The sequence below is a fragment of the Pseudoalteromonas sp. MMG024 genome (genome assembly GCF_021654175.1).
In the GTDB taxonomy this organism is placed as follows: domain Bacteria; phylum Pseudomonadota; class Gammaproteobacteria; order Enterobacterales; family Alteromonadaceae; genus Pseudoalteromonas.
Map to the genome: position 1 here is coordinate 114,898 of NZ_JAKFZO010000006.1, position 115,343 is coordinate 230,240.

General features: G+C 40.1%; 100 protein-coding genes (2 of these 100 only partly in view). 52 read left to right on the forward strand and 48 right to left on the reverse strand.

Translation table 11 applies throughout. The annotated features are described in order from the left end of the window. On the reverse strand, nt 1-366 hold the 5' end (the start) of the coding sequence (locus L1068_RS07455; RefSeq protein ID WP_237129719.1) for a LysR family transcriptional regulator. Its footprint begins 519 nt before the window's first position; the window shows 366 of its 885 coding nt (coding positions 1-366); it begins with the start codon at nt 364-366; its stop codon lies off the left edge, out of view. A 103-nt stretch (nt 367-469) separates the two neighbouring features. On the opposite strand from L1068_RS07455, the gene L1068_RS07460 reads away from it, so the two are divergent. The 4 genes from L1068_RS07460 (at nt 470) to L1068_RS07475 (ending at nt 8,647) form a co-directional block, all read left to right on the forward strand. Then, nucleotides 470-1,528 (forward strand): efflux RND transporter periplasmic adaptor subunit, encoded by a 1,059-nt coding sequence (locus tag L1068_RS07460; protein ID WP_237129720.1) that lies wholly within the window; start codon nt 470-472, stop codon nt 1,526-1,528. A 1-nt stretch (nt 1,529) separates the two neighbouring features. After that, nucleotides 1,530-4,607 carry an efflux RND transporter permease subunit gene (locus L1068_RS07465; RefSeq protein WP_237129721.1) on the forward strand — a complete coding sequence of 1,026 codons (3,078 nt, stop codon included), beginning with the start codon at nt 1,530-1,532 and terminating at the stop codon, nt 4,605-4,607. Nucleotides 4,608-4,755: 148 nt separating this feature from the next. After that, on the forward strand, nt 4,756-5,211 hold the full coding sequence (nudB, locus tag L1068_RS07470) for a dihydroneopterin triphosphate diphosphatase (protein WP_237129722.1): 456 nt from the start codon (nt 4,756-4,758) through the stop codon (nt 5,209-5,211). Nucleotides 5,212-5,344: 133 nt separating this feature from the next. After that, on the forward strand, nt 5,345-8,647 hold the full coding sequence (locus tag L1068_RS07475) for a methyl-accepting chemotaxis protein (protein WP_237129723.1): 3,303 nt from the start codon (nt 5,345-5,347) through the stop codon (nt 8,645-8,647). A 37-nt stretch (nt 8,648-8,684) separates the two neighbouring features. On the opposite strand, the gene L1068_RS07480 is transcribed toward L1068_RS07475, so the two are convergent. Then, a complete protein-coding gene (locus tag L1068_RS07480; RefSeq protein WP_010559222.1) occupies nt 8,685-9,113 on the reverse strand; it encodes an Lrp/AsnC family transcriptional regulator in 429 nt (142 codons plus the stop codon). A gap of 138 nt (nt 9,114-9,251) precedes the next feature. Here L1068_RS07480 and L1068_RS07485 point away from each other — a divergent pair, with 138 nt between their 5' ends. The 5 genes from L1068_RS07485 (at nt 9,252) to L1068_RS07505 (ending at nt 13,658) form a co-directional block, all read left to right on the forward strand. Further along, nucleotides 9,252-10,457 (forward strand): aspartate aminotransferase family protein, encoded by a 1,206-nt coding sequence (locus tag L1068_RS07485; RefSeq protein WP_237129724.1) that lies wholly within the window; start codon nt 9,252-9,254, stop codon nt 10,455-10,457. 14 nt (nt 10,458-10,471) lie between these two features. Beyond that, nucleotides 10,472-11,494, forward strand: a complete 1,023-nt coding sequence (gene astA, locus L1068_RS07490) for an arginine N-succinyltransferase (protein WP_237129725.1) — start codon at nt 10,472-10,474, stop codon at nt 11,492-11,494. A 74-nt stretch (nt 11,495-11,568) separates the two neighbouring features. Next, entirely contained in the window at nt 11,569-12,372 is an 804-nt protein-coding gene (locus L1068_RS07495; RefSeq protein ID WP_237129726.1) for a DUF1338 domain-containing protein, read from the forward strand. A 126-nt stretch (nt 12,373-12,498) separates the two neighbouring features. After that, nucleotides 12,499-13,242, forward strand: a complete 744-nt coding sequence (locus L1068_RS07500) for a transporter substrate-binding domain-containing protein (RefSeq protein WP_237129727.1) — start codon at nt 12,499-12,501, stop codon at nt 13,240-13,242. A 50-nt stretch (nt 13,243-13,292) separates the two neighbouring features. Then, the gene (locus tag L1068_RS07505; RefSeq protein WP_237129728.1) at nt 13,293-13,658 is read left to right on the forward strand and encodes a hypothetical protein; all 366 of its coding nucleotides are present in this window, start codon (nt 13,293-13,295) and stop codon (nt 13,656-13,658) included. Here the strand turns inward: L1068_RS07505 and L1068_RS07510 are convergent. Together L1068_RS07510 and rluF are read right to left on the reverse strand one after the other, a co-directional pair. After that, nucleotides 13,655-14,635 carry a hypothetical protein gene (locus L1068_RS07510; protein WP_237129729.1) on the reverse strand — a complete coding sequence of 327 codons (981 nt, stop codon included), beginning with the start codon at nt 14,633-14,635 and terminating at the stop codon, nt 13,655-13,657. The genes L1068_RS07505 and L1068_RS07510 overlap by 4 nt on opposite strands. Before the next feature lie 195 nt (nt 14,636-14,830). Further along, the gene (gene rluF, locus L1068_RS07515; protein ID WP_237129730.1) at nt 14,831-15,712 is read right to left on the reverse strand and encodes a 23S rRNA pseudouridine(2604) synthase RluF; all 882 of its coding nucleotides are present in this window, start codon (nt 15,710-15,712) and stop codon (nt 14,831-14,833) included. Between the two features lie 118 nt (nt 15,713-15,830). Between rluF and L1068_RS07520 the strand changes: the two genes are divergently transcribed. After that, nucleotides 15,831-16,616 (forward strand): Rossmann-like fold-containing protein, encoded by a 786-nt coding sequence (locus tag L1068_RS07520; RefSeq protein WP_237129731.1) that lies wholly within the window; start codon nt 15,831-15,833, stop codon nt 16,614-16,616. A 103-nt stretch (nt 16,617-16,719) separates the two neighbouring features. After that, nucleotides 16,720-18,309 (forward strand): AbgT family transporter, encoded by a 1,590-nt coding sequence (locus L1068_RS07525; RefSeq protein WP_010559231.1) that lies wholly within the window; start codon nt 16,720-16,722, stop codon nt 18,307-18,309. A 137-nt stretch (nt 18,310-18,446) separates the two neighbouring features. On the opposite strand, the gene L1068_RS07530 is transcribed toward L1068_RS07525, so the two are convergent. Both L1068_RS07530 and dapA read right to left on the reverse strand, forming a co-directional pair. After that, nucleotides 18,447-19,712 (reverse strand): DEAD/DEAH box helicase, encoded by a 1,266-nt coding sequence (locus tag L1068_RS07530; RefSeq protein WP_237129732.1) that lies wholly within the window; start codon nt 19,710-19,712, stop codon nt 18,447-18,449. A 106-nt stretch (nt 19,713-19,818) separates the two neighbouring features. After that, entirely contained in the window at nt 19,819-20,733 is a 915-nt protein-coding gene (dapA, locus tag L1068_RS07535; protein ID WP_237129733.1) for a 4-hydroxy-tetrahydrodipicolinate synthase, read from the reverse strand. A 146-nt stretch (nt 20,734-20,879) separates the two neighbouring features. Here dapA and L1068_RS07540 point away from each other — a divergent pair, with 146 nt between their 5' ends. Further along, complete coding sequence (locus L1068_RS07540) at nt 20,880-21,482, forward strand: DUF6058 family natural product biosynthesis protein (protein WP_054979791.1); 603 nt, start codon at nt 20,880-20,882, stop codon at nt 21,480-21,482. A gap of 42 nt (nt 21,483-21,524) precedes the next feature. Here L1068_RS07540 and L1068_RS07545 read toward each other — a convergent pair whose 3' ends face one another. From L1068_RS07545 to bfr (L1068_RS07565), 5 genes are all read right to left on the reverse strand, one after another. Continuing rightward, nucleotides 21,525-22,166, reverse strand: coding sequence for a porin family protein (locus L1068_RS07545; protein WP_237129734.1), 642 nt, complete (start codon nt 22,164-22,166; stop codon nt 21,525-21,527). Nucleotides 22,167-22,342: 176 nt separating this feature from the next. Further along, complete coding sequence (locus L1068_RS07550) at nt 22,343-22,720, reverse strand: cytochrome b562 (protein WP_237129735.1); 378 nt, start codon at nt 22,718-22,720, stop codon at nt 22,343-22,345. A gap of 299 nt (nt 22,721-23,019) precedes the next feature. Then, nucleotides 23,020-25,260: an acyl-CoA dehydrogenase gene (locus tag L1068_RS07555; protein ID WP_237129736.1), complete on the reverse strand. Its 2,241-nt coding sequence runs from the start codon at nt 25,258-25,260 to the stop codon at nt 23,020-23,022. A 270-nt stretch (nt 25,261-25,530) separates the two neighbouring features. Next, complete coding sequence (bfr, locus tag L1068_RS07560) at nt 25,531-26,013, reverse strand: bacterioferritin (protein ID WP_237129737.1); 483 nt, start codon at nt 26,011-26,013, stop codon at nt 25,531-25,533. Nucleotides 26,014-26,016: 3 nt separating this feature from the next. Further along, nucleotides 26,017-26,487, reverse strand: a complete 471-nt coding sequence (gene bfr / locus L1068_RS07565; RefSeq protein ID WP_054979786.1) for a bacterioferritin — start codon at nt 26,485-26,487, stop codon at nt 26,017-26,019. A gap of 232 nt (nt 26,488-26,719) precedes the next feature. On the opposite strand from bfr (L1068_RS07565), the gene L1068_RS07570 reads away from it, so the two are divergent. After that, nucleotides 26,720-26,959: a hypothetical protein gene (locus L1068_RS07570; protein WP_237129738.1), complete on the forward strand. Its 240-nt coding sequence runs from the start codon at nt 26,720-26,722 to the stop codon at nt 26,957-26,959. 57 nt (nt 26,960-27,016) lie between these two features. Here the strand turns inward: L1068_RS07570 and L1068_RS07575 are convergent, their stop codons facing one another. Together L1068_RS07575 and L1068_RS07580 are read right to left on the reverse strand one after the other, a co-directional pair. Beyond that, entirely contained in the window at nt 27,017-27,706 is a 690-nt protein-coding gene (locus tag L1068_RS07575) for a diguanylate cyclase (RefSeq protein WP_237129739.1), read from the reverse strand. 74 nt (nt 27,707-27,780) lie between these two features. Further along, entirely contained in the window at nt 27,781-29,187 is a 1,407-nt protein-coding gene (locus L1068_RS07580; protein WP_237129740.1) for a YdiU family protein, read from the reverse strand. Nucleotides 29,188-29,235: 48 nt separating this feature from the next. Here L1068_RS07580 and L1068_RS07585 point away from each other — a divergent pair, with 48 nt between their 5' ends. The 3 genes from L1068_RS07585 (at nt 29,236) to L1068_RS07595 (ending at nt 33,748) form a co-directional block, all read left to right on the forward strand. Further along, nucleotides 29,236-30,171 carry a hypothetical protein gene (locus tag L1068_RS07585; RefSeq protein WP_237129741.1) on the forward strand — a complete coding sequence of 312 codons (936 nt, stop codon included), beginning with the start codon at nt 29,236-29,238 and terminating at the stop codon, nt 30,169-30,171. 2 nt (nt 30,172-30,173) lie between these two features. Beyond that, complete coding sequence (locus L1068_RS07590) at nt 30,174-31,346, forward strand: cation:proton antiporter (RefSeq protein ID WP_237129742.1); 1,173 nt, start codon at nt 30,174-30,176, stop codon at nt 31,344-31,346. Between the two features lie 125 nt (nt 31,347-31,471). After that, nucleotides 31,472-33,748, forward strand: coding sequence for a S8 family serine peptidase (locus tag L1068_RS07595; RefSeq protein WP_237129743.1), 2,277 nt, complete (start codon nt 31,472-31,474; stop codon nt 33,746-33,748). Between the two features lie 62 nt (nt 33,749-33,810). Here the strand turns inward: L1068_RS07595 and L1068_RS07600 are convergent, their stop codons facing one another. The 3 genes from L1068_RS07600 to L1068_RS07610 all read right to left on the reverse strand — a co-directional run bounded on the left by L1068_RS07600 (nt 33,811) and on the right by L1068_RS07610 (nt 35,500). After that, on the reverse strand, nt 33,811-34,320 hold the full coding sequence (locus L1068_RS07600) for a hypothetical protein (protein WP_237129744.1): 510 nt from the start codon (nt 34,318-34,320) through the stop codon (nt 33,811-33,813). 173 nt (nt 34,321-34,493) lie between these two features. Further along, nucleotides 34,494-34,877 (reverse strand): YacL family protein, encoded by a 384-nt coding sequence (locus L1068_RS07605; RefSeq protein WP_237129745.1) that lies wholly within the window; start codon nt 34,875-34,877, stop codon nt 34,494-34,496. 182 nt (nt 34,878-35,059) lie between these two features. After that, the gene (locus L1068_RS07610) at nt 35,060-35,500 is read right to left on the reverse strand and encodes a hypothetical protein (RefSeq protein ID WP_237129746.1); all 441 of its coding nucleotides are present in this window, start codon (nt 35,498-35,500) and stop codon (nt 35,060-35,062) included. A 167-nt stretch (nt 35,501-35,667) separates the two neighbouring features. Here L1068_RS07610 and L1068_RS07615 point away from each other — a divergent pair, with 167 nt between their 5' ends. The 3 genes from L1068_RS07615 (at nt 35,668) to L1068_RS07625 (ending at nt 42,022) form a co-directional block, all read left to right on the forward strand. Then, nucleotides 35,668-37,668, forward strand: coding sequence for a S9 family peptidase (locus L1068_RS07615; RefSeq protein ID WP_237129809.1), 2,001 nt, complete (start codon nt 35,668-35,670; stop codon nt 37,666-37,668). Between the two features lie 238 nt (nt 37,669-37,906). Continuing rightward, entirely contained in the window at nt 37,907-39,010 is a 1,104-nt protein-coding gene (locus L1068_RS07620) for a branched-chain amino acid aminotransferase (protein WP_237129747.1), read from the forward strand. A 246-nt stretch (nt 39,011-39,256) separates the two neighbouring features. Continuing rightward, nucleotides 39,257-42,022 (forward strand): methyl-accepting chemotaxis protein, encoded by a 2,766-nt coding sequence (locus L1068_RS07625; protein ID WP_237129748.1) that lies wholly within the window; start codon nt 39,257-39,259, stop codon nt 42,020-42,022. An 81-nt stretch (nt 42,023-42,103) separates the two neighbouring features. On the opposite strand, the gene L1068_RS07630 is transcribed toward L1068_RS07625, so the two are convergent. Next, nucleotides 42,104-43,483 (reverse strand): class II fumarate hydratase, encoded by a 1,380-nt coding sequence (locus L1068_RS07630; protein ID WP_237129749.1) that lies wholly within the window; start codon nt 43,481-43,483, stop codon nt 42,104-42,106. A 17-nt stretch (nt 43,484-43,500) separates the two neighbouring features. Then, nucleotides 43,501-43,860 carry a hypothetical protein gene (locus tag L1068_RS07635; RefSeq protein ID WP_237129750.1) on the reverse strand — a complete coding sequence of 120 codons (360 nt, stop codon included), beginning with the start codon at nt 43,858-43,860 and terminating at the stop codon, nt 43,501-43,503. Nucleotides 43,861-44,104: 244 nt separating this feature from the next. Between L1068_RS07635 and L1068_RS07640 the strand changes: the two genes are divergently transcribed. The 7 genes from L1068_RS07640 to L1068_RS07670 all read left to right on the forward strand — a co-directional run bounded on the left by L1068_RS07640 (nt 44,105) and on the right by L1068_RS07670 (nt 49,257). Then, entirely contained in the window at nt 44,105-44,809 is a 705-nt protein-coding gene (locus tag L1068_RS07640) for a hypothetical protein (RefSeq protein WP_237129751.1), read from the forward strand. A gap of 59 nt (nt 44,810-44,868) precedes the next feature. Further along, nucleotides 44,869-45,453 carry a hypothetical protein gene (locus tag L1068_RS07645; RefSeq protein WP_237129752.1) on the forward strand — a complete coding sequence of 195 codons (585 nt, stop codon included), beginning with the start codon at nt 44,869-44,871 and terminating at the stop codon, nt 45,451-45,453. Next, complete coding sequence (locus L1068_RS07650; protein WP_237129753.1) at nt 45,446-46,525, forward strand: histidine kinase; 1,080 nt, start codon at nt 45,446-45,448, stop codon at nt 46,523-46,525. The genes L1068_RS07645 and L1068_RS07650 overlap by 8 nt, the downstream gene beginning before the upstream one ends. Beyond that, the gene (locus L1068_RS07655; protein ID WP_237129754.1) at nt 46,522-47,124 is read left to right on the forward strand and encodes a response regulator transcription factor; all 603 of its coding nucleotides are present in this window, start codon (nt 46,522-46,524) and stop codon (nt 47,122-47,124) included. The genes L1068_RS07650 and L1068_RS07655 overlap by 4 nt, the downstream gene beginning before the upstream one ends. 356 nt (nt 47,125-47,480) lie before the next feature. Continuing rightward, nucleotides 47,481-47,894 (forward strand): Ig-like domain-containing protein, encoded by a 414-nt coding sequence (locus L1068_RS07660; RefSeq protein ID WP_054979768.1) that lies wholly within the window; start codon nt 47,481-47,483, stop codon nt 47,892-47,894. A gap of 126 nt (nt 47,895-48,020) precedes the next feature. Beyond that, on the forward strand, nt 48,021-48,845 hold the full coding sequence (locus tag L1068_RS07665) for an alpha/beta hydrolase (RefSeq protein WP_152960755.1): 825 nt from the start codon (nt 48,021-48,023) through the stop codon (nt 48,843-48,845). Between the two features lie 118 nt (nt 48,846-48,963). Beyond that, nucleotides 48,964-49,257, forward strand: a complete 294-nt coding sequence (locus tag L1068_RS07670) for a hypothetical protein (RefSeq protein WP_237129755.1) — start codon at nt 48,964-48,966, stop codon at nt 49,255-49,257. A 172-nt stretch (nt 49,258-49,429) separates the two neighbouring features. Here L1068_RS07670 and L1068_RS07675 read toward each other — a convergent pair whose 3' ends face one another. The 4 genes from L1068_RS07675 to L1068_RS07690 form a co-directional block, all read right to left on the reverse strand. Beyond that, complete coding sequence (locus L1068_RS07675; RefSeq protein WP_237129756.1) at nt 49,430-51,679, reverse strand: NAD(P)-binding protein; 2,250 nt, start codon at nt 51,677-51,679, stop codon at nt 49,430-49,432. A 1-nt stretch (nt 51,680) separates the two neighbouring features. Beyond that, complete coding sequence (locus tag L1068_RS07680; RefSeq protein ID WP_237129757.1) at nt 51,681-52,655, reverse strand: acetoacetate decarboxylase family protein; 975 nt, start codon at nt 52,653-52,655, stop codon at nt 51,681-51,683. A gap of 101 nt (nt 52,656-52,756) precedes the next feature. Next, nucleotides 52,757-53,350: a GDSL-type esterase/lipase family protein gene (locus tag L1068_RS07685; RefSeq protein ID WP_237129758.1), complete on the reverse strand. Its 594-nt coding sequence runs from the start codon at nt 53,348-53,350 to the stop codon at nt 52,757-52,759. A gap of 31 nt (nt 53,351-53,381) precedes the next feature. Then, a complete protein-coding gene (locus L1068_RS07690; RefSeq protein WP_237129810.1) occupies nt 53,382-56,423 on the reverse strand; it encodes an FAD-binding and (Fe-S)-binding domain-containing protein in 3,042 nt (1,013 codons plus the stop codon). A gap of 174 nt (nt 56,424-56,597) precedes the next feature. Here L1068_RS07690 and L1068_RS07695 point away from each other — a divergent pair, with 174 nt between their 5' ends. Beyond that, nucleotides 56,598-56,810 carry a PGPGW domain-containing protein gene (locus tag L1068_RS07695; RefSeq protein ID WP_010559264.1) on the forward strand — a complete coding sequence of 71 codons (213 nt, stop codon included), beginning with the start codon at nt 56,598-56,600 and terminating at the stop codon, nt 56,808-56,810. 109 nt (nt 56,811-56,919) lie between these two features. On the opposite strand, the gene L1068_RS07700 is transcribed toward L1068_RS07695, so the two are convergent. Continuing rightward, nucleotides 56,920-57,495 carry an HAD-IA family hydrolase gene (locus L1068_RS07700; protein ID WP_237129759.1) on the reverse strand — a complete coding sequence of 192 codons (576 nt, stop codon included), beginning with the start codon at nt 57,493-57,495 and terminating at the stop codon, nt 56,920-56,922. Between the two features lie 192 nt (nt 57,496-57,687). Between L1068_RS07700 and L1068_RS07705 the strand changes: the two genes are divergently transcribed. After that, nucleotides 57,688-57,939: a type B 50S ribosomal protein L31 gene (locus tag L1068_RS07705; protein WP_010559267.1), complete on the forward strand. Its 252-nt coding sequence runs from the start codon at nt 57,688-57,690 to the stop codon at nt 57,937-57,939. Then, nucleotides 57,939-58,082, forward strand: coding sequence for a type B 50S ribosomal protein L36 (ykgO, locus tag L1068_RS07710; RefSeq protein WP_010559268.1), 144 nt, complete (start codon nt 57,939-57,941; stop codon nt 58,080-58,082). Before L1068_RS07705 ends, ykgO begins: the two co-directional genes overlap by 1 nt. Nucleotides 58,083-58,175: 93 nt before the next feature. On the opposite strand, the gene ppsA is transcribed toward ykgO, so the two are convergent. After that, on the reverse strand, nt 58,176-60,548 hold the full coding sequence (gene ppsA / locus L1068_RS07715; RefSeq protein ID WP_343221889.1) for a phosphoenolpyruvate synthase: 2,373 nt from the start codon (nt 60,546-60,548) through the stop codon (nt 58,176-58,178). Nucleotides 60,549-61,217: 669 nt separating this feature from the next. On the opposite strand from ppsA, the gene L1068_RS07720 reads away from it, so the two are divergent. From L1068_RS07720 to L1068_RS07730, 3 genes are all read left to right on the forward strand, one after another. After that, nucleotides 61,218-62,279, forward strand: a complete 1,062-nt coding sequence (locus tag L1068_RS07720; protein WP_237129760.1) for a hypothetical protein — start codon at nt 61,218-61,220, stop codon at nt 62,277-62,279. 108 nt (nt 62,280-62,387) lie between these two features. After that, nucleotides 62,388-63,197 carry a pyruvate, water dikinase regulatory protein gene (locus tag L1068_RS07725; protein ID WP_054979829.1) on the forward strand — a complete coding sequence of 270 codons (810 nt, stop codon included), beginning with the start codon at nt 62,388-62,390 and terminating at the stop codon, nt 63,195-63,197. A gap of 199 nt (nt 63,198-63,396) precedes the next feature. Next, entirely contained in the window at nt 63,397-64,251 is an 855-nt protein-coding gene (locus L1068_RS07730) for a hypothetical protein (RefSeq protein WP_237129761.1), read from the forward strand. Nucleotides 64,252-64,528: 277 nt separating this feature from the next. Here L1068_RS07730 and L1068_RS07735 read toward each other — a convergent pair whose 3' ends face one another. The 3 genes from L1068_RS07735 to L1068_RS07745 form a co-directional block, all read right to left on the reverse strand. Beyond that, complete coding sequence (locus tag L1068_RS07735) at nt 64,529-65,530, reverse strand: hypothetical protein (RefSeq protein WP_237129762.1); 1,002 nt, start codon at nt 65,528-65,530, stop codon at nt 64,529-64,531. A gap of 641 nt (nt 65,531-66,171) precedes the next feature. After that, nucleotides 66,172-67,437: a metallophosphoesterase gene (locus tag L1068_RS07740; RefSeq protein WP_237129763.1), complete on the reverse strand. Its 1,266-nt coding sequence runs from the start codon at nt 67,435-67,437 to the stop codon at nt 66,172-66,174. 37 nt (nt 67,438-67,474) lie between these two features. After that, complete coding sequence (locus L1068_RS07745) at nt 67,475-70,264, reverse strand: TonB-dependent receptor (protein WP_237129764.1); 2,790 nt, start codon at nt 70,262-70,264, stop codon at nt 67,475-67,477. Nucleotides 70,265-70,667: 403 nt separating this feature from the next. On the opposite strand from L1068_RS07745, the gene L1068_RS07750 reads away from it, so the two are divergent. Together L1068_RS07750 and L1068_RS07755 are read left to right on the forward strand one after the other, a co-directional pair. Then, nucleotides 70,668-71,483, forward strand: a complete 816-nt coding sequence (locus tag L1068_RS07750) for a diguanylate cyclase (RefSeq protein WP_237129765.1) — start codon at nt 70,668-70,670, stop codon at nt 71,481-71,483. A 1-nt stretch (nt 71,484) separates the two neighbouring features. Beyond that, the gene (locus L1068_RS07755) at nt 71,485-72,495 is read left to right on the forward strand and encodes an AraC family transcriptional regulator ligand-binding domain-containing protein (RefSeq protein ID WP_237129766.1); all 1,011 of its coding nucleotides are present in this window, start codon (nt 71,485-71,487) and stop codon (nt 72,493-72,495) included. Between the two features lie 9 nt (nt 72,496-72,504). On the opposite strand, the gene L1068_RS07760 is transcribed toward L1068_RS07755, so the two are convergent. From L1068_RS07760 to kynA, 3 genes are all read right to left on the reverse strand, one after another. Beyond that, nucleotides 72,505-73,989: a DUF3360 family protein gene (locus L1068_RS07760; RefSeq protein ID WP_237129767.1), complete on the reverse strand. Its 1,485-nt coding sequence runs from the start codon at nt 73,987-73,989 to the stop codon at nt 72,505-72,507. Nucleotides 73,990-74,398: 409 nt separating this feature from the next. Beyond that, nucleotides 74,399-75,580, reverse strand: a complete 1,182-nt coding sequence (locus tag L1068_RS07765; protein WP_237129768.1) for a kynureninase — start codon at nt 75,578-75,580, stop codon at nt 74,399-74,401. Between the two features lie 14 nt (nt 75,581-75,594). Next, nucleotides 75,595-76,440 carry a tryptophan 2,3-dioxygenase gene (gene kynA, locus L1068_RS07770; protein WP_237129769.1) on the reverse strand — a complete coding sequence of 282 codons (846 nt, stop codon included), beginning with the start codon at nt 76,438-76,440 and terminating at the stop codon, nt 75,595-75,597. A 448-nt stretch (nt 76,441-76,888) separates the two neighbouring features. On the opposite strand from kynA, the gene L1068_RS07775 reads away from it, so the two are divergent. Beyond that, entirely contained in the window at nt 76,889-77,101 is a 213-nt protein-coding gene (locus L1068_RS07775; RefSeq protein WP_054979221.1) for a cold-shock protein, read from the forward strand. 297 nt (nt 77,102-77,398) lie between these two features. Here the strand turns inward: L1068_RS07775 and L1068_RS07780 are convergent, their stop codons facing one another. Further along, a complete protein-coding gene (locus L1068_RS07780; protein ID WP_237129770.1) occupies nt 77,399-77,980 on the reverse strand; it encodes a TetR/AcrR family transcriptional regulator in 582 nt (193 codons plus the stop codon). Between the two features lie 126 nt (nt 77,981-78,106). Here L1068_RS07780 and L1068_RS07785 point away from each other — a divergent pair, with 126 nt between their 5' ends. From L1068_RS07785 to L1068_RS07810, 6 genes are all read left to right on the forward strand, one after another. Further along, nucleotides 78,107-79,150: an alkene reductase gene (locus L1068_RS07785; RefSeq protein ID WP_237129771.1), complete on the forward strand. Its 1,044-nt coding sequence runs from the start codon at nt 78,107-78,109 to the stop codon at nt 79,148-79,150. 116 nt (nt 79,151-79,266) lie between these two features. Beyond that, complete coding sequence (locus L1068_RS07790) at nt 79,267-79,890, forward strand: peroxiredoxin-like family protein (protein WP_237129772.1); 624 nt, start codon at nt 79,267-79,269, stop codon at nt 79,888-79,890. Nucleotides 79,891-80,141: 251 nt separating this feature from the next. After that, nucleotides 80,142-81,020, forward strand: coding sequence for an HDOD domain-containing protein (locus L1068_RS07795; protein WP_237129773.1), 879 nt, complete (start codon nt 80,142-80,144; stop codon nt 81,018-81,020). 100 nt (nt 81,021-81,120) lie between these two features. Continuing rightward, nucleotides 81,121-82,932, forward strand: coding sequence for a HAMP domain-containing sensor histidine kinase (locus tag L1068_RS07800; RefSeq protein WP_237129774.1), 1,812 nt, complete (start codon nt 81,121-81,123; stop codon nt 82,930-82,932). Nucleotides 82,933-83,101: 169 nt separating this feature from the next. After that, on the forward strand, nt 83,102-83,800 hold the full coding sequence (locus L1068_RS07805) for a hypothetical protein (protein ID WP_237129775.1): 699 nt from the start codon (nt 83,102-83,104) through the stop codon (nt 83,798-83,800). 67 nt (nt 83,801-83,867) lie between these two features. After that, nucleotides 83,868-85,145, forward strand: coding sequence for a S41 family peptidase (locus L1068_RS07810; RefSeq protein ID WP_237129776.1), 1,278 nt, complete (start codon nt 83,868-83,870; stop codon nt 85,143-85,145). Between the two features lie 82 nt (nt 85,146-85,227). On the opposite strand, the gene L1068_RS07815 is transcribed toward L1068_RS07810, so the two are convergent. The 12 genes from L1068_RS07815 to L1068_RS07870 form a co-directional block, all read right to left on the reverse strand. Beyond that, a complete protein-coding gene (locus L1068_RS07815; RefSeq protein WP_237129777.1) occupies nt 85,228-87,594 on the reverse strand; it encodes a TonB-dependent hemoglobin/transferrin/lactoferrin family receptor in 2,367 nt (788 codons plus the stop codon). Nucleotides 87,595-87,972: 378 nt separating this feature from the next. Continuing rightward, on the reverse strand, nt 87,973-89,355 hold the full coding sequence (locus tag L1068_RS07820; protein ID WP_237129778.1) for a DUF2271 domain-containing protein: 1,383 nt from the start codon (nt 89,353-89,355) through the stop codon (nt 87,973-87,975). 69 nt (nt 89,356-89,424) lie between these two features. Then, on the reverse strand, nt 89,425-90,360 hold the full coding sequence (locus L1068_RS07825) for a calcium-binding protein (protein WP_237129779.1): 936 nt from the start codon (nt 90,358-90,360) through the stop codon (nt 89,425-89,427). Nucleotides 90,361-90,372: 12 nt separating this feature from the next. Next, a complete protein-coding gene (locus L1068_RS07830) occupies nt 90,373-91,173 on the reverse strand; it encodes a hypothetical protein (RefSeq protein ID WP_237129780.1) in 801 nt (266 codons plus the stop codon). Continuing rightward, entirely contained in the window at nt 91,166-92,056 is an 891-nt protein-coding gene (locus tag L1068_RS07835; RefSeq protein ID WP_237129781.1) for a metal ABC transporter permease, read from the reverse strand. Before L1068_RS07835 ends, L1068_RS07830 begins: the two co-directional genes overlap by 8 nt. Before the next feature lie 7 nt (nt 92,057-92,063). Next, a complete protein-coding gene (locus L1068_RS07840) occupies nt 92,064-92,777 on the reverse strand; it encodes an ATP-binding cassette domain-containing protein (protein WP_237129782.1) in 714 nt (237 codons plus the stop codon). Then, complete coding sequence (locus L1068_RS07845; protein WP_237129783.1) at nt 92,774-93,670, reverse strand: zinc ABC transporter substrate-binding protein; 897 nt, start codon at nt 93,668-93,670, stop codon at nt 92,774-92,776. Before L1068_RS07845 ends, L1068_RS07840 begins: the two co-directional genes overlap by 4 nt. 8 nt (nt 93,671-93,678) lie before the next feature. Continuing rightward, complete coding sequence (locus tag L1068_RS07850) at nt 93,679-94,197, reverse strand: hypothetical protein (protein ID WP_237129784.1); 519 nt, start codon at nt 94,195-94,197, stop codon at nt 93,679-93,681. Beyond that, entirely contained in the window at nt 94,181-94,501 is a 321-nt protein-coding gene (locus tag L1068_RS07855) for a hypothetical protein (protein ID WP_237129785.1), read from the reverse strand. The genes L1068_RS07850 and L1068_RS07855 overlap by 17 nt, the downstream gene beginning before the upstream one ends. 6 nt (nt 94,502-94,507) lie before the next feature. Continuing rightward, nucleotides 94,508-95,329: a DUF4198 domain-containing protein gene (locus tag L1068_RS07860; RefSeq protein ID WP_237129786.1), complete on the reverse strand. Its 822-nt coding sequence runs from the start codon at nt 95,327-95,329 to the stop codon at nt 94,508-94,510. A gap of 2 nt (nt 95,330-95,331) precedes the next feature. Then, a complete protein-coding gene (locus L1068_RS07865; protein WP_237129787.1) occupies nt 95,332-95,805 on the reverse strand; it encodes a DUF2271 domain-containing protein in 474 nt (157 codons plus the stop codon). Nucleotides 95,806-95,816: 11 nt separating this feature from the next. Next, on the reverse strand, nt 95,817-96,446 hold the full coding sequence (locus L1068_RS07870) for a PepSY-associated TM helix domain-containing protein (RefSeq protein WP_237129788.1): 630 nt from the start codon (nt 96,444-96,446) through the stop codon (nt 95,817-95,819). Between the two features lie 231 nt (nt 96,447-96,677). On the opposite strand from L1068_RS07870, the gene L1068_RS07875 reads away from it, so the two are divergent. Next, a complete protein-coding gene (locus tag L1068_RS07875) occupies nt 96,678-98,489 on the forward strand; it encodes a flavodoxin domain-containing protein (protein WP_237129789.1) in 1,812 nt (603 codons plus the stop codon). A gap of 78 nt (nt 98,490-98,567) precedes the next feature. Here L1068_RS07875 and L1068_RS07880 read toward each other — a convergent pair whose 3' ends face one another. Continuing rightward, nucleotides 98,568-99,197, reverse strand: coding sequence for a class I SAM-dependent methyltransferase (locus L1068_RS07880; protein WP_237129790.1), 630 nt, complete (start codon nt 99,195-99,197; stop codon nt 98,568-98,570). 231 nt (nt 99,198-99,428) lie between these two features. Here L1068_RS07880 and L1068_RS07885 point away from each other — a divergent pair, with 231 nt between their 5' ends. The 7 genes from L1068_RS07885 to L1068_RS07915 all read left to right on the forward strand — a co-directional run bounded on the left by L1068_RS07885 (nt 99,429) and on the right by L1068_RS07915 (nt 104,788). Next, nucleotides 99,429-100,187, forward strand: coding sequence for a DUF3450 family protein (locus L1068_RS07885; protein ID WP_237129791.1), 759 nt, complete (start codon nt 99,429-99,431; stop codon nt 100,185-100,187). Continuing rightward, nucleotides 100,184-101,464, forward strand: a complete 1,281-nt coding sequence (locus tag L1068_RS07890) for a MotA/TolQ/ExbB proton channel family protein (RefSeq protein WP_237129792.1) — start codon at nt 100,184-100,186, stop codon at nt 101,462-101,464. The genes L1068_RS07885 and L1068_RS07890 overlap by 4 nt, the downstream gene beginning before the upstream one ends. Then, complete coding sequence (locus tag L1068_RS07895) at nt 101,461-101,841, forward strand: MotA/TolQ/ExbB proton channel family protein (protein ID WP_237129793.1); 381 nt, start codon at nt 101,461-101,463, stop codon at nt 101,839-101,841. Before L1068_RS07890 ends, L1068_RS07895 begins: the two co-directional genes overlap by 4 nt. Then, a complete protein-coding gene (locus tag L1068_RS07900; protein ID WP_237129812.1) occupies nt 101,831-102,232 on the forward strand; it encodes a biopolymer transporter ExbD in 402 nt (133 codons plus the stop codon). The genes L1068_RS07895 and L1068_RS07900 overlap by 11 nt, the downstream gene beginning before the upstream one ends. Then, nucleotides 102,229-102,867, forward strand: coding sequence for an energy transducer TonB (locus L1068_RS07905; protein WP_237129794.1), 639 nt, complete (start codon nt 102,229-102,231; stop codon nt 102,865-102,867). Before L1068_RS07900 ends, L1068_RS07905 begins: the two co-directional genes overlap by 4 nt. Further along, the gene (locus tag L1068_RS07910; protein ID WP_237129795.1) at nt 102,864-104,207 is read left to right on the forward strand and encodes a tetratricopeptide repeat protein; all 1,344 of its coding nucleotides are present in this window, start codon (nt 102,864-102,866) and stop codon (nt 104,205-104,207) included. The genes L1068_RS07905 and L1068_RS07910 overlap by 4 nt, the downstream gene beginning before the upstream one ends. Before the next feature lie 146 nt (nt 104,208-104,353). Continuing rightward, on the forward strand, nt 104,354-104,788 hold the full coding sequence (locus L1068_RS07915) for a hypothetical protein (protein ID WP_237129796.1): 435 nt from the start codon (nt 104,354-104,356) through the stop codon (nt 104,786-104,788). A gap of 72 nt (nt 104,789-104,860) precedes the next feature. Here L1068_RS07915 and L1068_RS07920 read toward each other — a convergent pair whose 3' ends face one another. Beyond that, on the reverse strand, nt 104,861-105,394 hold the full coding sequence (locus L1068_RS07920) for a GNAT family N-acetyltransferase (RefSeq protein ID WP_237129797.1): 534 nt from the start codon (nt 105,392-105,394) through the stop codon (nt 104,861-104,863). A 108-nt stretch (nt 105,395-105,502) separates the two neighbouring features. Next, entirely contained in the window at nt 105,503-106,390 is an 888-nt protein-coding gene (locus L1068_RS07925; protein WP_054979191.1) for a cation diffusion facilitator family transporter, read from the reverse strand. A 141-nt stretch (nt 106,391-106,531) separates the two neighbouring features. On the opposite strand from L1068_RS07925, the gene L1068_RS07930 reads away from it, so the two are divergent. Then, nucleotides 106,532-107,743: a Xaa-Pro peptidase family protein gene (locus tag L1068_RS07930; RefSeq protein ID WP_237129798.1), complete on the forward strand. Its 1,212-nt coding sequence runs from the start codon at nt 106,532-106,534 to the stop codon at nt 107,741-107,743. Between the two features lie 36 nt (nt 107,744-107,779). On the opposite strand, the gene L1068_RS07935 is transcribed toward L1068_RS07930, so the two are convergent. Next, on the reverse strand, nt 107,780-108,379 hold the full coding sequence (locus L1068_RS07935) for a hypothetical protein (RefSeq protein ID WP_237129800.1): 600 nt from the start codon (nt 108,377-108,379) through the stop codon (nt 107,780-107,782). 335 nt (nt 108,380-108,714) lie between these two features. Between L1068_RS07935 and L1068_RS07940 the strand changes: the two genes are divergently transcribed. Next, the gene (locus tag L1068_RS07940) at nt 108,715-110,208 is read left to right on the forward strand and encodes a leucyl aminopeptidase (protein WP_237129801.1); all 1,494 of its coding nucleotides are present in this window, start codon (nt 108,715-108,717) and stop codon (nt 110,206-110,208) included. Between the two features lie 97 nt (nt 110,209-110,305). Here L1068_RS07940 and L1068_RS07945 read toward each other — a convergent pair whose 3' ends face one another. Next, the gene (locus L1068_RS07945; protein WP_237129802.1) at nt 110,306-112,516 is read right to left on the reverse strand and encodes a DUF5916 domain-containing protein; all 2,211 of its coding nucleotides are present in this window, start codon (nt 112,514-112,516) and stop codon (nt 110,306-110,308) included. A gap of 130 nt (nt 112,517-112,646) precedes the next feature. Between L1068_RS07945 and L1068_RS07950 the strand changes: the two genes are divergently transcribed. Then, nucleotides 112,647-115,343: the 5' portion of an ATP-binding protein gene (locus tag L1068_RS07950; protein WP_237129803.1), read on the forward strand. Its footprint extends 213 nt past the window's final position; 2,697 of the gene's 2,910 nt are visible here — the first part of the coding sequence; its start codon is at nt 112,647-112,649; the stop codon falls past the right edge of the window.

A 115,343-nucleotide genomic window follows, 5' to 3' on the forward strand; every position in this document is an offset into this window, starting at 1 on the left:
GAACTGCGTACGCGGAAATTGTTGAATAATTTTACCAAAGAGTTGACTTATACGCTGGTCTCCCGCCAATTGCTCATACGCAATACAGATACTCGGTTCATAACCAAGTGCTAATGTTGAACTAATTTTATCAAGCTCATCGCAGCCAGATAACACCCGCTTAGCTTGCTTATAAAAGCGCTCACCAGCTGGCGTTAATTTTAAACGATAACCACTGCGGTCAATTAAGGTAAAACCGATGTCCTGTTCTAATTTTTGCATCGCCATGGTCAGTGCAGGCTGGGTTTTATGACACTTTTCAGCTGCCTGTTTTAAGCTTTGAGAACTAACAATTGCGTCTAAAATCTTCAATTGACTCAACTTCATTATTAAAACTTATATAGTTAGTAATTTTTTATAAATATAATTTTATATTGTGTTTCGTTATTCTGGCTATAGTTAATTAACTTTTTCTTTTTAGGATAATAAGATGCGCGCCTTTTTACTGTGTTTACCAGTAATGCTATTAACTGCCTGCCAAGATGCAGCGCCAGAAAAAATTGAATCTGTCACTTCTCGTCCTGTTAAACTTTTTACCGTACCTGATTCAGGAAGCCCGAACATCAGGCGTTTTCCAGCTAAAGTAGAGGCAAATCAAGGATCTTATTTATCGTTTAGAGTGAATGGCGAGCTAATTGAATTTCCTACACTCGCAGGCCAAGCAGTCAAAAAAGGCGATGTGCTTGCCAAGCTTGATCCTGAAGATTTTAAACTACAGCTCGCTGACAGAGAAGCGCGCTACAAGCTTGCGAAAAATCAACTCGAACGTACCGAAACGCTAAAACAAAAAGGCATCGCATCACAAGCGGAATTAGATCAAGCAAAGGCCAATATGCAAGTTGCGCTCTCTGCATTAGAAAAAGCGCAAACTGATTTAGAATATACGGTTTTACGAGCACCGTTTTCCGGCACCATTAGTAAAGTATTTATTAAGAACTTTGAGAGTGTTGTTGCAAAGCAAAATATTATGCGCATTGAAACCCGTGATTTGATGGACGTAACCATTCAAATTCCGGAAAAATTGGTAGCGCGTGTCGATAAACAAACAAATTATAAGCCACAAGTTGTATTTGATAGCTTTTCAAGTAAGGCGTATTCACTGTCACTTAAAGAATGGGATACCCAAGCAGATCCGTTAACGTTAAGTTATCGTGTTGTATTTACCTTACCGCTACCGAGCGATTTTAATTTGCTCGCAGGTATGACGGGTAATGTGTTGATTGATTTAAATAAAGTGTTCCGTTCAGATCAACAAAAATTCACTATTCCAACGACCGCAGTATTTAGTGATGCGAGTGAAAATTCGTTTGTTTGGCGTTATAACGAAGGTTCAATTGAAAAAGTTAAAATCACCTTAGGTGAAATTCATAAAAGTGGTATTGAAGTTGAAAGCGGCCTACAACCTGGCGACAAAATCGTAAGTGCAGGCGTACATCAATTATCTGAACAAAGCGTTGTACGTCCATGGACTAAAGAGCGAGGCTTATAATATGAGCATTGCTGAAACGTCAATTAAAAAACGCACGATAAGCTGGCTGTTTACACTAATTTTATTACTCGGCGGTGTGTTTTCTTATCAGCAACTTGGTCGTTTGGAAGACCCTGAATTCACGCTAAAGAAGGCCATGGTGATAACGCGCTACCCAGGTGCATCGCCAGAGCAAGTTGAACAGGAAGTTACTTACCCGATTGAAAACGTTATTCAACAACTGCCGTATGTTGATTATGTTACGTCTATTTCTTCTCCCGGTTTATCGCAAATTGCGGTGGAGATGAAAAGTAGCTATCGCAAAGAAGAACTAAGGCAAATTTGGGATGAATTGCGCCGTAAAATTAATGATTTATCACCACGATTACCTTCGGGTGTTTATCCGCCAAGTGTAATGGATGATTTTGGCGATGTTTATGGCGTGCTTTACGCAATTAACGGCGATGATTATTCTTATGAAGAACTTGAAAATTACGTCGATTACCTACGCCGTGAATTAGTATTAGTAGACGGTGTAGGTAAAGTCACCGTAGCCGGCGAACAAAAACCGCAAGTAACCGTGGAAATTTCGAGCCATAAACTGGCGCAACTTGGTATTTCAGCCAACGTGATATACCAGTTATTGCAAAATCAAAATACCGTATCAAACGCGGGTAAAGTAACCGTAGAAGGAGAATCAATTCGTCTCCACCCTACTGGCGAATTTAAAGATGTGTCGGAACTTGAGGATCTGCTGATCTCAAAACCAGGCGCAAAAGAAATTATCTATTTAGGTGATGTAGCCACGGTAAAACGTGAATACCCTGAAATACCAAATAATCCAACCCATTATGCAGGTAAACAAACTCTGCTATTAGGCGTCTCGTTCGCATCAGGCGTTAACGTGGTTAATGTGGGCGAGCGTTTGTCTAACCACCTTGCATCACTTGAATATCAAAGGCCGTATGGTATTGAAATTAATACACTTTATAACCAGCCAAAAGAAGTTGAGAAATCAGTTGATGATTTCATTATGTCGCTGGCACAAGCGGTTGCAATTGTAATTGCGGTACTATTGCTATTTATGGGGTTTCGCAGTGGCTTACTGATTGGTGCTGTACTACTTATTACCGTTTTTGGTACCTTTATCTTTATGTTGCTTCAAGAAATTGACCTGCAACGTATTTCTTTAGGTGCTTTGATCATTGCATTAGGCATGCTCGTTGATAACGCCATTGTTATTACAGAAGGTATTCTGGTTGGCCTGAGAAAGGGTTACAGCAAAGTAAAAGCGGCTAACAGCATTGTTAATCAAACGAAATGGCCTTTATTGGGCGCAACAATTATCGCCATCACTGCTTTTGCACCGATAGGCCTTAGCTCTGACGCAACCGGTGAATTTGCTGGAAGCCTATTTTATGTCTTGCTAATTTCACTTTTATTGAGCTGGGTAACGGCTATTACAATTACTCCGTTTTTAGCCAGTGTGCTGTTCAAACAAAGTGAAATTGAACATGATCCTGACAATGAACTTGATGCTGATGAACTTTATAAAGGGGCATTATTCGTTTTTTACGGCAAAGTACTTAAAACCGTTTTAGCGTGGCCAAAAAGTACACTTGCAATTATGTTCTTATCGTTACTTGGTGCATTAGTCCTGTTCGGTAATGTTAAGCAGTCATTTTTCCCACCATCAAACACGCCGATGTTCTACTTAGACTATTGGCGTTATCAAGGGTCTGATATTAGAGCAACGGAGAAAGATATTTCTGCGTTAGAAGAGTACTTACTTGCCAAACCACAGGTTGTTGAAGTAACGAGTACAATTGGGCAAGGTGCTCCTCGCTTTATGCTGACCTACGCGCCAGAAAAAATTCACCCTGCGTTTGGTCAGTTAATTATCAGAACGACGGACCTTGAGTCACTTAATGAATTGTTAGCTGATGTACGCAATTATGCCGATACAAATTTACATAATGCGCTTATTAAACTAAAACGCATGGAGATTGGCCCATCAACCGATGCAAAGATTGAAGCACGTTTTCAAGGGCACGACCCTAAAGTGCTGCGCGATTTAGCTAACCAAGCCATCGACATATTAAATGCTGACGGTGCGGCGTATAACATTAAACATGATTGGCGCGAATTAACGAAAGTTATCCGTCCGCAGTTTAATGAACAAAAAGCCCGTCGATTAGGCATTAGTAAAGCCGATTTAGACAATGTGTTATTAACGACCCTGTCGGGACGCCAGGTTGGTTTATACCGTGATGGTACACGCATGTTGCCGATAATTGCGCGCTCACCTGCATCAGAGCGTCTTAACGTAGATTCGCTTTATGACTTACAAATTTTCAGCCCAACGCTCGGTGTTTATGTATCAATAGAACAAATCGTCGATGGCTTTAATACCGAATGGGAAAATAACTTAATATTGCGTCGCGACCGTAAACGCACCATAACGGTTATGGCCGATCCGGATATTCTAGGTGATAAAACCGCGGCAAATTTATTAAAGCGTGTAAAACCACAAATTGAAGCGATAAAACTGCCGCAAGGTTATCAATTAGATTGGGGCGGCGAGTTTGAATCTGCATCTAAGGCACAAAAAGCCATTTTTGGCTCATTACCGCTTGGCTACCTAGTGATGTTTATTATCACGGTGCTACTATTTAACTCGATTAAAAAACCGTTAATTATTTGGGCTACTGTACCGCTTGCGGTAATTGGCGTTACCATTGGTTTGTTTACCATGAGCAGCCCATTTAGCTTTATGGCCTTACTTGGTTTGTTGAGCTTATCGGGTATGCTGATTAAAAATGGCATTGTGCTTATGGATCAAATTGAACTCGAGCTGAGTGAAAATAAGCACCCATACACCGCCGTTTATCATTCTGCACTGAGTCGTTTGAGACCGGTGTCTATGGCCGCCATAACGACGATTCTAGGTATGATCCCACTACTATTCGATGTGTTTTTTAAATCAATGGCAGTGACCATTATGTTCGGTTTAGGATTCGCAACCATTCTTACTTTGCTAGTAATTCCTGCGCTGTATACTTTAGTATTTGGCGTTAAACCAGAAAACAACGAAGCCTAGCGACAACTGTCCCGCGTTAAGGCCTCTTAGCGTGGGACATCCACTTTCCAGCACGTTACTTTGAAGGTAAATACTAAGTTTAGTAACACATTAGTTTAACTAGCTATTGTTATCGGTATACTGTGTATAAAAAACGGTGTGCTCAATTATGCTTCGTGATCCCTATTCGGTGCTTGTGGTTATTCAAAATACTCAAAATCAATTTTTGGTGATGCAACGTGCAGATGACCCATCCTTTTGGCAATCGGTTACTGGTGGCATTGAACAAAACGAAACCGCCCTTGCCTGTGCATATCGCGAAGTGCTTGAGGAAACTGACATTAATTGCCATAAGCAAGACCTTACAATCAAAGACCTAAATATTACGAATCGCTATGAAATTAGACCACATTGGCGCAGTCGTTATAAACCTAACTGTACTATTAATACTGAGTTCGTATTTCACTTGTTGGTACCAGTGACACAATCTATCGTTTTACATCCCAATGAACACTTAGCTTATAAATGGCTTAATTACCAAGACACCTTAGAAATTTTATGGTCCGATTCAAACAAACAAGCAATAAAGTATTGTTATGAACAAACAATGTGTAAACTTATTTAGCCATTTTTACAAAAAATAAAACTTAAAAAACCGTTTTCGATAGCAGCAAAATTGCGATAGACAATTTATGTTTTAGACTTAGTTAAGACTTAATACTGATTGTTTAATTCATGGATTAGCACTAAGGAAGGTTATGACTAGGTTACCGCTAACTTTACGCCAATACTTTGCAAATATTAACTTATCAAAAAAGTTAACTCTGTCGTTTTTAGTTGTTGCAGTTATTCCGCTGCTGATCGTATTCATTATTGCCTATTACAACTCTTCGAACGCAATTAAATCTCAAGTTTATAATCAGTTATCAGCGATAAGCAGTATCAAAAAAAGCGGCCTTGAGCGCTATTTTAAACAAGTAGAGCTCAAGCTAGTGACTACCGCACTGAGCCCCACGACAAAGTCAGCCGCCATCGAATTTAGACATGCGTTTGCTGAAGTTAATACCGATAACACCTCAAAACCTGCACTGAAAAACTATTACAACAATGTCTTTTTTGAGGAATTTAAAAAAACAAACCCCAATATTCAGCAGCTTAACGTCAATTTTGATGTCTTAAGTACAACAGCTGTTGCGCTACAAACCCGTTACATTTTAGACAATGCTAATCCAATCGGTAGTAAACAACAGTTAAGTACAAGCGGTATAGGTGATTCGTACGATAATGTGCACAACCGGTATCATAACTATTTTACCAATCTAACCGAATATTATGAGTTTTATGACTTGTTTATTGTTGATAATCGCACTGGAAATATTATTTACTCCGTTTACAAAGAATTAGATTTCGCGACATCGCTACTTGATGGCCCCTATGCAAAGAGCAACATCGCCAGTGTTTTCAAAAAGTCACAGAGCATAAAAACAGGAAATGAGGTGGCGTTTATTGATTATCAACCTTATTTACCCTCATATAATAATCCAGCAAGTTTTATCGCAATGCCAATCGATGACGAAACTACCTTAATTTTTCAGCTTTCGATTAATGCACTTAATAACATTATGAGCAATCGTGATGGCTTAGGTGAAACCGGTGAAACCTACCTTGTTGGCCCTGATAAATTAATGCGTTCAGACTCATATCTTGACCCCGAAAATCACTCGGTAATTAATTCATTTAAAAACCCTGAAAAAGGCAGCGTAAATACGTTCGCGATAGAACAATCGTTGCAAGGCCTAGCGGGACAAAAAATTATTGATGACTACAACGGCAACCCCGTACTTTCGAATTATCAACCACTTGAGGTGTTCGATATTACTTGGAGCTTATTAGCCGAAATTGACGAAAGTGAAGCATTTGCCGCGGTTGATAGACTTGCACTTATTCTTACATTAGTACTGTTATTAGTGATTGCGGCTGTTGCATTCACAGCGCCTAAATTTGCTGCATTTCTAGCGGCACCGATTAAACATTTATCTGAATTAATGAAAAGCGTTGAACTTACCGGCGATTTTTCGAAACGTACGACTGAAATGAATAACGATGAGATTGGTGATACGGCGGGTGCTTTCAACAACTTGCTTGCGAGTTTACAAGCATCAATTATGGACACCAATCGTGTTATGCAACAACTTGCTAAAGGTGATTTTGACGCTCGTATCACCACCGAGTGTAAAGGCGAACTGGCATTATTAAAACAAGCAACCAACGATAGCGCAGAATCTATAAGCTTAGCGATGTCAGAGTTAAACTCAGTTGTAAACGCAATGTCTCAAGGTAAATTTGATAAAACCATCAATTCACCTATGGCAGGCGATTTAAATACATTAAAAGACAATATTAATTCAACATTATCAACGTTAGATTTAGCAATAAGTGACATTGTTAACGTTATGCAATCTATGGCTCAAGGCGACTTTGAGCAACAAGTAACGGTTGACTGTAATGGTAAGTTAGACGAACTAAAACAAGGCATTAACCAAACTATTTCAAGCATTAACAACGCCATTAATACCATAGACTACACGATGGCAGAACTTAGTGATGGTAACCTTGACGCGCAAATTAGTGTGCCTCTCAATGGCCAATTAGATCTGTTAAAACAAAAAATTAACCAAACCATTCTCAATATTTCTACTGTTATTAACGACATTTCATTTGTTATGGCAAACGTCAGTGAAGGTAATTTTAGCTCCCAGGTTGAAAGTGAAATGACAGGCCAGTTCGCGCGCCTTAAAGACGATGTCAATACCAGTATCACGTCGGTAAATCACGCCATCAATGATATTAGCGCAGTAATGAATGGTATTAGCCAAGGCGATTATCGCCAACAAATAGACGCTAATATGAAAGGACAGTTAGATGCGTTAAAAACCAATATCAATAGTTCAGTCAACAGTGTGAAAGAAGTTATAGCATCACTTAGCGAAGTCGCCGAAGCAATGAAAAAAGGTGACTTTACGCAGTTTATTGATCTTGAGTTTAAAGGTGATTTAGCGCAGCTGAAAACAGATATAAACAGCTCTGTGACAGCAACAGCCACTGCCATTAATGAAGTTTCTACCAGTTTAGAGGCGTTAGCGAATGGTGATCTGAGCAAACAGATGCAAGGCGACTTCCACGGTATTTTTTCGCAGTTGCAGCAGAATATAAATCGTACTACCAAACAACTAATTGATGTTATTGGTAATATTCAAGCATCTGCCGAAGAAGTAAAACAGTGTGCGAAAGAAATCTCGGTCAGTAATACGGAAATAAGCGAACGCACGGAAGAACAAGCTGCAAGCCTAGAACAAGCAAGCGCCAGCACTAAAACATTACTTGAAGAAGTATACGGCGTTGTAGAGCAATCAAAACGTGCGGTATCACAAAGTAACATTGCCACTGAAAGTGCTAAACAAGGCAAATCACTGTCGCTTGAAACGCAACAATCCATTGAAGACGTAGAAAAATCCAGTAAGAGTATTAATGAAATTGTTGAAGTAATTGACGGACTTGCCTTTCAAACTAACCTGCTAGCACTAAATGCCGCGGTAGAAGCTGCCCGCGCTGGCGAAAATGGACGTGGTTTTGCCGTGGTTGCAAATGAAGTACGTGAACTTGCAAGTCGCAGTGCAAAATCAGCAAAGCAAATTCGCGATATTATTTCTGACAGTAACGATAAAGTACATTTAGGTAGTCAGTTATCGGTTGCATCTGGTGAGAAGCTATTACAAATTGTGGCGCGTGTTGAAGAAGTAAATCAAAGTATTCATAAAATCAGTGAAAGCTCTAATAATCAAAGCCATAGCTTAAAAGAAGTTGATGTGGTTGTGCAGCGATTAGCGACTATCGTGCAACAAAATTCAGCGGTGACAGAAGAAACCATGGCAGCCGCCAACTTAATGGCTGAGCGTGCGAACAATATGAATCATTTACTGGAGTACTTTAAAACCAACAGCCCCACTGAACCTACACCAATGATTTCGGGTGAGCTGATCCCAGCCAGTAGACGTGCATAAGCATTTTGTGGCGTTATATTAAACCAAGTTTTTGCAATTAGCGTTTAAACTTGGTTTCTAGAATAACAGACGATGTAGTGCGCTCTACGCCATCTAAATTACCGATTTCGTCGAGCGTATGACTCAGTTGCTCTAACGAGCTTTCCTCTACGACTGCTATTAAGTCGTATTCACCGCTTATTGCATAGAGCTGGGAAATAGCGGTAAATCGCTTTAATTCGACATTGGTTTGTGTTGTTAATTTTTGTTTAACCTTAATGGATACGTGGGCGCTCACCCTATTTTTTAAATAATCTTCACCAAGTTTTACGCTGTAACCAGTTATCACACCGGTAGACTCAAGTCGAGCAAGTCTGTTTTGTATGGTTGAGCGGCTCAAAGACAGCTTTCTCGCTAAGTCTGAAACGCTCAAACGCGCGTTTTCTTTTAGCGCATTAATTAAACTTTTATCTGTATCACTAATCATATTGACCAAAAACATAAACAATTTGATAAATAATATCGTTAATATGGTTATTTTAACACTACAAAATGGCTTTAATAGATTCAATAATTGAAATAATTAAATTTTAAGTAATTAGACAACAAGATTGAGGAAAGAATAATGGCTGTAAATCGTGCTTTATTTGATGATGTAATGGTACCTAACTATGCCCCTTCAGCGGTAATTCCAGTTAAAGGTGAAGGTTCTCGTGTATGGGATCAAAACGATAAAGAGTTTATCGATTTTGCAGGCGGCATCGCGGTAAACTGTTTAGGCCATTGTCACCCAGCTTTAGTAAATGCGCTAAAAGAACAATCAGAGAAAATTTGGCATTTATCGAACGTATGGACAAATGAACCAGCACTTCGTCTTGCTAAGAAGTTAGGAGATGCAACGTTTGCTGACAAGGTTTACTTTGCAAACTCAGGTGCTGAATCAAACGAAGCTGCGCTTAAACTTGCACGTCGTTTTGCCCTTGACAATTTCGGTGCAGAAAAATCAAAAATTATCGCATTCAACAAAGGCTTCCACGGAAGAACGTTCTTTACCGTAACAGTAGGCGGCCAAGCGGCCTATTCTGACGGTTTTGGTCCTAAGCCTGGTGATGTTGTTCACTGTGATTACAACGACCTAGATTCATTTGCAAAACTTATTGATGACAACACATGTGCTGTAATGCTTGAACCACTGCAAGGTGAAGGCGGTATTATTTCACCAACGCCTGAATTTATCCAAGGTGTTCGCGAGTTATGCGACAAACACAATGCACTACTTATTTTTGATGAAGTGCAAACAGGTGTTGGCCGCACAGGTACACTTTACGCGTATGAAGGTTTAGGTGTAACGCCAGATATCCTTACAACAGCGAAAGCATTAGGTGGCGGTTTCCCAATTGGCGCGATGATCACCACAACAGAGATCGCTAAACACCTTAAAATTGGTACTCATGGCTCAACATATGGCGGTAATCCACTAGCGTGTGCAGTTGCAGAAGCTGCTTTCGATACTGTTAACCAAGCGGAAGTGCTTGACGGTGTTAGCCAAAAAGAAGCGATATTCCGTGAAGGTTTAGAAGCTATTAACGCTAAATATAATGTGTTTAGTGAAGTACGCGGCAAAGGTTTATTAATTGGTGCAGTTCTTAATGATAGTTACAAAGGTCGTGCTCGCGATTTCCTAGTAGCGTCTGCAGATAACTGTCTTATGGCGCTTGTAGCAGGTGCTGATGTAGTACGTTTCACACCTTCATTAGTTATTCCAAATGAAGATATTGCTGAAGGTCTAGCACGTTTTGAGAAAGCCGTAGCGGCGGTTGTTAACGGTTAATAACCAAGCTGGCTATGTTAGTACTTAGACCAATTACAAAAGACGACTTTGCTGCTTTGAAAGAAGTAGCAAAAGCGTCTGGCCACGGCTTTACATCACTCCCTGTTTGCGATGATTTGCTCGAAAGTAAAATTAATCGCGCAGTTGAGAGTTTTGAAAAAGACGTAAGCGCACCACGCGATGAAGGCTACTTATTCGTATTAGAAGACACCAATACAGGTGAAATTGTGGGCACTACTGCAATTGAAGCTGCAGTTGGACTTGATGTACCTCTTTACCATTATCATATGGGCAAGACAGTTCACCATTCAAGTACACTTGGTGTTTACAACACAGTTGACATTCTTACCATGTGTAACGATTACACAGGTGCCACTGAAATCTGTACCTTATTCTTGAAAGAGTCACACCGTAGTGGTCTAGCAGGTCGTTTTCTATCACGTATTCGCTTTTTATTTATGGCCCAACATCAAGCGCGTTTTTCAAACCGTGTAATCGCAGAAATGCGTGGTGTTTCTGATAAAAACGGCCATTCACCATTTTGGCAATGGTTACAAGAACACTTCTTTTCAATTGACTTTCCAACTGCTGATCATTTAATTGGTACGGGCAATAAGGTATTTATTTCCGAACTGATGCCTAAGTACCCTATTTATGCCAATTTGCTCAGCAAAGACGCACAAGCTGTCATCGGTAATGTTCATGATAAAACAAAACCTGCGTTAAGATTGCTAGAAAAAGAAGGCTTTGAATTTCGAGGTTATGTTGATTTATTTGATGCCGGACCAACCGTTGAAGCGCAAATGGATAACATTAAAAGTGTACGAGACAGCCGTTTGCTTACCGTGAAAATTGGTAAAGGCCAAAGTGTTGATACCTATGCGATTGCAAACCTTGAAGTCAATGCATTTAAAGCTGTATTTAGCTGTGATATTTCAATTGATGATAATGATGATACGGCAATCATCGACAGCGAATTAGCATCAGCGCTTAACGTTAAGTGTGGCGATTCAATACGAATTTTAAAATTAAGTTAGGTCGTGCTTAAACCTACTTTAATACACAATTAAAGTGTTCAGGTCGCCCTGTTCACTAATACAAAGGTAACATTATGCACAACAATGTAGATACATTATTTGAAAACTTATGGCAAAGCTATTTGGACGTAACGCCATCGGCAGTTAAAGTTCACAAATTATTAGGTGATACGCAGCAAACAGACGTGATTAATGATCACATTGCACTACGTACATTTAATATCGAAAAAGTGGGGCTTGAAAAACTTGCACAACACTTTTTAGCTGTAGGCTACACAGAGTGTGGCGAGTATCATTTTGAAGCTAAAAAATTGTATGCAAAGCATTTTGAGCACAGCGATCCGACTAAACCAAAAGTGTTTATTTCTGAATTGCTTGTTGAAAAGTTTTCGCCTGAGCTACAAAAAACAATTCACGCATTAGTTGAGCAAATCGACGAAGACGCAATTACTGCTGACAATTTCTTATACTCAGGTGCGCATTGGCAAATCGACTCAGCGACTTATTCAAAACTATTAGAAGAGTCTGAATACGCTGCTTGGACTGCTGCTTGGGGTTATCGTGCAAATCACTTTACAGTTAGCATTAATCACCTCGCTAACTTTGAAACAATTGAAGCAGTAAACACAGCACTTAAAGATGCTGGTTTTGAACTAAACAGTTCAGGTGGCGAGATCAAAGGTTCACCAGAAGTACTGCTAGAGCAGTCATCAACACTTGCTGACAAAGCAGACGTAACATTTAACGATGGTGTTAAAGCTATTCCTAGCTGTTTTTACGAATTTGCACTGCGTTACGCAAAACCAGATGGCGATATTTACACCGGTTTTGTTGCAGCATCGGCAGACAAAATTTTTGAAAGTACCAACGCTCGCTAGTTGGTAGATAATAAAAAACGAGCCAATGGCTCGTTTTTTATTATTCGCTCACTATACTTAAAAACCGTGTTGTAACTGCTGCTATTATTTAGAAAGCGTGTTTATTGAGAGCCTTAATACCGATTGATGAAATATATTTTACTGCTTTTATTTATTTTACCGTTGCAACTAACCGCAAGACAAAACCAAGTTGAGGTATATACCTATCATAATATGCCGCCTTACGTTATCGACTTGGAGCAAAAATCAGGATTATATTTTGAGTTCGTCGAATTACTCAACCAAATGAATTCTGGCTATCAGTTTAAATTGGTGTACATGCCGCGAAAACGCATCGATCATCGTTTGAAACAAAACAAACTAAACGGTGTAGTCATTGGTGTAAATCCCAAGTGGTTTAGAGATCCTACCCAATCACGCTATCATTGGACGCCGAAATTGATGTCCGATCAAGATATATTTGTGAGCTTAAGTAAGCAACCTGTGATTGTGAACGAATTATCAGATCTAGAAAGCAAGCGGGTTGGTGGCATTCATGGCTTTAAATACGTAGGTGTAGATTCGTTAGCAAATCAGCAAAAATTAACCCGCGTAAATACACAAAGCGAAACACAATTATTTGATATGTTGAAAAAAGAGCGTATCGATACTGCGATATTGAGCTATTACACCTTTCTTTATTTAAGTAAACAAGACCACGACGACTTCTACATTGCGGAAAAACATCACGATACTTTTACTCGCCATATCATGTTGCCTAAAAGCCAAAATAACAGCTTATATTTAACGTTAAATTCAATTTTAATCTGTGAAGACTTTACGAAACACTGGAAACAACGCCTACTAAATTATACTATGCCTGTTCATTAGTATTTTATTTCTCTCACATGTCACATAAAAATTGTCTGCTAGCTTCATTTATGACAGCGCTTGTCAGCGGGTGTTTTATTCTTTTAGACGTTGATTTTCTTCAACATTCTAATGAGATGTTTTGGCATGTTCCCTATCGTTCCTTTGTTATTATGCTATGCCTAGTTGCCGTTGCCTGCTCTGCAAAATTAATCGCACGTCCAACATTTTTTCAACAGAGCATTGCCAATATTGGACTATACGCAGCATTAAGTTGGTTTCCGGTATCGTTAATTTTCTCTGGTAATGTGCGCAACATATTCAGCGCAAGTAGTTTAGTCAGTTATGATGTATGGCTTATGTTTAGTTTACTGCCGCTCGCAAGCGCTATCTTAATTAGCGTGATGTTTGTATATCACAAAATTTTTAGTCACTAAGTTGTTGGTATTGTTACCGAGTAGGTAACAATATTATTATCTGAATGTGCCACTTGGTGGGTCTCTAAGTTATTTGTTTTTAATCGATAACTAAAAAAGCAATGACTTGTATTAATTGCACCTAGCCTACCCAAAGACTTTAACCAAGGCTTTGCATACCAAGTGCCATAAAGTCCCATTGTATAAGCACATGAACGTAAGTTCGTTAAATTTGGAAAGTACTTAGACCACACCGTTGTATACAGCTCGGTAACAACCAAAGAATATGGCGACGTATTATCACCATTGTTTAATCGCGCCTCTAATGTATTCAACATTAAATTTCGACGTCGCCAACTAACCTCTGTTGTCGGTCTGGGTGGGTGCATTGCAAATACGTCGAGAGTTTGCTTGTTAAATACTATGCCAAGTGACACTAAATCTCCTCTTTCATCTAAAAAGGATGTTTTTTGCTTTTTACTGATTGGATACTTACTGATAATAGCAATATTACTCGGCAGACTTTCTTTTTTGCGAATCCCGTAATTAAAGCGCCCTTCACTTAATGTTTTTAATTGATTGATATGCAATTCATTGACATTGAAAAGAATTATTAACCCGGCATTGTGTTGTGTTATTTCTTCATAAATCGGTTCAAGCGCCAAGTCGAGCGAATCATCAAACGTGTATTGCAATACTTTTAACGCATCGCCCTCACGCTGGTTAACTAACTCTTCTGTTTTGCTAATAAACAATGTGCTGTTGAGATAGGCATTAAAATTTGCAGCAATCAATAATCCACTAACGAGCAGAAAAATTACCATTACGGTACGATTCCAAAAGCCCAACAGTAGACTTAGTGCGATTGACAGCACGGCAAACTGAGTTTGTAGACTGGCTATCAAATCAATTTGATAAATCGACTTGATGATTTCAAAGCGTGGCGTTAATTGCCCTAAAAAAACAACAAACAAAGCTAATAAAATCAGTGTGCGCACAGTTATTCTCAGTTTTTAACTTAATGTTAAAAGCGTAGTCTAATGTAGTCACTTATGCTTAATTTTTGTTGATATGTTAAGAAGATAGCTGCTTGGTTAAAGTGCAATAAATCGCTGGCAAAATAGCTAAATTTTACATACAAATGCGTTGTACAAGGTATTTCAGTGCAAAAATGGGTGGCACGCACCCATTGTTTATTTACGTTTTAAACTTAATGTACCTGAAAGGCGCTTTACTGGTTTTCTCGGTCGCTCTTGACTTTTACGTTTATCGCGCGGTTTTTCGCTGGCTTTTGAGGCTTCATTTAACACAGGTTTAAACGTTTTTTTCGCTTTTTTATTGTGGTCCGTTGAACGTTCTTGCGTTTTACTTGAATCGGCGATTGATGCGTTAATTTGCGCCATTTCACTGTCACTTAAAAAGCGCCATTGCCCCACCGCTAAATCATTTAACGATACATTCATAATACGAACACGTTTGAGCTTAGTTACTTCAAATCCTAAGTATTCGCACATACGACGGATCTGACGGTTAAGCCCTTGAGTTAAAATAATATTAAAGCGTTTCTTGCCAAGTTGTTTAACTTTACACGGTTTTGTTATGGTATCGAGAATTGGAATACCTGACGCCATCTTTTCAACAAAACGCTGGTCAATTTCTTTATCGACAGTGACAATATACTCTTTCTCGTGATTATTGCCTGCGCGCAATATTTTGTTGACGATATCACCTTCGTTGGTCAAAAAGATTAGCCCTTCTGACGGTCTATCTAGGCGTCCAATTGGGAAAATTCGATCTTTGTAATTGATCGCAGAGACAATATTACTTTTAATTTTCTTTTCGGTTGTGCAGGTAACACCCACAGGCTTGTTGTATGCAATATAAACGCGTTTTGGTTTTGCCTTTAATGACTTACCGTTAACCGTAATGTTATCAGCATCAGATACTTTTAAGCCCATTTCGGCAACTGTTCCGTTAACCGTAACTTTACCCTCTGCGATTAACGTATCGGCTTCTCGACGTGAACAAATACCGGTTTCACTGATATATTTGTTTAAGCGCTTTAATTCACTCATATCTAAACAACTAAATAATCTATGGCGCTATTGTAATTCAGCCACATTTAAAACGCTTGCATTTTCTCAGGTAAATGCACATGTTAGAATAGCGTTTTTGTTTTAGCACTTTGATTTTATGTTCTTAAAACCCAACTGGCGTATTCTTACCATTGGCGATGGCGACCTCACCTTTTCGTATTCGTTACTTGCTCATCATCAAATAACACATTTATCAGCGTCAGTATTGGATGCGAAAGCAACCATCATGGATAAATACAGTAAAAATGGCATTAACGGATTAAATCGATTAAATGCGAGTGTACATTATGAACTTGATATAACAAACGCTAAAACCTGGCCAAATACACTTTGCGGTGCGTTTGACTTAGTGATTTTTCAATTTCCGCTTGTTCCTGCAGTTAAGTCAAAAGATGCGTTTGAACAGGCCCCAAATCAAAATATTGTAAATCGTAACTTGCTACGTAATTATTTACTTGCATGTTTTGACTACTTTTTAGATAAAAACGGTGCACGACTCAGTTACATTACTTCAAAAGAAGTAAAACCTTATAGTCATTGGCAGATTGAGACTGATCTTGTTACCGACACATCAATCACTTATTTGGGTAAACAAGCGTTTAACTATTCACTTTTTCCTGACTATCAAATTCGTAATGTTGACCGTGATAAACAGGTTAAAGACACTAAAGGCTTTATTTATTGCTACTCCGATGTAACACAACCCGAATCGGTCAAAAATCAATTTACACCTTTTGCTTTTAATAACACCGGTTATTGCCCACTGTGTCGTGTCGGCCCGTTTACATCTGTAGAAAACAAGCAACGTCATTTAATGTCGAAAAAACACATAAAACTAGCCGCCTATCAACAACAGTGGTTTGACTTCTTAGCTCAGCAATAATCCCGCTGCTTGGCGGCGTATAGCGCGGTTAACCGCATCAGCCTTGGTAATATCTACGTATTATGGTATGTTGCGGGCATTTTTATATTAACCGTTATTATTCATGTCAACGATAGAAGTAAACTCTCAAGATAACCAAAACAAAGGGTTGTTTAATCGCTTTTTAGCAACCGTCGAATTCCTCGGCAATTTACTGCCTCATCCAATCACCCTATTTGCAATGTTCTGTGTTGCTATTGTCATTTTCAGTGGTATTGCTGATTGGATGGGGGTTAGCGCTATTGATCCACGCCCAGAAGGTGCTAAAGGCCGTGCACCTGATGGTGTGATTGAAGTGGTATCGCTTATGAGCGCTGAAGGTTTACAACGTATCGTGACTGGACTTGTTACTAACTTCACCGGTTTTGCGCCACTTGGTACGGTACTCGTAGCATTACTAGGTGTAAGTGTTGCAGAGCATTCAGGTATGTTATCAGCGGCAATGCGCGGCATGGTAATGGGTGCGCCAAAGCGCCTAGTAACGTTTATGGTGGTGTTTGCCGCGATTTTGTCTAACACAGCGTCAGAACTTGGTTATGTCGTACTGATTCCATTAGCTGCAATGATCTTCCACAGCCTTGGTCGTCACCCGTTAGCAGGCCTTGCTGCTGCGTTTGCCGGTGTTTCTGGTGGTTACAGTGCTAACCTGTTGTTGGGTACAATTGACCCATTACTTGCGGGTATTACAACGCCAGCAGCACAAATGATTGACCCAACATATGAAGTAGGCCCAGAAGCAAATTATTACTTTATGGCAATTTCAGTGGTGTTAATCGCCTTTGTTGGTACCTGGGTTACAGAAAAAATTGTTGAGCCTCGCTTAGGTAAATACAACAATGACGAAGCAAGCATTGATTTAGCGGATAATAAAATCGACCATTTGACTGACGTTGAGCGTAAAGGTTTACGTTACGCTGGTCTTGCTTTTTTAGCGACGTGTGCTGTACTTGCAACAACAATCGTGCCTGAAAACGGTATTCTACGTCACCCAGAAACCGGATTAGTAGCAGGTTCACCTTTCTTAAAAGGGATTGTTGTATTTATCTTTGTAACCTTTGCTATTCCTGGTTTTGTTTATGGTCGCGTTGTTGGTTCAATGAAAAATGACCGCGATATCATTGATGCCATGTCTAAAAGTATGAGCTCAATGGGTATGTACATTGTGTTAGTATTCTTCGCTGCGCAATTTGTTGCATTCTTTAAATGGACCAACTTAGGTACTATCTTAGCGGTTAAAGGCGCGGCTATGTTAACTGCGTTAAACTTAACTGGCCCTGAAGTATTTGTACTGTTTATTTTTATGTGTGCAGTGGTTAACTTGAGTTTAGGTTCATCGTCGGCACAGTGGGCAATCACCGCGCCAATATTTGTACCTATGTTAATGCTTATCGGTTATGCGCCTGAAACAATTCAAGCAGCCTACCGTATTGGTGATTCGGTAACTAACCTTATCACGCCAATGATGAGTTATTTTGGCTTAATCCTCGCGGTGGCAACCAAATACAAAAAAGATATGGGCATAGGAACACTTGTAGCAACCATGCTGCCATATTCAATGTTCTTCTTTGTAGGCTGGGTATGTTTATTCTACTTATGGGTATTCGTGCTAGGTATGCCAGTTGGCCCTAATTCACCAATCTACTATACGCCATAGTAGGTTAAGGCTGCAAAGCGCTATTAGCGTAAGCTATTATCAATTTAAAATAAAAAAGGAGCAGTAAATGCTCCTTTTTTGTATTTAAATTTCGCTTTATCAGCTATTCGAGAACAGCGAAATACTAAACTTGGTTGTTACTTTTTAAATGTTTTTCTGATTTTCTGACGATTTTGCATCTTAGCTTCTGCACCGTACTGTGTTGCTCTGTTAGAGCGAATACGCTTTTGCAGTGAGGTTTTTTTACCAATTTTTTTAATTAAGCCATCGCGGTTACTTACTTCAAAGCCAGGGTAATAAATACGCTTAACTTTGTCTTGAATTAAATCTTCAATTTGCGCAAGTACATGCTCTTCTTCACGACTAACTAATGAAATAGCAAAGCCCTTTTGACCCGCGCGACCTGTACGCCCGATACGGTGAACATAATCTTCAGCAAGGTATGGCAAATCAAAGTTAATTACGCGAGGTAGTCCGGCAATATCCAAACCGCGAGCCGCCACTTCCGTACCCACTAAAATAGTGGTTTTCCCATTTTTAAATTCACGTAATGCGCGGCGACGATTACCTTGGCTTTTATCGCCATGCATCACACCAACAGTAACGCCGTATTGAGTAAGCTCGTCAACAATTAACTGCACATCTTCTTTCATGTTGACGAAAACCAGTACTTGCTTCCATCCCTTACGACAAATAAGCTCTGACAATAGCTCTAATTTTCTGTCGTTTGATACGGGATACGCAACGTGGGTGATGGTACTAGCCGTTTCGTTATCTCTACTTACCTGAACAATTTTGGGATTTTTAAGTGCTTTTGTAGCAAACTGTTTAACTGCCGACGGATACGTTGCTGAAAACAACAATGTTTGTTTATCTTTGTCACATTGCTCTAAGATGGTTTCAATATCAGAGCGAAAGCCCATGTCTAACATACGGTCTGCTTCGTCAAGTACTACATGACACGCGTTATTAAGCGCAAAATTGCCTTTACGTAAGTGTTCAATTAAACGCCCTGGCGTTGCGACAAGAATATCGCAGCCTTTATTAACACGGTTAATTTGTTTGTCGTGCTCTACACCACCGAAAATTGCAACCGACTTTAAATTGTTAAACGCCGTAAATTGCTTAATGTTGTGATCAATTTGATCAACTAGTTCACGCGTCGGCGCTAAAATCACAGCGCGAATTGACTCACCATTGGCGTTACTATCAAGTAGTTTTTGAATAATCGGCAGCGCAAACGCTGCTGTTTTACCTGTGCCTGTTTGCGCACTTGCAAGCACGTCGTGACCACGACGTACATGTGGTATCGCCATTTTCTGTACTGGCGTTAGTGATTCATAACCCATTTTCTCTAGTGCTGATAAAATCGAGTCAGCAAAGCTAAAGGATTTGAAATTCATAATATTGGAAACCTATTGAGGGAATTATGTTAATTATAACAAGGAAAGTACTGTGCAGAATAGCTAAAAGCGATCGTTTAACCGATCGCTCTAATAAAAACGGGCGTTATGGGGTAACGATAAAATCGCTTTGTGCGAGTTGATTAAGCGAACCGCCAACCAGTTTATCTTCAAACTGGCGCATTAATCCCATGCCTATTTCGATTTGCTGATCGTTTAGCGGCACATATGGTAAGCGGAATACAGGTTTTACCGCGCCCGATAACACCAATGCGGTATTAATCGCAATTGGATTTGGCTCACAAAATAACCACGCCATTAATTGCTGGCATTGGTCGTTAAGTTCATTATTTTCACGGTCCATTAATTCGCGAAATACACCCGGAATTAAATTTGACGTAACTGAAATCACACCATGTGATTTGGCTTTATGGCGACTCTCATGGGCTTCGTCGTCGTTACCAGACCAACATGCGATGCCTTTGCTTTCATAATATTCAATTCGCTCATTACCGGCGCATTCTTTTACACCAATAAAGTTTTCTGACTGAGCAAGCTGTTCAATAATATCAGGTGTTAAATCTTGACCCGTACGCCCCGGTACATTGTAAATAAATGCAGGGCCAATCGCTAATACACGTTCAAAGTGAGCAATAACCCCTTGATTTGACGTGCGTCCGTAGTAAGGATTAATCTGCAGTGCTGCATCCATACCTGTAGCAAAACCATATTCTGTGGCTTTAATTGCTTCTTTAGTATTGTTACTGCCGGTGTTACCAATAATAAGTAATTGGCCTTTAAATTTGTTAACGCTGTGGGCGATAAGCATTAAATGCTCTTCCCAGTTCATTAACTGGCCTTCGCCCGTTGTACCACCCACAATAATGCCATCTACACCAGCTTCGATTTGCTTTTCAACTAGCATGTCGTAAGTGGGTAAATCAATTTCACCATTGCAGTGGTAAGGCGTTTTAATTGCGGTGATTAGACTCGCTTGTTTAATTGTGGCAACGTTTGTCATAGCTACTTATCATTATAAAAATTTGCACTATTTTAACCATAAACAAGGTGTCACGTAAGTAGGTAACAAGTCTTAGTTAAAATTTGTTGTTATTTTTATTAGTTACGATAAGATTACTGTATAAATATACAGTTTATTATTTTGCAATGGCTATATCAGAATACTTCGAAGATTATTTCTATTCGTTAAAACAGCTTTCTTTGCACACAGGGGTAAAAGAGCACACCTTAAATGAGTGGCAAGACGCCTGTATTTTGCCAAGCGCCGCCTATCATTTAAAAAACCAAGTGCAGTCGAGCTCGTTTTTTGGCATTTGTGATTTCAATGAAGAACAAGAGTATTACGCCCGAGGCTATACTAAATGGATAGATTTGTTAAAAAATCATTCAGAGTTGAGCTCAGCGCAAGCATATACTTTGTTCTATCAGCAATATGCAAAATCAGTAAACGATTTGGCGGCAAAAGGCTTTGAACTTAACGCCGAATACTTTGAAAATCTTGAAGAGCAAATTCAAAACCATTGGCAATTATTTTTGGCAGGTAAATATGGCGTTATCACAGCAAATGGCTTTATACATGAAATTGTTGCGCTAGAAGCGGTAGATTACTTGGTTAATAACTGTGAAATAGGCGACGAACAGTTAAGTAAATGTTTGCGCCTACTTGAGCGCACTTTGAGCTACCCGCCACAACAGCTAAATTGTGTGTCAAATGCGCATAAATTACTCAAACGCCTGAAAGATTTATAATCGAATACTTAGCGATATTAAAAATATCGCTAAGTACTGAATTTAAAATCGGAACAGTAACGACACACTTAAGGTATCGGTTTTAATTTCAGCGATTTCAGTTTTCTCATAATCTAGGGTAAGCGCCATTGATTTGCTGATGCCGTAACCGATTCCCAACCCACTGACTAATGACGTGCCGCGGTCGTCAATTTTTTGTGTGGCTAATGCACTGTCTTGATATATTAGTTGCTCCATTTTATTGTCCCAACCGGTCAAGCCCACCTGCGCTTTTAAAAATAGCTTATCATTTATAGGAAATGTACCGACCAGACGTAAATCTGCCGCTAACGTTTCAAATTCGCCTTTATGCTTTGTGATACTTGTTTTTTTACCTTTGCTATCGGAGCTTTGCTCTGACACTTTGAAATCGGCTACCGCAAAACGCGACACACCGCCTTCTATGGCAACAAATCGGTTAAATTGAAAGCCAACTAAAACCCGTGCACCAAAACCACTATCACTGGATTTATACTTATATTCACCGAGGTTTTCGTCCACAACTGATGCTTTAAAATCAAGCGATTTAAATTTTTGCTGTTGTAAACTCAAACCGTAATATGCAAATTGATTATGGTTTTTTGCATGTAAATTAAGTGAAAACACGCTGACAATGATAAGAAGTAAATAAGTTAAGGGTTTCATTATTGTCCTTAAAATGAAAATAAAACGGTGATCGCGCACCGGAACCGATTAAAACGCTCTTATCTGTTAGATAAGTGCTAAGACGCTATCAAGGTTATAAAAGAAACACCGAATAACGACGCAATATAATGCAAATTGAAAAGTGATTTATCAAGTCAAATTACAATTATTAACAGTTAGTTACCAAATAATAGCTGCCAGAAACTGGGCTCATGAATTTTGTGATATTGCTTGCGTAATTTATCAATTTTGGTCAATTGTTTTTTAGCAGTTGGCAAATCGTTTACGTTTTGCTTAATTAACGCAACGTGTTTAAGTACACGCTCGATTCCTTGGTTCGATGTCTCCGACTCACGGTTAAAGCCAATTTGTTGCGACTTACGTAAGGCCTTTTCAATATCAGTTAAATGAGTAAGCAACTCATCTGATGTTTGCGCTGTTTTGGCTTGTTTGTAACTTAGTGCCATTTCTTTCATCACTAACGCTAGCTCTGATTGTTCAGCTGAGAGTGAAAAACACATTATAAAAATCGATAAAAGGAAGGTTTTTTTCATACTGCTCTCTTGTTACCCAAATCGCTAAGTATTCTAGTTAATAGTGTCGTAATACTAATACCAATTCACTGAAGTAGCTGATCATCCTCGCGGAATAAATATCATGATAACGACGTAAGAATGTATCAATGTGGAACAACTACATAAGAAATATTCCGCCTTGGTATCATTTCATTTATCCAGCGCTATCCCTAGTCTCACACTTAACAGAATTGCTATTAAAAATCGCGCCTATTGTAACAAGAACATAAAAAAAGCCAATCACATGGATTGGCTTTGCAAGTACGTTAGGATTCTAATTAGCTAACTTGTTTTAGCTTTGCCTGTTCTGGCTTTAGCAAATTCATATCAAAATCGAATTCATCAACGCGTATTGCAAGCTCACGTTTTACGTTGTAATCGACTAGCATTTTATACTCGTCTGCCGTGATAACGTTTGCTACCAATGCATTATCGAGAGTTTCAGCGAAACGTACGCCGGCTTTGATTTCTCTCTTGCGTAGTGACTTTTTAATCTTAGCTAGCATATCTAAACACTCTAGTTTAGCTAGATACGCTTGCTGGTTAATGTCGTGTCCATCGCCACTTGAAGCATGTACTAAATGCGTTAATTGCTTTTTAAATTTGGTATTTAACTGGCACTGATGCGCAAGTTCTCTTACCAAATCATCATTGATACGCATTGTGCTTTCAGAGTACGTTACTGTAATTAGTCGCATAAACTTACGTGTTGCACCTGATGGGAAGTTTGCTAAGAAATCGCTTATTGCGTTTTCAGCTTGTGCAATGGCCCAACGTGTTGCGTAATGGAAGTACGGTGCTGCTTGTGCACGGTCTTCAACAGACACTTTTTGCTCGTAGTAACGAATTGATGCCATTGCTGCGTATAAATAACTCATTACATCACCTAAGCGCGCTGATAGTAGTTCAGCTTGCTTAAGTTTGCCGCCAAGTACAAGTAATGAAAAGTCTGCGTATACTGCAAGTTTTGCTGAAAGTCTATTTACCGCTTTTTCGTACTGACGCACTTCAGACAGTTTTGACTTCGCGCCTGCAGTAAATGGCAGTAAACCTTTAGTAAATGCACTTAAACTGTTACCAACACTGTAGCCAACTGTTTTTGTTAACAAGCCACGGAACGTAGCGTCTGCATTTTTTTCAGTACTGTGAATTGATTCAACCATGCTTTGTAGATGTGGGTGACAACGCATTACACCTTGACCAAAGATCATAAGGTTACGCGTAAGAATGTTTGCACCTTCTACTGTAATTGCAACTGGTTGACCAAGGTAACCTTGCGCTAAGGTATTTTGCGGACCACATTGAATTGCTTTACCGGCTTGAATATCCATTGCTGAATTTAGTACATCACGGCCAAGCTCTGTCATATGATACTTTGCAATTGCAGTTACAACTGATGGTTTTAAGCCTAAGCCCAAACCTTCTGTTGTTAATACACGCATTGCTTCTTGTAAGTACGTTTTGCCCGCAATATCAGCCAATTTTTCTTGAATACCTTCAAATAAGCCAATGCTTAAACCAAATTGCTCACGCACTGCTGCGTATTCTGACGCTGATTTAAGTGCTACGTGTGCAGTTGAACAACCTAATGCTGGTAATGAGATACCACGGCCCGCGCCCAGACAACTTACAAGCATTTGCCAACCGCGACCAATGTTCTTTTGACCACCAATGATAAATTCCATCGGTACAAAAACACTCTGACCACGTGTTGTACCATTGTAGAATTTAATGCCCATTGGGTTATGGCGATTACCCAGTTCAACACCTGGATGATCTTTTGGAATTAGCGCACAGGTAATGCCTAAATCTTCTTCGCCACCAAGTAGACCTTGTGGATCTTTTACTTTCACTGCAAGGCCAAGTACCGTTGCAATTGGTGCAAGCGTGATATAACGCTTATCCCACGTTAACTCTAAACCAAGTACCTGTTTGCCTTGGTATTCGCCCATAGTTACGATACCTTGGTCTGGAATACCGCCAGCATCAGAACCCGCTTCAGGGCTTGTTAGTGCAAAACATGGAATATCTTGGCCGATAGCTAATTTAGGCAAGTAGTGCTGACGCTGCTCTTCCGTACCATAGTGCATAAGTAGCTCACCCGGTCCAAGTGAGTTTGGTACCATAACCGTTACTGCAACAGCTGTACTTTTGGTAGCGATAGTCGCAACAATCGTTGAATTCGCATATGGGCTAAACTCTAAACCGCCATACTGTTTAGGAATAATCAGTGAAAAGAAACGATTTGATTTAATAAACTCAAGAATATTGTCAGGTAAATGATTTGAACTTTGGATCTCAGTTTCATCAATCATGTCTAACAATTGCGCTACTGGACCATCTAGGAATGCTTGCTCTTCATCGCTTAGTTTTGCTTCAGGCACTGCACGTAACGCATCAAAATCAGGCTTACCTTGATAGATAGAACCTTCCAACCAAACATCGCCTGCATCTAAGGCTTCTTGCTCTGTTACAGAGATACTTGGTAATACTTTTTTCAAACTTGTTCTTAAACTCATGGCTACTCATCCGACCAGATAATTTTTATACATTACGTCATAAAATTTTGTTTAGATCAATTACTCTAGTTAAAAAAATTAATAAATTTATTACATTTAACAACTATGCATTTGATTTAATTACACTTTTAAATATGCACACATGTACGCTGAAACGTTGTTTTGGAATGTTTTTGTGGGCTAAATATGCGCAGTAGAACAAAGCGCAGGCGGTAATTTAAACAAGAGTACGGAGTAGCTCGAAAATAAAAAAGGCCATAAAGGCCTTTTCTACGGGGTATCACTTTTCATTTGTGACTGAATATAATTTGGTAATCCAATCAGTTTAATTAAGTTCAGATGCTGCTCTAACCAATAGATATGATCCATTTCGGTATCATCTAGTAAGGTTTCGAGTATTTCGCGTGTTACATAGTCTTTTTCGTCTTCACATACTTTAATGATTTCGATAAGACTTTGCTGAACCATGTGCTCTGCTGCTAAATCATTTTCGAGCATTTCTTGCACGTTGCTGCCAACGTTAATTGGTTTACGTGACGCTGTATCCGGTGATCCTTCTAAAAATAGAATACGCTCAATCAATTTGTTGGCATGCTCTAGCTCTTCTTCATATTCGTGAGCTAATTGCTTGTGTAGCTTTTCAATGCCTAAATCTTCATAAATTTTACCGTGCGCCAAATACTGATCCATTGACGTTAATTCAAGTGTAAGCTGGCGGTTAAGTAAATCAATAATCTTCTGATTGCCTTTCATCACTTACTCCTCAATTTGGCTTTGTAGGTAATTTTCAATGCCGATGTTACCGATCAGTGAGAGCTGTGTTTCTAACCAATCAATATAATCTTCTTCATACTCTAGAATATCTTCGAGTAGTTCTCGGCTGACATAATCTTGTTTGTCTTCACACAATGCGATTGCTTGTTTTAATAAAGGAACTTGGTCCATTTGCATAGCGAGGTCACATTCAAGCATTTCAGTGGCGTTTTCGCCTATACGCAAACGCTCTAAATGCTGAAGGTTTGGTAAACCTTCTAAGAATAAAATGCGTTCAATTAAATCATCCGCTTGTTTCATGTCTTTAATTGATTTTTTATAGGCCTTTTCATTTAGTTCCTCTAGGCCCCAATTTTTAAACATACGTGCGTGTAAAAAAAACTGATTAATTGACGTTAATTCATGTGTAAGCACTTGATTTAACGTTACAAGTACGTCTTTATTTCCTTTCATTACGATTACTCTACGCGATACTAGATATAATAACTCTAGCGCATGTAAAATGATAAACAAGGGTTCTAAAAGACTGTTTTTATATTAAAAATTCAATAACCTAGCTAAAATGTTTAAGCAATTTTAAAGGCTATTGAAAATGATTGTTAATTGGTTTAGTAACCAAGTTTGAACTATGCAATTTTTAACAATGTACTAAACTTGGAATATTGAGTGATAAAGGTAAAGCGCTATGAAAATTGCATTTAATAAAGCCATTGCAGTTACATTATTGTTTGTTATCACAAGCACGCTTTTACTCAATATTCTTATGTCAGAATACACTGACTGGACTAAAAAATTGGCATGTTACGACAAATGTGAAACACTCGGGTTTGAGTCATGTGTGTTAAAAACGAGTAAAAGCGATATACATCAGCATCAATGCAACGGCATTAACAACAACGATATTATCGTGTTGGTACTAAACTAACCTGAAAACTAAAATGTATCGCTTCAAAAAGCTGGTTAATACAATCTCTAGATAAAATTAAATCAATTGGTCTTCAAGCTCAGTAAATAGGTTTTCTAATTCTGCTTTGTTGTACACAGAGCTTGCTGCGCAGCTGAATTTTAACGGCTGCCCAAGTAATTTGTCTTTGTTAATTGAAATTGCTTCAAAGCGTTTTTTTAGCGTTTCTACGTCACCTTGTTCAAGCCCTGGGCATACACAAATAAACTGCCCTGCTTGCCAATATGCAACAAGCTGTTCGCCACTTAGCTCTTTCGAAATATGGTATAAAATTTCAATTAAAACATGTTCAATAACGGTCTGACCAAGTAATGAGCGAATATTTTCAAGTCCTTCGATATCTACTAACAACACCCCTACTGGGTATTCTTTGTTTTCGTTTACTTGATTCAATATGCGTTGCACGGCACGTCTGTTAGGCAAATTTGTCATTGGGTCAATCATTGACAATTCTTCGGCATAAAGCGAAAACGCTTTTGTATCTTGCCAACGTCTGTAGGCATACGCCGAAAACCCTAACGACAACACACACAACGTAGGAATGACTTCCGCAATCCCCCTCACCCCTACTTCGTGGCTAATATGATGAAGCCAATCAATCACGTTGAACAACAGGAATAAAAAGTAACTCACGACAAATAACAAAATCAGCGCAATTAAGTCCCAAAACATACGCTTTCTTATTTGTTGTTTTATTACGTCTATCATAACTGCTCTCGGCTCTACTTAACTGCTAATCGGGTTTTCCTCAGAGTATAGCAGTGTGCAATGGGTTAACGTGGTTATGTGCCGCAAAACGTACGATAACTCGTATCAAAATGGTGGTTAGCGTGAAGTTCGTTAGCGCTTTGATTGTTTAATAATGCAAAATAATGCGAAATGGTTTGAGGTGCCTGCTCGGGACTAGTTACACACTTATCGAGCAAGGTTTCAATGTCGCTGTTGGAAAAATATGCATTTTGTGTAACATGACACATTCGTGGTATTAAGTCCAATTTTCGCTGTGATTGCCATAACTTAAACCATTCTGATTTAACAATATCGTAATCACCATGTATGTTTTTTTCAGAGATTACCAATTGACTAAACGTACCATTAAAATCTTTTTGTTCCTGTTCGAGATACTTCAATAATGCTTGCACAACTGGTTTTGATTGAGGTTCTTTAGGGTCAAGGGCGAGCTTTCCACACATTCGCTGATGGAAAAAGTCTTCATATTTTTGTGGAAACACATTCAATGCATTTGAAAGTAATGATATCGACTTGTCTTCATCTTGCGCAACGAGCCCAATGAGACTCTCGGCTAAGCGCGCAAGATTCCAGTGCATTATGCCCGGTTGATTACGGTACGCGTAACGCCCTTGCCTATCAATACTGCTAAACACTTGCTCAGGTTTATACACTCCCATAAATGCACATGGTCCAAAATCAATACTCTCGGCACTTAATAAAATATTATCGGTATTCATAACTCCGTGAATAAAGCCATTAGCCATCCAACTTGCGACTAGATCAGCTAATCGATCACTTACAACATCAAACAATGCAAGGTATGGATTTTCATGGTCGATAAGTTCTGGGTAAAGTTGCTTTATCGCGAAATCGGAAAGTGTTTTTAACACACCACTATCTTGATGCATCGCCGCGTATTGGAACGAGCCAATGCGTAAATGACTTTTTGCAACTCGGCATACCACTGCGGCTTGCTCAAGATCATCGCGCATAATTTTATCGTCGCCTGCAACCACGTACAGACTGCGCGTTGTATCAATACCCAGTTTATGCAGGTATTCACTTACAATATATTCTCGAAGTGCAGCTCTAAGGGTTGAGCGACCATCGCCACCGCGCGAGTATCGCGTTCGCCCACTGCCTTTAAGTTGCAAATCGTAATGTAACGTATTCTCTGCGCTCACTTGACCAAGCAAATGCGCACGACCATCACCAAGCTGAGGCGTTAAATTGCCAAATTGATGCCCCGCATAACCAAGTGCAAGAGGATTGCACGAATCAATAAAATCATTACCCGCTAAAATAGCTGGATTTTGTGCATTAAAACTCGTAGGCAAATTCAAACTTGAAGCCAACTTATCGTTAAACACGATAGTTTTGGGTTGTTCAAGTGGTTCGGGTTTAATCGATTGAAATAACGTGTCAGGTAGTTCACTATAGTGTTGAATTAAAGACATAAACGATCCCCAGAATAATTTAGCACCAACATGGAAAAGACGTGTGTAATGATTAAACCGTTATTCGACACTTTTGCTCAACTGCCTTATCAAATCGATTACGCACAACATCATTTTAATGTTGGAAATTATACACATTTAAGTAGGTTAACGCAGGCACAATTAGACGACTTAACGTTTTGTTTAAAGTACTTACAGAAAGTAGGCATAAAAAGCGAAAACAGTTTTAATCGTTTTCGTAATGAAATAGAAAAATTATTGCTATGGCTTTGGTTCAAACATAATTGCGGCTTGACGTCGATTAATAAACAGTTATTAACCACATATACATTATTTTGCCAATCCCCGGACACCACTTGGTGTACATTACAGCATAATGCGCGCTTTAAACTATGTAATGGCGAGCGACGTGTTAATGAAAACTGGCGCCCCTTTAAATCAGCGGTAATGAGTTATGAATCTCGCGCGTCTATGTTTACTGTGCTTAACCACTTCTGCGATGCCTTAACGCAAGCTGCTATTATTAAAGACAATCCGGTAAAAACACTTCGAAAAAGCGACCCAATTTTAAATAAAAAAAATAAGCCAATCACACAATCAAAAGCGATTGACGAACACATGTTGCGCGATGCGTTTGCGCGCTACAAAAACGACATTCATAAAATGCGCAACTTGTTCTTGCTTTACCTAGTTAAGAAAGCGCAATTGCCGCTGCAAGCATTTGCTCAACAAAACGCTGATTCAGGCCCACTGTTGGCCCACCTAGACCTTACCGAACAGGTACTTTATGTTTTTGATAATAATCAGTTAACCCCGCATCGTTTGTGTGACATCGGATTACAAATCGCGACATGTTACAAGCAGCTTCGTGGAAATGCGCTTACGGTAGATGCTCCCTTACTTCACAGAGAAAGGGGTAATGGCAGTTATGAAGTAAGGCAGTTGCGACGTTTAATCACCGCCATGGAAAAAGAGATTAGCTAGTTATGGAAAATGAATACGCAATTTTCGTCGCAATTACGGGCTTAGTTATCGTCTATTCGCTTTTTGCCAAACGCATTGGACAACTAAGCATCACAGGCCCAATGTTTATGCTGTTTTTTGGCTTTTGTTTTGCGTATTTTTTTAGCGCACCTAGCCACTTAGAATTTGATGTTTCTGCATTTCAAATTTATATCGAACTCACCTTGGCACTCATCTTATTTGGCGATGCGGCGAAAGCAAAGATATCGGTGTTAACGCACAGCTACGCCTATCCGCTTTTACTGTTACTCATAGCAATGCCGTTAACCTTTTTATTTGGCACCTATATCGGCACCACCTTGTTTCCTGATGAGCCATTTATCCATTTAGCTTTGTTAGCGATTATTTTAACACCAACAGACGCAGCGCTTAGCAGCAACTTTATCGACAATCAAAAAATTCCGGCGCAAACACGCGAGGCTGTAAACGTTGAAAGCGGATTAAATGATGGTTTAGCGGTCCCGGTATTTTTATTGCTTTTATATTCCGCGAGCAATCAACAAACCATAAACCTGACAAATACACTTACCATTGCAGTCAAAGAAATTGGCGTTGCGGTTATCGTTGCTATTGTTATTTCAATACTCGTCTTTAAGCTTGTGATATTTTCTGAAAAATACCGACTTTACAACAAACAAAATGAAGTATTCATTTGTGTTGCTATCGCTATTTTAATCTTTTTAGTTGCACAACTATTTGGCGGAAGTGGTTTTTTTGCCGCCTTCACCGCAGGCTTGTTGTTTGATTTTAAATTTAAAAAAGCGTTTAAACCTCAGCGACTCAGTAACGCCCGCGCCTTAGCTAACACTTGTGCACTCATAATCTGGTTTATTTTTGGTAACTTTGCCTTTAATTATTTGATTGATGGTGTGTCATTATTTGTTTTACTTTATTCATTATGCGCGTTAACTGTTATGCGCGTCATTCCCGTGTTGTTGTCCCTGTTATTTACGCAACTTAACCTTAAACAACGATTTTTACTGGCATGGTTTGGCCCTCGCGGTTTAGCGTCAGTTGTTTTTACATTGATTTTATTGCAGCAATTAGAGGGAGTCTCAGAACAATTAGTCGACATTGCTATTTTAACAATAATATTAAGTATCTTTCTTCATGGAATAAGCTCAAGAGTCAAGTAATTAAAGGTTTTTCAAACAATATACATTAACAATCGTTTACACTCGCAAATGTTAAATAGTTGTAACTGTATGTAACTCACTGTTACATTCCAAGTTCCTATAACGACAACAACCTGGGAACTATTATGACAAACAAACCTCTTAAGCTTTGTTCACTGGCAGCGGTAGCGCTTGCAGTAAACACCGCTGTAGCGACTGAAGCTGAAGGCTTATTAACACTAAACCTATCTGACCGTGCAGCTGTAAAATCACCTTTACCAAAGCGCTACATCATTAAATATAAAAACAATTCAGCGTTTATGAATTTTGCAAACTCAACAAATGTTCAGTTCGCAACTTCTGACCGTTTATCAAAAATGGGCGTTAATAACGCACAGTTCAATGCATCAATTAATGCAAATATTGCGCGCCTATCAGAATCGCAATTAAAGCAATTACAAAACGACCCTAACGTAGAATACATTGAAGAAGACTTACCACGCCGATTAATGGCACAAACACAGCCTTACGGCATTGCAATGGTACAAGCTGATCAGGTTAATGATTCAGTAGCATCAGCTGCAAATAATGGTAAAAAAATCTGTGTAATCGACTCAGGTTTAGACCTTCCACATGAAGATATGGGCACTAATGGCGGTACCGTAACTGGCACAAACAACAGTGGTACAGGTAATTGGTATCAAGAAGGTGGTCCTCACGGTACACACGTAGCGGGTACAATTGCAGCCATTGACAATGGTGTTGGTGTACGCGGTGTAATTGGTTCAGATCCATCACTTCATATTATTAAAGTATTCAATGCAAGCGGTTGGGGTTACTCATCTGATCTTGTTGCGGCAATGAATGAATGTAAAAACGCAGGCAGCGACGTTATTAACATGAGCCTTGGTGGCTCAGGTTCTAGCACGTCAGAGCGTAATGGTATTCAAGCAATTGCTGACGCTGGTTTATTACTAATCGCGGCTGCTGGTAACGATGGTAACCCATCAAATACTACTGATATTGAAAGCTTCCCTGCATCATATGATTCAGTAATGTCTGTAGCAGCGATTGACAGTGCAAAAGCACTGGCCGATTTCTCACAAAAGAACAGCCAAGTTGAGATTGCTGCACCGGGTGTAGATGTGTACTCAACTTACCCAGAAGGCACGGGGCAAGTTGTTTCGTTATCTGTTGGCAGCAATGCATACAGCGTTAACGCAATGGAAAACAGCGGCTCAGTTACTGCACCTCTTTATGATTTTGCTACAGGTGAATCTACTGATTCAGGCGCAAACGGTAAAGTATGTCTAATTCAGCGCGGTAACATCTCATTCCACGACAAAGTTAAAAACTGTCAAGATAGCGGCGGCGTTGGCGCGGTAATCTATAACAATGCAGCAGGTAGTTTCGGCGGTACGTTAGGCGATACAAACCAAACTTCAATTCCAGCTGTAACAGCTACCGATACTGACGGTGCAGCAATGCTGTCTCAAACTGGTCTATCAACAACAATTGAGATTGGTACTGGTAACTACGGCATGATGAGCGGTACTTCAATGGCATCACCACATGTAGCCGGTGTTGCAGCGCTAGTATGGAGCCATCACCCAAGTTGTAGCGCAGACGATATTCGTGGCGCATTAAATGCAACGGCTGAAGATTTAGGTGCAGCAGGTCGTGATGTGAAATTCGGTCACGGTTTAGTGCAAGCGAAAGACGCTATCGACTATTTACAAGCAAATGGTTGTTCGGGCGGTACAACACCACCTAACCCAGGTGAGAATGTACTTGTTAACGGTCAGACAGTATCAGGTATTAGTGCAAATACTAATGAAGAGATCCTGTACACATTTGAAGTTCCAGCAGGCGCTACCGACGTAACAGTATCAATGAGCGGTGGCTCTGGTGACGCTGATTTATATACGCAATTTAATGCAGCGCCAACTGACAGCAGTTATGAGTGTCGTCCATATAAATCTGGTAACAATGAAACATGTAATCTAACGCAGTCTGGCGGTACTTATTATGTCCGCTTGAAAGCTTACAGCAGCTTTAGCAATGTAAGCCTTACTGCAAGCTACACCGAAGGTAATGACGGTGGCACTGGTGAACTTACGCCAATTAACGATACCGTAAACGATGTATCAGTTTCACGTCGCAGCTGGCAGCGTTATACAATTGACCTAGCAGCTGGTTACACTGATTTTAATGTAACTATGTCTGGCGGTACTGGTGATGCGGACTTATATGTAACGCATGGTGCTCAATCAACAACAAATAGCTACGATTGTCGCCCATATGAAAGTGGTAACAACGAGTCTTGTTCATTCAGCACACCACAGGCAGGTACTTGGTACATTGATGTATACGGTTATCGCGCAGCAAGTGGTATTACACTAAACGTGCAAGCCAACCCATAAGCAACACAACATCTTAATCATTTGAAAGCGAGGAAAGTGGCTAGCCACTTTCCTTTTTTGTATTAATAAACCTCTTGCGGGCCATCAACCGCTACACATTTTTCATTTTTACACATGCCTTTTGGTTCAAATAGGTGCTGACAAATCCCCATTGTCCCCTCTAAAGCATGTTTGCTCTTTTCTAAGCGAATAAGTTCAGCTGTAAGTGCTTCAATCTCATCTTTATTGCTGGTTTTTGATGATAAAACTGCATAACCACTTGCGCCGCCACAAGGGTTAGAACCGGTTGACACGACATAACATTGTGCACTTGTATCACAACTTACGTCAGATTGCGCAAGCTCAATACGCTCTTTAAAACCTTCAAACGTTTTGCTATCCGTTTTTGCAATGCTAACCTTTTTATCCAAGTTTTTAAGCTTGTCTGATGTCTCTACTTTTTTAACGCTTTGCTGTGCTTGAGGCTTTAACTCTTGTTTTAATTCTTGTTTTACGTCGTTATTGCTATTAACTTCATTGTCACCACACGCAGTTAACATCAAAAGCGCTGATAGCGCGATTATTTTATTCATTGGAGCTACTCCTAATATTTAACCTCAAATATAAACTACACATTTGATTATAACCTCAATTTAAGCAAGCCTAAGTCTTTAATTCAGTAGAAATCACTCGCTAGGAATAATAAGTACTTTTATATTTTCAAGACTTTGATACGTCGTAATTTTGTATCTTACATTCAAGTTATTTAAACGCGATTATCCTTAAGAAAAAGATACCAGTCTTGTAGCAAAGACACAAAATCATCTAAGCCGCACTCACTTAGATCATTTGTTGTATCAACCGATAACATTTCTTGGTCAAACCGCTCTTGTTCAAAATCGCTAACGCCATGTTGGTTCACACGTACAGCAACTTCTCCATCGACAATCGACATCATCATCTCTTTACCTCGAAAATTTACATCATGGGTAAATGCGTTTGTTTTTTGATTAATTTCAACGAGTAAATCATTCACCGCGCTGCTACTAATGCCTGTTTCGTCAACAAGCCAACGGGCGATATTTGCTTGTTCATCGCTAATCAATAGTCGAAACCCATCGATCGGATCTTTGATAAACTGATATTCCACTACTTAAACTCTTAATACTAATTATGCTGCTAATTGTACGCGTTTGTTGTAACAACAACGACATCGATTTCGTGTTATTGCCAAATAAACACCTACCCTCGCAAAACCATTACTTAAACCGCACACCATTGTGTCGATTACAATCGATTTATTAACCAGTATGATGTGTTCTTTATGATTGTTTAAATAAAATATAAATAACTAATTGCAAAGCCCAAGGTCATAATACCGTGCGGTAACATCACATGAGGCCAAAACAAGCTTCTATAAAACAACGTTCTACCTAGCTTATTGTATTCACGACTCCAAGATGCATTTATTTGTAAACAATCAATCTCAGTAATTGTCCCGTTTAAGTACCCTTCTATCTCTGCAATACGTTGATAATTAGCGTTTTGAAATGTTTTCCAGTACCCTTCGATTAGCCAAAACAATAATGCCGCCATCGCCGCATACAACAACACATTGTACGTTTTGCTAAATGCCCCCGAGCTTAAAACAGCCATTGCCAATGAGACACTCCACGCCTTAATGGTTAGCGACTTAGCATCAAAGCTTTCTACACGTGCTTGTAAGTGAAAGTATTCCTTTTCTAAAAAAACGATTTTTTGTTCTTCTGTCACTTTGTGCTCCTTTTAAAAACAAGGCTCATCTTGCGGTTAGCACGGTTGTTTGTCTACTAAATTGTTCCATTCGTCCTGATTTCGCTGTTAAAGCCAATTAACTAAGATAAGGTGCTACAAACAAAAGTAATAAAAGGCATTTTATGTTTACTCCAACCAAAGCAATTATGCTAATTGGTGCGTTAACCACGTATGCAGCACCCAGTTTTGCAAACACATTTCAAGCAAATGACGTATTTCAGCTAGAGTATGCAAATTCACTTAGCGTATCACCTAATGGCAAACACATTGTATATGTTAGAAATAGCAACAACATCATGCGTGACGCCACCGATAAGCACTTATGGTTGGTTAATACTGAAACAGGTGACCAAACACCGCTTTTTTCTGATGATAAACAATACAGTTCGCCTATTTGGTCACCAAGTGGCGATAAAATTGCATTTATTAGTAACCTCTCAGGAAACAAACAAATACACGTCCACTACCTTAAACAAAACCGCACAGCAAAAATTAGTAATTTGCAAAGTGGCGTTACTAACCTAACTTGGTCACCCAATGGAAAGTGGCTCGCTTTTAGCCAAAAAGTGGCAGAAAAACCTAGCGTCATCGCAAAAATGCCTACTGCACCTAAAGGGGCTAAATGGTCAAAGCCTGCCATTGTCATCGATAAAGCCTATTATCAAGCTGACGGTAGTGGCTTAGTAAAGCCCGGATATAATCAACTGTTTGTCATTCCTTCAGAAGGCGGAACACCGCGCCAAATCACTTCTGGTAATTATCATCACAAAGGCCGTTTAGCGTGGCGCCAAGATAGCCAAGCGATTGTGTTTTCAGCAAACCGTATAACTGACTGGGAATACAAAACGTTGGAAGGCGACTTGTTTCAAGTAGACGTAAACAACTTAGAGTTAACTCAGCTAACAAACGCGCCAGGACGCGAGTTCAGCCCACAATTTTCAAAAAACGGTAACAAGCTCGTTTATTTACAAAGCTCTAATGCACTGAACCCATATCGCAATAACATCTTGAATGTGATGGATTGGCAAACGAAGCAATCAAGCCGAATCAAGCCAGACTTTGACCGCTCTGTTAATCAGCCAAGTTGGATTGGTAAAAACACCATCGCATTTAGCTATGATGATTTTGGTAAACGTAAAGTTGCCACTATAACTACAAAAGGCAAGTTAAAAGACTTAACTGATACCTTGTCAGGAACCACACTCGGTCGCCCGTATATCAGTGGTGAATTTAGTGCAAATTACCAAGGTGATATTGCATTTACGCACGGTGCTGCAACAAAACCTGCCGATGTAGCGATAGTTTCAACAAAAGGTAAAGTTACCCAACTCACGGCGCTTAATAACGACTTACTAAACCATAAAACACTAGGTCAAGTTCACGAGATTAACTACAAGTCGTCTTTTGATGGGGAGCAAATTCAAGGTTGGTATATCACTCCGCCTAATTTTGATCCCAACAAACAATATCCAATGATTTTAGAAATTCATGGCGGTCCGCATTTAGCCTATGGCCCTCATTTTTCGGCAGAGCTACAGCGTTTCGCAGCCGAAGGCTATGTTGTATTTTATGATAATCATCGCGGCAGCAGCTCTTACGGTGAGCGCTTTGCGATGCTTTTAAAGTATAAGTACTCGTCGAAAGAAGACTTTGCCGATCACAATTCAGGCGTTGATGCGATGATAGCGAAGGGCTTTGTGAATCCCGACCAGATCTATATTGCAGGTGGTTCTGCAGGGGGTATTGCAACAGCCTACGCCATTGGCTTAACCGACCGTTTTAAGGCTGCGGTTGTCGTAAAACCTGTTATTAACTGGCTAAGTAAAGTGTTAACCGCCGACAGTGGCCTTCGCCAAATTCCTACGCAATTTCCGGGTATGCCTTGGGATAACGTTGAACATTATTGGCAGCGCTCGCCGCTCTCGCTTGTTGGTAATGTAACAACACCGACCATGCTGATCACAGGTGAAAAAGATTTACGCACGCCGATGGCTGAAACTGAGCAATATTATCAAGCGCTTAAATTACGAAAAATAGATACTATATTGGTTAAAATTCCTGGCGCTTACCACGGTATTGCAAGTAAACCGTCACGCATGATCAGTAAAATTGAACATACACTCGCGTGGTTTGAAAAATATAAATAATTTAAAAGTAGTAATTGGCGAACAACAATCAGGTTACCCAGTCTTAACGCCAGATAGACATTGACCGTTTTCCCAACCATTTTAAGCCAGTTTCGACTGGCTTTTTTTATGCCTGAATTTTCGCGCCACACAAATTGATAAATTTATTTACGTTTTAATTTTAATTTGATTAATTTTACCTTGATTATTTAAACGCTCAGCTTCACTATGCAGCTATCACCAACAGAATTAAATAATAATGAATATAGACTATCAACTACTGTCACCAGAATTAAGGCGCACAGCGCCGCTTGAACAATGCGATAATCTCGGATTCGGCCAGCAAAGAACCGACCACATTTTTTTAATGGACTACAAAGACGGCCAATGGACAGCGCCGCGAATTGTTCCTTACCAAGCACTGCAATTAGCACCAGGCGCAATGGCATTACATTATGGCCAATCGGTTTTTGAAGGAGCCAAGGCGTTTTTACACCAAGACAATGAGATTTATACCTTTCGACTCGACAAAAATTGCCAGCGTTTAAATGTATCTGCCAGTATATTATCGATGCCCAGTGTACCCGAAGATATGCAAATGTTTGCAATACACGCATTGCTTGATGTAGAGCGATTATGGATGCCACGTGCAAATGGCGCATCCATGTATATTCGCCCATTTTTATTCGCTACTGAAGATAATTTATCGGTTAGAGCCAGTAACAGCTATACCTACGCGGTTATGTTAAGTCCAAGCGGGTCTTATTATCCAAAAGGAATGACAACCTCGCTTAAGCTACTAATTTCAAAAACTTATCACCGAGCGGTGTCAGGTGGCACTGGAGCTGCTAAAGCAGCAGGTAACTATGCCGCGTCATTACGTGCGCAAAAACAAGCTGCAAGTTTCTCAGCTGATCAAGTATTGTACCTTGACGCAAGCAACACGTACCTTGAAGAAGTTGGCGCAATGAATCATTTTCACATTACTAAAAGTGGCTATTTAGTTATTCCAGAATTTACCGACACCATCTTAAAATCAATAACTTCTGAATCTATTTTGGCTTTGGCAGAGCGTTTATCTGAAGAACTTGGTCTGAAACCGATACAACAAAAAATCGCGCTAACAGATTTCTTAAACGATATAAAATCGGGTGAGATAATTGAAGCTGGTGGATTTGGTACTGCAGCTGTTACTGCATCAGTAGGTCATTACATATTAGAAAATGGCGAGCATTATACGGTTGGAAACGGTGAGATTGGCAAGCACACTTTGGCACTTCACCAATTTTACAGTGATATGCAACAAGGTCGTATCAACGCCCCAAGCAGTTGGTTACAAAAAGTAGCAACAAACGCATTATAACCCATTAACTATGGCTTAACTCGGTTTTTCCACTTTTCAGTTAAGCCTTCTAGTTTCTAGTATATTTCTCTCTTCTCCTTGAAGCCTCTGAATTAACACTCATTTTTTGCCGATTTTCGATTCTTTGACTAGAGTAGTAATACCAATTGTTTTAATTTTCTCGATGGGTTTAGACATTACTCAACAGCATAATTAACAAAATTGGGGTTAGACTTATGTTTCTTTTGTCACACTCAGGGACGAAATATGAAAAGTATCAAAGCCAAGTTAATGACAAGTGTATTGATAGGCCTTTTTTCAATTCTTATCGCAGCACTTATTTCAGTATTTATTTTACGCTCGCTCGCTAAAGACTTTGACAATGTTATTAACCAAGAACTGGATTCACGTGAGCAAGTAAATAAGGTTTTGAGTAATTTCAAAATCCAAGTTCAAGAGTGGAAAAATATCTTGATCCGCGGTCACGATGCAACGCAATACAAAAAATACGTGGGTAGATTTACAGAGAAAGAAACTGAAATTCAAAACGACCTAGCATCTCTTCAAACTAAAGATTATTTACCAACAAAGCTACGAAACCAAATATCTGAACTACAAGCACAACATAAAGAGCTTGGTAAGCAATATCGTGAGGGCTTAGTGCTATTTGAAAGCGCCGGATTTAATACACAAGCCGGCGATAAAGCAGTTAAAGGCATAGATCGCCCTGTAGTTGCCGCCCTTAACGCGCTTAGTGAAGAGATTAATCACATTGCGCTACGCCAAACCTCTCGTTTAACAAAACAAAAAGACAGCTTAATTAATTACACCTTATTAGGTCTTTCGGTGATTACGCTATTAACCATTGCTTTATTACTGATATACATACGAATTTTAATCACAAAACCTATAAATCACGCAGCAAAAGTCGCTAACGAAATCGCTAACGGTAATTTGGAAAACCGAATAGTTAGTCATAACCACGATGAGATTGGCTTATTGTTAAATGCATTGTCGCGCATGCAACACAATTTAAATGAGGCAAATACAAACTTAACTAACCAAATGGAACACCAAAAAGAGGTTGCAAAAGTGAATGGGCGTATTAAACAAGCGCTTGATAACGTTGCCGCGCCCGTTATGATGTCTGACAGCTCGCACAAGGTTATTTATTGTAATAACCAATGCAAGTCGCTGTTAAATAATCACCAATCTAATATTCAAACTACCCAGCCACACTTTACCAATTCAGCTTTCCTTGACCACACAGATAGTCTGTTATTTGATAACCAGCCAGAATTTGATGTATTGAAAAATGCTATTTCTACACAAGTAGAGTGTGAATTAACTTACCAAGATAGCGTTATATTTGTGATTGCAGGACCGGTTAAAGATAGTTCCGGTGACGTAATAGGCATTGTTTATGAACTTAATGATTTATCAGAACAACGCCGTGCAGAGCAGCAAGTTGCAACAATTATACAAGCTGCAGTTGAAGGCAAACTGGCAACACGAATTGATGCAAGTGAGTTTGGTGGCTTTATGTTGACACTTGCAAAAGGCATTAACCAAATGCTCGATGCCATCGTAAAGCCCGTTAAACAAACGCAAGAATATTTAAATTTAATTGGCCACGGACAGATCCCAAAGAGCATATCTGGCGACTACAAAGGTGATTTTCTATTAATTAAAGAAAGCTTAGAGCAATCCACCAGCGCGATTTCAAAACTGATTAATGACACTAACGCCATTGTACAAAGCGCTGTTATTGGCGAATTATCAAAACGGGCAGACGCCGATAGTCACAACGGTGATTATAAAAAGATTATTGAGGGCATTAACGCGACACTTGATGCCATCGTTACACCAATGAACAACACTTCGTTATATTTAGATCAAATAGCTAAAGGTGATATACCGAACACCATTAGTAACGATTACAAAGGTGACTTTTTGCAAGTTAAGCACAGTCTTGAAACCTGTTGTAATGCCATTGAGGGGTTAATATCAGATACTAACTTATTAGTTGACGCTGCATCGAGTGGCCAATTATCAACACGCGCCGACAGCAATAAGCACAGTGGCGATTTTGCAAAAATAGTTATTGGCTTTAACGACACCTTAGATGCAATTACCCACCCATTAAATGAATGCCAAGATGTAATGCAAGCGCTGGCCGATGGTAATTTATCTAAAACTGTACATGGTCATTATCAAGGGGAGTTTGACACATTAAAACAAGCGGTTAATCGTAGCGTTGAAAACTTATCGCTATTGGTAAAGCAAATTTCTGATACCGCCTCTAACATCACTGATTCTGCTGATGATATAAAACACGGCATCAACGATTTAAGCAGCCGAACCGAATCGCAAGCCGCATCAATTGAAGAAACAACCGCATCAATGCACGAAATCACTGAAACTGTTAAGCGAAACTCTGAAAATGCACAAGTTGCAAATCAACTCGCGACACAAGCAGATGAACAAGCGCAAGAAGGTGGACGATTAGTTGGAAATACAGTCGATGCGATGAAAGAAATAAGCACAAGCTCAAGTGAAATATCGAACATAATTGAGGTAATTAATGAAATTGCATTTCAAACTAATTTGCTTGCGTTAAATGCAGCTGTAGAAGCGGCAAGAGCTGGTGAAAAAGGTAAAGGGTTTGCGGTTGTCGCAGCTGAAGTACGCTCTTTAGCGCAGCGAAGCGCCGATGCGTCTAAAAATATAGCTGATTTACTCAATGATAGCGCAACAAAAGTGGAGCACGGCATGGCGCTGGTAACACAATCGGGTGATACGCTTGCATCTATCGTATCTAACATTCAAGAATTATCGGCGAATATGGCGAAAATAGCCGATGACAGTGCGGAGCAAGCCAACGGGATAAATCAAATCAATACCGCAATTAAACAAATGGATGGCATTATTCAACAAAATAATGGGCTAGTTGAGCGTGCAAATGCATCCAGTAATAATATGGCCGAACGAGCAAACGAGTTAAAGCACTTGATGACACGCTTCTCTCATTAACCTTGTTCTTATCGCCGCAACAAAAAAGCCCGTTTTTTAACGGGCTTTTGTTATTTGAAAATGAACTCAAGCGATAGTCGTTTATGCGATACCGCCTTGGGTTAATTTTTCGGGGTTGAGTAAATTTTCAAGCTCTTGTTGTGTGAGTTCAGTTTCCTCTAGCGCAACATCAATGATTGGTCGATTTTCTTTATAGGCTTTTTTCGCAATGTCTGCAGCCTTTAAATAACCAATTACTGGGTTTAGCGCTGTGACTAAAATCGGGTTCTTATTGAGTGATTTATTAATGTTCTCTTGTTTTACCACAAAAGTAACAATTGCTTTATCCGCAAGGTGGTAGCACGTATTCGTCAGAAGGTTAATACTTTCTAACACATTGTGGGCAATAACTGGCAACATCACATTGAGCTCCAAGTTGCCTGACTGACCCGCAACCGTAATTGTCGCGTCGTTACCAATAACCTGTGCGCCAACCATTGCAGCTGCCTCAGGAATAACTGGATTTACTTTACCTGGCATAATAGACGAACCTGGTTGTAGTGCTTGTAGTTCAATTTCACCTAAACCTGATAGTGGGCCTGAGTTCATCCAACGTAAGTCGTTTGCAATTTTTATAATGGCAACTGCCAGCGTTTTTAACTGACCAGACAAAGCAACAATGGCATCTTGCGAACCAATGTTATAGAAAAAGTTTTCACTTGGTTTAAAGCTAATACCAACTGAAGCACTCAGGTTACTTGCAAATTTACCGGCAAATTGTGGGTCAGCATTTATACCCGTTCCAACCGCCGTTCCACCTTGTGCAAGCGACTTCACCTGTTCAAGCGATGTGTTAATACCCGCAATAGCATTTTCAATTTGGCTTTTCCAGCTATCAAGGGTTTGTGCAAACGTGATTGGCATCGCGTCCATTAAATGAGTACGGCCTGTTTTACAAATATGCCCTACTTCTTTAGATTTTTGTGTTAACGCATTAATTAAGTGGTTCGCCGCTGGCAGTAAATGGTAGTACACGCCAATACAACAACTTACCTGAATACTGGTTGGAATAACGTCGTTAGAACTTTGTCCCATATTCACGTGGTCGTTAGGGCTCACGTTTTCATCAAGGGAATTCGAAGCAAGTGTGGCAAGTACCTCGTTCATATTCATATTTGAACTGGTGCCCGAGCCGGTTTGAAATACATCGACTGGGAATTGGTTGTAATATTCACCTGTCAGCACTTTTTCACATGCATCAACAATGGCTTCACTGATATGTGGCTGTAAGTGGCCGAGTTCTTGGTTTGTTTTAGCTGCCGCAGACTTTACGTACGCTAAAGCCTGAATAAACCATACAGGCATGGTTAAGCCGCTAATAGCAAAATTATCGACTGCACGTTGCGTTTGAGCTTGATATAAGGCATTGGCAGGTACCTTTAATTCGCCCATACTGTCTTTTTCAATTCGGTACTGTGTCATAGTTCACCTTTTACACGCTAAAATTCATTACTTAAAATGCGTAACTCTCGTTCCAACTTATAATATGCCTCTAACTTACCATGATATGTACGATAAAACCGTTTGAGTGCAAACAACGGTTGATATGTAAAATCTAGGCAGATGCGTTGCACCACACTACCAACAAGTGGGTCGCACACTTTACCCAGTAAATCAAAGAATAAACGCCTTAAAAAGAGCTCTTGTAGCAAAGATTGTTGGCGCTCACCATAGAAATTTGCAAGTACTAAACCGGTCGAAACCAATTCATCCACTATTTGATATGCACATGCAGACGAACATTTGCTTAGTTTAGTTAAAAGCACTGAATAGTGGCTATGAGTATCGCTCGCATTCATTTGTAAATGATTGTTATTATCAATTAATTGAGAGCTTAATATAGCTGCAAATTAAATGCAAACGATTATCAATTACGTAATTTATGAACTCAAAGAGCTCTTTGCTGATTTTTCCAAACACCACAAGATGACATTTGTCATATGCAATTGCTGACAAACGTCTCTAACCACCAAGCTCCTTTTGAATAACACTATAACTGCGCCGAAAAAACGGTCAGTCATTAATCATATAAAGGACATTACTATGTATCTAATTACGAAAAACATCTACGCGTTACTTATTGCTACTGCAACGTTTACAGCTAACTATGCAAGTGCTGATCAAACGACTATTGATGAGATTGAATTGGCATCACAACAAAATAATGTGGCTCAACTTACACAAATCGCAAACACTGCCAAAGGCTATGATGCAGCGCTCGTTAACTACCGCTTGGCTATCGCGCATAACATTATGGGCGAGAGTGACAAAGCGATAAGCTTACTCGATAGCGCACAGATGATTTTAACGGATGAAAAACTAAGCGAAGATAAAACAGAGGTTAATGCATTACTTGCCCAAGTTTATGGCTATCGCATTTCGATAAAGCCAATTACAGGTATGTACTACGGCATTAAATCGTCTAACGCGCTTGAAAGCGCAAGTGAAACCGATGAAACAAACCCGCGTGTACATTTAATTAAGGGCATTATCGCTTACAACACACCAAATATTTTTGGTGGTAGTAAACAACAAGCTCTTAAATCACTCAATACGTCAATTAACCACTATCAAAGCGATGACAATCTCGGTTATCAGTGGGGTCAGGCCGAAGCGTTGGTTTGGCGTGGGCTTACTCACTTAGCACTTAACGATGTACAAAGTGCGCTTAACGATTGGCAGGCCTCGCTCGATATTGCACCAAACTACATCTGGCCACAAATGCTTATTAGCAATAATCAAGGTTAACCTCCGCTAAAAAACAGCTAACGGGCAGCATGCTGCCCACTCTTAACTTAGGATATATCATGAAAACACTAGAACAGTACCGTGAAGAATATAAACAGAAAAAGCTACTCGCAATGCCAATCACTGGCTGTTTTACATGGGCCGTATTGGGTATTTTAGGTACCTTTATCAACAGCCAATACATGGGACTTATCACCTTTATTGGTACAGGAATGATTTTTTACATCGCGTTAGGTGTCGCCAAGTTAACAAATGAAGCCTTGTTTGTTAAAAAGTCCGAGCGCAATCCATTTGATAATTTGTTTTTAAGTACAGTTCTTATGTCTTTGATGGGTTACGGCTTAGTGATCCCAATGACTCAACTTGATCACACCACCGTACCGTTAAGTGTGGGTATTATCTCGGGGTTAATGTGGCTTCCGCTTTCTTGGACGTTGCAGCACCCACTTGGGGTTATTCATACAGTCACACGCACAGTATCTCTTGTGATTTTATGGTATTTATTTCCGGAGGATAGATTTGTAGTACTGCCTTTTGCTATTGTACTCATCTATTTATTTAGTATTTACCAATTGTATTCACGCTGGCAAAATCAACTTAAGCAAACACACTCAACGGCATTAAACGTAGGTCAAAATGGATAATTTTAAACAGAGCCTCGCAGTAGAAGGAAAGTCTTACTGGGTGTGGGGGCCACTTGCCTTTTCTAGCTTTTATTTTTTACCACTTATTTTTAGTTTTGAACGGTTTACGCTATTTAAACTTATCGCAATGCTGGTGCTGTATTGCGTATTTATTGTGTGCTACGTAAAAGCGGTAAATGCAAAAGGTGAAAAAGCCCTCGTACCCGTATTAACGATAGTAACCCTTGCTACTTTCGGGGCTTATATTACACCCGGCACACAAGCACTGTTTGGCTTTGCCTGTTATTTTTGTGGCTTTAACTTTAGGCAACATAAAGGGTTACAAGGGTTAATAGGCGTATTACTTGGCATTGCGCTATCGGCCTATTTGTTTAATCTGATGGATTTGTACTACATAGTGCCAGCCCTTATCACCAGTATTGGCTTATATTTTATGGGCCGTGCTGAGCGCCGCGAACGCCAACATAGATTAAGTGAAGAACAAAGCCAGCAACAAATAGAACAATTAGCTATGGTGGCAGAGCGTGAGCGCATCGCCCGAGATTTGCATGATTTAGCAGGCCACAGCTTATCGTCAATCGCGCTAAAAGCAGAGCTTGCTGAAAAGCTCATCTCGAACGAACAAGTATCGTTAGCACAAAACGAAATACAGCAAGTGGCAACCCTTAGTCGTGAATTATTAAGTGATATTCGTCAAGCGGTTACCAATATGAAGCAGTTTAAATTAGACGAACAGTTAAACCACCTTACAAGCGAACTAATGCAAAACGGCTTTCAGGTAGATATCACTAATCACTTACAAAATGCCTCACCAGCTTTACAAAATACCGTATCACTTGTGCTAACTGAAGCAACGACCAATATTTTACGCCATAGCAAAGGTAATAAAGTAACAATTGATATTAGCGAAAACAAAATTTCAGTAACAGATAATGGCAAAGTGCACACATTTACCAACGGCAATGGCCTTAGCGGTATAAAACAGCGTATTGAAGCACTGGGTGGTGAACTCCTTGTCAGCAACAAAAATGGCTTTTGTTTAGCCATGACTTTTAAAACGGAATTATCATGATAAATGTACTTGTGGTTGAAGATCAGCAAATGGTTAGAGAAGCAATTAGCGCGCTGGTTGGTTTAGACCCGTTTATTAATGTTGTTGGCCAAGCACAAGACGGCAAAGCAGCACTCACGTTTTTACATGAAAACATAGTCGATATTGTGCTTTCAGATATTGAAATGCCAAATATGACGGGAATTGAATTAGCGGAATCATTGCAAAAGAATAATGCTAATTTAAAAACCATGATTATGACGACCTTTTCAAAAGCGGGTTACATAAAGCGCGCGATGAACGCAGGTGTGTACGCCTTTATCCTAAAAGAAGCCCCGTCAGAGCAACTAATTAATGCTATAAAATCGGTGCAACAAGGTAAAAAGGTGATTGATCCCGAGCTTGCCCTACTCGCACTATCAGATACCGATCCACTTAATGATAAGGAACGCAAAGCACTTAAATTAGCAGGCGATGGCCTTAAAACCCACGACATTGCCGCTAAGTTATTTTTATCAGAAGGCACAGTGCGTAATTACCTGTCAGAAGCTATCAGCAAATTAAACGCCGTAAATCGTGTGGATGCAGCGCGTATTGCACAGCAAAAAGGCTGGTTATAAACCAGCCTTTGTAAACATATTATTAGTAGTAGGTCATATCGAGTCAGACATTTTTAATTTTTTAGTCCGATCAAATCGTACAGTTGATAAGCTCTACTATGATCTAACAGCGGTCTTTCAAAATTACTTTTCTTTTCGTCAAAGTATATTGCTTGCATAGTCAGGCAAACGACTCAATCGCTTGTTTTTGTTCTGAGATAAAAGCTATCACTGCTGCATTTTGATAGCACTGGCAAATAGTTATGAAGTTTGTTACAAATAAGTGATTCAAAAAAACGAGTCACGCTGTGGTTGAAAAACACGCGATTCGCTCGCTATAAACATGTTATGTGTATTTCAACCAAGGATGAAAAATTATGAAATCAGTTAAAACTCTAGCAATTATCTCAGCATTATTTGTTTCAACAGTTGTATCAGCAAATCCATTGACTTTAAAAGATATAAACCCTGTTGTGATTTCTAGCTCGCCTTTAGCAGGAACACCAACTGTTGATCCATCAACTAATGAAATAACCGTCACTTTTAGCTCGAATATGATGACCAATAAGATGTGGTCTGTCGTAAAACTAAATAATGGTAATTTTCCGCAAATAACAGGTGACGTTTATTTCAAAGAAGATTCACGTACTTTTGTTATTCCGGTTAAATTAAAGGCTGACACCGTTTATGCATTTAGTATTAACTCTAAAAACAAAAAAGGCTTTAAAGGGGTAAATGGTAAATCTGTTCAACCATATATAATTTCTTTTAAAACAGCAGGTAAGGCGTAACATATACATAACAAACGCTTTAACCAAAGGAGGACGCAAAACAGCAGGCTTGCGCTCCTTCGTCGCTAATTTTAGCCTGCTATTTTGCGCCGGTTAAGCGAAGCGTTATAAGCCAAGGATAGAGCATTGAAGCCTTCCATATTTTTATTTTTTTTAAGTATGTTACTAACTCATTTTACTGTCCTTGCCGAGTCTAAGGTTAGTTTTGCTACGATTGAAAATGTACAGCTTGAATATATTGATATAGGTACTGGAGATATTAATATCATTATTGAGTCAGGCGTAGGGATGGGAGTTAATTATTGGAAGCCACTATTAACTAAATTAAAAATGCTTAAACATCGAGTTATTATTTATTCACGTGCTGGCAATGGCAGCTCAACAGCAACTATTGATGTTTCTGTTCAGAAATCTAATAAGCGCCTACATGCTCTACTAAAGCTATTAAATATTGATAAAAATATTATATTAGTTGGGCACTCATTTGGAGGTATTCATGTTCGTGAATATGCTACTTCTTATCGGGAGCAAGTGATAGGTTTAGTATTACTAGATCCAAGTCACGAACAATTTTCGAAAAAGTTAATTCAGTTAGATAAAGCTTGGGCGGAGAGAGATGATAAAAAGCTAAATTCACTTTTGGCTCAAAGCCAAGAGTGGAAAGTTTTGCAAAAAATATATCAAAATGAGCAATTAAAAGATAACGGATCTATTACTAAAATACCGACTGTTATTGTCACCTCCAGTAAATTAGGAGAAAGCGATTGGTGGATTGGCCACAGTGAGAAAGGGAAAGAAATATGGAGAGAGCTCCACTCTTCATTAATAAGGTATAACCCTAATTCAATTCATATTGTTTCAAATTCAACTGGTCACAATATACCTATTGATTCGCCTAGTTTAGTTAATATAGCTATTAAACAAACAGTTGATTTGGTTAATGGATTATAACAAGACAATGAAGTCGGATTCGTAATAGTTGGGTCATGGGTGATTCTTGTGATTAAAAAATATTTATTAAAGCTAGTACTTGTCGTTTCAATGTTGATACCTAATTTAGTCGTTAAATGTGTGGGTTGATACAAAAGATATTATTGGAACAACTGCCTCATCTGACGCTCCTTTAGAATCAGATTTCTATTATGGGCTTGGTATTTGGGTTGAAGAAATTAATGATAGAAAATTCTACCATCATGGAGGTACTGAATTTGGCTATTTTACGCAAAATATTTACATCCAAGAGGGAGATGTCAGTATTACTGCCTTTGCGAATTGTGGTGTAAACGACAAATGTGAAGAAGCATTTCAAAACTTTACTTTTGAGGTGTTAGACTCCTTTTTAAATGTTACTACGGGCATATAACATATGCTTTAATCAAGTTACACAAAACAGCAGGCTTGCGCTCCTTCGTAGCTTATTTTAGCCTTTTATTAAGGCATTACGACCGTCCGCTTATGCCACTTAACTTAAGTGACTTTCAGATTTGAATGAATCCTATTAATCAAATCTGAAAGATCACGTTAAAACTTCTTTATTATTGCTCGTCAGGCTCAAAACCAAATTCACCACTAATATGATTTGGGTAACCACAAATAGCGCGGGATGTTGCCATACCCGCCATGGTTGCCGCTTCTACACAACCTGCATTAACACCGGTTTTAATCCAATCTCCGGTAATCAGCAGATTAGTAAATTGCGTTCCATCCGTTGCTAAACGGTATTTGCTAGAATCAACCACCGACATAACATAACGCTCACTGGGATCTACATTTGCGCGCCAATATTGGCTATCAAAGCGCGCCTCTCCTACCGCATTTGTTGTATCCATTAGTGCTTGCCAATCAAATTCACCTTGTTTGGCAATATCCGGCCACAGTGGATACATTTGCTGCGTAAGTTTAAGAACACTATTGGCTTTTACTCGTGCGTTACACACGGCTTGAAAATCACTCTGGGTACTTGGTGGAAAACTGTCTTGCGTAAATGCGCTGCAAAAATAGGCTACATTTTTCGGCTCGACATCACCTTGCCAATCTTCTTTATTAATCAGCTGATCCATTGACGCCCAGGTATCAAAGGGTTCGCTAAAACCACTTAAAATTGGTTGCTCACCACTTGCTGGCGTATATGCCCAACCGGTTTCATCAAGCGGTTTATCTAACCACAGTTGAAACGCTTGTGTCGCAACGGCTTTTACTTTTTGTGAGGTTAAACTGAGTCCTTGGTCTTTTGCTAATAACTTTTCGCATAGATGAGGCAAGCTTGCCACCGATATACCATAAATGACTTTATCAAAATCAACGCCCTGTTTTAGCGTCACTTCTGGCAGTGCGTCGCCAAAGTGCTGCTTATAAACGCTTGGCCAATCACTGTAAAAGCTCTCTAAATTAATATTGTGCTGCTTTATTAGCGCTGCTTGCTCATCATCAATTTGCTCATAAAGTGGATATGACGGCCAGCATGGTAGTCCTTTTACATCAACAAGCGGATGGTATTGCCCTGTTTTTAGTGCAACCTGCTTTATCAGTTTAATCTCATCGACACTGTTTTCACCTGCATTGCTTTGCGTTGGCAAAAGTTGCGTCACTTGGTGGAAATATTCAAACTTAACGCCGCGTTTAATGAGTAACTCGTAAATCGGACTAAATATGGTATCGCCCATACCTGCTTGCATTTTCCACATAACTCCGCCGTGATAACACAGCGATAAGCGCAGCATTGCCAATGCCGCGACGCCCGCTTCCACATTGGGTTTTGCAAAGTCCCCATCTTGGTAAGCAAAGACAAGATCGTAAAAACCTCGAACCGGCGCAGAATCTACTGAAAATTGTGTGTTTGCCCCGTGCTTTTCTAACCACGCTCTAAAATCAAGATTGTTAATTGCGCCAAAGCCACGTTCAAACACCTTGTCTTCAATTAAGCCTTCCATCATGGCAAGGGCTAAATCAGCGCAAATATAAAGGCGTCGAATATCTGCGTTATCTTCAAGTAAGTCTTCAAACTCTTCGTTTAACCAACGCTTAAAACGTCGGATGATCCACTGAATCGCGGATGGGTGTTTTGTATTCGAAAGGTTTTTATCGCTAGCACGCTTATCAAAAAAGTAACTAAGCTCGCTTAGCGTAACTTGAATATGTTTTGAGAATGTTTCTAACGAATCCTCGGCATCGTCTTTAAACTCTTGCCATTCGTCTTTGATATCATCGACTTTTTCTTTTACTTCATCAATAAAGTGGTCAAAAAGGTTTTGCTCTTCGTCGTTTTCAGGCGTTTTAATATCGCGCGCCTTATTCAATGAGTTCGCTTTGTGCTCTAATTCGCCGATAAACTTTTTGATCCAAAAATACAATAATCGCGCGATTTCCCAAAAGTGTAAATCCAATGTGCCATCCGCAGGGTTGCCCGGAATTAGCGGAAAATCGACAGGCCATGTTTGCCACTCGTTATCAATCAGCTCTTGTAATACAACATAACTGTGAGGCTTAAACGCCTCTTGCCAGGTTGCTAGCGGCATGCTGTCGGGGCGTGCTAATTTATCGTAGACTGATTGAATCGTTTTAAACGAATTTACATAAGCGCCAAACCATACGTGCAGTCCGTGCTCTTCAATACGTTGGCCCAAGTAAGGATTCCGGCCACTGGCGCCTTTACCACCAATGCGCCAACCTTGCTGATACACAGTAATATCGTACTTATCTTGCCAGCTGTCATCGTCTGTTAAATACACCGCGGCGGTCATAGCTGACACGCCACCGCCAAGTATCACAATTTTTTCTTTCGCCATGTTAAAGTCCTTTTGTAGCTATAATTTCACACGCTTTTTCTTGATCAAAATCCATTACAACATTAAATGGTAACAGCGCGCGATGGGTGCCGGGATAAATACCAAACATTTCACCAAGCGGAAACGTATCTAGCTGATACACGGTCACATCAAATTCATGCTTATAGATTTTAGCGCTGTGTACCTTCTTAATAATTGACGGAGAATGCACAACGCCTTGATAAACTGCTTTACTGCCATCACCATTTGGTAATTGCTTGAATAGGATCTGGTCCATTTGCGGGTTTACAAAACCATCGAGCAACTGTTTTATGGCGTTTAAATCAAGATCAAAGAAGTCAGTATCGGACTTTAGAATTTCAAACGCTTCTTTCACCAATTCAACAAAATCACTCACAGGGTGTTCGCCGCCTTGCTCAACTAGATTTACTTCAAGCAGTTTATGTTTTGCCATTTTGGTATTCGGCGAAAAAGGCTGAAAGGCATCAAGGCTAAGCTCAAAAAACTGAGGTAGCTCACCAATGTTTGGCATCTTATAGTCACACAAATATTTATTGTAACCCCATGTCTCACGTCCATTAATCAATGCATAAATATTATTTACGGTGATAAACGCTGGGTACCAATAAATATGGTCAACTTTTTCTTTACCACGTTTGTTCACCATTTTGGCTACTGGTAACCAAAATATAATGTCAGTCTCTTGCATCCAACCTTGTTCACTAAACGGAGGTACTTTAGATGCGATGTTTTCGATATCCGTAAAGGTAAGCAAGGTATACGCACTTAGCGCCTTGAAGCGAAACTCATCTGATTTAACCGCGTTGAGTGTTGTGTCGATATAGGTTTGATTTTTTTCGCTACAGCCTTTAACGAAAAAGCCATACTGATTAGCATTTAACATGCGACACGGTGGTTCGGCAATCACATTGCCAGGAAACTGAATAAAGTTGGGTTGTAAAGGTGCTTGCGCCATAGTCTTCCCTCTAAATCGCAATTAAAATTAGGTATTTAACCCTTTGAAAATAGTACAAACTTGCGAAAGAGGGAATAATTAGTTTCTATTATTTTTACGCTTTAATTGGTAATTTCGATGTGCCTTGCAATTTCACTGGCTAATAACGCATAGCCTTGCGCGTTAAGGTGTACTCGGTCGGATTTTTTGCTGGCATCACCCAATAAATCGGGCAAGGTATCTTCAATAAGCACCAAGTCATATTCATCAGCCAGTTTTTTATACACAGGCATCGGTGAAAGTAACAAGCCAAATTGCGGTACGGCAACTAACATCACCTGCGCACCGTGTTGCTTAGAGCTGATAATCATTTGCCTTAGATTTGCTTCGAGCTGGGTTTTACTTTTGTTTTGCAGTACATCATTACCGCCATAACAAATAATAATCAGGCTCGGCATATGCGTAGTTAACACAGTGTTTAAACGTGCAAGCCCTTGGCTGCTGGTTTGACCTGAAATTCCGCTATTTATAACTTCAATGCCTAACTCGCTCGCCAGTTTTGTAGGATAACTATTTGATTTATCTACCCCAACTCCTTGTGTAAGGCTATCGCCAAACGCAACTATGTTAGCGTATGGGCTAATTTGCACAGTATTGTTGCCGCCGCAGCCATAAAGGCAAGTTACCATAAACATTAACAGTGTGATGCGAATCATATTACTTGCCTCTATACGTTAAGCCGTTTAGCTAAAGCAAACTGTTTAACAGTTGTATTGGGTGTTTTGGTTTGTTGCCGTTATTAAAACGCTTAACTTGTGAGCGACACGAAAATCCGGTCGCTACAAGCTGTTCAATTGGTGTGTTATCAACCGTTTGTTGCCAGCTCATTTCATAAAGCGCACGGGATTTATCTAAGTTTTGCGTTTCATGACCATAAGTGCCCGCCATACCACAACATCCTGTTACTTTAGCATTGAGTGTTAACCCAAAATTAGCAAACAGGTTTTGCCACACCTTGCTGGCATTTGGCATTGCCGTGGTTTCGGTACAGTGATTAAGTAAAACAAAATGATTATCAGTGGTTGCTTGTTTTTGCTCAAAGCGTTGTGTTTCAAACCATTCGTGAGCCAACAACACATGGAAATCACCACGCTGCTGGCCAAGTGCTTGGTTATATTCGTCGCGATAACACATAACAAGCGACGCATCTAAACCTACCATAGGAATATTCAGTTCTGCGATCTGGTTTAAAAATGCAGCACTGTTTTTCGCTGTTTTTGCAAATTCATTTAAGAAACCTTTCACATGCTGTGGCTTACCATTTGGTTTAAACGGTAATAGCACTGGCGTTTTACCAAGTTTTACCAGTAACTGGCAAAAATCTTCCACCAATTCAGCTTCATAAAAGCTGGTAAATGGGTCTTGTACAATCAAAACGGTTTGCTGCTTTTGTGATTCATCCAGTGTTTTAAGCTGATTTAGATTAAACGCAAACTGCGTCGACACGCGTTTTATAATGGCGTTATCGCTTAGTAACGGTGAATCCACATAGCCGATTTGGTTTTTCAAAAAGCGCTCTACAAACCCTAATTTTAAAATAGGGTTTACTAGAAAGTGTATTTTGCTTAAAAGCGGCGCTTGCGCCTCAATATTAGCCACTAAGTAATCTTTAAGCGGACGTTTATAACGGGCATGGTATAAGTTTAAAAAGCGTGCACGGAAAGTCGGTACATCCACTTTAATTGGGCATGCTGTAGTACACGCTTTACATGCCAAACATTCATCCATCGATTCTTTTACTTCATGTGAAAAATCGTACGCACCTTTGGCTTTTTGTTTTGCGAAAATGCGTTTTTCCCACCACGACTTAGTCTCGCCTTTCGCAATCGCTTTTTCGCTTTCGAGTAGATCTATGCCCTTTTCACTTTGTAAACGCATCCATTCACGCATCAAACTGGCACGCCCTTTTGGTGAATAACGTCTGTCTTTTGTTACTTTATACGATGGGCACATAGGTGAGTGGCTATCATAGTTATAACAAAGACCATTACCGTTACACCCCATAGCGTTATTGAAACTGTCTTTAATGGTGATCGGGATTTGTTTATCGAAATGCGCACGCTTAGTATCGTCAACACTAACAAGCCGCTCATTTGAGTCGAGTGGCGTACAAATTTTACCAGGGTTTAACCGATTAAGCGGATCGAATGCAGTTTTGATCTTTCTAAGTTCAGTAAACAAGGTATCGCCAAAGAATTCTGGGCCATATTCACTACGGTAACCTTTTCCGTGTTCACCCCACATTAAACCACCGTATTTGGCGGTTAGTTTTACCACTTCATCGGAAATATGACGTAGTAATTTTTCTTGCGTTGGGTCACACATATCAAGAGCTGGCCTTACGTGCAATACACCAGCGTCGACATGGCCGAACATGCCGTAGTTTAAGTTGTGTGAATCAAGCAATTGCCTAAATTCAGCAATAAAGTCTGCAAGTGCTTCTGGTGGTACTGCCGTATCTTCGGCAAATGCCAGCGGTTTTTCTTTACCCTTGACATTGCCAAGCAAGCCTACCGCTTTTTTACGCATGGCATAAATTTTTAGAATGTCGGCCTTAGAATGCGTTACCTGATAACCAATGATCCCAGCTTGGTTATTTGCCATTAAGCTATCAAGCTTTGTCAATAAGCCATTTACTTTATCATCAATATCCGCCTGATTTGTCGCATTAAACTCAACCATGTTGAGGCCCTGCATATCTTTACCCGGCACATCTTCAATCAAGCTTGAAACTGAATGCCAAATTATGTCTTCTCTAGCAAGATTAAGTACACGGCTATCAACGGTTTCAACCGAAGTCGCTTTGGCGTCCACTAAAAACGGTGAATTACGAAGCGCTGAATCAAAGCTATCGTATTTTATATTGATCAGCGTTTTAAATTCAGCAATCGGGGTAATATTGAGTTTAGCTTCGCAAACAACCCCTAACGAACCTTCTGACCCGGTAATAATGCGGCTTGCATCTAACGTAGTTAGTTTATCGTTGAGAATATTTTCTAAATCGTAGCCTGTTAAAAAGCGGTTTAAGCGGGGAAATTTCGCTTTAATTTGGTCACGTAAGTTTATACCTGTATCGAGTAATTGTTGATAGATTTTTCCGCGTGTAGATTGTTCTTCGGCGTATGTTTTAGCGGTCGTAACAGTAACCGGAGCGGTATCAAGTTCAGTACCGTCTACCAGCATGGTTTTTAAGCCGAGTACATGATCGGATGTTTTACCATACACAAGCGAGCCTTGACCCGACGCATCGGTATTTATCATACCGCCAACGGTTGCACGGTTACTGGTCGACAAGTCCGGCGCAAAGAAAAATCCATAAGGGCGTAAAAAATCATTAAGCTGATCTTTAATTACACCGGTTTGTACGCGCACCCACTTTTCTTCAACGTTGATCTCTAAAATCTCACGCATGTGGCGCGATAAATCAATCACCATACTGTGTGTGAGCGATTGACCATTGGTACCTGTGCCGCCACCACGCGGTGTAAATTTGATTTGCTGATATTTGCTTTGATTTGCAAGAGAAAAAATCTGTTGAATATCTTGGCTTGTTTTTGGAAACAAAATACCTTGCGGTAACGCCTGATAAATACTGTTGTCAGTTGCGGTTACAATGCGCGTTGCATAGCTGATGTCGATTTCACCACTGTAGTGTGTTGTCTTTAACTCAGCTAAAAACGCCTCTGCTAAAGGCGATAAGGTATCTTTTTGATCTATTACTTCAATCATTACTTGCTCGGTGACGGGGAACAGGGTTTGCACTCATTATATCAAAGAAATACAGCGAGTTTTGCTTCATATTTACAGTTTGTAACATCATTTATTCGCGCGCTAAACCAAATTTTTTATACTATGAATAAATATCGTGTTTATACGTAAATTTATGCGTTTAGGATTCTACAGATGAAAAAAATGATAAACCATGTGTTTGCAGTAATGTTTCTAGCGCTTGGCTTGCTATTTATGGTGGTGCCAGGTCCATCACTGATCTTTTTTATTGCTGGTTTACTGTTGTTAGCGTTTTACTATCCTTGGGCAAGACGCTATTTAAGTCATTTTCAAAAAGCGCTTAAATCATCTTGCCAGTTTATCGACAAAAAATTAGCAAGGCGTTAAGTCAAAATCGGTTTTAAAACATACATTTATGCTGCTAGCTAAACTAGCAGCATAACGGTTCGTACCGTAATCTATTTTAAACTCCCCTCACTCCACACTACTCAGAAATTTAAGCGAAACGCGCCTGTAACTCAGCATAGCTTTCAAATACATAATCTGCTTGATGTGCGTAGTCTGGTGTTTCGAACTCGCAAAACAGCGCACTTTCCACACCTGCATTTTTCGCAATGTTAATGTCGTGAAGATAGTCTCCAATGTATAACAAGTTAGCGGGGGCGATATTCCATTTTTCAGCCAGCATAAGTAATGCTGTAGGATCGGGCTTTGCCGGTGCATCTTCGCGGGTTATTACGGTTTCGATTGGTATTTGATTGTTGGCTATTTTTATAGAACTTGCTTCAACACTGTTTCGCGTAATAATCGCGGTGGGATAGTTTTTATTAATTAAATACTCCACAAAGTGCTCTGCCCCTTCAATCCACTTTGCACTATGAGCATCGTCAAGTTCTAAACGCTTTATTGTGTGATTCGCGATAGACTGTTTAGGCTCATCTAACGCATCAACAAACTGCAAAATATCTTGCTCTAATGGGCAGCCAATTTCCTTTCGCATAGTTTTAAAACACAATTTACACGTAACTAATGTACTGTCTAAATCGAAAATTACGCCTTTGATATGTTTCATACTGCCTCTGTGTTACTTGCTTTTAACGTTATACAACAAAAATACGCTAACAGATTAGGTTGTAAATGAATTAATCAAAATTCTTAGCTAACTAATTTGTTATTTTTTTGATAATAATTATCATTTGATATTGATTGTTATAATATAACACTTTATATTATGTGATGTTGTAACATATTAATTGGAGCTTATATGAAACCTGGTATCCACCCTGATTACGGAAAAGTGGTTTTTCACGATACAGCAGCAGATGCATACTTTTTAGTTGGTTCAACCATCAAAACCGATCGCACAATCGACTATCAAGGAAAAACATACCCTTATGTAGCGATAGATGTATCGAGTGAATCGCACCCGTTTTACACAGGTAAGCAACGCGCTGCTCAATCTGACGGCCGTATTGCGAAGTTCAATAAGCGTTTTGGTAAATTAGGAAGTAAATAATGCAAGTTTTAAGTTCGTTAAAAAGCGCGAAAAAACGCCACCCTGATTGCCAAATCGTAAAGCGTCGCGGTCGTTTATTTGTAATTTGTAAATCAAACCCACGCTTTAAAGCTGTACAAGGCAAAGGGAAAAAGAAAAAATAGTTTTATGAAACGAAAAAAAGGCGCATTGAGCGCCTTTTGTTTTGTCAGCTTTATACTGATGACATATCAGTTAAAGGAACTGGTTAATACAATTTATTTAGCGTGCTTCTCACCTAGGTATAACCAAGTTTCAAGCACTGTGTCTGGGTTTAACGATACAGAATCAATACCTTGATCCACAAGCCAGGCTGCAAAGTCTTCGTGATCTGATGGACCCTGACCACAAATACCGACATATTTGCCTTTTGCTTTAGCTGTTTGAATCGCCATTTCTAATAGCTTTTTAATCGCAGGATTACGCTCGTCAAACAAATGAGCAATTAATCCAGAGTCACGATCTAAGCCAAGCGTTAACTGAGTTAAGTCATTAGAACCGATAGAGAAACCATCGAAATACTCTAAGAACTCATCTGCTAATAATGCATTAGATGGCAGTTCACACATCATAATTACTTTTAAGCCATTTTCACCGCGCTTTAAGCCGTGCTCTTCTAGTAGCTCAATGACGCGTGCCGCTTCTTCTAAGGTACGTACAAATGGGATCATGATTTCGACATTGGTCAAGCCCATATCGTTGCGAACGCGTTTAATCGCTTCACACTCAAGGGCGAAACAATCGCGGAAATCTTCTGAGATATAACGTGATGCGCCTCGGAAACCGATCATTGGGTTTTCTTCTTCCGGCTCGTATTGCTCACCACCCACTAAATTAGCGTATTCGTTTGATTTGAAATCAGACATACGCACAATTACGCGCTCTGGCGCAAATGCGGCACCTAGTGTTGAAATACCTTCAACAAGTTTGCTGATATAAAATTCAACCGGACTTTCGTAACCTGCCATCATAAAGTCAATTTCAGATTTTACATCATCAGACTGCGCTTCATAGTTAAGCAGTGCTTTTGGGTGCACACCAATCATACGGTTAATAATAAATTCAACACGTGCTAAACCAATGCCTGCATGTGGTAATCGCGCAAAGTCGAATGCTCTGTCTGGATTACCCACATTCATCATAATTTTCATTGGCAGTTCAGGCATTTCATCAACGCGAGATGTTAACACTTCATAATCAAGTAAACCTTGGTAAATGTAGCCAGTGTCGCCTTCAGCACAAGAAACTGTTACTTCTGCGTTATTTTCAATGGTGTCAGTTGCGTTACCACAACCGACTACAGCAGGAATACCTAACTCACGTGCAATAATTGCGGCGTGACACGTACGGCCACCACGATTTGTAACAATCGCCGCAGCGCGCTTCATAATCGGCTCCCAGTCAGGATCGGTCATGTCGGTAACTAACACATCACCTTGCTGTACTTTATCCATTTCATCAATTGAGTTAAGTACGCGTACTACGCCTTTACCAATTTTATGACCAATCGCACGGCCTTCGCATAACACGTTTGATGAACCATTTAGTTGAAAACGTTCCATTACATTGGCGTCTTCGTTAGAACGCACTGTTTCAGGACGCGCTTGTACAATATATAGCTTGCCGTCATTACCGTCTTTAGCCCATTCAATATCCATCGGGCGACCATAATGCTTTTCAATGATCACGGCTTGTTTAGCAAGTTCCATTACTTCTTCATCAGTAATCGAGAATTGATTTGAGCGGGTTTGTTCAATATCCACTACTTCTACTTGCTTACCGTGAGATTCATCGCTTGAATAGATCATCTCAACTGCTTTTGAACCAAGCGTACGGCGCACAACCGCAGGGCGATTTGCCGCAAGTGTTGGCTTGTGTACGTAAAATTCATCTGGGTTAACCGCGCCCTGCACTACCATTTCACCAAGGCCATAGCTTGATGTTACAAATACCACATCTTCAAAACCAGATTCGGTATCAATACTAAACATTACACCTGATGAGGCTTTATCAGAACGAACCATGCGCTGAATACCCGCTGACAGTGCAACACCACGATGATCGTAACCTTGGTGAACACGGTACGAAATTGCACGGTCGTTAAACAACGATGCGAATACGTGCTTAATTGCCACCATTACTGCGTCAATACCTCGCACGTTTAAGAAGGTCTCTTGTTGTCCTGCGAAAGACGCATCTGGCATATCCTCAGCAGTTGCTGAAGAGCGAACCGCAAACGAAACATCTTGATTTTCATCACCATGAAGCGTTGCATACGCTTCACGAATAGCAGAATCTAAATTACTTTGGAAAGGTGTATCGATAATCCATTGACGAATTTCGCCGCCAACGCGTGCTAGTTCGTTTACATCATCAACATCAAGCGTATCAAGTACATTATGGATTTTATCGTTGAGGCCTGATTGGTCTAAAAACTCATTAAAAGCATCAGATGTTGTAGCAAAACCACCAGGCACAGTTACGCCTGCGTTTGCTAAGTTAGAAATCATTTCACCGAGGGAAGCGTTTTTACCACCAACACGTGGTACGTCATTCATACCAAGTTCTTGATACCAAAGTATATATTGCACGGAAATTCTCCATAAGCAAAAGGTTGTGAGAGTGTGTTATCTAATCCTAGTTGAGATAACATCAAGTTGCTAAATGTGAACGCCTATTACATCTGCGATAAATTTGAACGGGTAGCAGGAATTAAGGTTTCGTTTAAAGCGAGCATGATTTTACATAGATGAACAAAGCAGGTAAAGCGAGCAAAAACGATAAAATCAAGGACAAATACCCGAAAAACAGTAAAAATTAACCTTAAATGCGTTAAAACTGCATTTTTATGCTAGTGACACCGGTGCCAATAGCAAAATTAGAATAAATCATAACAATAAATTTTTTTAAATATGATATTAAATAAGTGTTTAAAGAACTAATTTGAAGCAAAACTAGTATATAAACCACTAGACCCACCTATAACCACAACCCGATTATTTTTGGCTTATCCCCCACAAACACATTAATACGTTCTAATGCAAAGAGTTGATATTTTAGAGCCAGTTAATAGCGCCTAAAGCGAGTAACTGCGAGCAACGTTTTATCGTAAACAGCAACTATTAAAGTGCCTTGTCAGGATATGTTAATTGGTTTAACATTTCAGTTGGCGTGTATTTCGGCAAAGGAGTCGCCGTTTTAATACACCAAAACCTTACAATTAATTCATTAGCAAGCAGTTGAAAAACATGGAATATGCAATGAGACGCGCAGACTTTTATAATCGAAAACGTATGGTGCATTTGGCATCGTGTGCCGCTTTTATCATCTCGACCATTTTAATAAGTTTAATCCTTGCAGAGTGGCATAAAAAATCCCTTGCTTGGGTAAAAAATGGCTATTTAGCGCAGGGAACAATCGTAAATCTTGATAACAAACCAAGTAAGCTAAATACGCTATTACAGCGGGCAAGACTTCATACCGCTTTCGCAATTACCTACAGCGTAAAAATCAATAACGCACTGTTTAAAAAAAATGCCTATGTAGATCAGCACGTGTATGCAAGTTTGAGCGAAGGTAAGTCGGTTCCAGTATACATTGCAAAAAATGGCGAACAGCACAATTTAAAAACCAATATCGATAATCAACTAGCGCAATCACATCTTGTTTATTATTTATCTAAAACCGCCATCATTACTGTGCCGGTATTTTTAATTATCCACGCGCTGCTAATGCTTATATTTGTTCGAACTCGCGCGAATATCTTGCTTAAAGGGTTTTATACTAAGCACTCTTGGTTAAATACAAACCACAATGTACTAATTTGGTTAACCCATTCGCAAATCATCGTTATCCGCTTTGAAAAGCATCAAACTAAAATGCTGGCTCAATTATATCAACAGGAAGAATGCTTAGAAGATCTAATCGCAAAACTTAAGCGCCCTAATATCTACGCAATTGATATCGCAGATATTAGCGCAATTGAAAGTGAATATGCCTCGCCAAAATTATTGGTATCAACTGCGAATCGAGCCTATAAACTTAGTTTTATGAATTACGGGTTAAAACATCACGCATTAACTCAAATCGCACAACATCTACCCGCGCACCTTATTCACAGTATTAATAAAAAATCACGAATTATGGGGTTTTTGCCATGGTTTTTGCTCTCGGTGCTATGCTTAGCCGCTGTTTTACAATTAAATAATCACGCGCTTATTTTAATAATTGCTGCAATTTTTATAATAAAGCTATTACCGAAATGCATTTTCCATATCTGTTCGCCACGCGAAGTACAGCGCTGGCGAATACCTGATATTTGATACAGGTTGTATAAATAAAATTAAACACATACAGCCTAGTTTAGGTTGTGTCGTGTTTAATTATTTGCTCTTATATAAGCGCTCTCACAACAAAAAAATAAGGTTATTATGCGCAGCGCATTTTATATATCCGATGGGACCGCAATTACCAGTGAAGTATTTGGTCATGCTACCTTGTCGTTATTTCCTGTCGAATTTAAACACATCACAATCCCGTTTGTTGAAACTGAACAAAAAGCATATGAAGTTAAGTTACAAATAGATAAAGCGTTTAAATTAAGTGGTGAAAAGCCTTTAGTATTTTTTACCTTTGTTGATCCCCAGTTGAGCGACATCATTTTATCGTCACAAGGCCAATGCTTTGATTTTTTAACTGCGTACAGCGGCCAAGTAAAAGATACAATTGGCGTTGAACCTGTGCCACGCACACACCGAACTCACTCAATCCATGAAAAAAGCTACGATTTCAGAATCGATGCCGTTAACTACGCACTTGCCAACGACGATGGCAGCAATTTAAAAGACTATGATGAAGCCGATATTATATTGGTGGGTGTGAGTCGCAGCGGTAAAACGCCCACCAGCTTATATTTAGCACTTCAATACGGCATAAAAGCAGCTAACTACCCACTAACCGAAGATGATTTGGATATGATGCGTTTGCCGAACGCGCTTAAAAACCACAAAAAGAAACTGTTTGGTTTAACGATAAACCCTGAGCGCCTTGCGGCAATTCGTAACGAACGTATGGCAAACAGTAAATATGCATCGCTAAGGCAGTGCCGCCTTGAGGTGCGAGAAGCTGAAATGCTCTATAAGAAAAATAAAATCCCTCATTTAAGTTCAACACACTTTTCAGTTGAAGAAATCTCGGCAAAAATCCTTGCCGAGACCGGTTTAGAAAGACGCAAATACTAGCGCGTACTGGTTTACACCTTCTAATATATTGCACCTAAAATCATATAAGTTTTAGGTGCAAAACACGTCGACAATGATCTTAAGTAGATTTATACCGTATAAATCCTATGGTGTATTCATTTGTCACGTCGTTTGTGCCATATTTATTGTGTAGGGATTTTGTTAAATAAGGAGCGTATTAACCTAACCGCGAGAGACTATGCGCGCAGTACTTTTTAGCTTATTACTTTTCATCCATGGTTTAGCCTTTGCTCAGATCATCGATATTTATATTCGCGATGATGTGTACAAGGATTATCAAACGTTTGTTAATGGCCGTGACATTTCCACAATCTCCAATTTTAAAGGAAATGCAATTCGACGCGATGTAGTCGATATGATAATTGCACAAAAGGCGCTTAAGTTAGGCGGCTTTCACCACAGTTTCAATTACATTCCGGGTAAAGTAAATTTTCGCAATACTCGCATGCTCGAAACCGGCAAGTTATTGATTAGTTTCGATACTTATTGGTTATCTGATGCACATGCTAAAGCCAAATATTTACACATTAGCAAACCGGTGATCCGTCAAGGCGAATATATTGCTGGGGTTTATACTAAAGCAGGACGAGAAAAAGCCCTTGGTTTAACTCAAATGAGCGATTTTAAGCGTTTAAGTGCGGTATCAACACCGAAATGGCGCACCGATTGGAAAACGCTCTCAGATTTACCGCTCAAAGAGTTAGTCTTTGAACACGAGTGGATCAGTATGGCGCGTATGGTCAATACTGGCTGGGTCGACTTTATGTTAATGCCATTTAATTCAACTACTGACCAAAGCTTTAAGCTTGATAAAATCAATTTGGTACCTGTACCAAATGTGGCAATAGAGCTGAAAGACAGTCGCCACTTTGTTATAAGCCGTAATCACCCTCTTGGCTCACAAGCATACCTAGCCCTTGAAAAAGGGCTAAACATGTTACGAAACCAAGGCGAAATAGAGAAAGCCTATACCCAAGCCGGCTTTTTTGTAGATAAACAGAATTTAAATATTATTAATGCGCAGCAAGACTAAGCGCTATCTAAAACAAGTACATAATTTACATTGTATTAAAAACGCCTAACTTACTTTGTCAAATTCAATTTTTGAAATTTTGTTAGTTGTATGTGTGCTAATTAATGCCGCTTAAATGCAACATTTTTTCTTAAATTAAAATGAAGAACAGACGTTTATCTAATCATATTTAGACAATTATGAGTTAGAGACAACGGACGGTTCTGTGCCAGAAGCGGTCGGATGTTGTTCAAAGAATTTAATCCTATTCGGCTGCAAAGAACCTTTAATACCTTTGCTACTGTAAATCCCCATTTTTTGGTTTACCAAATTTATCAAAATCTCTTTTATTAACCCATTTTTGACTACTCCAATCTGCCCATACTAGCTGTTTCAATTTTTGCCATTCTTCCTTCCCTTGACCGCTATTCCAGTCTTTATGAGCTTTAGCAAAGATGGTAGTCACTCGTTCAGGCAAGTAATCCTCAATGGTTTCAACAAATTCAGTGAAGTCTTCTGCCACTTTTATTTTAATAGGTAAATATTGCTCTTTGTTTTCCAATACATCTCTAAAACAATATATAGATGCGGTTAATGCCAAATCAGGATTAAGTATTTCAATCACATCAGCCGTCATAATATAAGAAGCTATGGAGCGCAAGTAACTGCTATACCCGTTATAATAATGTTTAGGACTCGGGTAGGGGCTAATTACTAGATCAAATGAGTTTACAAGAAAGTCATTTACAATATTTTGTACATACTTTTTTTTATCTTTACTTAGCTCATATTGAATATCATTTTCTAATGCATTTCCATGTAAAAAGTTAAAAAGAAGCTGCTCTCTTCCAGCCAAAGGAAGTTCATCTTTGAACCTCGGTGTGAATGGTGAATGATATCTTCCTGCACATTCTAAGTAACACTCTCTAGCTTGTTTCAACTCCTTCTGCCATATTTCGTCTTTACGCTTTTTAACCTGCTCAATTATATACTTATACATCTCTTCAGTTTGAATTGGGCTAAATAGCATTAATAGAAAGACTCTTCCGTGAATACCGCCTAAAGCACAATCAAACTCCGAACTAAGATTCCGATATTCTTTGTAAGCTTCCGTTAAATATCCATTAGTATTATTAAAATCTAGGTTTCCCGTCAAAAAGAAGTCTTTTAGTTTTGCTCGCTCTTCTTTATCTCTTGGGCTATAGCAATCAACAACTGGCTCGATGAGCTTCCATTCCTTTTTTCTCGCTTTGCACCATTGCTCATTATCGTTTTGCCAACCAGCTAAATATTTATCCATTAAAAATACTCTTCAAAAGAATCCATTTGAACTAAGAAAATAGGTTATTTGATTCAGTGAGTTAAGTAAATAAATTGATTTAAAGGTTAGTAATATTGTATTCCTATTCAACGACCGCTATTCGCTCATTGCTGCCGGATAAATAATTAAATCCAAGGGTTATTTCCTCTCAGTGCCCAGACTATGAAAAGCGGATTTTTTTTGACCAAACCGTTGCGCTTTAAGATTCATCCATGATCTCACTTGCTCAAGCTGCGAAGCGTTGCATCATAGCGTTTGTATTCACATTTAAGCAATAGATGAAAAATTGTTTGGTTTAGGGGTACGTTTGGGTTCATTTTTGTCGTGTAACAAACATGAACAGAGCGCATCATGGATGGTGTGAGACTTAAAATTCAGGAACTAATTTGTACACCCACTAAGTTTAAAAACGGGTTAGCTACATAACACTCTATTACTTGTGGTTTGAGCAAAATTTTATCAGCAACTACTCCTCATTCAGAACTACCTGTCGGTCACAATAAAGCTCATATCCGAAACGTTAGATCTGATATGAGCGAATTTTAAAACTTAAGGTTAAAGGTTATTTTTCAAAACTAAGTTTAAAAAGAATGTTTTAACAACAATTAATAAAAATCACGTTATTGACTGCGGTGTTTAAAACTAAAGCTCTTTTCTTTTACTAACTCACCACTTTTATTTGTTGGTGTCGTGTAAAAGTTAACGTTTAACTCATCTTGTTGATTATCAATTTCAATATGGGCAAATCCCCAAGTGAAGGCCTTATTCCAAATGAGATCATATTCTTGATATTGAAGCTCTTGATAGTTTGCAAGTCCGCGATGTACACCACGCATTTTAGACGCAGCGCCACTAATTATAAGCGGTAATGGTGGTTTTTTATCAGTTGAAACACGCGAACAATCATCCGTTAATAACTCTAAATCATGTTCATGCCCTGCAATATACGCATCTGCGTATTGGCATAGTTCAGGCAAAATTAAGCGTCTTAATACATGGCCTTCATCGTATTTTGTGCCACCAATTGACCATAAAATATGGTGACCATAGACAATTTTCCATTTTGCTTTTGAGGTTTTTAAGCCATTAGCCAGCCAGGCTAGCTGTTTATGATCTTCACCATTAAGCGGTACTTCGTGTTTTTCAATATCTTCAACCTCTGCTTGTCCTTTAGCAAGAGCCGTTGCTAACCCCTGCTCACTGCCATCTGTTGCTAGTGGGACTTCATAGTAATGCTGACCTGATAACAGCATATTGGTATCTAACACAAAAAATTCCACATCATTTCCGGGTGAGCCTTGTTTAAAACGGTAATACCCTTGTTTATCCATGTGGAAATTAGGCTGTTTTGCCATCCAAGCTGTTTGTAATGCAACCCCTTTGCGCGATGTTTTCCAGTCGTGGTTACCTAATGCAGAGTACACGACTAACTCAGGTTGTTGCTTAAACAAAGGTTTTAGCGGTGCTAAAATAAGGTCGTTCATGCGTTTCTGGTCGTCTTTTCCATCATTTGCATCGGCGCCATCAGGGTAAATATTATCACCCAGCTGAATACCAAACTGACATGCAACATTTTGGCAAAGCGTTGCCATTGCCTTGCCAACACTTGCAGCTCCTGTGTCCTCAGTGGCAATCTCGGTGCCCGGATAAACATAAATTGGCGCGTGGCCAAACTCTTCGATTGGGCGGTGTTCTTCTAGCCAATCTTTTTTTTCAGCAGCAATAAATTCAGCTTTAGTTTTTGGCTTTGTTACGTGTTTTTGTTTTGGATAATCTGGGTGGTAGCCGCCATCGCCAAATGCTAAAAACGAGATATGCTCGTTGGAAAGCGTAGGCAATGCGCTCGTTGCCAATAATAAACTAGTTAAAATGGTTATTTTTTTCATATAAATCGCCGCTAGCGATTGGCTAGCGGCACCTCATTTAGAAAGATGTAAAAGTAAATCCGAGTTCGAACGAACGTCCGTATGTTTCATATTGTAGGCTGTAACGCTCATTACCATGCGACAAGTAATATGGCTCGTCGGTAATGTTCACGGCGTTAAAGTACACTTGGGTTTGTTGGTTAATGTAGTACTTAGTACTTAAATCAAGTTGGGTATGAGCTTGTTCGTAAACCCCTTTATCACCAAGCTCGTATTTATACGCTTCGCTTTTGTAACTAGCGCTTAAACGTGCACTAATTTTAGCGGTTTCATAGCCAAACATGAGATTAGCAACGGTATCAGATTGATTTGGTAACTTATCATCAGCATCAACAAAGGTACCATTTGCTGAAAACATCAAACCATTATTAAAGTTCTTGGTCCACGCTAATTCAACACCTGTGAGTGACGCGCTGCCACCATTAATTGGCTGCATTACTTCTGCAAAACCATTCCACAAGCCATTGTCTTGCACTTCGGCCATTACAATAAAGTTATCAATATCTTTGTAGAATAAACCCGCCGACATTACACCAATATTGCCTGGGTAATATTCAATTGATGCATCAAGGTTAAGTGACTCGTACGGGTCTAGATCCGGGTTACCCACCTCAGCCTTACGCTCAGTGATTGCTTCACCATCTTCATCAACAATTTCGGTTTCAATTAATTGATACGCAGCGCTGTCGCCAAATGTTGGGCGAGCAATGGTATTGGTGTAGGCGAAACGCGTAATAAGCTTTTCGTTTACGTCATACTTAACATTTAAACTAGGTAAAAAGTGGCTGTAATCTTTAGCTACTTGCCACGGTGAAATTTCAACAAATTCACTGTCATTAATGTCATCAGCAATTAATTCAACACGGTTACCTGCGGTTGAAAATGACGTGTCTTCATACCGCACACCTGCAACAATATGCCATTCATTGATATCCATTGTGATCATGCCGTATGCCGCTAAAATGTCTTCGTCACTGGTATAGCTTTGTCCAAAGCTATCAATTTTTGAATCAATGGCGTTTACATCAAAGTTTGATTTATTAGCGTTAACAAATTGTGCAATATCACTGCGCGATAATCCTGGTCCAAATGAGCCCAAATCATAATCTGGTGCACCCACTGCAAATTGACTCGCTAATGCATCGTTAAAGCCGCCATCAAAAACAACCACGTTTACGTCGTTAAATTTTTCCCGCGTTTGGTATTTTGCACCAAATTTCAGCTCAGCATTGTTGTTTTGCCACACAAAATCTTTACTGATATCAAACTTCACGCTTAGCGCTTCATCTTCCGACACATTGTTTTCACTTACAATTTCATCAAGCTCAAAGTTTGATAAATCATGCGCGTTTGGTGAGTGAGCTAAATCAGGTGCATCATTCGTTGAGTTATAGCCTAAAATGAAGCCTTCGCCGGCAAAGTCTGCATCAATGCGATCAGGTTCTTTTTCATTTGACTTCGAATACCCTAAATCGTATTCAATAAACCAATCGTTTAGGTAATTTTTGCCGCCTAACACCATAGAGAGAATTTGCTGTGTCTCATAGCGGTCTTTTGTATCGCGGTCCATTTCTGCGTCAACAAATGTAGCTGAGTTGTCGCTGATGCTATCTTCAAGCACGGTACCTTTATCAAATTTATATTCATTACGTAAACGGAATTCATCATCAGCAAATTCACTCCACAAAGTACGTAAATAATATTCAGTGTTGCCCGTTGTTTTATAATCTAAGTTAAGTGCAGCGCCCAAGCGTTCACGGGTTACTAGATAATGACGTTGTTCAATCTCTTCAGCGCCGAAAAAGTTTATGTCGTCACCACTTGATAGGCCTTCAACTTCCATCTCATTCCAGCCACCATCAACTTCTGAATTGTGTGAGCCAAACTTGCGTTCAAACCAACTTATTGCAGTTGCAATACCGAGTTCATTGCCGTTATCTAATTCATATACGTCAGTAAAGCTTGCTGATATTTTTGGGCTGCTCTCACTTACTTGCTCATTGTATGACCCTTGTACCGTGGCACTGTAGCTTTGCCCTTCTCTGTCAAATGCACTTAAGCTTTTAACATCAATCGAACCACCTACTGCGCTTGCGTCCATATCTGGCGTTACGGTTTTGCTGACTTCTAAACTTTGCACTAGTTCGCTTGGGATCACATCCATCGCAACGCTTCGCACGCCAGCTTCTGGCGATGGTACGTTTGCACCGTTAATCGTTACGTTGTTTAGATTCGGGTCAATACCACGTATACCAACAAAGCGCCCTTCACCTTGGTCGCGTTGAATAAACATACCCGGTAAACGCTGCAGTGCTTCTGCTGCGTTTTGATCAGGCAATTGGCCAATAGAGTCACTGCTCACAATCGATTTTATACTTAATGCGTTTTTTTGACGGTTAATGGCACCGGCTTGCCCCGCTCTGGTGCCAACTACTATCATGTCTTCTATTGTGGTTTGAGCCGACGACAAGCGCACATTTTTCTCTACAATGCCACTTTCGTTAATTGTTACGCTGATTGTTTTAGGCAAAGCACCAAGGTACGAGATGACCAACGTGTAGTCACCCGCAGGCAAGTTAGTTAACGAATACGAACCATCACGCGCGGTTACAACACTTTTATTGAGTTCTTGAATTTCGACTTTAGCACCTTCGAAATACACTTTTTGATTAGCATCGCTAACGCGACCAGAAACGGTGTTCGCTGCTACTTGGCAGGATAAACAACTAGCAAGTACAGCAAGAGTAAGTTGCGTACGCTTAAAAACTGACGGTTTATTACTTTCCATTATTATTCTCTTTCAGGGGTTAAGGCTTATGCCGAGAGATTCTGTTGTCTAGCGCTCGTTGCAAAGACAGCGCTACCCTACTTGGGAGATATGAAAAAAATATTGCAGTACAATCAACTAGGCACTGATATGGCTTAAAAATCATTTGATTTACTGTGTTATGAGCTGAATTAACCCCCTTGCACCAACCTAAAACGCCTTTATCCCAGTAACGACTCAATTTCTGTCATAAAATTGATACCTTTTATGAGCTAATCTAACCCTACTCATATTGCTTGAAACCCAAGAAAATGAACAAAAAACCTGTTAAATTGTTATGAAAACCACCAACCTTACGCTGCACAAACATTTAGTATTTGCCTTTCTCACCTGCTTACTACTCTTGGTCATGTCGTTTATACACATGAGTAACGCAAAACCCGTTGCCAGTATTAAATGGCTCGATGTTATTGGCGAGGGCGGTATTGCTGTAATTACGTTATGCTGGTTAATTGTCACGCTTTACACCCGCCCCAAAGGAAAGTTAACCACGCTGTTATTTATTGGCATCAGCATGGTGCATTTTTCAATGTTACTTGACCTGCTCGATGAATTTTTTCGCTACAAAAATGAGTATGCTTGGTTTTCACGACTTGAGGCAATTCCCGCAGTACTTGGACTGGTGATGATGAGTTTCGCCCTTTACTACTGGCATAAAGAGCAACAAATAATTAACAATCGGTTAATCAAAAGCGAGCGTTTTTATCGAGAACACAGTTTTTACGATATGGTTTCGGGACTGTACTCAGCCAGTTACATGAAAAAACAAATTTCCGCTGAGCTTGTTCACTTCAATACCCATAACACACCATTTTGCGTAAGTGTGTTCGACATAAAATCGTTTAACCTTTATTTGCGCGAACAAGGTCGATTATCTGCCAATAAACTATTACATGATATTGCCAGCTTAATTCAAGTAAACATTCGCGATACCGATTTAGCCTGCCGATACGCAGGAGACCGATTCATTGTACTGATGCCAAATACCAAACAGCATCAAGCCCAAGTAATTAACACCCATGTTGCTAACATGGTTAAGCAACATGTCTTGTACTTTGACAATAAAACCCTTTTTAACGCAATTCACCAGTCAAGTATTGAGGTAACGGCTGGCGATGATGTGACCTCTTTGCTGATGCGATTAAACCACACCCTAACGCTACACAAACAGGTGGCATAGTGTGGCAAACGTGACCTTTTTTGAATGCAGCGATAAAGTAATTCCAAGTTCACTTTTGTTATTGCCTTTGCTTGAACTTTGTCAGCAGCAAGGCGTGGATACCAGTAAAGTGCTAAACGGCAGCAAATTGGCTTATTGCGACCTGTTAAAAAGCGACATAAACATTAGTTTTGATCAGTTAGCAGTCTGTTGTCACAATAGTTTGAACTTATTGCCGTATAACGATTTTAGCTTTCAAATTGGTCAACAGTTTTTTAATCATTACAATTCTGAGATAAAAACTGCCATTGTAAACACGCGCAATCTAAACCATGTATTCAAGCTGCTAAGGTGCTTTAGTAATGAGTTTTTTCCAGTATGTAAATTTAGCGAATTTAACAGCGAACAACAGCGTCATTTTGTTATTGATGTGGGAATTAAACATTGCACCGAGCGCGTTGAACGTTTTTTTTATGAAACGTTAATAAGTATTGTGTGCCACTTTATTGACTGGCGTTTTCCAGAAATTGATATCACCATACAATTGCCGTTTAAAGCACCTAAACATCTTGAGTATTACCACACATTTATAAAACACCCTGTGATATTTGATAAGCCATTGCTGTTGATATCAATAAAGAGCGAACAGTTGGATGTACCGGCTAAAGAGAGCAGCACTATTTTAAGGCGCCAAGCATTTTATAAGCTGACTAAAAAACAAAAATTAAACAGCCTACTTACTGTACTGTCGCACCACATTGCCTTTAAACCAAATACAACGTTAGAAACTGCCGCAGCCCATTTATCGATGAGTCCGGCAACATTAAAGCGCAAATTACAGGCACACAATACTAGCTTTAAGTACGAGAAAGATCAGGTACTTAAAAACGTGACCTTGTTTCACTTAATGCAAACGTCTGCATCAAATCAAACCATCTCCGAAAAACTGGAAATCAATGATTTAACCAATTTCCGTCGCTTGTTAAAGCGTTTAACGGGAAAAACGCCAAACCAGTTACGTTTGGCGAAATAACCCTTTTAATTATCGAAAGCTCGGCATAATTGCCGGAAGACCCGGTAACAACCCTACCAATGCCATTACACCTGTAAGCACAACAAACATAATAAGTGGAATAATCCAGCGGTTCATCGACGTTAATTCTTTAGAACGTTCTTTACAGCCAATCAGGCCTAAGTTATCCAGTAACATAGTTAAAGACCAACCAAATGCAGGGTTAACCAACGCAGATGAGAACACGACTATTGCTGCTGATTGTGTGGTTTTACCTTCGCGCGTCATTTCCATGCCTGCTTCAAGCAATGGAATAAACACACCCACAATAAGTGCAACACACAGCACAGGTTGCCATATAGCAAGGTCCATTGGGTAGCCCCAAATACCGGCAATAATACAAAATAGCGCGGTTAACACGGCACCAGCTGGAATAGGACGCTTAGCAATAGCCGCAGGTACAATGTATGTACCCCAAGACGACGTAAAGTTTGCACCGCCCATAATTGAACCGAACGTTTGGCGTGCCGATGCACTTAACATAGTGTCATCAATGTTCATTTGTACTTTTTCAGTGCGTTCTGGGTAGCTAATTTTTTGAAAAACTTGGTGACCTAAGAAATCAGGAGACCACATAGCCACTGCAAGCACAGCAAACGGTAGCACTACAATAAAACTCTCTAAGGTGGGTAAGCCTAACATCCAACCGGTGCTTTCACCCCACCAATACATCGGATCCATATTTGGTAAACCTGGACCTGTTTTAAATTCAAACGGCGCGCCTAACATAAACGCAAGGCCACCACCAAGTAAACAACTTAGCGGCACAGCGAGCCAGCGCTTCTTAAAATGTTCAAGTAACGCATAAAGTAAAATCGTGGTGAAAATAATAACAAACGCAATGTGCGCCATATTTATGCTTTCAGCCCAGGCAAATAGCTTTTTAACCTGCGACGTCGTGCCAATAAAGCCAAGGTAAAGCAACAAGCCCCCACATACACCCCGACTGGTCAATCCCGCAAGCACACTACCGCCCTTACTTATCGCAAGCAGCAAACCAAATGCGCCAATTAACAAACCAAACGCCATTGGGTGACCGCCAGCAGCAACTACAATTGGAATAAGCGGAATAAGCGGTCCATGGGTACCTGCAAGGTTAGCAGTAGGTAGTAAAAAGCCAGAAAACAGTAAAATAAATAGTGAGACCAGTAATAACTCGTAGCGCACGTTTTCAAGTATAAAGCTATCGCTTAGACCTAATGGACCAGCAAACGTCGCTGCAATTGCGCCTACCATAACTACTTTGCCAATGGTGCCCGCCATTGCTGGAATGGTATCTTCTAATTCAAAACGATAATCACGAAACGGTAAATTAGGGCGCCAGCGTTTGGGCTGCATAATTTGTAATTCATGCTCTAAATACTCATCGCGCGTGTTAAATTCAGCGCTTGGTTTGTGAAGCGATTCATAACTTGCGCTATGCGTATCGCGATTGGTGTCTGTTGGTGTTGTCATTGTATCTCCTACTACAGATGAGATTTTTATTATGAAAACACCATAGCGGAGTCGTTGCTTAATGAAAGTTAGCCATAAGTCGAGTAGCTATTTGAAAAACGGCCTTTTTTAGATTTAAATTTAATCAGTTATTATCTAAGTTTAAATTTAGTAGTTTTAAATCAATTACTTGGTTTGTTTCCAATTTAAATTAGCGTAACAACATTAACCTATAGCTATTAGTCTAATAAGGGGTTTAGGTCTAACGTGTCTGGAGGGAGTTTAGAGTTTTACCTGAGCCGATACGTTACTACTCGAAGCGTCAGGATTTAGAGACATGATATAAACGCTAATCAATCTCACAAATCTAAATGTTGTGCATGACCGCCTTTTCCTAAAAAAGACGGCAATACTGCTTAGAAGCACATGTTTATACCAACGTTTTTGCGATATTTGCTATTACATCAAGTGCATTGTCGAGCTGTTCATCTGTTACATAAGGTGCTGGCCCTAGACGTAATTGGTTACCACGACTATCGGTTTGAATTCCCTGCTCCGCTAGCTTTTTCACCCAAGTTGCAGCCTCAGGTGTCGTCAATGACAAAAATCCTGCATTATTTTCAATGCCATGCTCTGGCAAAGTAAGTAAGCCTGGGATTAGCGCAATACTTTCAATGCCTTGCCAAAGGCGTGTTATTTGCTGTTTATTAATGTCAGCAAGTCGTTCTGCACTTAATCCTTGCGCATTAAAAAAATCAAATACAGCCGCAGCGCGGTAATGGCTTGTTGGGTCATATGTAGAACCGGTAAATGCACCTTGCCCTTGGCCGTACCCGACTTGTCCAGGGGCTTGATCAAGGCTTTCAAATTCAGCAAACCAACCGGTAATAATTGGACTACCATTATGCCCTTTTGGAATGCGCATAAAGCAGTTCCCTTCGCCAGCTTGGCAATATTTATAACCACCGCCAACAATAAACGCAGTTTCAAGTTTCCAGCTCGCTAAACTAAATGGAATGACATTAAGCGCGTGATACACATCCACTAAACACGGTATGTTTAACGCGTTTGCAGCAACCGCAACGTCGCCAACTTGATGGAAAATACGACTGGATGCAAAAAACACCGCAGAGACTAACATGGCATCTGTGTCTTTATCTAATGCGTTAATTAAACGCTCTGCCAAGGTGTCTTGCGGTTGAGTATCAATCACCTTAACGTCAATATTGACGTCTTTTAAACGATCTAACTGGCGACGCATTGAATGAAATTCACCATTAGTGGTGACGATTTTTATCGGTGTTTGTTTTTTATGCTTAAAACAGTTTAAGTCGGATAAAAAGCGTAAAATTAGTTCATGGGTAGACTGACCTAGCGCAATTTCACCTTGTGGCTCACCGAGTAAAGTACGATAGAAATCACGCACTTTATCGGCCTTTTCAAATGCTGCGCCCCATTTATCGTCAATATGCTTTGCCGCATCGTTAAAACAATCAATTAACCCTTGTTTTGCTGCATTGGGCCACGCTTGATGCGAGTGACCAGACAAAAGAATACGATTGGTCACGTCAAATTCAGAATAAAACCCTTGTAACTGGTGTGCGGTTGTCATTGTTTTTACTCCTGTTACAGTTTAGTTCTAAGTTCAAATAACTCTGGGAAAAAGCTAATATCCAACGCTTTTTTCAAAAACGCCACGCCTGATGAACCACCTGTACCCGACTTGTTCCCGATTATACGCTGTACTGTGTACATATGCTTAAAGCGCCATTGTTGGAAACTGTCTTCAATATCAACTAGTTTTTCAGCAAGTTCGTATAGCTCAAAATACTTGTCAGCGTCTTTATAAACTTCAAGCCATGCATTTAGTACGGACTCATTTTTTTCATACGGTTGACTTTTATCACGCTGCAAATGGCTTTCATTAATTTCTAGCCCTTGTTTGGCAAGAATGGATAAAGTGACATCGTATAAGCTCGGCGCATTTAGAATAGTAGATAATTCTGTGTGCACTTGCTCATCACTCTCATGTACTTTTAATAAGCTGTGATTTTTGTTTCCAAGTAAAAACTCAAGCTTGCGGTAACCATACGATTGGAAACCTGACGAGTGACCAAGCGCATCGCGAAACTTTAAATAATCAACCGGTGTTAATGTTGATAAAATATTCCACGATTGAGTTAACTGATTAAAAATTTGTTTTACGCGAGAAATCACTTTAAACGCATGGCCAAAATCGCCATTATTTAAATTGTCTATTGCGGCGCTTAATTCATGCCCTGCCAGCTTTAACCAAAGTTCACTCGATTGGTGAATCACAATAAACAGCATTTCATCATGCTGGTTTGATAGTGGCTTTTGCGCGGTGAGGATTTGTGGCAACTGAAGGTAATCACCATACGACATGTCGTCTTTAAAATCGGTGTGAATGTCTTTTTCTAGTTCACGAAAGTTATGATGTGGGCACGACATAGCTAAGCTCCAAAAATTATTATGCGTTATACGGCGCTATTTAATACATGTGTTTCATTACGCCTAACATATGCGATGTTATATAACTCAAAAGCATATCTTAGAGACGCACGTAATTAAAACATGTTGAATAAAATATGTCAGTGTTTGCCTAATACCGCGCTATTAAAATGTGTACTTTTTGCTTAACACCTGTGTAAAGCGTAGCAAATTCGTGCCTTTATTAACTAATCCGACCTATTAAATGCCAATTTTACTAGACAAAACCCCCTTAAAGGACTAATATTCAAAGCGCTTAAAACATAGATCAATCCCTATTACTGCGTTGTTCCTTCGTTACTCCTTTTTAAAAGTTGTACCAGATGCTAGATGCGATATTAGCTGAAATATAAATTAAGCCCGACGGTGATAATCACCAAAATATACACTTTTAAAAAAGGTTAAAAACATGTCTAACAAAGTAGATGGCGTTGTAAAATGGTTTGACGAGTCAAAAGGTTTTGGCTTTATTTCACAAAACGACGGCGGCAAAGACGTATTCGTACATTTCCGTGCAATCCAGTCAGAAGGTTTCAAAACTCTTGCTGAAGGTCAAGCGGTTTCTTTCGAAGTTGAAGACGGTCAAAAAGGTCTTCAAGCTGCGAACGTTGTAGTACTTTAATTAGTCACTACAAGAAAAAAGCGAGTTATTAACTCGCTTTTTTTGTGCCTGTTTTTTATATTCACTCAGTAAAACCTAGCCTGATACAATTCATGCTTGTCACAATACTTGAGCACATTAAATTGTTTGCAATAACAAAGCTCTGCCTAGTTTAAAAAAGCCTCACCATCGCATTTAAACATTAAGTTTAAAAAACCACCTTTCAATCTGGTTCATTGCCGCAGTAATTAAGCGCTCGTTTATTAATTGCTAGTTAGTTTAATTTCGCTATTAAAGCCTATTATTGAACGCAAATAACTACACAGAAATATCGTTAATCACCTGTTTTGCCAGTGCTTTTAACTCATCTGGCTCTGGGTGTGTGTAACCATACGTACGTAAGCCATAAATACTCATCACCAACGAACGTGCCCTGCACTTTGCATCACGCAAACCAATAATTTCACCCGCAAGAATGCCTTTTTCAATGATTGCTTCTAATCCTGCTTGCCAACGATGAAGTTGCTCTGTAACAAGCGTTTGCACGTCGGAATCCTGTTCCGCCAATTCATTAAGTGCTTTTTGTAATAAACACGACGCTTCAGGTTCGCAACTTAAACATTGCTCAACAATATGGTTAAGATACGCATTTAAACCTGCTAATGGCGATGGCTCTTTTTCAAAGAAGGCGTTAAAAAATGCAGTGCTGTCTTGGTTATACTGACCAATTGCTGCAAGCAGTAACCCTTTTTTATTTTCAAAAGCGCAATATATTGAACCTGGATGCAAACCCGTTGCGGCCTTTAGGTCTTGCATGCTGGTTTTGTTGTATCCTTTATGCATAAACGCATTCATCGCAGATCGCAAAACCGTTTCGCGATCAAATTCAGCACTTCTCATAGCGAACCTCTTAATCAATAGTTTGCCAATATAACTTAATTTGAATATTTGTTCAAAAAAGTACTTGAATGAACATTCAAATTGAGCTAACTTGAATAATCATTCAAATTAGCGAGACATAAACACATGGCTAAATCACTTTTTGATGAAGTTGCGTTAAACGCTGAAATCACATTACAAAACCGTATTTTAATGGCACCATTAACACGCTGTATGGCTGATGAAAACCTCGTACCTACAGAGCAAATGGCAACATATTACGCAAAGCGCGCAAATGCGGGCCTGATTATTTCAGAAGCGACTATTATTCGCGCCGACGGCCAAGGTTATCCAAATACACCGGGATTATTCACCGCGGAACAAATTCAAGGTTGGCAACGCGTTACAAAGGCAGTACATAACAACGGCGGCAAAATTTTTGCACAACTTTGGCACACAGGTCGTGTTGCTCACCCTCACTTTTTTAATGGCAACAATGTATTAGCGCCAAGTGCGTTAAAAGTTGAAGGTACTGTGCCACGGATGCGTGAACTTGAATATATTGAGCCGACTCCTGTTACCGTTGCGCAAATTGAGCAATTAGTAAAAGACTATGCCCAAGCGGCAAGCAATGCCATAGATGCAGGTTTCGATGGTGTTGAAATTCACGGTGCAAATGGTTATTTAATCGACCAATTTTTACATTACAACAGCAATCATCGTACTGATGAATTTGGTGGCTCGCCAGAAAACATGTCACGCTTTGCTCTGCTTGTGGTAGACGCTATTTCCGAACGAATTGGCGCTAAACGTACAGCGTTTCGTATTTCTCCAGGAGCCTATTTTAATCTTGAACCCCATGCAGACGACCGCGCAGTATTTGACTATTTACTCGATGCACTTTCAGAGCGCGAACTTGCATATTTACACATTGGTATTTTTGATGATGAGCAACGCTTTGAGTACCTAGGTGGTCGCGTATCTGACTATGTGCGCGAAAACTATCCACATACATTAGTGGGTAACGGCGGTTTTAGTGCCCAATCGGGTGAATTGGCAATTAATCAGGGGCGTTTTGATTTGCTTGCCATTGGTCGTCCATTTATTGCCAACCCAAATTACGTTGAACGAGTAAAAAATGCAGAAGAACTTACCCCATACAGCGAAGAGATGCTGCAGGAGCTGGTTTAATTTATATCACTAAAAAAGGTGCTAAATTAGCGCCTTTTTTATCTTTTTAAAAGCATTTGAAATTTAATAAGTACTTGTCGGGTCAAGTAAGTAACGTAATTACTAGGACCCCAAATATGAAACGTTTTTTACTATGCCTTGCGCTAATTGTTCCGTTTTTACTTAGCGCAAAGCCAATCGCTGAATCGAGTGATGAGGTTACCCCTTTATTGAATGGACAGACCATTCCAGATGTTGAGGTTACTCAAATAAACGGTAAAACTACATCGCTAAAAGAATATCTAAATGGCGACAAAGCGATTTTATTTTTCTATCGTGGAGGCTGGTGCCCGTTTTGTAATACCCAAATGGGGCAACTCAAAAAAATTGAGCCAGAACTAAAGCAACTTGGCTTTAAACTCGTTGGCATTTCCACTGACGCACCGAAAGACCTAAGCAAAAGCGTTGAAACAATGTCACTGCAATACGATTTATTGTCTGACTACAACAGCGAGATCAGCAAAGCCTTTGGTATTGCATTTTTTACTGACGCCAAAACAACTCAACGCTATGTTAAACGCCTTAATTTAACCAATCCGCTAAAGCGTAATAAAGCCGGTGAACCTCGATTAGTATTACCTGTACCCGCTATTTACGTGATTGATGAAAAAGGATTAGTGCAGTTTAATTACGTAAACCCTAATTTTAAAGTTAGGTTACATGAGGATGTTTTACTTAAAGTGGCTGAAGTTTATAAGTAATCAACCAGCCTGTTAATAGCGTGACTAAGCTAAATTCACGTTAAGTGATTTTAGTTAAGCTAAATACTCAGATTTAGTACTTAATAAGTTATTAGGTTAAAACGCAATTGTGCTTATCAATTATAAGCTTATTGCAAACTGCTACCACCCGAATAAATAAACATTACTTTTATGATGTAATTTGTTATCTCGAGTTTTGGTTAACTATACTTATTGGCAAATTGAAATGACTTTCATCTTAAGGTTTGTGAATGGCAACACGCCAAGCATCACCACAAGAACAGGTATCCGATTTGCCAATATTACCGACAATATTGGTCGAATTGTTGAGCATTCCGCTTGATGATAAAGATTACTTCAACAAAATTGAAAAACTCGCAGAGCGCGATCCGCCCCTTGCCCTCAAAATAATTCAACTAAGCAACACCGCTAAACAAGCCGCTATTAAACCCATTCGCAGTATTAAAGATGCGATTGTGCGCATGGGCACAAAAGAGGTATTTAACTTAATAAACTTAGTGGCACTGACCAAGGTATTTGTGCCCACCAGTCAATTTGAAAAACAATTGTGGCGTCAATCGTTAATCTCAGCGGAATTACTAAAAACCACCTATGACGTACTGTTACGCAGCGTGATCACCGCTGATATGGCTTACTTGGTTGGTTTATTACACGATATAGACATCACATTAAACCACAAACTGTATGCCAAGTACTTTGAATCACTTGACGATTTAACTTGGTATTTGCCAAAGCCCTATGAAAAGCACCGTATTGCCTATTTACAGCGTCAACACGCGTTTAATGGCGCGAAAATTTGTAAAACATGGCATATCCCAAGCCCTATTCCCGAGATAATTTATTTCCATCATCACGATAACCTGCCCGATAAATTTAAACAGTTTATGCCTTTGTTAGAGACAATTCGCAGAGTGCAGTTTTGCGATTTAACGACCCAAATTTATTGCAAGCATCAGGCACTTGAGCTTGATGTATTAAATGAGTTAATCGCGAGCAATGAAGTTCTACTTAGTTGGCAAAACCAGTACGCTAACTTTGCGCAATTGCTAAACCAACTGCCAACAGCCATATTGCTTGCTGAAGAAAAGTACCGTTTATTGGCCATTTAACTGACGCACAAAATTTAACGTTTGAAACTAACATAAGTTCAACCGTTTACACCTAAATATTTTGACCTACACTTTATAAAAATGGATCAGGCAGCCAAATATGAAACTAAAAACAGCCTTTATAAGCTCGCAAGTCGCTTTGTTAATCAGTTTTATTGTGGTGCTCACGTGTGGCGCCATAATTTATCAAAAAGTCGCTAGTCACTACCGTATTACGCAATCGCTAACCGACTTTAAACAGGTATTGTCTGACACCGTTAATTTACAACAAGAGTTTTCCCTTGATAAAGACGAGCAAATGCTTGAATGGTCAAAAGAGCAGTTTGATGATTATTCACAACTGCATTTTGCGCTATTTAAACAAGTAGCAGACCTTGAAATTGCAGCGCGACTGCTTACGCAAATTCAAGAAGCAATGCGCCAGTTTGAACAAAATCTTAATAAACAAATCGCCATTCAAAAACAACTTGGTTTTAATGAAGATCAAGGTATTCGTGGCAGCTTTAGAAAATCCATTCATGCAATTCAAACCGTAAGCCAGCAAATTAACGATCAAACGCTTGAGATAATGATATTAGAATTAAGACGCCGAGAAAAAGACTACTTATTACGCTGGAATAAAAAGTACTTAGAACTACATAAACAAACATTAGTACAAATAAAGGTGTACCTACAAACGCATAACAGCGAGTTAAAAACCCAGTTAATCGATAATTTAAAAGACTATGATTACAACTTTACCCAATATACCGCACTCCTAGACACCATGGGACAGTCGTCCACCCTTGGTGTTGCCGGTAAAAATAAAGTGCTGTCACAGGTTATCAATGAGCGCTTTACAAACCTATCTTTACTTTTAAACGAGCGCGCAAAAGACGCCAGTAATCAAGTGTTGTTCATCACGTTCAGCGTTACATTTGTATTTTTAGCATTTAGTTTACTAAGCTCATTTTTAATTAATCGACGCATTGGATATGGCTTATTTAAGCTAAATGCATTTATCAGTTCAATTTGCCAATCTGATACCTTTTCAATGCGCAGTAATATACGTGGTGATGACGAAGTAACCGATCTGGCTAAAAATATTGATAACCTACTTGCCCATATTGAGGAACTAATTAATCGATTAAGTTTGGCGCAAAAGCGCTTAATTGAAGACGCGAAAATGGCAAGTCTTGGTACTATGGTAAAAGGCTTTGCCCATGAGCTAAATACACCGCTTGGCATTGCGATAACCAGCGAGTCCCATTTAAGAGATCAAGTAGAGCAACTTAAACACTCCTTTAACCAAGGCACATTGCAAAAAAACACCCTTGAGCAAATGATCTTGGATGCAGAAAACTGCTTAAGTTTGATGGAGTCAAATTTAAACCGTTCAGCAAGTTTAATTAACAACTTTAAGCAAGTTGCGTCGCATCAAGAATACGATGAATTAGTCGAGTTTAATGTCGAAACCTTTTTAAATAACCTGTTTGATAGCCTAAAACACGAACTTGATAAGTACGATGTTAACGTTAGCGTCGAAGCGACAAATGGACTGGTTATTAAAAGCTATTTAGGTGCGTTTAATCAGATATTTACAATCCTTATTGTTAACAGTTTACGTCACGGCAGTGAACCAAATAAAACCTTAAACATTAATATCGTGGCGAAAATGGTAGGGGCAACACTGCACTTCCGTTACATGGATGACGGTGCAGGTGTAAAAGAGTCATTGCTCGACAAAATTTTCGAACCCTTTGTAACAACAAAACGTGCCAAAGGCGGAACCGGTTTGGGGCTGAGTATTGTGTACAACTTGGTCACGCAACGCCTTAAAGGTGAAATCGAATTTCAAAGTATCGAGGGTGAAGGCGTATGTATTTACCTGCATTTTGATGAAATTGATTACAATCTTAAGTTTGATGAGTAATAAGCATGTCGATTTAGTTTTACAGCAAGTATCGAGGTTACCATCTAGCGAAAATACATAAACGGTTACTATTTTCACTAAGCCATTCGCTCTAGAAATAGACAGCAAAGTTCAACACACTTAGCTTTCTGTGTTAATGTAAACGCGTATAAATTAATTGAATTACACTATGGATCAAGTTGTTAGCCATTTCATAGGCTTGCTTAAAACTGGCAATATAAAAGAAATCACCACGTTTTATTTAACGCAAACGCCTCAGAGTCAAGCACACATAATGCTGTTTTTAAACTTGCAGGCCAATAAAAACGTGAACTCATTTGATTATTTTCAACGTTTAAGTGTCACGCTAAACGGCGAACACCCAATGCCCACGCCGTTAGTATCGCAACTTAAAAATAACCAAGCATTATCGTTTTTTACGCCGTTATTGCAGAAAATGGCAAACTTTTCGCTGCAAGATTCAATGAAGCGCAATGTCTTGCATTACCTATTTGTTGCCCGCGGTGAGCACACAAATGTGCCCTTTACTTATGTTCGCTCACTCTTATTATTTGAAAGTAATGTGTTTTTACCAAAAGCACTGAGCCAACGTGAATCAAATGGGTTAACGCCGCTTGAATGTTACCTGCATTTAAATATTCAAAGCACTGTTTTACCAAACCATGAACTCACCGCGTTTATTGCGCTATGTGAAATAGAGCGTAGCCAAATCACCTTAAACAGCGACAACTTAAATTCTGCACTAAAGCGATTTAAAAAACAGCGTACCGATTTTGACCTAACATCCGATTACATCGAACAAAAATGTTTATTGCTAGCCAGTTACTACGGTGTCTCAGAGCAGCACATTATTACTTCGCTTAACTAGCTTGCGCTCTCAACAATCAGTAATAAACAACACAACAAATAGAACAATAACAAAGGTTTACCGATACATGTTTGCATCACTTAAAACTAAGTTAATTACACCACTTTGCCTGAGCTTGCCGATTTTAACGCTTGCTACGTTTAATGTAAACGCTGCCACAGCGTTTAACGCAACAAGCGCATGGCAAGAGGTTGAACACGTACTGACAAAGCAATACGCCTATTTTGATAGGTTAAACAATGCAAATACAGTATTGAACCAGTTTAAAAGTAAAGCGCTGAAGGCTAAAAACAAGGCTGAGTTTAATGACATTAGCCAGCAGCTTATGCGTACCTTTTCTGACCCGCATTTAAACCTTGGTCCCTACGATAAAAATGATTTTAGTGTATTTCCAACTGGCTCCGATATCCGCGCGATTTATCAAAACGACCAATTTATTGTGCAAGATATCAAAGCTGGTTCAGCTGCAGATAAAAGCACTCTCACATTAGGTTCAAAAATTATCAAAATGGATAACCAGCCAATAAAGGCTCTTGTCGCCAGCTTATTTGCTCAAGGGTTTGAAACCTTATCGCCACAACAAATTGAGTATGGGGTAAATGTTGTACTTGGCGGCCTTCGTAAACAAACGCGAGCGATTACCTTTACAAATAACAAAGGGACTCAAAAAACCATTACACTTGCCGCCAGTTATGATGCGATTAATGCACTCAACGATGGGCCTACATTAAGCTACCGTAATTTAGATGGTCTCGGCTATATCCGCTTTAATAATTCCCTTGGTAACAACCAAACGGCGGCCTCCTTTAAAAAAGCGATTAACGCACTTAAGCACACACGCGCACTGATTATTGATTTGCGTAATACACCAAGTGGCGGCAATACTGGCGTTGCAGAACCCATTCTGGGTCACTTTGTTATCGAAAAGACACCGTATCAAACCTATCGCACACAAACGTCTAACATGGCGTATCACAAAGCACCAATGCAAACAGCGTTTGTTACGCCAACTAAACCACACTATGCAAAGCCATTTATTGTGCTTGCTGGTCGTTGGACCGGCAGCATGGGTGAAGGTATGACTATTGGACTTGACGCCCTTGGTGCACAAACCGTGATTGGCGCACCCATGGCCGATTTACTCGGAGGCATTAAAACAGTGACTTTAGAACAAAGTGATGCGTGGCTAGAAATGGCATTTGAGCGTTTATACCATGTAAATGGCACCTTTAGAGAAGATTTTGAGCCACATATATTAGTTATCCCAACAGATAAAGATAACCAAGGTGCTGATCCTGCCCTAAATAAAGCCATTGACTACTTACAACACTCTACCAGTATGTAACTGGATGCATATAAATAAAAAAGCCTGCATACATTGCAGGCTTTGTTATTAAACCAACGGGAAATTTATGATTGATTAACGCTTAAAATCTAACGTTAATGTTGGCAGAAACACTTCTACCCGGCTCTGAGTAACGTTTAATGCCGTCGTTAGCAACACCGCCTCTAAAACCGCCTGAACCTTCTGACACAAAACGAATGCGCTGCCAGTTGTAGTACTCTTCATCGAATAAATTACGTGCCGCGATATTTATCACCATGTTATCTGTGATATCGAAATTAGCGATTAGATCAACTACGGTCGACGTATCACTCAGGAAATCGGTCGCTTGAACCTGCTCGCCTTGTGCATTTGTGGTGTATGCATCGCTTGCCTTTTTCTCAGCTTGATGACGAACTTGCGCCATAACACGCCATAGTGACTGTGAATCATAACCAACACTGACAACTGCCGAGTCTGGTGAAACGGTTAGCATTGGGTCGCCATTGTCATATTCACCTTCAGAATGGGTGTAAGCAGCGCGCAACTCTAAACCATTATTAAAGCGATAAAGCGCATCTAACTCAACACCTTGAACACTTGCTTCACCGATGTTTTCAGGTCGTTGATAGTCATCTGTAGTGACCTCCATTTGCTTGTAACAACCACATGAAGGGTCATACACGCGCTTGGTTGTTGGTGTCGCTAAATCGCGGGTATAAGTAACATTATCAATAAAATCCGTGTACTCACTGTCAAATACCGACACACGTACTCGGCCGTTATCATTTTGCCACTGATAACCGAGTTCCATATTAAATGCTGATTCAGGTTTTAAATCATAGTTTGGTACAAGTTGCCAATCATCAACCGTTGCACCGCGTGAGCCATAATAAACTTGCTCAACAGATGGCGCTCTAAAACCTGTGCCAAGGTCAACAATCACTGAGTGATTTGGTGTTATTTCGTAGTTTGCAGAAAGCTGCCACGTAAATGCATTCATATCAACGTCTTTAACAAGGCCTTGATCATTTGTGAAATACTGGTCGAACTCTGGCTGATAGCTGTAATCGTCATATCGCAATCCCGCACTTAACGTTAACGCGTCTGTTACAGTCACGCTATCACGTAAATACGCATTCCAAATCGCAACGTCTGTTTGAGGAATAAAGTTAGCATCTTTTATTGGATAATGAGTTGTGCCATCAGCAAGAGGGCGTCTTAATTGTTGATAACCTGAATCAGTTGTCAGCCCATTGTAACGGTGGTCCCACATATTATTTTCAAGTTCACGCGTTTCAAAGCTTGTACCGTAAACAATATCGTGGCGCATTTGCCCAGTAACTAGTTGCTTTGAAAAATCAAATGCAAGGGTTGAAGTCTGTTGTGTTAGTTCGCGTTGCTCTTGACGTAAATACGCTTCTCCTAGCACTAAGCATTGGTAACTCGGTGAGTATTCAAGACACGCCGCGTAATGCATATTAGTTACACCAGAGGTAAAAATATCTTGATAATCAAAACGTACATCCAGCTCATCAAATGCTACGGTATCTAGCGTTAAGTAATAAAATACACCGTATCGGGCACGATTTTGTTCATCATCTGAAAAACGACGTTGAATACTGCTTGAAACGCGCGATAGGTTTTCTACTTGCGACAGGTTATCGTCATTTTCAACAACAAAGCCTAGTTCATGAACGTCGTTAAACTGATACTGGGTTTTAAACAAAAGTGCGTCGCTGTTAAAGTCGAGTGGATCTGGCCTTTCTCGCGATGCACCCGTTGTATCAGGGTTTCCAGAGTGGTTACTTGATTCACTGCCCTGACGTTTTGTGTACATTAGTAGTGTTTCTAGCCCACCAAACTTGTTAGCCACTGCAATTGTGCCTTGCGCTTGTTCATCGCGCTCATCATAACCAAACTTGAAATAACCACGGGTTTGATTTTCATCGCCGTCAAGTAAATCTGAGGCACTCATGGTGGTAAACATCACTGCACCACCAAGCGAACCAGAACCACTGATTACTGAGTTTGCGCCTTTAACAATTTGAATAGCTTTCATATGCTCAATTTCAGTCGAGTTACGACTCGCTCGAAAATACTCATAAGGCGCAAATGAAGGGGGATCGAGTGTTTCACCTTGGGTTAAGCCATCAACCGTAATCGCAATACGATCGCCTTCCATACCGCGAATATTAAAACCGTTATTACCAAAACGGCCCATGCTTGCAACGTCTACACCTGGAATGTAGTCAGCTACATCATTAATATCTTGCATTACGTTTGACGAAACTGACACGCTGTCGAGCTCCGTTTGCGACTTAGATTCAACGCGCTTGTTGGCAGATAATTTTGTTTTTTCTAGTGTTGTGACCTGCGTATTTGCCAACGCATATGGGCTTGCGCCCGCGATTGAAACAACTGATGCAAATGAAATTGCGGTGCTTAGCTTAGATAGAGTAAAGCGCAAAAGAGTATCCTCACATTTAAAATTCATAGTCATCGCACTCGAGTCGTAATGATAATGATTCGCGTTTTTAATGCAAGGTAAATTATACTTTTTTTCGCAATACCGTTAACTGCGCTAAATCCACTACAGGAAAACAAATAAATGATTGATATATTAAAAAATAATATAAATTTTATTGGTGATTTTTCGTCAAAACCAAGTTTTCACATAAAACTTAAGTAGCTTGAGCTAAACAACATAAAAGTGAAGTGAGTATTTTAAGAAAGTAAGCGGCAAATCCTTATGCCGTTTTTATATAATTTACGCTAGAGCATGTTAGTCCGTACAGCCAATTTTTGTAGTGCTTTTGTTGCCACTTTTTGAACTAGCGCTTGGCTTTTACGGCGTAATCGTCAGATTAAGTTGCCCTATTTCCCCTTTTCCACCGTGAGTTATTGGGGCTTGTTTCGTGAGATTAAATGGCAACTTTTGATAACTGATATCACCGTGCTCTCGGCTAACTTCAATATGCAATATCAATTCATTTTCAGTGACAATTTCGCCAAAATCGTCCTCGCCAAACCATGTGATACTGTGTTGCCCTGGCTTTCGCGTTGCATGGGCAAGATGTGGAAAAACACTATTTTCCTTGCGCCCTACTTTTCGCCACCAACGCCTGCTTTGCTGCCACCATCTTTCGCTATCACCAAGAATAGCCATTTGTTTTATTGGTTTACCTTTAGGGTCTGATAGCCATATCGCAACATAAGGTTTACGGTAATCGGCAATATCAAATTCAGGTAACGTGTAATCAAATGTCAGCTTTGCTTTGTGTTTTGATACATCGCGTTGTTGCCATGTTTTTGAATAAACAACGCGCCCGTCAGGCAAAAATAATACGCCTGCTACGTCATGCTTATTAAGCCAATGAATGGCATTTACACCATTCATTGTGGTTAACGCGGTTGCAATGGCATCAGCATTTGTAGTTGTTTTTGCAATTACCGCAGCGCCGATAGGCTTTGTAATGGGCCAGCCATCGCGGGGGGCAAAAATATGGCTAAACGTATTGTGCTTGATTTGAAAATGACGAAACGCAAGGCCACTTGCTGCATATGCGTGATTTTCCAAATTAGTTAACATCACCTGCGTTGCGTTCTTAACATTTGGGTTTGTAAATGCGATTGGCCACGCGCCGTAATGACGACCATCGCCGCCAATATCAATTTTAAAGCGGCTTTCACTATAACGGGCAACAAGTAAGTCATACACTTTATCTATGATAAACCCTTTCGCGATACCATTAACATCAAGCGTTAGTTCCTCATCAAGGGTGATGTGTGACCCATTAATTAAGATTGTTTTATCGCGTAACGAACGGGCCTCGCGTCTTACCTCAATGCGCGATGGCATAGTTTGCGTTTGTTCAGCCTGTTGCCAAATTGGTAAAATACTGCCTAGTCGACAACTAAAATGGTTAGTGGTACTTACTTGCCATTGCTGACATAACTTGAGTACGTCGATAAGCTCAACAGGTGCATTTTTTAGTTGTTTCTCACGATTTAAAATCGAAAGGGAACTACTTTTGTTATAGCGCGATAAAATCATATCCAAGCGTGTTAACTCTTGTTTAACTAACTCAAACGCTTGGTTTTGTTCAGTCCCGGTGACATCCTCTATAGTAAACTGAACAGATGTGCCTAAATAGGCCGTTGTGGCGTACTGTTTTGCCACTGCGTTAAATCCGCACACAAGTGCTGCGATCAAAACCACAAAACGCATCATTTACCTTTTTTAAATTTAAAGGGGGATTACTCCCCCTGAATGTTTGGAATTTTTGACCCGCAACCGTTACAGTTTACCGTCTTGTTTTTTAGCATCGCTGTTAGCTAGTTGTGCTTTAGCCTTTTCGTCAAACTCAACTTTGCCGTCTTTGTTTTTGTCATAACGTACAAAACTGCGCACACCTGACAATTGAAACTCCTCAAATGTCATACCATTGCTGTCTACATCAAGGATTGCAAAGCGTTTATCGGTACGTGCTACGCGTTTTTCACGGGCTTTTGCAATTTGCGTATCAAGTCTGTTTTCAAATTCTGCTAAATATTCGTCAAATACCAGTTGGCCGTCACCGTTTTCATCTGTTCTTGCGAACATTTCTTCACGCACTGCCATGTACTCTTGCCAAGACACACTGCCATTGCCATTAGCGTCGTAAATCGCAACCATGCCCTTTTTATTATGCGTAGTTGGCATTTTTACAACACGTTTCGCACTGGCTATTTTGCGCTCGCGTTGTTGTTTTTTAATTTCTTCTTCGCTTTTTTGCTTAGTTTTTTTACGCGGTTTGTATTCAGGTTTCGGATCTTCATCGGTGATCATGCCGTTTTTATCCGTATCAAAAAAATCAAAACCGCGCTTTGCAACATCCATGTATTCGTCTTTCGACATTATGTCGTCGTCGTTTTTATCCATTGCGTTAAAGCGCATTTTTGTTTGCTTAACGCTTTGTGTACGCTCTTGTGCAATTTTTTGGTCGAGACGATTTTCGTATTCGTTACGATATTCATCTAAGTTCACTAGGCTGTCTTTATTTTCATCAGCAAGGTCAAAGCGTGTTTTTCGTGCTTTAAAAAACTCTTCAATCGTTACTTGTTGATTGTTATCTGTATCCCAAGTATCAATCCAGCTATAGCTAAAATGGGATTTTTCTGCTGCTACAACTGAAAAACTATGAATTGCTGCAACCACAGCAATGGCCGATAAGGTTTTAATTGGACCTTTCATTTTCAACCTCTTTTATAATTGAGAAAGTGTTTGGGATAATGCATTAAAATTACTTTTTAAACGCGCAATTAATGGCGCTTTGTTAAATCGACTAAAATCATCAATATGCCAGGTATTAGGCGATGGCGTTTTCTTAACTTTATCGACTAATAAGTAATTTAGACCTAGGGCTTGTGCGTCTTGCTGAGTCGCTAAATCTGTCGCAAAGCCATTAACAAACGGCGCCTGTTTCGCATTTGCCACCATAAATGCGACGTCGTGCTTAATTAACAGCGCATTACTCGCGCGATTAATACTGCGAATTTGCGACGACAGCGCTTGTTGATTGGCATTAAACATTGTAGAGAATTGTGGCCAAAGGCTCACTAAATCACGCTTCAAAATGCCTAGCATAAGTAGTAAGTTGTTATTATTAAGCCAAAAATACTCTTGTTGGTTTAGTAACACGACTTTTTCGCCCTTTGGCAACAGAGCCTCAGCAATATCAATTTCAACCACACGAATATTGCTTTGGCGCATACTGGCATATAAATCAAATTGTGGCTTTACTGCCCGCATTGATACATACGCATCAAACTGGTCAAACTTGCGCGTTTTGTTTTTCTTAATCCAGCTTGGGATGCGACTTACAGGTAAACGCTTTGGCGGTAAATAAGTCACTTGAATAGGCGTATTTTCAACCATTGCTGTCACTAAGCTATGGCTTATTGGACTCACAGTGACAATTTTCAAAGACTTACTTTCGCTTGCCTCTAACGCACCTACAGCCAAAGGCATTAAGGTTAATAACATGGCTAATATAAGATCACGCACGGGTGCTTACTCCTTTTACGCTGTGCACGCTAATGGCAAATACAAACCAACAACAGGCGGTTAATATAATTGCAGGCCCAGTTGTAACAGCCCATTGCATATACATTGGCAGCAACACGCCAATTAATGCGCTGGTTGTTGCAATCATTACTGACCATAACAACATGCTGCGTAAGTTATGGGCTAATAATCGCGCACTTGCAGCAGGAATAAGTAACAACGCACCAACTAAAATTGCACCGATGATTTTCACGGCAGCGACTGTCATCAAGGCAATAAGCACAACAAAGCCATAATCATGCAACTTAGTGTTAATGCGTCGGCTCTTTGCAATTTCAGGCGCAATTGCCGTTAAGAATGCTTGATTTGAAAAACGCCATGCAAGCACCGCAATAATGACAAACATCACTACTAAAATGAGTAAGTCTTGTTCATTGGCGGTAAGTACCGAGCCAAATAACACTTGCTCTACTAAATGGGCGTTTACTTGTTGCGCAACCAACATTAAAAGCGCCGCCCCCATTGCCAAAGCAAACGCCAGAAACACACCAATTAGTGCGTCATAAGGCACGGTCGTTCGCCCTCTCACCCACTGCAACGACAAGGCAAACAATAATGAAAATGCAAATAAACTGATCCAAGGTGCGGTAATTGGTTCGCCAAGTAGAATACCAATGGATACGCCGGTGAGTGCTGAGTGGCCAACTGCTTCTGATAAAAAGGCTAAGCGTTTTACCACTACTAAAGTGCCTAATGCTCCCAACAAGGGGCCTATTAACAAAGACGCTAAAAAGGCATTGACCAAAAAACCATAGCTGAACATTTCTGGTAACAGACCAATATTCACTAGATTTGAAAAGAATGTATGTACTAGGTCCAACATAATGTTCCTACGCTGATGTTGCTAACTCAAATGGTGCGACATTCGGCTTTAAGCGGCTAAATACGTGTTCAATCGGACCATAGTCAACCAACTGCCCATCAATTACCGCAACAAACTGACAATACTGCTCCACCACGTGCCAGTGGTGTTCAACCATAATCACGCTGCCACCCGCTTGGTGAAATTCTGATAACACATTAAGAATTAGTGCATGGCCTTGTTTGTCTACACCGGCAAGTGGTTCATCTAGCACCAGAATATCCGGTTGATTAATTAGCGCAGCGCAAAGTAAAACGCGTTGTCTTTCGCCAGCCGATAATGTACCAAGGCGTTTGTTATTAAAGGTTTCAATTTGCAAACGCGTCATAGCATTTCGTATTGCTTGCTTTTGCTTATGCCGAAACCAAACTGGGCAGGTATCGCATACCATAGTGAGGTAATCGCTTACAGTTATCGGTAAAGAGGGCTCAATAATCGCAATTTGTGGTAAATAACCAATACGCCGCGCACTTTGCTCAGGCCAATCTAAGGCGATTTGTCCGCGGTGTGGCACTTGTCCCATAAGGGCTTTAATCAATGTTGACTTACCACCGCCATTTGGCCCAACCACGCCTAGCCAAATTCCCGCAGGTACCGACAAGTTAACGTCATTTAACAGCAGGTTGTTGTTAATGCTGACACTTAAGTCACTAACACATACGATAGGAGCATGAATTGTCATAGCGTGTTACCTGATTTTGATGCGGCAAATGTCAGCGCTTTGGAGAGCATCGTCAGGTTGTGCTTCATTTCCCGTTCAACTAGGTCTTGGCTGTACTGACCATGGGTCATATGTGAAAAATGATACACTTTAATGCCGGTCGCTTTTTCAATTACATCAACATAGCTGTTTGCCATATTAAGTTCTGTGAACAGCACGTCTATGTCGGCTTTTTTTATTTCATTAATCGTTTGTTGTAACTGCGACGCACTTGGAGAAACCCCGTGCGCGGGCTCAACAACAGCTGACACGGTTAAGCCAAACTCTTGCAATAAATAACCATATGCGTTGTGGGTGCTCGCTATACGCACATTCGATAAATCATGATTGATTAAAATATCTTGCACTGGCTTTTTTAACGCCCGCAATTTTTTGGCATATAAAAAAGCGTTTTTACTAAAGTACTTAGCGTGCTCAGGTGCCAATTGACCAAGTGATTTAGCGATGGCATAAACTTGGCGGATTGCCGCATCGATAGAAACAAAGGTATGAGGATTCACCTTATGGTTTTTACGCAGCAGCGGCACTTGGTCGTTGGCTTTTATCAGTGTAACGCCTTGCGGTTTTATACGATTTAACCCATCGAGCGCAAAATCATCATGACCAATACCGTTAACGACCAGCGCGTCCATGTTTTTTAAACGACTAATATCGGCAGGGCTTAAACTGTAATTGTGTGGATTAAATCCCGTTTCAATGAGCGGAATTACTTCACCCTTGTTACCCACAATATTTGCCACATAGGCATAATAAGGGTGTAAGGTCGCACCGACATGCAACTTACCATGCTGTGCATATGCGTTTGATAACGTGATGCAGAACACCATCACACTAAACATAATTTTATAAAACAAGCGAACCTCTAATTTTGGTTAGTCTGGCTACTTACGTGTTGCCATTTATTATTGTTATTGCAAAGCGCGCTATCGTCATGATGTCCGTGCGCTATCGCGCTATGAGTTTGTTCGCGCCACATCACTTGCCAGCCCGAATCGTGAAAGTTAAGGCGTACTAGGTGGTTATCGTGTTGATGTATAAAACAAGCTGATTTCGGTGATTCAAATTCACGCTCGGAAAAAGGTTCAATCTGGTAGGTGATCAGCTCGTTTAATGTAGGCCTCATTGCCAATTCGCCTACACTGGATAAAATAGCGATTTCTTCGGCGGCATTTTGTAATTGGGTGCTAAGGCTTACAATATTTGCCGGCAGTGCAACACGTTTACTTCGCTCGCCTACCGTGAGCACAAGAAGTAATGCTGCAAGCGCGACTATTGATACAATAGCCACGACAAAATAGGTATTTTCCTTGCGCCCATCTTGCTGCGGTACAATTTCCACAAAGCCAGCTTGGTAAAACGCGCGTTTATTCAAGTTCGGCATAATCAAACTCGGCTGGGCTTTCATGACCCGCATCAAACACAATATAAAACTCGCCGTTTGGCTTACTAAGCGACACGCTGCCATCACTCGCGGTTTTTACTTCACGCAGTAACGCTTCATCGTATGAGTACACTTTGAGTATTACTTCACCCGCTAGACTTGCATCAGAATAACCTGCGGTGCAGCTAAGCAGTTTTGCATCCGTATTGCTGACATGGCAGTTTAGCGTTGGAAAATGGGCATGTGCTTTAGCGCATAGCGCTAAAGACAACATGCCAATCACAGGGGGAATCAGCTTTTTCATCGTGATTTACTCAAAAATCACTTCAAATGCGTAGTATACGCGGGTAATTTCAACATCCGCTTCAGGATCGGTACTATCTATTTTATGATTAACCTTCAGCATGTAGCGCCCGCCTTTTGCGAAATTGAAGTTCACAAGGCCGTCTTTATCACTTTTCAGTTCAAGGGCTTTTGGGTTTTCACTGTATTGAGGCGCTTCGCGCTCAATGACCACATCTTGATTTGCCACTGGTTTGCCGTTAAATAACAAGCTAACCGTTAAATTTTCACCAGTTACGTAATCTGACGGATGGGTGATTGGCAGTACTTCAAAGCCTTTATTTTTTGCTTTGAGTACGTCGTTGGTAGGTGCCTTATTTGTCACGTACGACATTGCAATGGTTGTGTATGATGCGGTTTCTAAATCTCGTGCGCCTTTTGGTGCATTAGCCTTAGCGTGTGATTTATTGCCGCGAATGCGTTTTTCAGTGTCTCGCTTACCAATTTTGTAGCGTGAGTGATAGTTTGGACCGCGATGATATTCAAGTGCATATGTGCCTTCGCCTTCCACACCTAAATCGAATGTTGAAAAACGCGCACCTTGATAAAAGCTACCAATACGTCGAACTTGCTTACCGTCGGCAGCAAATACTTTTACGCCTTCACTTGGCATTGCAAAATCAGGTCGGTATGTAGTGTGTGACGCAGTGATTTGAACTGGCACGTCAACCGCCTTTTCGCTATTCACCGTAAAGTAACTTGGCCAAATATAAATATCATGGGCACTTGCTAAACCTGATGCCAAAGCAAGTGTTAGCCCCGCGGTTACGTTAACAAATTGGAATTTCATTATTATTTTCCTTTGATAATTGTTACAGCGCCAATTTCTTTATCAGCGTCTAAGTGATAGCGTTCTTGGTTATCTGAGAAGTCGATTGGCGTTTTTAACAGTGAGCGACCGCCATCTTCACGTACCACTTCGATAAACAGTTTGAATTGGCTTAAATCGCCAACATCGAGTGTTTCGCTATATTTACCTGGGCCTTTTGTCGCGCCAGTTACACCATCTGGCGTGTCGCCATAACGCCCTTGTTTGCGCCACCAACGACGAATATCCACCAACCATTTATCTTCTTTTCGTTTAGTTAAGTGCCAAAGCAACAACGTTTTATTTTGCGCTTTACTTTCGGCCCAAATTGCAACGTAAGGTTTGTGATAGTCGCCGGTGGTAAAACTCGGTAATTCAAATTCAACGGTTAAGGTATTTGCATGCGCAGCGACAGATGCAAACAAAAAGGAAGTCACTGCAATTAACTGCTTAAGCATCGATACGTCTCCTAATGCATTAAAGTAATGATAAAGACAAACAAGCTACTGCCGAGTAGCAGCGAAATATTGGCGTTTTTGCGCTCCATACGGTTAACTAAAACCAGCCAAAAACCGCTGATCGAAAACAGCACCATACAAATTGCGCTTATATCTGAAAGCACGCGCCATAAGCCCGATACGTGCTTTGCCCGATGTACATTGTTCAGCATATCGATAAGGGATAAGCGTCGTGTATCAACATGTGCTTGCCCTTCTTCAATAAATGCCTCAATTAGCGTGCTGCCATTTGGGCCAGATAAATTCAAAATAACCAGGCTATCCAATTCATCCCAATCGATTTCGAAGTCAACACCCGATACACCATGTTCAACATCCAGCCAATGCAACAAGGTTAAACTGTGGCTCGCATAATGAGTTGGCCAGTCGGGTAAATCGGTAAGACTTTTTGGCAGCGCAATGGTTTGCTGTTGTTTTTCAACGTCACCACCTTTCCAATCGGGATGGTTTAGGTAAATACCCGTAATTGCAAAAAACACCATCAACACCAATACCGGCATTGCACTGAAAATATGGATTTTGCGCATAATGCGAGATACATAACTAACATCGAATTGCATTTGGCTATTTGACCTTGCCATACCACTAAAAAATCTTCGGTCTACTTATTTGTCGGGCAAATTCTACTAGCGTTCGCTGACACTTTGCAATAGCATATGATAATTATTTTCATTTAGATTTATAAATTAAACATGTTTCAGCTAGTCAAATATGGCAAAAACCTTATTAACTCTCAGCACGCTAACTTATCGTATTTATTGAATTTATTTATAAAGTTGCTTTTTCTATTGGGCTTTGTTTTATGGGCGTGGATGTTTTCGTTAAATTCAAGCCATACTCAAACTCGCTTCTCAATTGAGGGGGTTACGCAACACAGTAATGGTGAGAAAGTATTCGATAGTTTTACCATAAAACAACTTGAGTTTTTCGATGAAACTCGATTAATTGTGCTTAACCAAGAGTTTGAGATAATCAATTACCTGTCTAGCAACCAACTCGCCATCGCTCACCAATTAGAACAAATCGGCTTATTGTTCTGTGCTGTAATTGTTGTTATTTCATTGGTTCTTGGGAAGCGAAAAGAGCAGCAAAGGCTATCGCTATTTGCCTTTTGCTTTGTTGCATGCGCTCTATTTAGTGGCTGCTTTACCTTGTTTAACCTAGACGTAAACAACGGTTTATCACTGTATACATCAATAGGTATATTGAGTATCTGTTTTGTGTTTTATGCCTGCTGTTACAGCTTACTAAATGCCCGTAGTCAAGCAGCGAGTACCTTGCTTGCATTCGCCAGTCAATCAGGTACTGCGATGTCGATTGCAGAGCGCTTTCATAAACAGCTACCGAATACCTTTGATCTGCGTTGTTTGTCTTCTCTCACACCCGATTGTTTAGGCCAGTATCGCCAAGTGCTTTTAATCGCCAGCACTTATGGCGAAGGTGCGCCGCCAGAAACCGCGGTGACATTTCTTAATAAAATGAAGCAAACGCAAACGCTAACTAGCAAGGTGAATTTCTCAATTTTGGCTTTGGGCGATCGCACCTATCAGCATTTTTGTGCGTTTGGCCATCAGCTTGCACACTTATTATCATCAAAAGGTGCAAAGCAAATTACCGATGTGATTGAAGTGGACCGCGGTGATAAAGATGCCATTAGCAATTGGTGGCAACAAATTAGCCACTTTATTGGCAAGGAGCAATCAACCGTTTCATTGAATGATAATTATCACCTTCTTAATACCCGCAGTAACACGCTAGTGAACCCACAAAAGCCTAAGCGCGCTGCACATAGAATAACCTTTAAAAACGAAGGACTCACTTATCAGGCTGGCGATCTTTTGGAAGTAATACCCAAATACAACGCAATTAAGTGTCAACAAATGCTACGTGAAAAAGGCTTTGATTGTCAGCAACCCGTCATTTTTCAGAATACTGAAATGCCACTATTTGAAGCAGTAAGGCAATCGAACTGGCTTGGTGAAAGCGCAACATCAGCTCAACAACTTGTCGATGTGTTAACGCCGCTACCACCTCGGGTTTATTCAATTGCAAGCGCACCACACGAATCTAAATTAGAGATTTTTGTGCGCAGGCATTTCGATGACTTAGGTAAACCGGGGCTTGCCTCAAATTATCTGTGTGATCTGAGTGAAAATGAACTGATAAGTGCTCGCATTAGGCATCATGCAAGCTTCCATTTGCCTAAACGCCTCTGCCCCACCATTTTAATCGGTGCTGGCACGGGTATTGCGCCACTAATCAGCTTACTAAAAGGTATGTCAGTCAATGAGCAGCGTTTACCCGCTTGGCTATTCTTCGGTGAGCAATCACAGCACACAGATTTTTATTTTAAAGATGAAATTAATGCCATGCTTAGCGATAAATCACTGACTCACTTTACCCCAGCCTGGTCTCGCGACGGTGGCGGTTATATTACTGAGCAGCTAGAACAACATGCTAGCAGTATTAAAAAGTGGATGCTTGACGATAACGCAATGATTTATTTATGCGGAAAACAAAAAGGGTTTGGCGACTCAATTATCAGCTGTCTTAAATCAATTTTGCAAGAGCACGTCTACCAATCACTTATCGAGGCTAAACGCATTAGAGTCGATCTGTATTAGCTAGTTGATAAAGACAATTTATTAACGTGAACAGTATTGAGAACTAAGGGAGGTTTTCTCATCAAACCGCCCTTTGAATTAGCGTTTAATGCCCTGACACAGCAAAGCATGGGTATTAGTACCTAACAACTCTTGGCTTTTAAGTTCAAAACCAGAAGCGTTAAACAAGCTTTGACATAAATCGGGGGTGAGTACTGTGCTGTGCGTCGGCTTTTTACCATAGGTTTTATGGTAACGATACAACAACTTTGCACGATTTATCAGTGACATTTTATACATGGTAACGCTCATCACAATCACCTGACCAAACGGTTTTAATACACGATGACACTCTTTAAGTAACTTATTTTGCTCAGGTACAACGTGTAATAGGTTAGCCATAAACAAGGTATCAAAGCTATTATCGCGATAAGGTAAGTTAAAGCCATCTGCCAACTGGGTTTTTACGTTATCGCAATCACATAAGCGCTTTTGGCATACATTTAACATTTCCCTACTTACATCGGTTGCAGTAACCGATTCTGCATTGTCAGCCATCACTTTAGTATAAGTGCCATTACCACAACCGAGCTCTAGCACATGACCCGTACCATAAAACTTTGAAAGACGCGTTTTAAGACGATCTATCTCCGATTTACCCACGACATAGTTGTTACGATTTTCAAAATCAGTCGCAAACTGCTGCCATTGATTATTTAACGCTATCATCTGTTGAAACTCCTTTTTCTAAACAAGTAAAGGGGACACTTGTTAGGTGTGTGGTTTTAGCATCATTGCCCATTTGTTTGTAAAGGCAATGCACGATTCAAGAATTTAAGTTTAATAGTGAGTTTATTTTAGTTGTAGATAGTAATGATAACGGTTATCATTTGCAATATATTTAATTTGTAACTAACGCTGGTGTGGCGCTATGTCACTACTGGCGAATTTTTTGTCACTATGAAGACTCCAAAAAAAGTAACCTTGGTGTTATTAATTGCTACCGCCTGTCTGTTTGATAGCCACGCAAATACGGTAAAGGACTATCAATTATTGGTCGATAAATGGCTAAACTTACATAAACAACATAACCAACTGAAAGCAGATTGGCACAGCCAAAAACCTTTGCTCGAGCAACGATTACGTTTATTAAATATTGAAAAACAGCGACTAAAAGAAAAACTTGCACAAAGCAAGCAGCACAATGACGCCGTTAGTGAGCGCCGAAATCAGATTTTACTCACGCAATCTAAACTTGAATCTGAGCAACACGAGCTTGCATTGTGGCTTGAACACTCAATTAGTTACGCTCACAGCCAGATAACAAGCCTGCCTCCTCCTTTGGCAAACACATGGCGGCAATCACTTTTACAAATTACCGATGCATCGACTGACAGTGAAACCCTTGAAGTTTTGTTACTACTACAAAGCAAACGCCAAGCGTTTAATCAGCGCATAAGTTTTGAAAAGTCCAAAATCACGCTTGCAACAGGTCAACACGTGTTACTTGAACAAATCTACATCGGTGAAAAGCTTGCCTATGTAAGTACGCCAGATGGTACACAGACTGGCATTGGGTTTGTTTCAAACAATCAGTGGCAATGGCAACTCAATAATGAAACGCCTTATGCCGACTTTGTAAAAGCAAAAGCCATGTTACAGCACCGACAAGAAGCCGATTTTATCTCTCTACCGGTAACCTTGGAGCAAACACAATGAAACTATATTTATGGTTAGTCATTGCGTTGCTTTGTGTTATCGCCCCGCTTAAAGCAAGTGACGTAATTCAATCGTTACAACACGATATTAAAAGCGCGCAAGCTGCACTCAACAAAACCGAAAAACAATTGGCACGTGAGAATAGTAATCTCAGCCGTGAATTACTTAACGCTGAAAACGCAGTTCTGTTACTGCGTAAAGAAACTGAAGGCGTAATACGCGCACAAGATGAAGCAGCACTGTCGATAGAAGACGTTGAAAATCGCTTAAAACAATGGCAGCAACAGTCGCAATATCAAACACACCTACTAAATCGTTATTTAAGTGAAAGCGAAATCGCGCCAAAAAGTGACGACTTAACAGAATTATTAGCGCTTGCGAGAAAAAGCTTTAGTGAAACGCAACAAAGGCAGGGGCTGTTTTATCAAAGTGAGGTGGTATTTAGCGATGGCAATACACATCAAGCAGAGCTAATTGATATTGGCCCTTTCACTTATTTTAAAAGCGATAGCACTGCAGGTTTAATTGATAAATCTAGCCAACACAATGAAGTCGCTGTATTACTAGAAAGTTCGCATGATGCATTAACGCAGTTAAAAGACACCGGCAGTGCAGTATTGCCAATCGACCCGAGTAACGGCCGCGCTACCATGACCTTAAAACAGCAAGAAAGCATTATTTCGCACATCAGCGAAGGTGGTGTTTGGGTCGCACCGATATTACTGTTTGCACTTTTCGCGTTACTTATTTCAATTTACAAACTGGTTCAGCTTGCAAGGCTCGACAAAATCGTGCCCGCAGTAACAGAGCGCTTAACTAATCTCAATGGTGATCACAGCACATTGAAACTGGGCAGCTGGCAAACCGAACTGGTCGAAATTTGTAAACGCACACCAATTGGTCAATTGAGAGATGATTCACTGTTCAATGCCTTAAACGAGCAAAAGATGCAACTCGATAACTTACTTGGCGCAATTGCTGTAACAGCTGCAGTTGCGCCACTTCTTGGCCTTTTGGGAACAGTAAGCGGCATGATTGAAACCTTTAAACTAATGACCTTGTTCGGTGCTGGCGACCCGGCTGCTGTGTCAGGTGGCATCTCAGAGGCGCTCGTAACGACCGAGCTCGGCCTTGTTGTAGCCATTCCTGCGTTACTTTGCCATGCGTTTTTGTCACGAAAAGTTAAAAGCCATTATCATCAACTTGAGCAGTGTGCCATTTCACTTAGCCAATTTAACTTCAACCAAAACATAGAACTACACAAAGGCGCGGCATGATCACATTAAACGAATTATCTCATCCTATTGTAATCGCCATTTTAGCGCTCGCACTGTTTGTTTATTACCGTTTGGTGTATGCCTTTATTGCGCGCAAACAGGTGTGTTGCTGTGGCCTTGGCTTTTGGCAACAATCGCTCAATTTATGCATTTGCGCACTACCGCTATTAGGTTTGCTTGGCACAATTATGGGATTATTAGATGCCTTTGTTGCCATGTCTTATGGCGAAACAATGGGCTTTGGCAACAGTTTAACCGCCGGCATTTCAGATGCCCTATTTACAACACAACTTGGTTTGTTATTGGCCGTGCCTGCTTGGATCCTCTACAGCCTAGTTAATCGCAGCTTAAATGAAGTACAGCGCCATGCAAGCTAATCTAAAACAACGATTGCAAAACGAGCAACAGCAACACATCGATTTATCGCCATTAATAGACGTGGTGTTTATATTGCTTATTTTCTTTATTGTTACCACGGTTTTTGTAAAAGAAACGGGGGTAGACGTTGATAAGCCTCAGGCATTATCGCAACAAAAACTAGAGCGAAATCTAATTATGATTGCCATTACTAACACCAAAGAAGTGGTTTACGATGGCAGAAATATTGGCGTTGCCGGCGTACGTTCGATTGTTAGCCAGCTGACAAAAGACAAGCAACGCGCGGTGGTTATTCAAGCCGATAAATTGGTACCAACCGAGCTTTTGGTACAAGTAATTGACGAAAGTAAACTCGCGGGTGCGAGCAATGTGAGCATTGCGACAAAATGAAGAAAGTAACCTCGCATTCAATTGCCATGCTCGTTGCCTTTGCGATTCTCACGTCGGCACTTTCCCTTGTAATGCTTTCGCGTTTTTTGACTACCGGCATGCAAAAGCCGCTAACGGTGCGCAATATTGAGACAGTGAGCTTACCGCCGCCCCCTCCTCCTCCGCCACCAATGACGCAGCCACAAGTAGACACTGCCCAAATTGCTATTAGCGCAAGTGGTGAGGGCCCACAAATCACCATGAGTTTAGTAAAACCAGAGGTAACCTATACACAACAACCAATTGATATCGCTTTTCAGGTAGATGACATCAACTGGAGCGACTCATTGGATGTTGATTGGCAGGCATTTGATCTGAGTGACTTAGATTCCTTGCCACGATCACTTGCGAATCTCAAATTCAACGTACCCAAAAAGATACGACGCAGCGGCGTTAAGCGCTTTGACATTGTGCTTGATGTATTAATCAACGAACAAGGCAAAGTGACGCTAATTGATATTAAAGAAAATCCATTTCCCAGCTTTAAAAAAGAAATTAAACGTATTGTTAAAATTGCCCGCTTTACCCCGCCTAAAAAAAATGGCGAGAACGTAAAAGCGCGCTTTAACTGGCCTATTGAAGTAGAAACCATATGAGAATTACTCTGTTCTTAACACTGCTATTTGTTTGTACTAGTGCAGCTTCTAGAAGCGCACACGTAGATATCGCGATAACTAAACCGAGTTGGGATTTTGAAATTAAATACGGTTTATTATCACAAGATGCTGCTAAGCTCACCGCTAACGAACAAACCATTGCGACAACAATAAAGCCACTGCTTGCCAAATCCGACTACAACGGCGCGTGGCAAGCTGTAAAGCAGCTAGAAATTAACACGTTAAGCCCTGCACTTGCGCAAGCGGTTGGTCAAATAGCACTACAAGTAAAACAGCTAGTGCACGCCGAGCGTGCTTTTCGCCATGCACTGTCAAAAAGACCCGATTTACTACCAAGCCACCGCGCACTTGCCGCAATCTATTTAAAGTTGGAAGATAATCAAAAAGCAGCAAAACATCTCGCAAGTGCATTAACATTAGGCGACCAAGATGCAAGTTTGTTTGCACAATTAGCTTATTTGCATATGCAGCAAGCTCAACCCTACGCCGCCATTGCTGGCTTTAGACAAGCGCTTTTTTTACAACCAGATAGCCTTGATTACAAAAAAGGATTGTTATGGGCGTTAACCCAAGCCGGCGATGTAAACGAAGCAACGGTTTTACTTAACCAACTGATTGAAAACACACCTAATGAGGCTGATCTTTGGTTGCATCTTAGCCAAATACAATTGCAGCAAGGTAAAGAAAAGAACGCCCTCGCAAGCATTGAAGTGGCAAGACGTCTTGGCAATAATAACCCAACCAATCTATTACTTAACGCCCAACTCCATTTAAACCACGGTAGCAGTGACGCCGCTGTCAAGTTATTAACAGAAATAATCAACAAAGGTGACCCCGCTCATTTAACCCAAATCGTTAACGCATTAACGGTTTTGATAAACCAAAATAACGTATCGCAAGCACAAGTACTTGCGTCAGTGCTTGAAAAACACAGCACTAAGCTTAACTTTACACATCAAAGCATGCTGTTAACTTATCTAGGGCTGTTAGCTGAGCGAAATGGTAAAACAACAACAGCAAAGCAATACTTAACCCGCGCAATTGAAACCGATGCCAGTAACGGCAAAGCCTTACTTCAACTTGGCCAACTTTATCAACATCAAAAACAACTTTCACGGGCAGATAATTATTATGTGCGGGCAAGTAGCCTTGATAACTATAAAGAGCAAGCGTGGCTTTTCAGCGCGCAAATCGCGATTGACCAAGGACAATATGAACGCGCGATTACACTATTAAATAATGCGTACCGTGAAAATCCAACACGACGTGATTTACTTGCCAATATTAAACAATTAGAGCGATTAAAACGCGTTAAGTAACAAACAAGAATTACAATGATTATTGAGTTTTTACTCTAGTTAGGCTTTCTGATTACTTGGATCTGATGTAATATCAGTCACGTGCATGTTTTCTCTTATCAGTTTTACGTGCACTTTCTATACATTAAATACAAGGAAAGTAACTGGTGAAGTATCTAATTTTATCGCTTAGTCTATTTTTAACCGCATGTAACTCAACAACAAATATTGACGTTGAAGACACCATGAACTTAATCGCGCAAGCCGAAGACAATGCGCCTGATGGTGTAGAAGGTACATTTAAATTTTTAGTTAAAGCAACCGGAAGTTCACGCCATGGCGAGGTTTATCTCAATACTGAACACGATTATCGCGACCGACGTGCAGTAACCATTGTATTATCGCGTTCAGTGGTACCAGAATTTACCAAAAATTATGGCAAAGCGCCTAACGCGTTTTTTACAGGCAAAGTGATTGAAGTTACGGGTGAAGCAAAACGCGAAATTATCGATTTTGTTTCAAATGGCAAAAGAACGGGTAAATACTATTTCCAAACTCATATCGTGGTGTCGTCGCTTGAGCAAATTAAGGTATTAAGCTAACCCCGCAATTCGGGATTGTGCGCGAGATTAGCGCAATCCCAACCTTTAACAACCACTGACCGAACGCTTAGATTAACTATCGCGTTTTAAACCATAAATAGCATGGTCGACTATTTTGCCATTAAGATTCTCGGCACGAGTAATAACACCTTCTAACGAAAACCCAAGACGCTCACAGACATTTCGGCTCGTAGTATTGTTAACGGCAACTGCAATCTCAACTTTTTCCATTTCGTATTGCGTAAATGCCAATTCAATCAATTTAGTAACGGCGCGCGTAACAATGCCCTTGCCCTGAAAATCACAACTAAGCCAGTAACCAATTTCAACTTTTTTAAGCGTATGATCAATGGAATTAAAACTCACATTTCCCACTAATTCGCCTTGATAAATCATGGCACACACCAGCGACTTGCCATTAGCATAATCAATCAGTGAGCGCGTAATAAAATTCGAGAAAAACGCAATGCTGTCGGCATGGCTTGGCCAAATCAACCAACGACTTAAATAATCACGTTGCTTTGTTACGATATCAAAATACGCCGTTGCAAACTTGGCATCAACTAACGCTAGCTTTAACGTGTTATCAACCGCTAGAGTAAACATAATCCACCTCGTTAAGCGCTCTAAATTTTTGGTATAGTTTCTTTAACAAACAAAAAAGGGCCTTTGAGGCCCTTTTACACATCAGATTACGATTAACGTATTAATAAATCAACAATGTTTACACTGATGCGCTTCAATTTGCAGTACGCTGTGCTTCACCAAAAATTCTTGCAACAAGCACTTTTCGACGGCTAATTGACATAAATCGTGATGAAGTTCTTTGGTGCAACTCGGCTTTAGAACAATGTGTGCGCCGACGATAGTTTTACTGCCTTGCTTATCAACCGTTACATTGTGAACGCTGCTAATGTGCTCCAGATTGGTTAATCGTGATTCGATATCTGTCGCCGCTGGCAATGCGCTATCAGTTTCAACTAGGCCATCAATGCATTTTTTGATCACTCTAAAGCCCGTTATGAGTACAAAAGTGGCAATAATTAAACTTGAGAAAATATCGATATCGACCCAGCCAGTAAAGTAAATCACTATACCGGCGCTGAATGTTAATACCGTCGATAACAAGTCTAAAAAGCTGTGTAAGAATACCGCATAAACGTTAACGCTTTCTTTGCGTCCTTGATACAACACATAAGCCGATGCTGCATGAAATAAAAAACCGAGGCCAGAGACTGCCGTCATTAAAAAGGTATTTACCTCATGAGAGTGATCTGCGTGATTTACAAGCTTATTGGTACTGGCAAAAATAATTGTCGCTGCGATGGCTAAATACAAAATACCGTTAATTAAGCCGCCAATGAGCTCTGCTTTTTTATAACCCGCGTTATAGTTTTTTGCTAAGTGAATCGCAATGCTTGAGGCGATTAACGCCACTACCAACGAACTGTTATGCACAAATAAATGGCCGGCATCAGCAAGTACTGCCATAGAGTTGGCAAAAAACGAAACAATAAATTGAATCACCATAAAAGTGCTTGTAATAGAAAGGGCGATGAGTAAACGGCGCCTTGCAGTTTTATGGGTGGTGATATCTGTCATGAATGGAGATAAGTTAGAAACTAAAATGTTATAGTGTTTCAATTATAACGGTTAGTTTTCATAAAATCACTCCTAGTGCTTCTAAAACCTAAAATAAAATGATAGATTTTGCATATTGCATACAATAAAGAGTATTTTCATATGACGATAGGTGTAGGTGGCAGCACAATAGAACAAGCTTTAGCCAAATTAGATAATATGACGCAACAGGTTGCGCCAATTTCAAACGACGAACTCAACGCCCGTTTACAAAAAGCGCAATCACTAATGCAACAGCAAGGCATTGCAGCTATGTATATTGATGCGGGTACTAACCTAACCTATTTTACCGGTTTAAAATGGTACAAAAGCGAGCGTTTAGTTGGTGCTATTTTGCCAGCAAAAGGCGAGCTATGTTACGTCGCTCCGCATTTCGAACAAGGTTCACTGAACGATTACATGAAGCTAAATGGCGAGTTTTTTGGCTGGCATGAACATCAAAGCCCTTACGCGTTAATTGCAGAAATACTGCAAAAACACGAAATCAACGAAGGCAAACTTGCTGTCGACCCAAGCGCTGGTTATTTTCTTGTCGACGGCATTATAAAAGCAAACCCGCAACTTACAGTGATTAACGCTGATGTTATTACCGCGCCTTGCCGTGAATGTAAATCTGATGCGGAAATAGCCCTGATGCAAACCGCAAAAAATATGACATTAGAAGTGCATAAAGCCGCAGCAAGCATTTTAAAACCAGGCATTAATACAAGCGAAGTTGAAGCGTTTATCAACCAAGCTCATAAAAAGGTTGGAGCATCAGGTTCATCGTTTTGCATTGTGCTGTTCGGTTTAGCGACATCTTTCCCTCATGGTGTAAAAGATCCTCAAGTACTGCAAGAAAATGATTGGGTACTGATTGATACCGGCTGTATTGTTGAAGGCTATCATTCTGATATTACGCGTACTTATGCGTATGGTGAGGCAACTGACGAACAGCGTGCTGTATGGCAAGTAGAAAAAGATGCGCAAATTGCGGCATTCAATGCTGCCAAAATTGGACAAGCTTGCGAAGTAACCGATGCGGCTGCCCGCGTAGTAATTGATGCTGCTGGGTTTGGTCCAGAATACGAGCTGCCCGGTTTACCGCACCGTACTGGGCATGGTTGTGGCATGGATATTCACGAATCCCCCTATTTGGTAAAAGGCGACACCACACCAATTGCTAAAGGAATGGTATTTAGTAACGAGCCGATGTTGGTATTACCGGGTAAATTTGGTGTCAGACTTGAAGATCATTTTTACATGACTGATGAAGGTCCAAAGTGGTTTACACAGCCTGCGCATAGCGTAGACGACCCATTTGGTTTGGCATAACCACTAAACACGCAGCTTGCTAGCGTAAGCTGCGTGTTACGACTGTAATCCCTGATAAAGTTGTTGGTTTTCATTACGGTGTAAATTAAACAAAAACTTTCTTAAACGGTCACGTCCGCGTTGAACTTTAGCAATTTTCGCTGCCACAACATCGCGCTCTACTCGCACTGCTTCAAATTCTAGTGCCACTTGTTCTTCGTTAGGTAAGCTGATACATAACGACTTTTCGTTTAAAATACGCTTGAGGCTGCGACGGTCGCTCACTCTAAACGCAATGCCGGTACTTGAAAGTGACAATAAGTCATGTGCTTTGCCCTTTTGGTCTTGCAATTCCACGTTAACAAAATCACCACCACGCCAGCTGCGTTCACCATTTTGAATATCGACAATTTCAGGAGTACCGAGAACCGGTTTGAACTCACCGTTCTCAATTGTCATTTCGAGCGGAAACCACAACTGATAATGACTAATCTCAGCCAGTAATGTCAGTTTAGATTGCTCAAATACTTGATAAAGATTGCTTGGAATTTCAGATTTAATGCTAAGCGCATGGCCTGACTCGTCAGTTTGCTCAGGTGTTGATTTGTCTGCAAACATATTAGAGAAAAAAGCTAACTCTTCTTGTGATAATTCCATGCCCCAACCTTTCTTGTATTTAGAGCCTTCCACGTATGAATTGTTAATTTTTTATAAAGGAGAATGGGCTCTAGGTAACAAATGTCCCCATAAAGTAGTACAAACTTTATCGAAATTTTTGATTTAACTCAATGTTTCAACGGTGATTTTGTGTATTTAATCAACAAAGTTGCGTCATTTTTGTAATGTATATTTGACAAAATGTAACCTAACGACTACCAAAGTGGCTTTTTTCTTGTTATTCGCCTCGCTAAACTGGCAACTAATCGTTTATTGATTAACATTTTGCTGGCATTAATGTAAACATGCACAAATTTATATTTGAAGGATCTCACATGAAAAAGTCTTTATTAGCACTTGCGCTAACGGCGAGTACTGCAATGCCTGTTGCAGCCGAGCAGTTTAACTTTTCAAACGCTACGACCTCCGACGCAGATACACTTGTTTTATTCACCCACGAAAAGCAAGGCGAAAACGTATTTTCAAACTACCCTTTTGCACGCCAACTTAATCAAGCAATCGCCGCAAATGAATTCAGTGGTAAATTTGCCACTAAGTTAGAAGTGGTTGCGCCACAAAACAGTATTTATAAGCGCGTAATGGTTATCGGTCTTGGCGATGACAACAGCTTGACACAATCAGAGCTGACAAAATTAGGCGGTAAGCTTTCTGGCATGTTAGAACAAAAATACATTCAGAATATTGCTGTTGATGCGTCATCATTTGCAAGCTCTGATCTTGCACAACTTGCTCACGGCATTAACTTACGTGCATACCGTTTTGACAAATACCAAAAAGAAAAGCGTGAAGAAAAAGCGTTTACTTTTATTTCGGCCAACGCAAACACAGCAAAACAAGAATACGCTCACTTAGCTAATATTGAAAAAGGTGTATTTCTTGCGCGTGACTTAATTTCTGAAGTCGCTACAGAAATGACACCTGTTGATTTTGCAAATGAAGCGAAAAAACTGAAAAAGATTGGTGTCGAAGTATCTGTATTAACACCAAATGAAATCAAAGAACTTGGCATGGGTGCGCTTGAAGCAGTTGGTCGCGGCAGCAATGAAGGTTCTCGTTTAGTTGTTGCCCATTATAAAGGCAGTGACGATGCACCCATTGCACTTGTTGGTAAAGGTATTACCTTTGATTCAGGTGGCTACAGCATTAAAACAGGTTCATCAATTGCGCGTATGAAATCTGATATGGCAGGCGCGGCAGCAGCGCTTGGCACGGTAAAAGCCCTTGCGTTAAACGAAGCGAAAGTTAACGTAGTTGCAGTAATGGGCATGGCCGCAAACATGGTATCGGAAAACTCTGTTGCTCCTGGCGATGTGGTACGCACAGCAGCGGGTCACTCGGTAGAAATTCTAAATACTGATGCTGAAGGTCGTTTAGTGCTGTCTGATGCGCTTTGGTATGCGCGCACGCAATTTAAACCTCAAGTTATGGTCGATATTGCAACGCTTACTGGTTCAAAAGTACGTGCCGTTGGTAATCGTTATGCTGCAGTATTTTCAGATGATGACAGCCTAGTTGAATCTCTGACAGTTGCTGGTAAACAAGTAAATGAAAACCTATGGCGTTTACCACTTGGCTACAAAGATATGCTTAAAAGCCCGATTGCAGATTTTGCTAATATCGGTTCAGGTGGGCCGGGCGCAACAACTGCGGCGACTTTCCTACAACAGTTTGTAGGCGATACCAAATGGGCGCACATTGATATAGCCGGTAATGCACTTGCGTCATCAGCAAAAAATGAAGTGCCAAAAGGTGGTACAGGCTACAGCGTACGTTTATTAACTCAGTGGGTTGAGAATCAAGCTAAATAACTAGCTTGATAGTACGTTAAAAACAAAAAAGTGGGCATTGCCCACTTTTTTTGTGTTTATGTGATCCTTAAAGATCAACACTTTCTAATACATAGACTTAAAGCTGCCATGCATAACTAAATTTGGTAAAGAACGTACGCTCATTGGCTTTTAGACGTTGTTCGTCATCATCACTAAACCCGTTGTCTGAATACCCTAAATAAAACAATGTTTGCGGATTAAGCTTATATGAGTAAATCAACTGGGTGGCAAAATCGCGTTCTTTATTGATCTGATTAGTAATCTCAAGCGGTGAATCACCATACTTGCCCACTTCATACTGCACAACAAGCTTCAACATGCTTTGCATATTAAATTTAAGGTTTACACGTAAATCGGTTAGGTTAACGCGAAACGACAGAGCGTCATCAAGCTTCATTTCACTGTAAGTATGCGCAAGTTTAAACTGTAAATACTGATTTAAATCCCATGTTATTTTTGGGTTTAAATACAATGAATCACCAAGCTCCGCATTACGGTAATCGATGCGTTTACCTTCGCGCGCATAAAGTGATATTTTTACATCGCCCGTTGGCTTCCCTGAAAACCACCAATCTCCATATTGTTCGTCGTAATAACGATTTCCATATTTCGTTTCACCTGCGATATACCCTACTTCTGTGTAAATATTGTAGATAGCCTCAAGGCCTGCGTATATTTCAAGTTCGCTGGCTAATTTATCGCCGTGACGTTCGTAATTAATATCATAATCGCCTTTCAGCCAATAATCCGTTACCGACTCGCCTTGTGGCATATACCAATGATAGCCGCCACCAACCAGCGCTTTTTCATAACCGGCACGTGTAACAAAACCTAAATCCGAACGAAAATCGGCATCAACTTGTCGATACGATGCTTTTAAATCATATGCTTTGGTGTTTCGTTGGTACTCAACATACGCGGTATGTCCTTGTTGATTTTTAGCAAGGTCAAAGTCTGTGACTAACTCATCCGTATTTTTTGTATCTGAATAGGCAAACTGATAGCGAATTTGGTCTTGTTCAGACAAATACGTCGCGCCATCAACCGATGCTAAATTGTTATGGTAGTTGCTACTTTGGCGGCTAGTAACCAACATACCTAAATTGTCGCGTGAGCCGTAATCAAGTTGGTAACTGGCAATCCCTGCATGCGCTTTTTCATCGACAACGGCTAAACTAGATCCTTGCGTGCCCGGTAATATAAGCGCACTTTGCTGGTCATTGGCATAAAGCACACCATACGTGTGATTACCCGATTTACCGGTTAATTTTGCTCCTACATCTGGGTCGGCGATATTTCGGGTATGAACAAAGTTAAATAACTCAGTTTCAAATGTATCGGCACCATCTAAGAAAAACGGGCGCTTTTCTTCATAAAACAAGGCAAATGTACTGTTTACATCAAGCTGACTGGCATCAGCTTCAACTTGCGAGAAGTCGGGATTTATCGTTGCGTTAAGTACCGCATCCGATGAAATGCCGTAGCGAATATCTAAGCCAGGCTCAATATCAGCATTACCATTTTGCCAACTGTCGTTGTCACGCACATCACTGCGACTTGCTGTTAATGTGGGCGTTAATTGTAAGTTTTGGCTTGGTTTTGCATGTTCAAAACCAGTAATTTTATCAAACTGACAGAAACTACATTTAATATCGTAATCAAATTTTATATTTGAGAATTGATTTAACACACCACGTGGATAGTTACGGTATAACGACAAACCCCATGTTTGCTTACCATCGACAAGCGGAAAACGAATTGCCGTAAATGGAATAACCATTTCTACGATATAACCCGTATCCGTAATTTGGGTTTTCGCATCCCAAATTGCATCCCATGATGAGTCTTCTTCCCATGAACCATAATCAGTCATACGTGCATCGGCTTGTGCGCCAAGGGCGTTTACATAAAATTGGTAACCTGTGCGCTCATCATTAAAGGTATCGAGCATCACAATGACATTATCATCGAACCACAGGTCATCGCGGTCGCGAATCGACGCACGAATTTTGCCCGGCTCTGGATCGCTTGCCTTAAACGCAACATACAGATTGTTGCCATCTTGGTACATCCACACATGCGTTTCAAGCGAAGCGGGAATTCCTTCTACCGGCTCAACTTCCCAAGCTAAGTCAACAAACGTCGCATTTTGCCAATGAGCCTCATCTAATACGCCATCTACAACAATCGGTTGGTTGATATATTTCAGCTCAAAATTTTGTTTTGCAAACAGTGAAACACTTACCTGCAATAAAAAAATTGCGACTAGCCATGACAATTTTTTCACGACGCATCCTTACTTATTTTAATAATTTGTTAACATCTTCCACGTTAGCAATTCTAGTGCCAAAGATAGGTATTTGTAAACCCATCATTTATATACCTTTTTAATCATACTTTAGCGCTAGATAACAGACGTGATTTTACCGAATTTTCTTGAACTCTGGCGCGCACTTGCTTACAGTAAACGCCTATTAAATCAAGCAAAAGACGTGAAAATGGACAGCATTATAAAAAAAGGAATTTTACGCTTCGTAATTATTGCTGGCTTTTGCTTTTCTCAATTGGTTTTTGCGCTAGAAGACGACGTACTGACGCAACAAATTGACAACATCAAACAACTCGATGATGTTAGCCAACAAATTGACGCATACCACGCAATACAAACACAGCATCAGCTCAGTAATGAACAAACCGCACGCATTTTACATTTAATCGGGGCTAATTACGCAAAAATCAGTCAGCTAGAAAACGCAATAGCGCCACTTAAACGCGCACTACTGTTAACAGAGAACTCCCGTAAACGCTCAGACATTAACCGACTGCTTGGATTAATTTACTATTACAGCGACCAACCCGAAGAAGCGATTGCCTACTATTCCAAAGCATTAGCATTTCATTTAGAACATAATGCCCAAGTTAAAGCCGCTCACCTTGAAAATAATATTGCGCTTGCGTACGAAAAGCTCAACCAATTCTCGCGCGCGCTCGATTACTATCAGCAAGCCGAACCCCGCTATGTTGAATACGGTACAAAGCAAGACGTACTGGATGTAAAACTAAATCGCGCAGGCTTGCTTGCTAAGCTCGGGCACAATTATAAAGCGGTCGAAATATATGATGACTTACTTAACAATCATTACCACGAGTTAGATGAAGACACCCAATTTTTAACGCACAGCAACGTCGCTGTGTCGTTAAATACGCTTGGTAAATACAACCGTGCTATTAAACATTTAAGTGATGCTAAAGCGATTTTAGTGAATAAAGATGACGCCTATCACTTAGCGTCTGTCGAACTAAACTTCGCGGATAGCTATATTTGGTTGACGGATTACCATCAAGCACGCGTGCACATTGCTAATGCAGCAAAAATCGGTGAGAAGCTAAATAACCCAACTGTAAATTTTAGCGTTGCATACCACCTTTCTCGCGTCGCTATTGTGTTAGACGAGCCAGAAATGGCACTTGAACAAATCAATAACGCTATCGATGTCGCAAAAAAAACGGGTAACAAACAACTTTTACAAAAAGCATATTCCCAAGCGCTGATCATTTATGGCGCCAATAATATGGTGTCTCAAGCGTATGGCGTACGCAAGCAGCAACAACTTGTCAACACGGAAATCAAACAGCAAAATTTAAAAGAACGCCTCGCTCAAGAACAAGCCTTTGAAGAGCGTAACCAACTCGAAACACGTGTCACCGAACTTGAAAAAGAAAAACAAATTCAAAAACTCGCCATAGAGAAATCAAAGCAACAGCGCATATTCTTTATCGTTGCAGGCCTTTTAAGCATTTTGTTGATAGTTGCAGCCCAGCGCCGTGCCCACGAACGTAAAGCAAAGAAGCAGCTCGAAGTTATCGTGAACCAACGCACGCAAGAACTGCAAAAAACCAGCGAAGATTTACGCCAAGCAAGCTTGGTTAAATCAAAATTTCTTGCCAATATGAGCCATGAAATACGCACCCCGCTCACCGCAATTATCGGTCATTCCGAGGCGATGAGTAATGCCCATTATGATCTGCGTAACTTTAATAAAGATCTGGCAATCATAAACAACAATGGCAAGCATTTACTTGATTTAATCAATGATATTCTCGATATCAGCCGCATCGAAGAAAACAAATTAGAGCTGGATATCAGTACATTTAATGTAAGTGGCTTGATAGAAGAAATTGGCACGATGTTTACCACATTGGCCAATAAAAAGAATATCGATTTTTACATTATTAATGCCCTTGATGATGACTTTGCAATTAAAGCCGATCAATTCAGGTTAAAACAAATATTACTCAACCTATGCTCTAACGCTGTTAAATTTACCGACAAAGGCAGTGTTACCTTATCAATTCGCGAAACGTTTACTGGCATACGGTTTAACGTTATTGACACCGGCATCGGGATGGAAGAGCAACAGCTTGAAGAAATATTCGATAGCTTTACCCAAGGCGATAGTAGTATTACCCGCAGATTTGGTGGCTCAGGATTAGGTTTATGCCTATCAGAACAACTCGCCAATTTAATGAGCGGTTCAATCTCTGTCACCAGCGAAGTGCACAAAGGTAGCGAATTTACACTTCATTTAAATGTTGAGAAAAGCAAAATTGCTAAACCGATTACCGTTGCGCAACGCGATGACAAGGCCATTTTTGAAGGCCGCGTATTGATTGCAGAAGATCACGATGATAACCGCGAATTAATTGTACGTTTGTTGCGACATTTGGGTTTGGAAGTGGTTGCGGTGGAAAACGGTGCGCAAGCAGTTGAAGAATGCAAACACGGACGCTTTGATTTAGTACTACTAGATATTCAAATGCCGATATTAGATGGCATAGGCGCATTAAAGCAGCTTCAAGGTTCAGGGTTTACCCAGCCTATTGTCGCCATAACGGCAAATACCATGCAACACGAAGTTTTGAGTTATCTTGAGCAGGGCTTTGCTGATCACATTAAAAAGCCGCTCGAACAAGAAAACTTTATCTCGACACTTAGAAAATACGTTAGTTATGACAGCAAATCTCGCAGTCACAAAGCAATTAATATTTCAAATACAGTCGATACAGGTGATCTTGCTGCTAATTTCGCAGCAGGGCTTGAACGCGAAAAAGCT

Excerpts from the sequence above, each read along its gene's own strand:
- L1068_RS07465 (WP_237129721.1), top strand. The coding sequence starts at position 1,530 with ATGAGCATTGCTGAAACGTCAATTAAAAAACGCACGATAAGCTGGCTG.
- L1068_RS07480 (WP_010559222.1), bottom strand. The coding sequence starts at position 9,113 with ATGATTAGTGATACAGATAAAAGTTTAATTAATGCGCTAAAAGAAAAC.
- L1068_RS07780 (WP_237129770.1), bottom strand. The coding sequence starts at position 77,980 with ATGAGAAGTGCTGAATTTGATCGCGAAACGGTTTTGCGATCTGCGATG.
- L1068_RS07475 (WP_237129723.1), top strand. The coding sequence starts at position 5,345 with ATGACTAGGTTACCGCTAACTTTACGCCAATACTTTGCAAATATTAAC.
- L1068_RS07690 (WP_237129810.1), bottom strand. The coding sequence starts at position 56,423 with ATGATTGAAGTAATAGATCAAAAAGATACCTTATCGCCTTTAGCAGAG.
- L1068_RS07570 (WP_237129738.1), top strand. The coding sequence starts at position 26,720 with ATGAAAATTGCATTTAATAAAGCCATTGCAGTTACATTATTGTTTGTT.
- L1068_RS07800 (WP_237129774.1), top strand. The coding sequence starts at position 81,121 with ATGAAACTAAAAACAGCCTTTATAAGCTCGCAAGTCGCTTTGTTAATC.
- L1068_RS07865 (WP_237129787.1), bottom strand. The coding sequence starts at position 95,805 with ATGCTTAAGCAGTTAATTGCAGTGACTTCCTTTTTGTTTGCATCTGTC.
- L1068_RS07525 (WP_010559231.1), top strand. The coding sequence starts at position 16,720 with ATGTCAACGATAGAAGTAAACTCTCAAGATAACCAAAACAAAGGGTTG.
- L1068_RS07875 (WP_237129789.1), top strand. The coding sequence starts at position 96,678 with ATGTTTTCGTTAAATTCAAGCCATACTCAAACTCGCTTCTCAATTGAG.
- L1068_RS07580 (WP_237129740.1), bottom strand. The coding sequence starts at position 29,187 with ATGTCTTTAATTCAACACTATAGTGAACTACCTGACACGTTATTTCAA.
- L1068_RS07740 (WP_237129763.1), bottom strand. The coding sequence starts at position 67,437 with ATGAAAAAAATAACCATTTTAACTAGTTTATTATTGGCAACGAGCGCA.
- L1068_RS07920 (WP_237129797.1), bottom strand. The coding sequence starts at position 105,394 with ATGTTTACTCTAGCGGTTGATAACACGTTAAAGCTAGCGTTAGTTGAT.
- L1068_RS07730 (WP_237129761.1), top strand. The coding sequence starts at position 63,397 with ATGCGCGCAGTACTTTTTAGCTTATTACTTTTCATCCATGGTTTAGCC.
- L1068_RS07640 (WP_237129751.1), top strand. The coding sequence starts at position 44,105 with ATGTATCTAATTACGAAAAACATCTACGCGTTACTTATTGCTACTGCA.
- L1068_RS07655 (WP_237129754.1), top strand. The coding sequence starts at position 46,522 with ATGATAAATGTACTTGTGGTTGAAGATCAGCAAATGGTTAGAGAAGCA.
- L1068_RS07540 (WP_054979791.1), top strand. The coding sequence starts at position 20,880 with ATGGCTATATCAGAATACTTCGAAGATTATTTCTATTCGTTAAAACAG.
- L1068_RS07595 (WP_237129743.1), top strand. The coding sequence starts at position 31,472 with ATGACAAACAAACCTCTTAAGCTTTGTTCACTGGCAGCGGTAGCGCTT.
- L1068_RS07555 (WP_237129736.1), bottom strand. The coding sequence starts at position 25,260 with ATGAGTTTAAGAACAAGTTTGAAAAAAGTATTACCAAGTATCTCTGTA.
- L1068_RS07725 (WP_054979829.1), top strand. The coding sequence starts at position 62,388 with ATGCGCAGCGCATTTTATATATCCGATGGGACCGCAATTACCAGTGAA.
- L1068_RS07585 (WP_237129741.1), top strand. The coding sequence starts at position 29,236 with ATGATTAAACCGTTATTCGACACTTTTGCTCAACTGCCTTATCAAATC.
- bfr (WP_054979786.1), bottom strand. The coding sequence starts at position 26,487 with ATGAAAGGAAATAAAGACGTACTTGTAACGTTAAATCAAGTGCTTACA.
- L1068_RS07590 (WP_237129742.1), top strand. The coding sequence starts at position 30,174 with ATGGAAAATGAATACGCAATTTTCGTCGCAATTACGGGCTTAGTTATC.
- L1068_RS07530 (WP_237129732.1), bottom strand. The coding sequence starts at position 19,712 with ATGAATTTCAAATCCTTTAGCTTTGCTGACTCGATTTTATCAGCACTA.
- L1068_RS07720 (WP_237129760.1), top strand. The coding sequence starts at position 61,218 with ATGAGACGCGCAGACTTTTATAATCGAAAACGTATGGTGCATTTGGCA.
- L1068_RS07695 (WP_010559264.1), top strand. The coding sequence starts at position 56,598 with ATGAAAAAAATGATAAACCATGTGTTTGCAGTAATGTTTCTAGCGCTT.
- L1068_RS07870 (WP_237129788.1), bottom strand. The coding sequence starts at position 96,446 with ATGGCAAGGTCAAATAGCCAAATGCAATTCGATGTTAGTTATGTATCT.
- nudB (WP_237129722.1), top strand. The coding sequence starts at position 4,756 with ATGCTTCGTGATCCCTATTCGGTGCTTGTGGTTATTCAAAATACTCAA.
- L1068_RS07615 (WP_237129809.1), top strand. The coding sequence starts at position 35,668 with ATGCTAATTGGTGCGTTAACCACGTATGCAGCACCCAGTTTTGCAAAC.
- L1068_RS07880 (WP_237129790.1), bottom strand. The coding sequence starts at position 99,197 with ATGATAGCGTTAAATAATCAATGGCAGCAGTTTGCGACTGATTTTGAA.
- L1068_RS07645 (WP_237129752.1), top strand. The coding sequence starts at position 44,869 with ATGAAAACACTAGAACAGTACCGTGAAGAATATAAACAGAAAAAGCTA.
- L1068_RS07840 (WP_237129782.1), bottom strand. The coding sequence starts at position 92,777 with ATGACAATTCATGCTCCTATCGTATGTGTTAGTGACTTAAGTGTCAGC.
- L1068_RS07485 (WP_237129724.1), top strand. The coding sequence starts at position 9,252 with ATGGCTGTAAATCGTGCTTTATTTGATGATGTAATGGTACCTAACTAT.
- L1068_RS07795 (WP_237129773.1), top strand. The coding sequence starts at position 80,142 with ATGGCAACACGCCAAGCATCACCACAAGAACAGGTATCCGATTTGCCA.
- L1068_RS07900 (WP_237129812.1), top strand. The coding sequence starts at position 101,831 with ATGCAAGCTAATCTAAAACAACGATTGCAAAACGAGCAACAGCAACAC.
- L1068_RS07910 (WP_237129795.1), top strand. The coding sequence starts at position 102,864 with ATGAGAATTACTCTGTTCTTAACACTGCTATTTGTTTGTACTAGTGCA.
- L1068_RS07505 (WP_237129728.1), top strand. The coding sequence starts at position 13,293 with ATGACAGCGCTTGTCAGCGGGTGTTTTATTCTTTTAGACGTTGATTTT.
- L1068_RS07925 (WP_054979191.1), bottom strand. The coding sequence starts at position 106,390 with ATGACAGATATCACCACCCATAAAACTGCAAGGCGCCGTTTACTCATC.
- L1068_RS07855 (WP_237129785.1), bottom strand. The coding sequence starts at position 94,501 with ATGAAAAAGCTGATTCCCCCTGTGATTGGCATGTTGTCTTTAGCGCTA.
- L1068_RS07550 (WP_237129735.1), bottom strand. The coding sequence starts at position 22,720 with ATGAAAAAAACCTTCCTTTTATCGATTTTTATAATGTGTTTTTCACTC.
- L1068_RS07600 (WP_237129744.1), bottom strand. The coding sequence starts at position 34,320 with ATGAATAAAATAATCGCGCTATCAGCGCTTTTGATGTTAACTGCGTGT.
- L1068_RS07500 (WP_237129727.1), top strand. The coding sequence starts at position 12,499 with ATGAAATATATTTTACTGCTTTTATTTATTTTACCGTTGCAACTAACC.
- astA (WP_237129725.1), top strand. The coding sequence starts at position 10,472 with ATGTTAGTACTTAGACCAATTACAAAAGACGACTTTGCTGCTTTGAAA.
- L1068_RS07940 (WP_237129801.1), top strand. The coding sequence starts at position 108,715 with ATGAAAAAGTCTTTATTAGCACTTGCGCTAACGGCGAGTACTGCAATG.
- bfr (WP_237129737.1), bottom strand. The coding sequence starts at position 26,013 with ATGAAAGGCAATCAGAAGATTATTGATTTACTTAACCGCCAGCTTACA.
- L1068_RS07675 (WP_237129756.1), bottom strand. The coding sequence starts at position 51,679 with ATGGCGAAAGAAAAAATTGTGATACTTGGCGGTGGCGTGTCAGCTATG.
- L1068_RS07520 (WP_237129731.1), top strand. The coding sequence starts at position 15,831 with ATGTTCTTAAAACCCAACTGGCGTATTCTTACCATTGGCGATGGCGAC.
- L1068_RS07820 (WP_237129778.1), bottom strand. The coding sequence starts at position 89,355 with ATGCGTTTTGTGGTTTTGATCGCAGCACTTGTGTGCGGATTTAACGCA.
- L1068_RS07835 (WP_237129781.1), bottom strand. The coding sequence starts at position 92,056 with ATGTTGGACCTAGTACATACATTCTTTTCAAATCTAGTGAATATTGGT.
- L1068_RS07750 (WP_237129765.1), top strand. The coding sequence starts at position 70,668 with ATGAGTAACGCAAAACCCGTTGCCAGTATTAAATGGCTCGATGTTATT.
- L1068_RS07905 (WP_237129794.1), top strand. The coding sequence starts at position 102,229 with ATGAAGAAAGTAACCTCGCATTCAATTGCCATGCTCGTTGCCTTTGCG.
- L1068_RS07685 (WP_237129758.1), bottom strand. The coding sequence starts at position 53,350 with ATGATTCGCATCACACTGTTAATGTTTATGGTAACTTGCCTTTATGGC.
- L1068_RS07745 (WP_237129764.1), bottom strand. The coding sequence starts at position 70,264 with ATGGAAAGTAATAAACCGTCAGTTTTTAAGCGTACGCAACTTACTCTT.
- L1068_RS07635 (WP_237129750.1), bottom strand. The coding sequence starts at position 43,860 with ATGAATGCGAGCGATACTCATAGCCACTATTCAGTGCTTTTAACTAAA.
- L1068_RS07660 (WP_054979768.1), top strand. The coding sequence starts at position 47,481 with ATGAAATCAGTTAAAACTCTAGCAATTATCTCAGCATTATTTGTTTCA.
- L1068_RS07575 (WP_237129739.1), bottom strand. The coding sequence starts at position 27,706 with ATGATAGACGTAATAAAACAACAAATAAGAAAGCGTATGTTTTGGGAC.
- L1068_RS07495 (WP_237129726.1), top strand. The coding sequence starts at position 11,569 with ATGCACAACAATGTAGATACATTATTTGAAAACTTATGGCAAAGCTAT.
- L1068_RS07860 (WP_237129786.1), bottom strand. The coding sequence starts at position 95,329 with ATGAAATTCCAATTTGTTAACGTAACCGCGGGGCTAACACTTGCTTTG.
- L1068_RS07735 (WP_237129762.1), bottom strand. The coding sequence starts at position 65,530 with ATGGATAAATATTTAGCTGGTTGGCAAAACGATAATGAGCAATGGTGC.
- ykgO (WP_010559268.1), top strand. The coding sequence starts at position 57,939 with ATGCAAGTTTTAAGTTCGTTAAAAAGCGCGAAAAAACGCCACCCTGAT.
- L1068_RS07650 (WP_237129753.1), top strand. The coding sequence starts at position 45,446 with ATGGATAATTTTAAACAGAGCCTCGCAGTAGAAGGAAAGTCTTACTGG.
- L1068_RS07460 (WP_237129720.1), top strand. The coding sequence starts at position 470 with ATGCGCGCCTTTTTACTGTGTTTACCAGTAATGCTATTAACTGCCTGC.
- L1068_RS07850 (WP_237129784.1), bottom strand. The coding sequence starts at position 94,197 with ATGCCGAACTTGAATAAACGCGCGTTTTACCAAGCTGGCTTTGTGGAA.
- L1068_RS07825 (WP_237129779.1), bottom strand. The coding sequence starts at position 90,360 with ATGAAAGGTCCAATTAAAACCTTATCGGCCATTGCTGTGGTTGCAGCA.
- L1068_RS07790 (WP_237129772.1), top strand. The coding sequence starts at position 79,267 with ATGAAACGTTTTTTACTATGCCTTGCGCTAATTGTTCCGTTTTTACTT.
- dapA (WP_237129733.1), bottom strand. The coding sequence starts at position 20,733 with ATGACAAACGTTGCCACAATTAAACAAGCGAGTCTAATCACCGCAATT.
- L1068_RS07630 (WP_237129749.1), bottom strand. The coding sequence starts at position 43,483 with ATGACACAGTACCGAATTGAAAAAGACAGTATGGGCGAATTAAAGGTA.
- L1068_RS07785 (WP_237129771.1), top strand. The coding sequence starts at position 78,107 with ATGGCTAAATCACTTTTTGATGAAGTTGCGTTAAACGCTGAAATCACA.
- L1068_RS07890 (WP_237129792.1), top strand. The coding sequence starts at position 100,184 with ATGAAACTATATTTATGGTTAGTCATTGCGTTGCTTTGTGTTATCGCC.
- L1068_RS07680 (WP_237129757.1), bottom strand. The coding sequence starts at position 52,655 with ATGGCGCAAGCACCTTTACAACCCAACTTTATTCAGTTTCCTGGCAAT.
- L1068_RS07775 (WP_054979221.1), top strand. The coding sequence starts at position 76,889 with ATGTCTAACAAAGTAGATGGCGTTGTAAAATGGTTTGACGAGTCAAAA.
- L1068_RS07545 (WP_237129734.1), bottom strand. The coding sequence starts at position 22,166 with ATGAAACCCTTAACTTATTTACTTCTTATCATTGTCAGCGTGTTTTCA.
- L1068_RS07895 (WP_237129793.1), top strand. The coding sequence starts at position 101,461 with ATGATCACATTAAACGAATTATCTCATCCTATTGTAATCGCCATTTTA.
- L1068_RS07805 (WP_237129775.1), top strand. The coding sequence starts at position 83,102 with ATGGATCAAGTTGTTAGCCATTTCATAGGCTTGCTTAAAACTGGCAAT.
- L1068_RS07885 (WP_237129791.1), top strand. The coding sequence starts at position 99,429 with ATGAAGACTCCAAAAAAAGTAACCTTGGTGTTATTAATTGCTACCGCC.
- L1068_RS07700 (WP_237129759.1), bottom strand. The coding sequence starts at position 57,495 with ATGAAACATATCAAAGGCGTAATTTTCGATTTAGACAGTACATTAGTT.
- L1068_RS07625 (WP_237129748.1), top strand. The coding sequence starts at position 39,257 with ATGAAAAGTATCAAAGCCAAGTTAATGACAAGTGTATTGATAGGCCTT.
- L1068_RS07935 (WP_237129800.1), bottom strand. The coding sequence starts at position 108,379 with ATGGAATTATCACAAGAAGAGTTAGCTTTTTTCTCTAATATGTTTGCA.
- L1068_RS07930 (WP_237129798.1), top strand. The coding sequence starts at position 106,532 with ATGACGATAGGTGTAGGTGGCAGCACAATAGAACAAGCTTTAGCCAAA.
- L1068_RS07760 (WP_237129767.1), bottom strand. The coding sequence starts at position 73,989 with ATGACAACACCAACAGACACCAATCGCGATACGCATAGCGCAAGTTAT.
- L1068_RS07705 (WP_010559267.1), top strand. The coding sequence starts at position 57,688 with ATGAAACCTGGTATCCACCCTGATTACGGAAAAGTGGTTTTTCACGAT.
- L1068_RS07620 (WP_237129747.1), top strand. The coding sequence starts at position 37,907 with ATGAATATAGACTATCAACTACTGTCACCAGAATTAAGGCGCACAGCG.
- rluF (WP_237129730.1), bottom strand. The coding sequence starts at position 15,712 with ATGAGTGAATTAAAGCGCTTAAACAAATATATCAGTGAAACCGGTATT.
- L1068_RS07765 (WP_237129768.1), bottom strand. The coding sequence starts at position 75,580 with ATGACAACCGCACACCAGTTACAAGGGTTTTATTCTGAATTTGACGTG.
- L1068_RS07810 (WP_237129776.1), top strand. The coding sequence starts at position 83,868 with ATGTTTGCATCACTTAAAACTAAGTTAATTACACCACTTTGCCTGAGC.
- kynA (WP_237129769.1), bottom strand. The coding sequence starts at position 76,440 with ATGTCGTGCCCACATCATAACTTTCGTGAACTAGAAAAAGACATTCAC.